This is a genomic window from Nocardia sp. GP40 (assembly GCF_050434125.1).
GTDB lineage: Bacteria > Actinomycetota > Actinomycetes > Mycobacteriales > Mycobacteriaceae > Nocardia > Nocardia albiluteola.
The window spans coordinates 1-115343 of record NZ_JBNPVW010000020.1; the positions used below are offsets into that span (position 1 = coordinate 1).

A 115343-nucleotide genomic window follows, 5' to 3' on the forward strand; every position below is an offset into this window, starting at 1 on the left:
ACTGTCCCACCGCTGGGCGGACCCGAGTTCGGAGTGACGGCGGTCAGGACGGGCACCGCGATATAGGTGAACGCGACACCGTTACTGGTTCCACCAGGGGTGGTGACGGTAACCGACACCGTGCCGGCTGAGTGGGCCGGGGTGAGCACGGTGATCTGAGTGTCGGAGTTGACGGTGAACAGAGTCGCCGGTGTCCCACCGAAACTCACCCCGGTGGCTCCGGTCAGGCCGGTCCCGGTGAGCACCACCACTGTCCCACCGCTGGGCGGACCCGAGTTCGGAGTGACGGCGGTCAGGACGGGCACCGCGATATAGGTGAACGCGACACCGTTACTGGTTCCACCGGCGGCGGTGACAGTGACCGACACCGTCCCCGCTGAATGGGCTGGGGTCACTGCGGTGATCTGCGTCGAGGAGTTGACCGTGAACGAGGCCGCTGGTGTCCCACCGAAACTCACCGCTGTCACGCCGGTCAAGTTGGTCCCGGTGAGCACGACCGTGGTCCCGCCGGCCGCCGACCCCGAAGCCGGACTGATGCTGGTCAAGGTAGGAACAATCACACCATAGGTGTAGGGCAGCGGGTTACTCGTGCCATCCAGCAGTGCCTGTACGGTGACGTTCACCGTGCCGGTTCCGGGCGGGACGATGGCCGTGATCTGGGTATCGGAGTTGATGGTGAAAGTCGTTGCCGTCGTGCCGAACCGGACAGTCAACGGACCGACATTGGCGAATCCGGAGCCTTCGATGATGACAGAGTTGAGACCCGCTGGAGGGCCGAAAGGGGGGTTCAGCGAGGTGATGACAGGTGACATTTTTCTTGCCTTCTAATCAGTGATCAGTGAAAAGAGTTCTCCCCCAGCGGCACAGCCCTGACCATTTGCTACGCCGCCCATAACCAGTAACCCTCCAGCGACGGCACTTCGGCAATGCATCCGCAGTCCGTCTTCGTCCGGTTTGTTTCCGGTTCGGGTTCGGCCGGTAGCTATTTGGGCAACTGGACACCCAGCGTGACCGGCTTCGACAGGTGATGACCTGGGCACAGACGTTGGCGCTGGTTGCCGGCGGTGCGCCTACACTCGCGGCGTGACCGATGTCCGACCGGAGGCTGTAGAGCGTTGCCCCGCATAGTGTTCCATCCGCCGAAGAGTCTGATCGCCAGATACCCTGCTGCGCAACAAGATCGAAATGAGATCGGTCTGTGACGGGCTGTCGAACAGCTGGATGACCGATCTCTCGGTGCCCGGCGTCAGGCTCCCTCTGCCTCGGCGACGTCGGCCACCCGCACAGCCCGCGCCCGGCCGTCAGCTCCTTCTGGATCCCCATCGCCTGAGTGTGGCACCGCCCCACGACATCTCGGGCCGTCTCGCGCTCACCGCCGGTGTCCGGTGGCGATGTCGCTGATGAGTTCGGCCGCGGCGCGGCCGTGCAGGGCCACGCCGGACAGCCGGGCGAAAACATCACCGTAGACGGCGATCTCGGACGGCCGGGTCAACGTGAGTTCGGCGCTGATGTTCTCGACCATCACCGAGTCGGTGTCGAACAGGGCGAATCCGTGCGAGCCGATGGCGGTCTCGACGTTCAGGGGGACGACGGCGAGATCGATGCGGGGGTTCGTGGCGTGGTCGAGCAGGGCAGCCAGCTGCTCGACCATCAGCTCCGGTGAGCCGACGACCTGGCGCAGGGCGGCCTCGGCGATGACGAACGCGAACCGCCGCGGGCCACGTTCGCGCAGGATCTTCTGGCGGGTCATGCGGATGCCGACCGCGTCATCGATGTCGTCCCGGCCGCCGGGGACGATGGTGGCGCAGGCGGTCAGGATCGCGTGCGCGTAGGCGGGGGTTTGCAGCAGGCCGGGGACAACCCAGGTCTCGGACCAGCGGATGTGCCGGGCCTGATGTTCGATCTCGAGGGATTGGCGCTGGCGGTGCGCGCGGCCCGAGGCCAGGATGCGCCGCCATTCCAGGTAGGCCGAGCGCAGGTTCCGCACGGTGGCGACCAGGTCGTCGTAGACCATCATCGAGTCGGTGACCCGGCACCAGGCCAGCAGGTCGTCCTCGCTGGGGTTTTGTCTGCCCAGCTCGAGGCGGGACACCTTGGCTGGGTGCCAGGCGCAGGCGGCGGCGAGAGCCTTGCCCGAGAGCCGGGCGTCGCTGCGTAGTTCCCGCAGCCGCATGCCCAGCGCCGCCTGTGCATGGCTGAGACTGGTACTCACTGTGGCGCGTGCTCCGCCTGATAGTCGGCGTGGTCGATGCCCTTGTCCCACAGCCGGTCCCACGCCCGCGTGCAAACCGCGGCGATGGCCGGATCGGTGGTGACCGCCAGCCCTGCCGCATCCCCGCCGTTGTCGACGGTGTTGAACGCGACGGTGTGCTCGTCGAACAGCCAATAGTCGTCGGCGGGCACCTCACGGGGGTCGATCAGGTGCCTGGGTAGCCACCGGATCTGTTCTCCCGCCGCGGCATTCGGTGCGCAGGCATCCAGCAGCCAGCGGGTGTACTCGCTCTGCGGGACCGAGACCACACGCACCCGGGCGACCCGCACGCCGCGATCAACGGTGTCGCGTACCAGCTGACACCAGGCGCGCCCGCCGGCGGTCTCCACGATCCGCCGATCGTGGCGCCACGCTCGCAGGGGCTCATATTCGTCCGGGACGTGGTAGGTGTCCTGGACCTCCACGTGCACCGCCGAGACCTTGGCGGCGAGCAGGAACTCGCCGTAGATGCCTTCTCCGGCGAGTTCCCCGGTGATCACCCGCACCGCGGCACCTCCACCGCGGTCTCGTCGTCCAGGGTCAGCCGGGCCCGGATCGCATCGGTGACCGGGGTTCCGGCGACCAGCACCAGGCCCGGGGTGTCGGTGGTTTCCACCGTCAGTGTGGTGGAGGGTTCGGCCCAATCGAGCAGGGCGTGCGGCACGAGCACCGTGGTGCCAGCGCGGGCCGCGATGTCCTGCACGACCAGTTGATCCTCGTCAAGCGCGTACAACGCCGGACATCCTCCGTCCTTGCTGCCCGAACCTAAAAGCCGCAGCGTAGGTGTGGTGGTCATAGCGAACTCCCCTATTGCCGTCGAGCGACAACTACATCCGCAATCGTCCCAGGCCAACAACATGATTGCCCTCGATTGCTGCGCAATCACGCGCAATCCTGCTGCGTCACAGGCTTGCCCGCTCCTACCGTCCGAATGACCGCTCGGACCGCCGCCGGCGGCCCGCCCCAGGCCGACCCAGTTGGGCAGAAGTGCAGGACGATGCGCGTATTCGAACACGGCGACCGCACGGTGTTCGCCTACTACCTGTGCGGAGCCCCCGCAGGCACCAGCGACGAGGACCTGATCAGGGTCGCCGGTGCCCGCTGGGCGGTCGAGGACTGCTTCCAAACCGCGAAAACCGAGGTAGGCCTCGACCAGTACCAGGTCCGCCGCTACGACGCCTGGTACCGGCACATCACACTAGCCCTGCTCGCCCACACCTATCTGGCAGTGACGGCCGCTGTCTCCCCAAAAGCATTAGCAGCGGCCTCATTCCACTCATGCTCGGTGAGATCAAGCGTCTCCTGGCACACCTGATCACTCCGATCCCGAACCTGCCCTTGACACGTCGCTGGTCAACCTGGCGGCGAAAACATCAACACCAGGCAAAACAAGCCCACTATCAGCGGCGACGCCGATTACATCACGAAGTGATGCTGGAGTACTAGTGCTGCGTTCCTCAATGATCGTGTATTTTGTTGTGGGTCTTGTTGGTTCGGGTGTGATTGGGTGGGTTCCTGCCGAAGGTGCTGGTTGCACGTCCTGCGCGGGATGTGTTGGAGGAGCGGAAGATTCGTAAGCTTGCCGGAGCTCGGCATGCTCCGGGTGATTGGATTCGCCAGGCGCGGATGATCACGGCGAGCTGGGACGGGAAGTCCACCGCGATGATCGCAGATGAGTTGGGATGTCATCCGCAGACGGTGCGTGAACGCCTGCGGCGGTTCAACACTCACGGTGTGGAGGGGCTCGGTGATCGTCGGGGGTCGGGGCGTAAACCTCGGCCGACCGAGACGGAGCGCAGTCGTATCGTGGCCTTGGTCGCCACCACACCCCCGGGGCGTTTGACACGGCGATCCGATGGTGCACTGGAAGCCGAGCAAGACGGGGCACCTTCGTGCTGGACGCTGGATTCGCTGACCGAGACTCTGCGCTCCGAAGGCATTGTCGTGGGTCGTAGTCAGGTTCGCAGAATTCTTGTGGCAGAAGGGATCAGGTGGCGTCGTCCGCGGTCGTGGACGACGAGCAAGGATCCGTACTTCGTCCCAAAAGGACCCACATCGTCGGTCTCTACACGCAGCCGCCGGCCGGGGCCACGGTAGTCTGCGCCGACGAGCTGGGCCCGGTCTCACCCCGCACTTTCGGACCCGCGCCGGGGTGGTCGGTCGATGGGCACCGCATCAAGGCGCCCCTGGAATACTCGCGAGGCCCGGACAAGATCTGGGTCTACGGATCGATCCGCGTCCGCGACGGCCAGGCCATCACGCTCACCGCCGGTTCACGCAACAGCGTGAACTATCAGCGTTTCCTCGAAATGATCGAACAGGCCAACCCGGTCGGCGACATCTACGTGATCACCGACAACCTCTCCAGCCACAACAGCAAATCCACCCGCGAATGGCTCGAGGATCACCCACGGATCAAACACGCCTTCATCCCGGTCGGGGCGTGCTGGCTCAACTTGCAAGAGCCGTGGTGGCGGATCTTCCGGCGAGAAGCCCTCGCCGGCCAAACCTTCGCCGACCACACCGAGATCGACCAGGCCACCCGCCAAGCCACCACCGCCCTCAACGCCCGCGCACGACCATGGGTCTGGGGCCGACCAGCACCGAAACCCAGGACCCTACGCCACCGTTCTATTTATCACCTTTAAGGAACGCAGCACTAACCCGGCCCGCAGCACCGCATTGTTCCAACTCGCCACCGAGATCCCCGCCGCCATCCTCGCCCGGACACTCGGCATCAGCGTCAACGCCGCTGTCCGGTGGCAACAAATCTCCGCCGGAGACTGGGCCGGCTACGCCGCCGACATCAGCCTCCGCAAACCGGTGAGCCCCAAGCACCGCCACCAGGCATTCGGACAGTTTGAATATCCGACGGTGCCATTTCCTCCACCGAGCCGAAACGCAAAGCCCTCGAAGCCGCTTACACCGACATCGTCACCGACGAACTACCCGAATGGAACCGCGACACCGGACTCCTCGACTGGCTCGCTGGTCTGTGATCTCAACGCCCACCGCGACGGCTATGCGCAGTGTTCGACCCCGAAACCCGCTGCCACCAGCCCATATCCAGGCGCACTGCGCATAACCCCACACTGTTCATAAGGCAGGGTGATCAGCCCGTTGCTACTCAACGTTGCTCTGCACGGCATGGAAACCGCCGCTGGGATCAGCTACTACACCGCCGGCACTCGTGCCGGGAAGACGGTGAAGGGCTGCCCGGCGGTCGTCCGATACGCTGATGACCTTCTCGCACTGTGTTATTCGCGCGAGCAGGCCGAACGGGTCAAGCAGCGGCTGGCGGACGGGCCGGCTCCCAGGGGTCTGGTCTTCAACGAGGACAAGACCCGCATCACGACCCTGGATCAGGGCGTGGATTTTCTGGGATTCAACATTCGCCGCTACCCGAACGGGAAGCTGCTGACCAAGCCGAGCAACGCCGCGCTGCGGCGCATCCGGAAACGACTGTCCACCGAGGTGAAGCGGCTGCGCGGTTCGAACGCCGACGCGGTGACTGCCACCCTCAATCCGATCATCACCGGATGGGGGTGAATGTTGTACTCGTCCAGTTCATTTGGTGCAAGGAAGGCAACCGCATCGGCCTCATCGTTGACTGTGGGCTCCCCCGAGATCGGATGGCCGAGGTAGCACCGAGGCCGTGAACACGAAAAATTGCTCACAAACGCCAGATGTTCGGGCGGTGAAGACGGACCTCTTTCCGCAAGCGAATCTTGTTGAGCGAGTGAACAACACAGATGCGATTGACGAAGATTGGGCCAGATCCAGCATCTGGCCGGAGTTGACAGCCGGACATGTGCCCACCAGCAGAAGACAAGCCCGCGAGCTGCTCGGCAACCCGTTGCAGATCCTCCATGGCCAGGGAATGTGACACGACACCCGAACCGGATCCCACCGCGGCCAGCTCCAACCCCAATCAACCTCGGCGTCGCTCGTTCGTCCCCTTCTCATACCCCCAGTCCTGCACCTCATGCCTCCGCGACCCTAATCAACTGCGACCCAATGGTATCCGCCGATGAGAGGGTCAGTCAGGACTGAGGTCGGGACGAGATATTGGGGCGCTCGGTCGCAAGGTTGAGTTGATTGCGCCGTCCGAGTCAGACTCCAACCGACTTCGTAACCATCCCGATACCCGAGCCCCCAACCCGACGGTTCAGCGTTCATCTTCTCCGCAGGCTCGATGTGTTATCCGCTGCGGATACTGTTTGTGACCTGCGGCGTCGTCAAACTGTGCGGAGGCGGAGCCGAACAGCAGATTCTGATTATTTCTATATTCGATTCGACCGGGAAATTTCCGGTCTGGAAATACCTCCGAAACGTCGCACACGCTAATCCTGCGTGTTGGGAGCACAGAAAATCGCTCGGCTCTGCTTGAACCATCCCGTTCGGTTGCTTGCCGACTCCATAACTGACTCCATTCTTCCGATACGCCCTCGACAAGCCGCAAAAAGAGCGCATGAGATCGCGGCTACTCATCCGGGTTCGACCGCGTCGAAGGTTTTGGGCAGGCGGTCGCCACGTCGCCACTCGCTGATGCGTTGTGCGGTCACCTCGCCACCGTGGTACGATCTGCGGACTTCGTTGAAAGACGGGTCTTTTCGGCCGTTGCCGGTGCGGGAACGCAAGATCCCCAAGCCGGGTGGGTCGGGCAAGGTGCGCCGCCTCGGGATTCCGACGGTGACCGACCGGGTCGTTCAGGCCGCGCTGACGATGCGCTCCTCGATGTCGGTGACGGTCAAGTATTTGACGGTTTCCGGGTCGCGAAATGGGCATTATTGGATCGGACAATTCGGTATTCGATCTTCCACATCGAGATTGCGGGGTAGCGGCCATGGTGGGCGCAGGTGTTGTTGATGTCGGGGTGGGAGAAGCCTGCGGCATGGTCGGGCGCGACATTGCGCAGTCCTTTCGGACAGAGGTCGGACGAGAATAAGGGGCCATCTCGGCGATCAACCAATGGCGCCCGCCGCCGGCCTCGGGAATCGGCCCGGTCGTCGATTACCCCGCCAAGGTGACCCGCTACCACCGGCTTGGCCTTCTCACCGAACACGACCGTGCCGCGCTATTGCAACTACTTCCCGCCGCCGGGGCAGCCGACCAGTTCAACCACGCCGACCTCTTGCCGACGAACCTCATGCTGTTGGAATCGGTTGCGACGGTGATTGACTGGGAGTTCGCGGGGCTCTATCTGCCCGGCTACGACCTCGCCCTCGCATACACTCTGCTAGGCGCTGCCACACCCGCAATCCGGCCCATCTGCTGCGGATCTCCTGCCAATAGTGCTGCACGAGAACCGATTGCGGGATGATCCCGTAGCCACCGATGTAGGCCAGGACCTCAGTCGCGGTAGCGACGACCAACGCGCGCCAAGGCAGTCCTGGAAATCACCGACCGTCTCGAGGGCCAGAACATCCGCAGCAGGAACCCGATTTGTTCGCTGTCCAGAATGCGTGAACCAGGGATCAAGGACATCAATTCCCTTGCGGCCGTGGTCTTTCCAGACCCGAAGGTGCCATTCAACCAGATGATGCCACCAGAGGGCGGCGGGTCGGACTGCGGGGAGTTCGTCAACGCTGCTCCTCGAGTGGGGGTGCACGGGCGGCATCGGGCCAATTGCGGTGCGATGATCCGCCGGTGAGAATCCGGCACTATCGGAGTTTCATCAACAGATACCCCGCCAGCGACGGGCCGTCGGTGATCACCCCCGTGCGCATCATCTCCTCTACCTCCGAGCGGGAGAACCATCGGTGACGCATATCTTGTTCGGTGGGTTCCCGGTGCGGCTTCCCGGCGGTGAGATCGGTCGCGAGGAACACGTATGCGCGTTGACCGCTTGCGCCGTTGGCGCAGTGGATATCACCGAGCCGTTCCCACCGGCCCGCAGTGTAGCCGGTTTCTTCGGCGAGTTCGGTGACAGCCGTGTCCTGTGGACTACCGGACCTCCCCGGCGGGAGCGAGCCCGCCGGGAACTCCCACGACCTCACCCCGACCGGGTACCGAAACTGTTCGACGAGATGGAAGCCGTCGTTCTCGAACGGGATAATGAGAGCGAAGTCTCGCTGGTCGATCACCGAGTAAAGCCCTTGCGATCCGTCCCGACGCTCGATCTGGTCCTCGCGCACCGACACCCACGCGTTCGTGTACACCACCGTGGACGACAGGGTCGTGATCTCCGCGTTCTCAGACACGGTCCCTCCAGATCATCGAAAGGATCGAACGAGCACTCGACAGAAGCCTCCGGCCTGTTCGCATGCGGGACAACACAATCCGGCAACAGAGCTTTCCAGCAGCGCGGCGAGGACGGCCGATCCGGCGATGACTACGGGGCATCGTGGAGGTCTTCCAGCACGGCCAGTTGGGTGTGAATGAACGCGGCGACTCGATGCCGGGCCGAGGCGGAAAGCTCGTCGGCATCCACACCTAGTAGGTGATCACCGTCGTGTTCGTTGCCGCCGGCGAGGTGACCGGTAACCGACTCTGATTCAACGATTTCCAGCCCCGGCCGATGGTCGGGCCGCGGCGCCGACATCGGCCGATCCGGCTCGTCCGGATCAGCTGCGGCAACAGCAGTGCGTACCACGACTGTCGAGCCTAACCACCACCAGCACCCAACGACAGTGAAATCCCAGCCAATGTACGGCAGTCGGATAGTCCCCGAACAGGTTTACCTGTTTCTGCTGTGCCCGATTATTCCGATTGTTCGGAATCGAGTCACCGTCATCACGCCCGAACGGTCGACCGGCTCACCACCGCGGCACCGTCACCGCCGTCGTCGTCGATGCAGAGCCTTATTCTCAACCATCTGCTGGGCGTTCCCTCCCCGGACGCCCGCACTGCGTTGCTCTGTTGATTCGGGAGCGTAGCCTCGCGCGTGGGCGGGATCTGGATGGACGAGGACGGCGGCTGAAATACCGTCGAGTACACCAGGATCGATCGCCAGCGCTTCGGGCACTCACCGCTGGCTCTGCACAGCTCTGGCTGTTGCGGATCGGCGGGCACGATCGACGAATTGTGTCGGACCCACCCGCTAGGCTCCACTCCGATACGGCCCATTACCGGCGGGAATAGTCACACAGTGAGCAGAGATTACGATCAGTACGATCCAGATGATTTCGGCGAGTTCGGCCCTGTATTCGTGTCGCGAGCCTGGGAGAACGCCTCCGGACATCCGATATTCCTGGATATCGCTGTTCCCCGCCAGCAGGATTCCGGACTGTGGGTATGCCCGTTCCGCATCACCGGATTCGATATGGACCCGATCCGCAGCAGTATCGCCGGCGCGGATTCCATGCAGGCATTGTTGAACACTGTATTCGTGCTTCAGGGCATCGCCGGCGTGGACAGCCACCCCCTGGCCCCGAGCGGGGACTTCCGCGACCTGCCCAGGGTGAAAGGAGGTCACGGTGATGCCAACCAACAACTCATGTCCTGGGTGCCGCATCCACCGCCGAGACAAACACCCACCGACCCCGCTGCGCCAAGACATTTGGCCAGGGTGAGCGACCTGTCGGACCAAAGCACGGACGTCGGCACACCTAGCGCCCACACCCAGTACCACCACGAGCATCCCGAGGATCGGCCTGAATCCACCGGCTGCTTGCCCCCATACGTCCCTGCCGAACACCACACCCATGATCAGGACGATCCCGACTGGCTGGCATGGGTCGCCCCAGCGGCTATGGATACCCAGCTAGCTCAGCTGTACACCGAGACAATCCCCGACATGCCCAATGATCCGTGGTCCGCCGACGGGCTGGACCGGGCGGAAAGATACCTCCTGGACACGTTTCCCGATTCCGACACCATCGATCGGCGGGAGAATCTCGACATCGCCGATCAGCTCACCCGATTCATCGGTGAAGTTTTCGCCCGACACTTCGAAGGCACCTGGCGCAACACTCCGGGCATATGTCGGCGGTACCCACACTTCGGGCCTGTCGTTGAACAGAAATGGATGGCGATGAGTCTGGATGCAGGCAATCTTGTTACCACCACACTCGACAAACGGTGGGGCAACAACTTGTCCACCATATTCAGCAACGTCATGCAGACTTACACGGCGTGGATCGCTGCCGGTCGACCATCACTCGAGGGTGAGGTGAGCAACGAACAGCTGAGTCTCGATCTGGGCGAGATCGACCTGACACCGGTCGACAACCCCGAACCACCCGGTCCGGTCGAATGGCGCCACTGGTACCGGCACATGGACACCCAGCTCGACAAATTCTCGACCGAGACGATACCCGAACTGCCACAACCGATCTGGTCAACCGACGCCATCGAGCGAGTGGCCGCAGTATTCGACGACATGTTCCCCGACACCGACTCGGTGAGCGACCCAGCCAACGCCGACCGCGTCGACCAGTTCATCCGATGGTTCGGCGAATGCAGCATCCACTACCGCCCAGGCAGCCACGGGTGGTACAGCCCGGATGGCCCCGCACTACGCACCGGTGAAGACAACGACGAGCAGGACCTCACCACTGTCCAATTCTGGGTCGATTACGCCGCGGAATACGGATTCGACCACGTCCGGTTCTTGTTCCGACCCGACGACGAAGACGAAGACTACGAACACCGTAGACAACAACGCGAACAGGCCGCGGCCACAGAATTCCGCCGCTACCTCACCTCCGCTGCCCAGGAGGCGTCCGCGCGCACCCCGTGGGGAACATGGATCGACCCACACCGCCGCGCAGGCCAAGTGCGAGCATTCCTGGACCACATCGGATGGACGCACTTACCAGCCCACCTCTGGGACGACCACAGTCCGCAAGTCGAACAGATCGGGGACCTGCTGTCCGCGTGGTTCCCCACCCACGCATCCCTCAGCGACCGCGACAATACGGACCGCGCCGACCAAGTGGTGTGCTTCCTGGGCGAATGCATGACCACGTACGCCCCCGGCCGCTGGTTCGACCGACGCCAACACAACGACATGCACCTGGTCTACATGGGAGAAAAGAACGTCCCGTCACTGTACGACGACATCGAACCCGCGATCGCCGTCCAGCGATCCAGAGACCCCGACGTACCCCCGTACACCTACGTCGCGGGCGCACTGCTGGCACGCGCGGTACACAACTTCGCCGACATGACGCGATTCATCCAAGGCCTGCGCAACATCAACGCTGCCGACGACTAGAACAGTGCCGCCTCATCCGCTTCAGACCCCTCATCGAGCTATCTGGTCGGTCGCGCGATGCGGGGCCCGACAAAGTGCTCGGCCATAGCCGGCGGCCGCCGGTCACGGCCTGCCCCGGGCTGCGGCGAACCTTCCCGTAGCCACGATTCGACCGCCTCATTGGCATCGCCGACAGCGACATCGCTCTATCGTGGTGCCCTCGCGGCCCAGCTTGCTGACGCTGCGCGAATTGGACTACCGCGATGGTCACCGCGTGAGCGCTGATCGTCTGTGGCGGAAGCGATTGTCTTGCAGCACAGTCATGATCATGCCTATCGAACTCGCCCCCATGACCCAGGCTGCGCTGCGTCGGTGCGCGGAATATCTGGACGGCCCCGGCGCGATCGCGTGCTGCGGGTTTCCCGCATCTGGAAAATCAACCACCGCACAGTTCCTGGCCTCACTGACCGACGCGGTCGTGCTGGACAAGGACCAGTACGCGCACGACCTCGAGGTGTCGGTGATGTCCGTGCTGACCCAGCCGAATGATCGTGACAGCGACGTGTACAAATCCGTTGTGGCGCCACATCTTTACTCAGGGCTGATCCGCACAGGGCTGAGGGTCGCAGCCAAGTACCCGGTGGTGCTGGACGCCCCATTCCTGGGCACCATCCAGCAGGCCGCGGATCATGGGACAAGTTTGCGCGAACACCTCTGCACGATCGCGAACCTCGACGAGCCGATACCGGTGACCACCGTATGGATCGACTCCACCCAGGCCGAAATCCGTGCACGGATGCATGAACGAGGGTTCGCCCGCGACGCCGGCAAACTCACGGACTGGGATGCCTATCGGACCGGGGTACTCGACAGCGGGCTGCGCGAGCTCGCCTGCTCGGTCGTGGACCTCGTCATCGCCAACTGACACCCTCGCGTGTCAGCGAACTCCACCAGCACCTCGATGTGGCTAGACAGGTGGATTCTGGCGTCGATTCCAGATGAATTCGAGCGTCACGCAGTGGCTCGAGGGGCTCTGGATCCAGACGAAAAGTAGCGTCACTCGGGTGGTCCGGTGAGGCCCGGGTCAGTAGTCGGCTTGCGGCAGTTCGTCGCCGGGGATGCCGCCGAGCAGGATTTGGAACCGTTCGAGGTGGCAGCACAGCTCGTCGAGGGTGAAGCCGGGAACGCCGACGAACTCGGTGAACGCGGCGGTGACTCCGGGGTCCGCGCGTTGGACGAAGTCCTGGAGGAACCCGAGCATCTCCGCCAGCTCCGCGGCGTCGGATGCGTCGAGGTGAAATGCGTTGTGCGCCATGGATTCAACAGTGCAGTATGTGTGTGCTCGGTTGCGGTAAGACCATCATGAACGCCTCTATTTCGTCCCCAGCCCGGGTTGGTAGAGTTTGGTGTTGGTCGGACAGACTGCTTCGGCGTACGCGATCATGGAGGCGGAACTGCGGGCTTCAGTATCGTCATGCAGGCCGAGCTTTCGGAGTTGGTATGTGTATCTACGTTTGCCGAAGCCGCCTCCTTCGCGCACCCACCCGGAGCAGCCGAAGGTCAGTGATTTGGCGTCACCTCGAGTGCCAGGGGATTGATCAGGATTGCGGCTCGGGTGCTGGATCCTTCGCGGTGTGGTTCGCCGGCGCTATCGGCCCGGCTGCGGTTTGCGCTGTTCGGGTGAGCCGGTAGCTTTGGGTGCCGGTTTCGATGATGTGCCCGCCGAAGGTCAACCTGTCGACAATCGCGGCGCTTATCTAACTGCTGATCTGGGGTGTCTATGACGTCCAATCCGTGGGGGTGAGTGCTCCGAATTCCGTGTTGTGGACGGTGGGGTTCACCATGTCCAGAAAGGGAGACGGCCGGTGCGGGTTCAACGGGTGGTCATGCCACCGGGAGTCGAGTCCGCGACCGTGCTGGACGACGGCATCGTGGTCGAGCCGGCGGAGCGATTCCTAGCGCATCTGAGCGCGGTCGCCGAATACGGTCCGCGCCTACGCGCACGATCTGCGGGACTACTTCGAGTTCCTGGAATGCCGTGAGTTGCAATGGGATAGGGCCGAACTGGAGGATCTGGGCCGCTTCGTGTCTTGGCTGCGGCTGCGGAGTGAGGCCCGCGACGGCCAGGTGACGGCACTGCCCTGAGGCCAGCCTGACCGCGAGGACGGTGAACCGGAATGTCGGCGTTGGCATCGTTCTATGAGTTCCACCAGCGGCACGGCGTCGAGCTGGGCGAGTTGCTCACCCGCTGGCGGCCTGGACGACGCGGCGGATCGTGGCAGCCGTTCCTGGCGCACTTGGGCGCGCGGCCCGAGAAACATCGCGTGATCTCGCTGCGCGCCGAGCGCTGACCACCGCAGGAGTTGAGCCAGGCGGAGATGACGCGGCTGATCGAGAGCTGCGGACGATTGCGAGATCGGTTCCTGCTGAGCTTGTTACGCACGACGGGACTGTTCTCCGGGGCTCCGCCCGTGTGTGCCCGCGATATTCTCTGATGTTTGTGCAGCTCAGAGGCTGATATTGGAGATGCGATCCGCCGCAACAGATGTGGTGCAAGCGGACACTCCGAGGCATTCTGGCCTCCGGTAAGGACGCCGGTCCGGGGCCGACGAACAAACCACAGGCAGGAGTGACCGCTCATGCCGATGAGCGTGTACTCGGGCGATGGGAAGACGTGATGTTGCGGGGCAGAACACCCGTGGCTCTATATCGCAGTCGGCCTGATCTGCCCTACTGATTCCTTTTGCTCGACGCCACCCACTCATCGCGATAGGCGGTCCATACGCTCTGCGGATGCTTGTCCGGCGCCAACTCCAGCCTCGGCTGTATTTGCTCGAACTCGGGAGCGCATCCGGCGTCACCCGGGAACCGGTGCGCTCGATCGGGCCATACACATTGCAGCACCGGCCATTCTGGAGTGGCGCGGTAGTAGCGAATCGCGGTACCGAAGAACGGCCTGCGCCAGGACTCGGCTATCGGGCGCAACGTGACCTGGTAGTCGTCGGTCAGCACGTTGTCGAGCCGCTGGCCGGCTTCGAGTCGCGCGCCATCGACGACCTGGTCACCGACGAGGTTGAGCATGGCCATGGCCTTCTCCGGCGACATCCCGAACATGGCGACCTCGGGCACGCGATAGCTGTGCCACAAGCCCACGGTGAACGCCCAAGGGCCATCGGCGTCGCTTGCGGGGATGCCGATCACGCCCCAGCCACGCATACCGACGTTATCGACCACGCGCTGGTCGGCGGGGCGCATCTCAGCGCGATCTCCGTAGTCATGGCAGATCACACACCGACAATCCGAGCTACTCACAGCGGCGATCCTACTGGACAACTGAGACTGCCGACCGACCTGAGATGAGCCCGACTGCACTCTATGGCACCCTTTTAGTGTCAAGGGGCAGTTTGGAGTTCGCTAGGCTGTGGACGGTGGGTCCGGGTTGTGGCTTGTCCGAAGGACCGGCGTGCGGGGTCGAGCCGGTCGCGCAGGAGTCAGTAGTCGCCCCCGATTGCCCTGCCGGGCTTGCCTCCTCGCGTCGGCGTTGGTCGGCGAGCATGCGGGTGTAGACGGTGTTGGACAGGCGCCGTTTCAGGGCTCGTAGTGCTTCCTTGTGAGTCTTGCCTTCGGATTTGCGCTTCTTGACGTAGGCGCGCCCACCGCCGCAACCGCACTGTTGAACCATCGCCATGATGTGCAACACGCGGTTGATCTTGCGGTTCCCGGTGCGAGAAAGCCGGTGGCGCTTCTGATCTCCCGAGGAGGCATCCAAGGGGGCGGTGCCGTTCCAGGACGCGAACCGGTCCCGGGTGGCGAAGCGGCGAATATCGCCGACCTCGGCGAGCAGCCGCCGCGGCGCCGGCCGGGCCGATGCCGGGCAGTTCCATCAGCGTGGACCCGGTCGCGGCGACCGACTGCCGTAATTCCTTGTTCGCGGCCTTGATCCGGGCGTCGAGGATCTCCAGATCGTCGATCAGTTCTCCGACCACTCGCAACCGCATTCGCGTCGCGGGATCGCCGGGCGCGACTTCTTCGGCCATGGCCCGGGCCTGGCGCGCGGACAGCCACCGTCTGGCCCCGCCGGGCACCAGCTCCAGTAGCAGACGGTGGATCCGGTTGACGGTCACCGCACGGGCTCGGCCGAGTTCCTCGCGCCGATCGACCAACATCCGCAGCACCTCCAGCCCTGGCACGAGCTCGGCATGCTCCGAGGGATTGGATTCGGCGGGCGCGGATGATCACTGCAAGCCGGGAGAACATTCCCCGAGCCCGGACAAGATCGGATGTATGAGGCGATCCGCGTCCGTAACGGACAGGTGGTCGTCCTCACCGCATCATCACCGAACAGCGTCAACGTTTCTCGCGAAAATCGTTCTGGCGCAAAAAACAACGTATTCGGGTCGTCCCCCCGTATACAGGGGCATTACAAACAGCTATAATAGATATATCGGCGACACATCGTATACAGCCGTTTCGAGGTTGTACCGTCGTCCGATTCGAATGAATTCGGCTGGTTCGCGGCCGGAGCAGGAGGTGACGACGGGACAGATGACGCGACAGATGACCCGAGCGGGTATCGGCCCGCACAGCCTGCCCGGTGATCACTTACCGCGTGTGTTGTTGAAGTCCGGGGTGCCGAAGACCGGTTACGTCGATGGAGCGTGGTGGCCCTACAGTGACGACCTCGCCACCGAGCTGCCGGTTTTGCTCACAGCGCTGAACAGTGTGCTCGGCGCTGTTGAGCGGGCGGTTTACCACCTCGGTGAATGGTCCAGTCCGCCCGGTGAACTCGCATTCGCCGGGCGGGTGGTGCGACAGCCACGCCCGTTGTGCGGCATGAGCGTGTATTCGACTCAGGCTTTAGTCAGCGTGCACTGTTCGCCGGCGTCCAAGCGATTGTGGCCTCGACACAGTCGACCATGTGGCTGATCGTCGACCTCGGCCTGCGCCCGGTCCGCACCGGCGGACTCGACCACGCCGAGGACGTCGACCACGTCTTGGCGCGGTGGGCGTAGCTGGCATTGTTCGAGGGAAGTGCCGGGCGAACATCGCCTTCACCATCCTGGAGCGCGAGTACAGTCTGATGTCCATATCCTCCCCGTGCTCCGAAACGCGCCTTGCCGCATATCGTTCCGTCTCGACGTCCCTGGCTCTGCTCAGCAATCGCGCGCTACAACAGGCCCTGGACGCCGCGGAGCCGATCGGATCGGGCATCGGCGGGAAGTCGGTGCTGCTGGAGGTTGCCGGAAGACAGGTGTTCGTCAAGCAGGTGCCGCTGACCGACCTGGAACTGCGGCCGGAGAACGTCCATTCGACAGCCAATCTCTACGAGCTGCCAATGTTCTGCCACTACGGCATCCCCGGCCCGAAGTTCGGAGCGTGGCGCGAACTCGCCACGCATGCCATGACCACCAACTGGGCGCTCGCGGGCGAGTTCGCAGGCTTCCCGATGATGTACCACTGGCGGGTGCTGCCGGATACGACGCCGCTGCCCGAGGAGCTGGCCGATATCGATCGGGTCGTACTCGGATGCTCGACCTGACCGAGCTGGACCGCGTGAACGGGTCACTGCACACACTCCGGATCGGCGAGGACCGCAGCGAACCCAACACCCTGTTTCGGCTGGGACCCCTCGGCGGTCACTCGCCCGGCCCGCGGCCCTTGTACTCCATAAACTGCAGGGTCACCCCGAACGTCGTCTCCGGCACCGTGAAGATCGAGTGGACCTCGTCGGTCTTGAATTCGCCCTGCAAGGCGACCCCTCGGCGTGCCAGTTCGGCCTTGGTGTCTTCGAGGTCGTCGACTTCATATCCGAGATGGCCGATGACCGCAGTCTCGCCATCCTCGAGCATTGGCATGCCGAAACCGGCAGCGCGCGACTCGATCAGCTCCAGGCGCGTTTCACCGAAGAGCAGAAACTGCAGGTCGATGTCGCCGGCGAGAATACGCTCGCCAAGAGCTCTGCCATCAACAGTGGCGCCCGCCCGAGCGATGGTGTCGTTGATATCGCGCACCACGATTCCGATGTGATCCAACCCGAGTAGCTTCATGAACCTCAGCCCTCCTTTGTCTCTTGCTGTCGATCGAGATGCCCGCGTTCAGGTCGTGACCGGCGGTCGTGCCCATTTCGAGCCACATCACGGCGCTAGACGGCGGTGCGGCCGCCGTCGGCGGCGATGACCGCACCGGTCACGTAGCTGGCTTTGTCGGAGGCGAGGAAGGCGATGACCTCGGCGATCTCGTCGACCTGGGCGCCCCGTCCCAGCAGTGAGGTCTTACCGAAAGTCTCGGTGACGTCGTACAGCTCCGGGATGCTGTGCACCGCCCCGGGCGCGACGGCGTTGACCCGAACCCCCTTGGGACTGAACTCGGCCGCCCACGAGCGGGTCATCGAGGCCATGGCCGCCTTGGTGGCACCGTAGGCGGCGGCGCCCTCCAGGCCGACTGTGCCGGCCATGCTCCCCAGGTTGATGATGCTGCCCCGGCCCCGATCGGCCATGGCCGGCGCCAGAGCGGCGACGAGGAAGTAGGCGGAGCGAACGTTGCCGTCGAAGAGCGCGTCGTACCCGGGACCGTCGAGATCGGCGGTCGGCCCGAACCACGATGCGCCGACGTTGTTGACCAGTGCGTCGACCTCGCCGGCCTCCTCCGCCAGGCGGCGCACCTCGCCGATATCCGTCACGTCGGCGGCCACGAAGCGGGCTCGGCCCCCCTCGGCCTCAATGGCAGCAACGACCTGGGCGCCTCGCTCCGCATTGCGGCCGTGGACGACGACCTCCCATCCGTCTCGGGCCAGGCGCAGCGCAGCCGCCCGGCCGATGCCGTGGGTGGCCCCGGTCACCAGTGCTGTTCCAACAGTTCCAGCGGTCGTACTCATGACATCCTCGTTTCTGTGCAGAACGATCTGACGCCAGCGTTTGCGCTCCCGCCGGGGGAGGGTCAAGAGCGGCGTTGCCGTTTGACTCTCCTATAGGGGGAGAGTCACACTGCGTTCGTGAACTCGACGATGCCCATCGGCGACTTCTCCCGGGCCACGCACCTGAGCGTGAAGATGCTCCGCCACTAACACGAGCTCGGCCTGTTGGAGCCGGTCGAGGTGGACGTGGACAGCGGGTACCGGCGTTATGCCGCAGAGCAGCGTGTAAGCGCAGAACACACTCGTCGGCCCGGCCCAGCCGGGAGGGATGCGGAACCTGTTGTCCGAGCGACTTCTGCGCCTCCTCGGGTTCAGCCGCGCCCGCGGGGGCATGGTCTCGTTTCCGGGTGCACTCGCAGCAGCAGGTGTAGGTCGAGTGAGCGTGGGGCCTCGCGCCATGTGGGGCCGAGAAGGCGGTCGATGATGGCGAGACGTTGGTGGAGCGTGTTGACGTGGATGCCTAGTTCCTTGGCGGCCGGCGTGGCTCGGCCGCCGTGGTCCAGGAACGCCCTGATGGTGGCGAGAAGTGGTATTTTCCGGCGCTCCTGTTCCTTGAGTATGGCGCCGAGCGACTCCTCCAGCTGGGCTTGGAGCTGCTGACGTCCGGTGTGGCTGAGCAGGATGTGGTAGATGCCGAGCTCGTCGGTGGCGGCCGTTGCTGTCCGGCCGAGGGTCAGGAGTGCATCAAGGGTCGCGGTGGCGTCGTTGTAGCAGCGGTGAAGATCCGTCGAGCCAGTGGTGGGGCCAGCGATCCCTGCCGTGGCTGTGACGAGTTTGCCGCTTCGGCGGATCGCCCGGGCCAGAGCTACCGCGTCGCTTGCTGGCACAATCGCGACGAGCCGGGGGCCGTCGGTCACGATCACGGTTCCCGCGGGCAGCCCCACCGCACCTAGCTCCACTCTCGCCTGCTGCCCGTCCGTGGCGGGCTCGAGGGCGATCAGGCAGTAGGGGGTGGACGGCTCCAGTCCTGCGTTGCGCACCCGTCGGCGCAGCACTGCCGGGTCGGGCTCCGGGCGCAGCAGCAAATCGACCACAAGCGCGTCGCGGCTCAGTCTGGTCGCTTCCGCGACGGCGCGTTCCCCCACAACGGCGAGTGCGAGCGGCGGCGCGGCGCGATCCAGCAGGAGCCGGTCGCGGTCCGGGTCCTGACTACCGACGAGCACCAGGGCCCCGACCACCCGCCGACCTGCGATGACAACCCGTATCTGGCCGAGTCCGTCGTTGAGCGGGGCGGGGCAGCCGCCCTCCGGTGGTTCTTCGAGCAGAGAGGCAAGCAACGAAGGCAGCTCCGGCGCCCGGCTGGCGAGGTCAGTGGGCACGAGGTCGTGCGCATCGACGAACCAGATCTTGCCGGTGACCGCAGCCGCGATCTCGCGGACCAAGTCATCCACTCCGCCACCTTGCAGCACCACTCCGGTCAGCCGCTGGTCCCAGGCCAAGGTGCGGGCGAGCTCGTCGTTGGCCTTGGCCAGACGCTCGGCCATGACCTGGTACCGTTCCATCGTGGCCGAATTGTCGATCGCGATGGCCGCGTGCGAGGCCAGCGCCGACAGCAGGCTGATCTCGTCCTCGACGAAGTGACGTTCCCGCCTCTTGCAGGCGAAAAGCGCGCCGAGCACCGCGCCGCGCACGATGAGCGGCACCCCGAGCAGCGCCCGGAAATTCTCGGCGGCCGCCACGGCGTCGTACGCATCGTGGGTGAACGCGGACTCCGTCGAGTAGTCGCTGGTCCAGATCGGCTCGCCTCGCGCGAGGACGGCACCGAGCATCCCGGCTGTCCTGGGCAGGCGCAGCTGTCGCAACCGCGGAGTGAGAGCGCCGCTCGCGACTTCCAGTACCACGTCGTCACCCCGGATGAGGCCGATATAGGCGAGATCCACCCCGAGAAGCCGACGGGCCTGCGTTGCGATCTCCGACAGCAGCTGGTCGGGCTGCCGCGTTCGGGCCAGTTGCATGCTGATGTCGTTCAGCGCGGCCAGCTCCAAGGTGCGGTGGCGCCGCTCGTCAAGCAGTGCTCTCAGACGCAGCGCGACGCCAGCCTCGCGCTCTACACGCACGGGGTCGGCACCGTCGCGCAGGAGCTCGTCGTGGTGCGAGTCGATTACATCAGCCGATGCACCCGCCAGGAGCAGATCGAGCCAGGAGAATTCCATGAGCTCTCCTCAATCCCGCAGATCGATCGGTTCAGTTCAAGATGCGAGGCCGCGCCCGCCTCCGGCCGGCCGGGCGCGAGCCCCGAGTGTGTGCAATCCATACATCGAAGGAGGGCTGCAGTTGGTCGGTGAGGGCGGGTTGCTGGCGCGGATGACGAAGCTTGTAGTCGAGTCCGCGCTCGAGGGTGAGATGGACGACCATCTCGGTTACTCCAAGCACGACCCGGTCGGCCGTAATGGTGAGAACTCCCGAAACGGTAAGCGCGCCAAGACCATCGAGACCGAGGCTGGGCCGGTGGATATCACGGTGCCCCGTTACCGGGATGCCAGCTTCGAACCGCAGATTGTGAAGAAGCGGCAGCGCAGGTTGAACGGTGTGGAGAACATCGTGATCTCGTTGTCGGCCAAGGGATTGACCACCGGCGAGATCTCGGCGCACTTGCGGGAGATCTACGGCGCGGACGTGCCCAAATCGACGATTTCCACGATCACCGAGCGGGTGATGGAGGGTATGGGCGAGTGGCAGAACCGGCCGCTGGACGCGGTGTCCGGTGTTGTTTCTGGACTGCGTGAATGTGAAGATCAGAGACGGGAACGTCGCGAATCGGCCGATCTATGTGGCGATGGGCGTGACTGTCGAGGGCACTCGCGACATCCTTGGACTATGGGCCGGCGAGCACGGCGCCGGCGAGGGAGCCAAATACTGGCTGAGAGTATTGTCGGAGCTGAAAAACCGTGGTGTGCAAGATGTTTGCATCGTCGTGTGCGACGGTTTGAAGGGCTTTCCCGATGCTATCGGCCAGGTCTGGCCACGCGCGATCGTTCAGACGTGCGTGGTTCACCTTTTGAGGAATTCGTTCGCCTACGCCTCCCGCAAGGACTGGTCCGAGCTGGCCAAAGACCTCAAACCGGTCTACACCGCCCCCTCCGAGCAGGCCGCGATCGACCGGTTCGCCGAGTTCAGCGAGAAATGGGAGAAACGCTACCCCGCGATCATCCGGCTGTGGACCAACGCGTGGGCCGAGTTCATGCCATTTCTCCAGTTCGACAACGCAATTCGGCAGGTCATCTACACCACAAACGCCATCGAATCGGTAAACGCCCGAATCCGCAGGGCTGTGAAGGCTCGCGGCCATTTCCCGACCGAGGCCGCGGCGTTGAAGTGCGTGTACTTGGCAATCATGAGCCTGGACCCGACCGGCACCGCCCGCCAGCGGTGGTCCAACCGCTGGAAGGCCGCACTGAACGCCTTCGAGATCACCTTCGACGGACGCCTGTCCGCCGCCCACCAGTAACCGAATCACCCAGGGAAGGAGACGGACTTACACCTGAGACTGGACAGACCCCACTGCCCCCGGTCACGTCGGGAGTTAATGCTCACGGGGACGCAGGTGCCTGCTGACATCGCCGAGGAGGTCGAGGTGCACCTGCCTCTGTGTGAAGTGCCACCGTCCGTCACGGTAAGCGAAGCGATCGTGGTAGCGGCCACTGGCGATGGGCTGTAACGGCAAGCCTGGTGGCGCCTGCAGCACAGTGAGGTAGGAACGCGAAGCCGCCGTGGTGGCGGTGTCGCCGATCGCGATGGCTCCGCTGATCGTGGTGCCACTGCCGGTGAAGGTGGCATCGGCGAGCAGCGCGCCGACGCGGGCGAAGTCGCCGTCGTCCACCAGTTCGGCGTAGCCGGCGATCAGGTTCTCGATGGCTCGGGTCATCTCGACAGGCTCCCATCAACCACACCGGAGGACGAAGTCGTCGTCGTCCTTTGTGAGTGCGATGTCAATTGTCGATCGACCCATTCGGTGACCGCTGTGGTGATCCGGGCCATTGAGGTGTTGTGAGCGATGTTGGGGCCGGTGTTGAACATGTGGTCGGCGGAAGGGATTTCGACGAGTTCCATGTCGGGCGGCAGGGTCGGGAACTGGTCGGGACGGCCGAAGGGATCGCGGCCGCCCTGCACGATCAGAGTCGGTCGGCCGGTGGACAGCAGCTCACGATTGCTACCAGGGCCGAGGATTGGATAGGCCAGCGCGAGCACCGCCTGTGCGCTCAAAGCCGATGCGGTCCGGCATGCGACCTGCGACCCGGCGCTGCGTCCGCCCGCGATCACCGGCACTCCCAGCTCGGTGGCCCTGGGCCATACCGCCGTCCACACCGCATCGAGTGCCGCCTCGCCGGTCGCGCTGCGGTTGCCCTCGACCCGGTAGGGCTGGGTAAGCAGCCCGACTGTGATGCCGCGAGGCGGGAGGACCGTGGCGAGCGCCTGCAAATCGGGCGATTCGACACCGGTCGCCGAACCGTGTCCCAGCAGTGCGACCGCGCGCGGACCACCAGCGGCCCTGTACCAGGTAATGCGTGCCCTGCCGACAGGTGTCGGTACGTATTCGTCGATCATCGACTGCTCCCGGATGGTGTATCGAGGGCCGGTGCGGCGCTCGCGTCGCCGGAGAAACTGGCGAGGAACTCGGCAATCGGTGTCGTCACGGCACGATCGCCGGGAATGACGTGGCCGCCGGAGTGTTGGAGAATCAGCGGCTCGGTGAATCGTTGCGCCAACCGCAACGAGTCGTGCAGCGACACGATGGTGTCGGCTCGGCCTGCCACGTGCACCGACGGCATTGTCAGCTTGTGGGCCAACAGCGGGGCGTGCTGAGGCATGTCGCTGGTGAACCCACCGACCATGATCGCGAAGCGGACTCTCGCAATGGTGGGATCGTTTTCGCGCACCCCGGCCAGCAGACCGGTGAGAGCGGCGCCCTGGCTGAACCCGAAGATGCCGTCGATCGCAGGTCCGCTGCGCAGCAAATCCACGACCCAGTCGCGGGTCCGCTCCCAGCCACGAAAACCGTTGTGCCACCATCCGAAATCTCCCGTCGACAACGACGGTGCGTCGACATACACCAACTCGACATTCGAGGGTATGGCCGCGGCCAGTGGTGCCATCTGGCTGCGCAGCATCCGGGCGTTGCCGTGGTATCCGTGCAGGCAGAGCATTCTCAACGAGGTCGATGAGGTCATGACACAAGCCTGTTAACACACAAGGGATTTGTCCAACAGGTAAAACTTCTAGATTCGATAAGCTGGATGCATGTCGATTTCGTTGCGCCAGCTCGAGTACTTCGTCACCGTGGTGGACGAGGGATCGTTCACCACGGCCGCGGCCCGCCTGCATGTCAGTCAACCGGGGTTGTCGCATCAGATTCTGGCGCTGGAGCGAGCGCTCGGCGGCCCATTACTGGAGCGGTTGCCGCGCGGTGTGCGGCTCACACCGGCCGGACGCACGGCGCTGCCGCATGCGCGGGCCAGCCTCGCCCACGCCGAACGCGCGGCAGGCGCGGCGATGCGCGCCTCCGGTGTCGACGCGGGGGAACTGCACGTGGGCACCCTGTACTCGATCAGCGTCGGCGTCCTGCCCGCCGCGCTGCGCACCTGGCGCCGCAACTACCCCGACGTGCAAGTCCGGCTGGTGGAGTTCCGCCACACGAACGACCTGATCGCCGCAATGGAAGCCGGACAGGCCGACCTCGCGGTCGGTCCCACCCCGCCAGGCTGGGACGGTCCCGTGCGCGATATCGGGATCGAGGAGTTCGTCGTCGCGGCCGAACCCGACGCCGAACTGCCGGGCACCACCCCGACAGTGAGTGTCGCCGACCTGGCCGACCATGACTGGGTCCACTTCACCCCGCCCAGCGGCCTGGCCGACATCCTGGACGCGGCCTGCGCCGCTGCCGGATTCACTCCGCGCGCCGCCGTGCGCACCGAGCAAGCACCGTCCGCGTTGAACCTCGCCCGAGCCGGACTCGGCGTCACCCTGCTGCCCGGCAACGTCGTCCCGCCATCCTTCGACGGTCTGCTGCGTCACCCTTACCCGCCGGTCGCGCGCATGCTGTCGGTTTACACCAGGGCGAGACCGGACCCGGTCACCGCCGCTTTTGTCGAGGCCATCTGTCACCACACGCTGGCGACCCCGGACCACCTGCACCGAATGCTGACAGCCAGGTAAGACGTCATCATGCACAAAACTTATCGATATCATGCCTACTACTTGTTGGACTTGTAGACCTGGCTCCAGGCAGCATGGTTCTCGATTCGCCACCTCGGCGAATATCGAACCTAGCGTCGGAGGCACTACCACATGAATCGCAAGGCGCTCACCGTCGCGGCCATCACCGCTGCCGGACTGCTCGCAGCCACCGTGACCAGCTGCTCGAGCACCAACTCGGCAAGCAATGCGGTAACGAGTGAAGCGACGCCCGCCGCCGTGCCCGCCGCCGGCAGCCCCTACGCATACCTGCCCAAGGCGCCGACCTTCACGCTCACCAGCACCACCGTCACGGACGGCAAACCGCTGCCTACCCCCGAACTGTCCGGCATATTCAAAGTGCCTGGCGGACAGGACAGGTCACCGCAACTGTCATGGTCGGGCTTCCCCGCACAAACCAAGAGCTTCGTCGTGTCGATGTATGACCCGCAAGCACCGACCGGCAGCGGATTCTGGCACTGGATCGTCACCGATCTCCCCGCCACGACCACCGCCCTGCCCGAAAACGCCGGAACCCCCAACAGCACCGCGATCCCGGCGGGAGCGTTTCAACTCGACGGCGACGGCGGAGCGCCCCGCTACATCGGCGGCGCACCACCGGCCGGCTCCGGCGTGCACAACTACTACATCACGGTCACCGCACTGGACATCGACAAGTCCGGGGTCACCCCGACCACAAGCGCAGCGATGCTCGGCTTCACCATCGGCGGCCACACCATCGCACGCGCCACGATCATCTGCCCCACCACCAGCTGAGATCCACTACCCCTCGCCCAAGCTGAAGTCGAGACGGCGCCCCCACGTCCGGCGAGCAAGTGCCCTGACCCTGCGATCTCAGGCCGAACGGAGCCCGGAGACCAACCGATAGGCCCCCCGCCACGTCCACGAAGCCAGCACCGTCACTTCGACTGGCCGTGGCCGACTGCCAGGACATCGGGCAGTCTCCAGGGATTCCGCACGTTCGAATATCCGGGTTTACCGACGCGTTCTGGATTCATCACCGCAGCCACTGCGCGGGCGACGGTATGGACAGCAGACTGCAGGGCACGGTACTGCGGTGGAGCCAGCCCGCACACCACGTCCTCGACGTGGCGGCGTGGCACCACCAGCGCAGAACCGGGCAGCGTCGGGAACTTGTTCAGAAAGCCGACGCGCTCGCCGTCGTCGTACACGATCTCGTGCTCGAAACCTGGTGTCCCGGCCAGGAATTGGCAGATAAAGCAGGGACCGGTCCGCACCCGCGTCTCGTAATCCTCGATGTCGAGCCGCACGCGCCGCCGCCGGTCAACGAGCCGGTCGGCTCGTTCGCCCTGGCACACCGGAACGGGCCCGGCTGAAGCCGTCCACCCTGCCGACGTGTCCACCGCCCACCATCTCGGCCGGCGGGTAGCTACGCACACAGCCCGATTCCGGACGAGCCGGCGCGACGTCCACGACGACTACCAGTTCGAGGAGCAGCCGGCTGTCTGATGTCGTCGGCGGCGGGTGTGGTCGGAGACTCTCGGTTTCGAGGTTGCCTGCAGGGATTTTCATACTCGGCTGCACTCCTATCCGGGCGCGTCGAGACGTGCGCCGGGGAACGAGCTATGCACCGTCGTTGCCGTCGCGCAGGGAATGGATCATGCTCTGCAGGATCCGGAACGCGCCTGACTGCTCGGTCTCGGTCATGCCGGCCAGCATTTTGACCTCGACGGACCGGACCGCTACGGTCGCCTTCTCGAGGCTCCGTCGGCCGCGAGGCGTGAGCCGTGTGGGAAGAACCTTCCCGACGGGTGCCTCCGCAGGCCTGGTCACGTAGCCGTCTCGTTCCAGGGCCTGGAGCAGCACGTTCATCGTCTGTCGTGTCACGAACGCGCCCCGTGCGAGCTCGGAGTTCGACAAGCCCGGTCGTTGAGCAAGCAGCTCGAGGCAGGAGTAGTGCGTCACGCTCATCCCGAGCGGCCGCAGCACCTCTTCCATGGCTGCGCGGAGGACGCTCGACGCCTCTTTCAGCAGGTAGGCCAGTGACGTCTCCAGGTCGACGCCGACACCGTCTTGACTCATGTCAGAATTCTGACATAGATTGGAACCGTGTCAGAAGACTGACACGAAGGGAAGGAGCATCATCATGCCCGCCACCGGCCCCGACTTCATCTCGCTCCAAGCGCGCGACCTCGACGCTTCGCAGGCGTTCTATGAGCACTACCTCGGCCTCGTCCGCTCGCAGGCCGGACCTGCGCACGCAGTCGTATTCGAGACGAAGCCGATCGCGTTCGCACTGCGCGACGTCGTTCCCGGCACCGATCTGGCATCGGTTGCTCAGCCCGGCATCGGTGCCGCGATCTGGCTCCACGCCACAGACGTCCAGGCCATTCACGATGCTCTCGTCGCCGACGATCACACCATCGTCTCCGCGCCGATCGACGGCCCCTTCGGTCGGACATTCACCTTCGCCGACCCCGACGGCTACCAGGTCACTCTCCACGATCGCGCCTGATAGACCGAACACCACCGGATGATCACTGGCCCCCCGCAAACCGCGGTTGCGCCCGAGACCCCGAGAATCCGGGCGATGTTTGTTTACCCCGGGGTGATCACCTGTCCGGCTCTTCACACTTGGGGTGGACCGAGTGTGACGTCAAACCGGCCCAGAACTCCCGAAGTTGTCACGAAGTGCAAAGTAGCGTCAGCAAGTGAAGCCCGGCGATCCCTGCTCCTCGGCGACCGGGCCGAGGTAGCGGTGCAGGGATGTCTTCGGAATCCCGGTTTTGCTGGCAATTTCGCCGCGGCTGCTTCCTTGTTCGCGCAGCAGGCGGGCGTAGTCGATCTTGCCCTGCGGTGAGAGCGCCGATAACGACGCCGCTGACCCATCCGGCTGTGCCCAGCGCACCGGTGAGTCCGAGGTCGAGATGGGCTGCGTCGATGAGGAGCCCGCCGGCGATCAATGCGGTGAAGACCGTCCGCGGCCGGTCGGGGACGCTCGCTGGGCGACGTCGGGCTCGAGTAACGCGATCTCGGACTGATGTGCAGATTGGTGTCCTCCGCCGGTGAGATGGTTGTGGAAGGCGTCCTCGTGACAGAGGGCGGTTGGGAATCCGGCGATCGGTGCGGTCAACGACGCCGCCCGGTCCATGACCGCGCCGGCGCGGCTGCTGGACATGGTCGAGGGCCGCTCCAAGCCGGTGTTCAAAACCTGGCCGGCCGAACGATCCCGTTATCGGAATGCTGCACGGCTGGAGGTCGGCAAGTGCTGGTCGCGTAGCGTTTTTTTGTCGATTTTTCCTGCGGTGGTCAGCGGCAGTTCGGTCACGATGTGGATAGCTTTGGGTACTTGGTGGGGTCCTTTTCGTGCTCTGACAATGGCTAGGACGTTGTCGATGTCGATAGTGTGGCCTGGTCGGGCGACGACGAATCCGGTGACGGCTTCGCCCCATTTGTTGTCGGGTAGTCCGATGACGGCGGTGGCGGAGACGCCGGGGATGGTGGCGATGACGTCTTCGATTTCGCGGGGGTAGATGTTGAAGCCGCCGGAAATGATCATGTCCTTGGTGCGGTCGACGATGAAGTAGTAGCCGTTCTCGTCGCGTACGGCGAGGTCGCCGGTGTGCAGCCACCCGTTGTGCAGTGCGGTCGCGGTTTGTTCGGGTTGGTGGTGGTACCCGTTCATGACCGTCGGTGAACGCAGGCATAGTTCGCCGACTTCGCCGTGGGGCAGGATTTCGCCGGTGTCGTCGAGAATGGCGACTCTGGTGTCGGTGACCGGGCGACCGCAGCTGGCCAGCAGTTCGGGACGGCGCTCGGGGTCGTGTTCGTCTTTGCGGAGGCTGGTGCACATGCCCAGGCATTCGGTTTGGCCGTAGCCTTGCATCAGTATCGGCCCGAATGCATGCCAGGCTTCGGCGATGCGGGCAGGCGTCATAGGTGCGGCTCCGTAGAGCAGCGTTTCCAGCGAGGATGTGTTGTGCCGTTGGATGTTGCCGTGGTCGAGCAGCGCGTAGACCATCGTGGGTACGGCGAAGGCGTAGTTGATGTTTTCGGCGGCTACCGTCGCCAGCCAGGCGTCCGGGTCGAATGATTGCTGCAGAACCACGGTTCCTCCGCGGCACAGCGTTGGCAGGATCGGCAGTGAACCCGCATGGGTGATCGGGGCCGAGAGCAGGAAGCGCGGGTTCTGTGGAAGTCCCCACGAGAGCGTCAGGATTCGCGACATCGCTACCAGGGCGCGGTGGGGTATCAACACGCCTTTGGGTTTGCCAGTGGTCCCGCCGGTGTATTGCAGCCATGCGGTGTCGTGTTCGTGGGCGGGCCCAGGGTGCAGTGGCCGGGCGGTGAAGTCGGCGGACAGAGCGAGTAGATCCGGTCCCAGTTCCGACGAGCCGATACTCAGGACATGTTTGATGCCGGGACACTGCTGAGCGACCGCGGCGGCGGTGTCGGCGTAGGAGGGATGGGCGAGCAGGACGTCGATCCCGGCGTCGGCGCAGGTAATGGCGTGGTCCTCGGCGGAGCCGAGAGGATGCAGTCCGGTGTAGGTCCCGCCGAGTAGGTATGTGGCGACTTGGGACAGCCACACTTCGGGCACGTTGGGGCTCAGCGCGGCGACCGCACTGCCCCTGCTGATGCCTTTCGTGCTGAGGGCTTGGGTGATGCGGCTGATGACGGCGGCGGCTTCGGCGTAGCTGACGCGGCGGTCGCCGAGGACGAAGGCGTCCCGGTGGGGGAAGCGGTGGAGCGCTTCGATGAGTAGGTCGCCGAAGGTCAGCTCGGCGTTATGTTGGTGAACCACGGTGTTCTCCCTGGTCGGTAGTGGTGGCTATCGGGCGGCTGCCTCGTCTGGTACCCCGCGGGCGAGGGCGCCCAGGGGCGGGGCGCTTTGGAACATGACCCGGTCGACGACGCCGTCGTACCGTTCGCGTGCTGCGTGGACCGCTTGGGGCCACGTGTCGGCGATGATGCAGAACGTGTCGAGGACGTCATCTGGAACGAGTGCGGCGATGGTGTCGTGTTCGCCGAGCCGGATCTTTTCTCGCAGCCGGTCGCCGAGTTCGCCCCAGCCGTGCAGGGCGAGCACCGGCCGGTAGGCGGGAGTGGAGGCGTAGAAGGCGAATTGGCGGCGTACGGCCTCGCGTTGTGCGGTATCGGTGTCGCTGTTGACGATGCACAGGGTCGTGGCCGACAGGGTGAAGGCGCTGCGGTCGCGCCCGGCGGCGCGCAGTCCGCGCGCGATTGCGGGTTCGGCTATGGTGTGCAGGTAATCGCTGGTGTGGATCGGGTGTATCAGCGCGCCATCGGCGACCTCTCCTGCGGCCTGAAACATCAACGGACCCAAGGCGGCCAGCAGGATCTGCGGCGGGCCTGATTCCAGTGGACCGGGGTTCATGTCGGGCGGCAGGTAGTCCAGAGTGTAGTAGTCGCCGTGGAAGTCCAGCGGGTGGTCGCCGGCGAACGCGCCCCAGACATGACGGACCGCGCGGGCGTATTCGCGCAGTCGCGGCATAGGCGGGGCGAAGTCGCTGGAGAATCGGTGTTCGATGTGTTTGCGAATCTGGGAGCCCAGGCCGAGTACGAAGCGGCCGCCGCTGGCGCGTTGCAGGTCCCACGCGGATACGGCGGTCAGCATGGGGCTGCGGGGGAAAGCCAGCGCGACCGAGGTGCCCAGCACTCCTCGCCGCAGGTGTTGAGCGGCCAGCGCCAGGTGTTGGAAGGGGTCTCCGGTGGATTCGGCGACGAACAGCCCGTCGGCTCCGCCGTCGTTGACTTCGCCTGCGCAGGCGGCCATTTCGTCGAACCGTGGCCGGTAGAGGTAGAGGTCGATGTGCATGACACCTTCTCGGGTGTTCACACGGCGAACGAGTAGCCGCCGTTGATCGGATAGGTCTGACCGGTGATCCAGGACGCTTGGTCGGAGGCCAGGAACAGGATCATGTTGGCCGCGTCGTCCGGTTCACCCAGTCGTCGCACGACGTAGTTGCGCAGCAGCGCCTTGACTTGGGCAGGATCCTCGACGGCCGAGGCGATTCCCGGCGTGCGGATCGGTCCCAGCGCGACACAGTTTGCGGTGATGCCATGGCGGCCAACGGCTTTAGCCAGTCCGCGGATGAATCCCGCGGCACCGGCCTTGGCTCCGCTGTAGACGACCAGGTGGGGTTCGCCGACTCGTCCAGCGTCGGAGATGACGGTGACGATCCGCCCGTATCCGCGTTCCACCATGCCGGGTACGGTGGCCCGGGTGCAGTTCAGCACGCCGAAGAAGTTCGTCCCCAGCCATGGCTGCCAGTCCTTGGGATCGGTCTCCCAGAACGGAGGCGTGGGCCGGATGGGATCCTGTGCGGGACCGGCGTTTCCCGCGTTGTTGACCAGTACGTCGATGCCGCCCAGTTGGACGCGGGCCGTCTCGACCATGCGGGTGACGTCGTCGAAGTCGGTAACGTCGCCGCCGCACGCCAGCGCGGCAGCCCCGACCGCGCGGACTTCCTGCGCGACGGTTTCGGCACGGTCGAGGTAGTAGTCGTTGACGACAACGGCGGCGCCCTGTGCGGCGCAGTGCAGGGCGACCTGGCGGCCGACTCCCTGACCGGCGCCGGTGACCAGCACGGTGCGTCCGTCGAGGCGAAATAGGTTATGCACGAGCGAGTTCACTTCCTTGGTCGATGGCTACATGCCGGTGAAGACCGGCGGACGTTTCTCGGTGAATGCCCGCAAGCCTTCGGAGAAGTCGTGTGAACGGGCATGTTCGGCGCAGCGGTCCTGTTCCCTGCGCAGGGCGTCAGGGATGCTGGACCGCATTCCGTCTGCGACGAGTTGTTTCATCGCGGCGATGCCGAGCGGACTTTTCGCGGCGATGGAGTCGACGAGCGCGTCGGTTTCCGTGATGAGCCGGTCGTCGTCGGCGAGGACGGTGACGAGGTCGGTGCCGGTGAAGCTTTGTGCGGGCATGAGGTTGCCGGTGAACATCAGGTGCTTGGCCTTGGCGATGCCGATGCGGCGCGGTAACCGGACCGAGCCGCCCGCGCCGGGCAGCAGGCCGTAGTTGGCGTGGCCGTCGCCGAACCGTGCCGAGCGCGCGGCGACCACCAGGTCAGCGCACAGCACCAGTTCCAGTCCGCCGCCGACCGCGATACCCGCGACCGTGGCGATGACCGGTTTGGCGAGACTTTCGATGCGGTCGAATACCTCCCCGACCCGCCGCAGAAATCCTTGCGCGCTTTGTGGGTCGGGAAATTCGGTGAGATCGGCGCCTGCACAGAACGCCGAACCCCGCGCCGCCAGCACCACCACGCGGATGTTCGAGTCCTGCTCTGCCGCAGTCACACCGGCGTCGAGCTCGTCGAGCAGGCCCGCGGTCAGGCTGTTGAGTGCCTGCGGGCGGTTGAGCACAAGCCACAGCGCCACACCCCGGCATTCGGTCACAATCTCGCCGCTCACGCCCCGGCACCTTCCAGGATGGTCACGGTGCAGGCTGCCGCGTCGGGGTGCAAGTACCCCCCGGCGTTCTCGGCCAGCGCAATCCTGGCGCCGGGCACCTGCCGGTCGCCCGCTGCCCCGCGCAGTTGGGTGACGAGTTCGACCAGTTGCGCGCAGCCGGTCGCGCCGACCGGATGGCCACGCGAGACCAGACCGCCGTCCGGATTGACCGGGATCCGCCCGCCCAGGGCGGTCGCGCCGGACATCAACAGTTTCGTGCCCTCACCGACTCCGCAGAGACCGAGTTCCTCATACATGATCAACTCGTTCGGCGAAGCCGCGTCGTGAACCTCCACCACATCGAGGTCTTCCGGGCCGACGCCGGCCTGTCGATAGGCTGCCTCGGCGGTCCGGCGTTCCAATGGTGTCGTGGGTGCTCCCGCACCGGGCACCCCAGATCCCAACGCGCAGGCCCGGATCCGCACCGGCCGGGACTCTGCGCCGTGGCGGTCCGCGGCGCGCAGCACGAGCGCCGCAGCGCCGTCGGCGATCGGTGAGCACATCAACATCGTCAGCGGCGACGCCACCACCCTGCTGCCGAGGACCTCCTCGCGGGTCAGCGCCCGCCGATACTGTGCGTTCGGGTTCAGCGTGCCGTGGCGCGAGTTCTTCACCGCCACCTCGGCCAGCTCGGTCGCGGTCGCTCCCGAGCGCGCCTGATAGCCCCGGGTGATCTCGGCGTACACGGCCATGAAAAACGACTCGACGGGCTCGGCGCTCCCGGTCAACTCACGCGTGATCTCCGGGATGCGGGTGATGTCAGCGCCGCTGACCATCGCCTCGAGCACGGCCCCGGTGGGCAGGCCGGTCATCTTTTCCGCACCGCACACAAGCACGGTGTCGTACATCCCGGATCGGATCGCGGTCAACGCCACATGCACCGCGCTGGATGAGGTCGTGCATGCGTTCTCCACGTTGAGCACGGGCACCCCGGCCAGACCGGCCGCGGTCGCCGCGACCTGGCCGCGGATCATCTCCTGACCGGACAACACACCGGCCATCGCGTTACCCGAAACCAGCAGGTCGACCTCGTCGGCGGCCAGCTTCGCATCCATCAGAGCGCCGGTCATGGCCGAAGCCGCCAGCGATCGCAGCGATGTCTCCGAGCGCTTGCCGAACGGCGTGATCCCTACCCCCACGATGTCGACCTCACGCATGACGATTCCTCCTTTGCGCCCTGACGGGCACTGAGCAAAATAACTTAACCCGCCAGTCAATAAATATTCTCCGATGACACTGGAGTGTCAAGAAGGACAAGCAAAAAAGTCCCGGATCGACGGGTCTATCGACCACTAACTGATGGGTTCAGTAATATGAGCCTCGAGGAGAGGAGTCTCGATGGGACGACGCCGGGCCATCGACGTACAGGATCTGATCGACGCCGCCGCACGGGTGTTCGCCCGCCGCGGTTATACCGACGCGACGTTGGCCGATGTCGCCATCGAAGCGAAGGTGAGCAAGCCGACCGTCTACCAGTACGTCGACTCCAAACAGCGCCTGCTGGAGACGATCGTCGAACAGCTGATCTATCCTCTCGGCGACGGGATCGACCGGATCGTCGGTGGCGACGGCAGCGCCGGGGGCAAACTCGATGCCTACATCGACCTGCATGTGACCTCGGCCATCCGCTACCAGCCGTTCTACCTCGTGCTCACCGCCGACCAACACCAGCTCTCACCACAAGGACTGCGCCGCTACCAGTCCTGGGCCAGGAGCGTCGATGCCGCCGCCGCCAAGCTCCTCGAACAGGGACAACATGAAGGCAAGATCCGCTCCGACATCGATATCCCGATCGCCGTCAACCTCCTCAACAGCACACTGACCTCGATCGCCCGGTGGTTCCGGCCCGGCGACCGGTACACAGCCGAACAGCTCACCACCGAAGTCCGCAAATACCTCAGCGGGCTCCTCGTCGACCCGGCCACGGTCACCGGCTGAGCTAAACGTGTGCGAAGCAATGGGGTCGCTGGCCCTGGCCATCGACCCGGCCGCGCTCGACGCCGTCACCACCATCGAGCTCCCCATTCACGAGCTGGCCATCGAACCGCCGGCAGAGGTGACCACCCGCCTGACCGCGCTGGACAACGAGCTGTCCGCGATCCACGATGCTTTGGCTCGACACCTCCCACATCGCTCCGTCACGGATGCGGTTGCGAGTATTGAAAGCCGAGCCCGGAGACGACCTCGCCCCAGCCGTCGGAAACTGCGAACGACGCAGTGGGGACGCGTGGGCGCAGGCGCAAGCGCTCATTGAGCGGATCTACCTCAGCGCTGGAGTGAACCCGGTCGTGCGCGGCGAGTTCACCCGCGCGATGACCATGGCCGACAACGATTCGATCCACACGCTGCACGCTCGATTCCGCGCCTACACCGCCCTGCTCACCCACGCCCCCGAGGTGCTCACCGCATTCAACCGCCAACCGGCGCGGCCCGCATGCGCCACACCGCTCGCAAGTCAGCGGCGCCTGGCACGCGATCTTCACTCCTAGTTGGCGCGCCAGCAGCGTCGGCGAATCGTGCTCCTGCGACGGGCAACGGTTCCCGACCCTCGGCAAGTCGACCACCGCCTGCACGGTCCCGCACTTCTTCGCCGACCAGGGCCTTTCCACCTACACCCACGTCACCGATCAGCACAGCACCAAGGTGATCGTCACGACCCGCCGCAAGGCGCACTACGTGCTGGACGAGATCCTCGGCAACGCCGAGGACCTGCCAATCACCGGTGTATCGGGAAGGTGGTGCCGATGCCCATACCGGTGATCCATTCGGGCACGGGTTCGTAGCTGGTCCACACGAAAGGTGCCGCCACGGCCGCGGATCCGATCAGCCAGTTGCGAATCTCGTTGCCGCCGCGGCCCGCGACACGCTCCAGGCCGGCATCGGTGAGGGCGGCGATCGAGGCCAGGTCGGCACGGCAGAGCCGGTCCAGGAACCAGGCGTCCCATTCGGCATTGACCCGGGCGTTCGGGTCGCCGCCCAGGGCGCGGATCCGGGGTTCGCGGGCCGCGTCGAAGGCGTGCGGATCGCGGCGGCCGTGGATCACCCCGGCGCGGCGTTCGTGATCCAGTTCCGGGTCGCGGGGGTCGGCCGACGGCAGCCAATGCGACAGTCCGCCGCTGGCGATGAGCAGGACCCGGCCCACGAAATCGGCCGCGCGGATCGCCTCGCCGAGCGCCCGGCCGAGCCGCACGCAGCGGGGCAGGGTGGGCAGCGGCGGCGCGATGGTGTTGACGACCAACGGAACCATCGGGATATCGGTTGCACCACAGATCATTTGATAGCTCTGCACGATGCCGTGATCCACGGTGAGCGCGTATGACAGCGCGACATCGAATCCGGCGGCGGTGACCCCGTCCTGGATCACCCAGGCCAGTTTGCCCGCCACCGGCAGCGGGCCCGGGCGGCTGCCGAAATCGCCGAATCCGATGGCCTGCTCCACGCCGAGCACGAACGGCGGCATCAGGTCGTAGAAGTTGGCGTGGAAATGGTCGGGGCCGATGACGATGACGGCGTCCGGGGCCAGCCGGGCGACGGCCGCGGCGACGCGCGCGGCGTCGGCGACGAAGCGGGCCCCGGGCGCGTCCGGCCCGTCCGGCGGCAGCAATTGCGCGAACGGCGAGTGGGAGATGCCGACCAACCCGACGATCTCGGTCATGCTGTCTCCTCATCGCCGACAGCCTCACCGAGCAACAGGAATTCGCGATGCGCCCGCAGGAATTCGTCGCGCTGCTCCCACTGCGGCCAGTGCCCGGCGTCGGCGATCACGTGCAGGCGGGCATCGGGCAGCCACTTCAGCAGCAGCTCGGCCTCATCCAGCCCGCCGGTCGGATCGTGGTCGGTCCACAGCAGCAGCGTCGGTGCGGTGATCTTGCCGACCCACTCGGGCCGCCAAGCGAAGTCCTTGCGCACCACCGGATCCTGGAGCACCAGAATGTTCTCCGCGGCCCGCACGAAGCCGGGGCGGCCGTACACCGCGCGGCGCAGGTTCACCAGTTCGTCGGTCACCAATTCCTTGTGGTGGAACAGGAATTCGACCCGCCCGCGCACGATCGCGGGACTCGGGCCGCGCACCGCGGCCATGGTGCTCTCACGCATCTTCACCATCACCTCCGGCTTGTCGGCGATATTGCCCGGAGTATTGAGGATCAGCCGCCGCACACGATCGGGATGATGCGCCCCAACCCATGCCACCACCCAGCCGCCCAGCGATTCGCCCGACAGATGCGCGGACTCGATGCCGAGCGCGTCCATCAGCCCGATCAGGTGCGCAGCCAACACGTCGGTCGTGTACGGATAGTCCGGTAGATCAGACCAGCCGTGGCCGACCATGTCAAAGAGGGTCACTCGGAAATCCTGTGCCAGACCCGCGAGGTCGCGGGCGTAGGCCTCCAGATGACCGGCGGTGCCGTGCACCAGGATCAGATCCGGCCCGGACCCGGCGCGCAGCACCCGCGTGCGGACTCCGGCGACGTCCACAAAGCGCAATTCGTGTGCGGTGGTGGATAATTCGCCCCAGATACTGATGTGGTCGGGCAGCTCGTTCATAGCGGTTCCTTTCCGAATCGGGCGCGGGCCTCGGCGACGGTGGCCAGTCCCGCGCTCTGCCGCCGCCCCACCCCGAGCAGGCCGAGCAGCCGCGAGTTCTCGATGGTCAGAAACTCGACCGCCTCGGTGGCGGAGTCGTTGTAGTGGCGGTGCCAGGTCCACGGCGGGGTGTAGATGAAATCCCCACTCCCCCAGGGCTCGGTCTCGTCCTCGATCTCGCTGTGCCCGCTGCCGGAGATGACGTAGTGCACGGTTTCGTGATGGTGGCGCTGCATATCGGAGCTCGACCCCGGCGGGATGGTCTGCCGGAAGATCTCGAAGCTCACTGTCGGGAGCCGACCGGCGATCGCCAGTGCGGTGGGGTTGTGCACCTGGTCGGCGGGCAGTGGCGTCAGTTGGTCGGCGTGCACCACGACCGGCCGCGCCGCGCCGGGTGGCACCGTATCGGCGATCGTGCCAAGGAAGTCCGCGATCCGGAATTCGCTTCCGCTGCTTGCCATCAGATTGTCTCCGTTCTGCCGCCGTCGACCGTCACCACGGTCCCGTTGACATAGCCCGCCGCCGCGGAGGCCAGAAAGGCCACGGCGGCGGCGATCTCGCCGGGATCCGCGATCCGGCGGGCCGGAATCGTTGCGGCGTCTGCCATGTCGAGTTCTTCGTATCCGAGCTCGCCCGTCGCCGCGCGGCTTCGCAGAATGCCGGTGCGCCGTTCGGTTGCGGTCGCCCCCGGTGCGACGCAGTTGACGGTCACACCCGCGGCGGCGAATTCACGGGAGAGCAATTTCGCGGCGGCGGTGACCGCCGAGCGCAACACCACCGAGATCGCCAGGTCGGGTTGTGGCTGCCGGACGACGGCGGAGGTCACGAAGACGAGGCGGCCGAATCCGCGATCGGCCATGCGCGGCAATACCGTCCGGGCCAGCCGCAGCGGTCCGAGCAGCAGCAGGTCGGCGGCCTCGCGCCACTGTGCGTCGGCGACCTCGAGGATGCTACCGGGCGGTGGACCACCGGCATTGAGCACCAGGACATCCACGGCACCGCAGCGGTTCTCGACCGCGTCGAGAACCGCTGCGGCATCCGGACCGGCGATATCGAAGACCTGCACGCCGATTTCGCCGGTCGTGCTCGCCCGCAACCGCTCCGCCGCCTCCTTCAGGGCCGCTTCCCGCCGCCCGGCGAGCACGACCCGATATCCGCCCCGGGCCAGCGCTTCGGCGCTGGCGTAGCCGATGCCGGTCGCGCCGCCGCCGACCAGCGCTGTCCGGATTCGCATATCGATGACGACCTCCCGATATTCCAGCGTTGCCGGGTATTCGAGGTCTAGCCTGGCGGGTGCCGGGCGGAATGTGAGCAAAGCGTTCCCCTGAGAGAAACGGTTATCGACGTGCGAGACGAGACCACACGGACCACCGGCGACGACACCGCCCGCGAGACCCCGATCAGCGGATTCGAGCGTGCGGCCGCCATTTTCGGGGCCTTCGACGTGGCTCACCGCGAGTTGAGCCTGGCGAGCCTGGTCGCCCGCTGTGGGCTGCCGCGCTCCACGGTGTACCGGGCGGCGGAACGGATGGTCGGGCTCGGCTGGCTGGACAAGTTCGGCACGCGGTACCGCATCGGCAGCCATCTGTTCGAGATCGCCAGCCTGGCCCCGATCCGGCTGCAACTGCGCGAGGCGGTGCTGCCGTTCCTGCACGATCTGCACAATGCGACCACAACCACGGTCCAGCTGGGCGTGCTCGACGGCGACCGAATCCTGGTGGTGGAGAAGATCAGCGGGCACCGGCCGATGCCGATGCTCTCCCAGACCGGTGGCGTCATTCCCGCCTACTGCTCGGCGCTGGGCCGCGCCATCCTCGCCTACTCCGACCGCGCGACCATCGACGCGGTGCTGGATTCGGAACTGCCGCAACGCACTCCGCGCACCCTGACCACCAAGGTGGCCATTCTGCGCGAACTCGCCGCGGTCCCCTCGCGCGGCTGGGCGGTCGAGCGGGAGGAGGGCAATGTCAGCGTGAGCTGTATCGCCGCACCTATTTTCGGTCCGCTCGGTGAGGTCGTCGCGGCCGTCTCGGTGACCGGGCCCAGCGCGGCCGTGCGGGCGGATCGCATCGCCCCCGCGGTGTGCATGGCCGCGGCCGCGGCATCGCGCGCGTACTTCACCGCCGCACCGCGGGCCGACAGCGCGGTGTGATCAGAACAAGCGTGACAGATACTGTGCCGCAGCCGGATTCAGGGACGCGCGGGCTGTATCGCCGCGACCTCGGGACGCGCCGACTGCCGCCGGATCAGCGCCGGGGTGATGCGGCGGTACGCGGCCGGTTCGACCGGGGCCAGCCAGTGCCAGGCGCGCACCACCGCGTGAATATCGAGGCCGACATCGCCGAGCACCTCGTCCACATTGTGCAGGGAGAACGGAATGATCTTCGTGCCCCGGCAGTGGTGGCGATCGGTGGCCGAGTCCAGGAACGCGAGCTGATCGACGACGGCCTGCCGCCGGGCCCGCACGTCCGGCAACGCCAGCATCCCCGCCATGTCGGCCGCGATCCACACCGCCGCCATCTCCGCATTGAGCGGACTGAAGAACGACGAGTTGTAGCCGTTGAAGTACAGGCCGGGCACGTCCACCGGCTGAATCTGCCGGTAAAGCAGGAAGTTCCCGCGCTCGTCGAACAGGCGTTCCTGCACCCCGGCGGGCAGGAACGGCACGCCCTGGGTGAATCCGGTCGCGCAGACGATCAGGTCGGCGGGCAGGGTGTGGTCGTCGCTCAGTTCCGCGAACGGGCGGCCGTCGGCGGCGAAGAGCCGGGTGATGGTGGTGTCGCGATGCACCGTGATGGTTCCCGCAGCGACCCGCTCGTAGAAGCCTTCGGTCGCCAGACCGATTGCGCCCCGCACGATGTCCTCCATCCGGCCCGGCGGTACCAGGCCGAGCGTGTCCAGCCCGAACTGCCGAATCGACGCGGTGCCAACGGAATTGATCATCCGGCCGCGGATGCCGTTGCCCGGCCCGTGCAGGAACTTCTCTATTCCGCGCAGGCGCGCGTAGCGGAACAGCGCTTCCCCGAGACGGGTGAGCAGCAGCAGTTTGAAGTTGACCCGGCCACCGATCCGGCGCGGCACCTTCCACAGCGCCTGCCGGGCTATGACATCGGTACTCACCGCGACATCGCTGATCGGCACCGTGACATCACAGGCCGACTTGCCGTAACCCACCACCAGGACCCGTTTCCCCCGCGCCCGTTCGACGTCGTGAAATTCCGTTCCCGCACACAGGATTCCGCCCACCGCGCGGAACTCCGTCACACCCGGGAAGGACGGCACCGAGGGCTCGCAGAACACGCCGTTGGCGATGACGAGACGATCGTAAGTCTCGGTGACAGGTTCGGACGCCTGGGTGACGGAGAACGATGTCAGGGTCCACCGGTCATCGGTATCCGGCTGCGCGGCAGTCACTTCGGTGCTCAACCTGATGAGTTCGTCGAGACCGAACGCGGTCGCGTAGGCGGCCAGATACTCCTGCACCTGCGCGCCGGTCGGCCACTCCGGAAACTCCCTCGGCATGGGGAAATCGGAGAACGAGTACTGCGCCTTCGGGCTCTGTGTGGTCAGGCCCGGGTACCGCCGGGTGCGGCTCCACACCCCGCCGACATCCGGCGCCTTCTCGAACACGGTGACCGCGTGCCCGGCTTGGGTGAGCACCTTGGCGGTGGTGAGACCGGCGACGCCTGCGCCGATTATCGCGATTCGCATGACTGGACCCCTGATGTGTCGGTCATCACAGACTCAGTGCGCGGCCGTCGATTCGCAAACGATCGTTCCCCCCAGCGAGACGGAACACCGGTTTCGGTCCGGTGCCGGATCAGGCTGAAATCCCAGACCGCGCGGCCCATCCGGCCGCGACGAACGAAGGAGTCGGTTGTGGACGAAGACGAGAGAACCCCTGACCCTCGGGCGGACGACACCGCGCTGAAATTGCCCGACAGCGGCGAGAACATGGGTGCGATCGGCCTCGGCATCTACCTCCGGCTGGACGCGACCGACACCGGCGGCGCCTATTCACTGTTCGAATATGTGGTGCCGCCGGGTCTCGGCGGACCCCCTACCCACGTCCACACCCGCCAGGACGAACTCTTCATCTGCACGGCCGGTCAGGTCGTGGTCGAACTCGACGGTGTCGCGCACACTTTGACGCCCGGTGCCTCGATGCTGCTGCCGCGCAATGTCCCCCACGTGTTCTACAACCCGTTCGACGCAGAGACCCGCATCATCGCGGTCGTCTCCCCTCCGGGACTCGAGGAGTACTACCGAGACCTGAGCCAACTGCCGCCCGGCCCCAGGGACATTGCCAAAGTCGCCGAAATCATGCGGCGGCACGGACTTTCGCTGGTGCCGTAGGTGAGCCGACGACGAATGTCAGCGATGACGCAGTGACGCCTCGAGTCCGGCAGCCCGTGCGGGTCAGAACGGGTCAGAACAGCACGGGCTTTACCGCGCCCGGCTTGAGGTAGCGCCATTCGATGCGGGTGATCTCGCTGCCTGGGTGCAACCTCCAGGTGCGGGTGCTGACCTTGTTCGGGGTTCCGGTAGAACTCGCGCGAAAAACAACTACAATGGCTTGACCAGCAGTGATGGCAGGTTTCCGGTTCTGAATTGATAGGGCTACACGCGCGGTGCGGGGCTGCTGATGATGCGGTGGATGGTGGAGCGACCGACGCTGTATTCCTGGGCGAGGTCGGCGAGGCTGGCGTCGTCGTGGGGGTCGTGGTAGCGGCGGTGGATCGTTTTGCGTGCTGCGAGAGGCAGTTTCGGCTGTTTGCCCTTGAGGCGGCCTTTCGCGCGGGCCTTGGCCATGCCTTCGCGGGTGCGCAGGTGGTTCAGGTTGGCTTCGAATTCGGCGACCATGGCGAGGGTTTGCAGGAACAGTTTGCCGAACTGGTCGTTCCAGTCGTAGATCTGGCTGCTGAGCCCGAACAGGACCTCACGCTCACGCAGGCTGGTCAGGATTTCGCCGGCCTCGGCCATGTTGCGGGCGAATCGGTCGAATTTCGTCGTGGTCAGCACCACCTGCCGCTCGGAGACCGCTGCGGCGGCGGAGGTGACCGCGGTGAGCGCGTTGTCCAGGCCGGTGCGGTTGCGGCGGGTGGTGCCCGAGAATCCCTTGTCGATGAAGATCCGCTCGCGTGGCACTGCAAGGGCGAGCAGTTGCTCGGTTTGGATCTCTAAGTCTTGTTCGTCGGTGGAGCAGCGCACGTATCCGACGCGGAAGGGCTCGATCACCGTGCGATCGTTCCATATGACGGGGGTTGATCGGAACAGTTCGCGGAACACCCTTATGGAACACTGTGACCAGGGCGTGAGTTCTGCGATTGCGGTGTTCCGTTGGTGGATCGGCTTACGGAACACTCACAATGTCATTACAGCTTGCGCTGTGTCGCTGCCAGCGGAGCGCGTCTCTCGCACCGAGCGCGCGCAGATGGACCACAGCCTCGGCCCGAATGGCCGGTCAAACTGTGTCGCCGTGCTGCTCGCGAGCCGCTGAGTGGGGTTCAGCGAGTGGTGTAGGCCCCGCCGTTGAGGTGGATGGCCTGGCCCGTGATGTGGCGGGCACGTGGGGAGGCCAGGAATTCGATGAGGTCGGCCACGTCCTCGGGACGCCCCGGGCGCTTGTCGTGTGTCGCCGCGATCAGCTGCGCACGCCGTTCATCGGTGAGTTTGCCTTGGAAGAAGTCGGTGTCCTCGATGTATCCGGGAGAAACGACGTTCACCGTTATTCCCGTCGGCGCCAGCTCAGCCGAAAGACCCGCCGACCAGGCCGCCAGGGCGGCCTTGGCCGCGCCGTAGGAGGTCGGGGCGTACTCGGCGCCGATCGAGCCGACATTGATCAGCGCCCCTCCGGGGCGGAGGCGGTCGCGCAGGGCCGAGGTGGTCAGTACCGCGGTGAGCAGATTCGCTGATAGGTTGGCGTTCCATTGCGCTGCAAGGTCTTTCAATGACTCTGGTGTGGGACCGATGAGATCGGTGTTGCCGCCGGCCATGTTTACCAGCACGTCCACGCTGTCACCGAGCTGAGCGGCGAAGGCTTCGATGCTCGCGGGATCGCTCGCGTCGCATTCGATCCCGGTGATCCCCAGCTCGGCGGCCGTTTCCCGGACGCGGTACGAGCGGCCGGTGATCACCACATGTTCTCCTGATTCGGAGAAGCGCTGCGCCACCTGCCGTCCGAGTCCACGGCTGCCGCCGGTGATCACGATGGTTCTCGCCATCGGTACCCTCCTTCATTTATATTTAGCACTAAACATACATGAGGGAGAGAACGGGATGTCGGGCGTAACGATCGACACGGTGCCGACAGCGGAGCAGATCGCCGCCGCCTGGCAACGCGAATTACCCGGCGCACGTACCGAATCCATCGAGGTCATCACGCCACTGTGGCGAGTGGCCAAACTATTGAGTGATGAGCGGTGCCACACCTTGGCCCGGCTCGGCATCGATGAATCCACTCTCGACCTGCTCAGTACGCTCCGCCGTGCCGGTGCGCCCTACCAACTCACCACCCGCCAGATCACCGCCCGCAGTCTGGTGACCGCCGGTGCAATCTCGCAGAGGCTGGCCCGTGCCGAGACCGCAGGTCTGATCACCCGCGAGCCAACCGCCTCGTCTCGCCGCGGCGTCCTGGTCACGTTGACTGCGGAGGGCCACGAGCTGATCGAGCGGATAGTTCGTGAGTTGCTCGATTACGAAACCTCTCTCACCGAACGCCTCACCGCCGACCAGCGAACCGCGCTTGCGGACGGGCTGCGTTGCCTCGCAGCAGCCGTACGCCCGGATCACCAGATATAGGATCTCGCCCAGTTGGGCGGGTGGCACCTCAATGCGGTCCCCCGGCACCCACGGCCGACCGACAAAATCAGGTCACATCAGAGAGACGCGATCAGAACAGGGTGTCGCGAACCCGCAGCGGCCGGTACCCGGTCGGGCCGAGCTGCGCGAGCTCGGCTTCGACATCGACTTCGATGGCGCCGATGAAGTTCACGTTCTCGCTGTGCGCTGGGGAGATATGGGCCAGCACCTCGTCATCGATCCGGCGTCCGGAGCGGCGCAACTGATCCACCGCCAAACCGAAATACTCTGTCGTCCAAGTGATTACCGCGTTCGTGGCGAGAGTCAGGCACCACGCCCGTTCGGTCTGTTCCTCGAGGTGACGCGCTCGGATCATGCCTTCGTGGGCGTAGTGCAGGTCGCGTTTGAGCGCGTGAACGGATTCCCCCTTGTTCAGCTGGCGGGCGATCCGCCGCCGATAGGCAGGATCGGACAGATAGTGGGCGGCGTAGACCGTGCGCCGCATGGCCCCGTACTCCTTCAACGCCGCAGCGAGGGTGTTCTGCCTGCTCGACGCGGACAGCTTGCCGACCAACAGTGACGCGGTGGCGTGCCCGAACTTCAGCGACCCGGCCAAACGAAGCAGGTCGTCGTAGTTCTCGGTGATCAGGTCCAGGTTCAGCCGCCGGGTCAGCAGTGGTCCGGCGTGCGGGAACCGTGCTTCGACTTCCGAGCGGGGGCCGGGCCGGTACAGGGTGATCTTGCCCAGGTCCCGGATCCGGGGCGAGAGCCGCAGCCCGAGCAGGTCGAACAACGCGAAATTGATCAGCGTGACGCCGTGAGTGTCGGTCGCGTGCTCGGTGATCGGCACATCGGTCGCGTTGCCCAGGATCTCATCGAGCACGTAATGCGCCTCGCGGCGGGTGGCGACGATTATCTTGGTGCCGTAGCTGGCGTGCTGATCGGTGACGTGGGTGTACGTGGAAAGTCCTTCGTCTGCAAAGAATTTCGTCATCGTGCGCGCGGTCAGCGACTTGCCGCGCGTGGGGAACCGCTGCCCGTCGGAGGAGGACAGGGTGCCGCTGCCGAACAGCGGGGTCAAAGGTAGCCGCTGGTGGTAGTCGATGATCGCCAGGTTCGCCGCCCGCAAAGTGTCTTCCCGCACGTACCATTCCTCGGTCCAGGCCAGCATGTCGTAGGAGATGCCTGTGGCCTCGGCCATACTCGTCAGGCCCAGATTGGTCGCACGAGCCAGCAGAACCGCGATCAGGTTGCGTTTCAGCTCGGGGCTGCGGGCCTGCTTGCCGGTGGCGTGGGTGAAACAATCAAGGTAGCCGGTGCGTTTGTCCAACTCGATCAGCAGCGACACGATCGGCGCGAACGGCAGCATCTCGGTCAGCTCGGCCTTGAGCGCGACCGCCTCGGTCGGGATGTCCTCCGCGGTCAACGGCGAGATCACCAGATCGCCGTCCTCGTCCAGGCGCACCGGTCCGTCGCCGTCGGCGAGGACTTTCTCCAGCTCGCCGACCGCCTCACCCCACTCCCGGGTCATCGCGGCGATGGCACCGTCCGAGGTGGCCGGTTTGCCGACCAGACGGCAGAACTCCGCTCGCTGCGGCGCCCACTGCTCGGGTGTGAGCAGGTAGGAGCCCGGATCGGCGTAGCGACGCGACCCCGGCACATACACATCGCCGCTGCGCAGCCCGTCGCGTAACCCGAGCAGCACGCACAGCTCCCAATAGTGCCGGTAAGCGGTGGTGTTGCCGGTCTTGCGGGCCTCCTCCAGGTAGCCGCGCCACTTCGCCGGAACGAACCCCGTCGGCGCCTCGGCGAACACCTTGCGGGCCCCGGTCGCGTTCAGCTCCCGCAGCACCGCCACCGCGCTCAGCAACTCCGTCGCCGCGGTGCCGCCCGCGAACGTGACCGCCGACAACACCGCCGGGGTGAACTGCCGCAAATAGCTGTAGGAGGAATCCAACGCGGCCAGCTGACCGTGATCACGCGGCAAGCGCGGCTTGGCCTGGGCCAGCGCCGCCCGCAGCCGGTCCCATCCGATCTTCTCGCCCCGGATCAGACCGCCGATGTCCTCATCGGCGATCGCCGGGTCGGTGATGATCGCCAGGAGCTCATCCAGCAGCGCTTGGCGGGCCTCCCCGGACTTGCCGCGTTCGGCCAGCGCATCACGCATCCGGTTCTCGGCCTGGCTCAGCTTCGCCGAGATCGCCTGATCGAACAACGCCACCACCTCATCGAGCACATCGGTGCCCGACTGCGCCAGCAGCGTCAACAGGATCGGATACCGGCGCTGCGGGTCACGACGCTCCAGGGCCTGCCCGGTCAGGCGGCGGCCCATCGTGGCCAGGAAACGACGACGCTCCGCCGGCAACACCGACATATCGAGGCGGTCCGCACCCAGATTGCGCAGGAACCCGAGCTTGTCGACCTCGGTCTTCACCGCCGACGCTGAGGCATCCACCGCACCCGTGGTCAGCCACCGGATCCGGGACGTTCCGATCGAGGGATCGATGGTCAGCAGCGCGTCCAGCTCGACGCACCGCTGCGGGGTGAATTCGTGCGCCAACCGGTCATAGGTTTCGGTCTGGGCCTGGGTGCGGGCGTGTGCGACCCGGCGAGCTAGGGTTTCCGGGCCCGGCCGGATCACCTTCGCCGAGATCAGATACTCACACGCCAACCGGAACAGCAACGTCGGCGAATCGTGCTCGAGCGCCCGCGCCAGCAGGAACTCGTCCAGCTCCTTCAACTCCATCGCCCCCGGGCCATGCCAGCCCAGGTAGCGCGCCACCAGCCGCAGATGCTCGGTGCGGGTTTGTGCCCGCTTGCCGTACGAACGGATCTGGCTCGCATCAACTCTCAGCTGATCCGCCAGCCGCGCCACCGCCACCGCCGGCGCCGCGGACACCTTGTCCGGTACGAACCCCAGCCACGGCAGCGAACACAACGCGACCGCTATCCCCAGGCGATCCTCCGGACCCCGCCCGCGCCCCGGATCCACGAACGCCAGATCACCTGGAGCGAGGGTGAAGAACCGGTACAACTCCTCCCGGCTGATCTCCGGGAACTCCCGCAGACGCGCCAACTCCCCATCCGCGAACACCCGCGTCGCCACGACCCCGAACCTCCACCACGCCAACCACACTCACCGGCGCTCCAGCCAAGCACCAACCACCTCTACCCGCAGCCCGAGCCCGGCAACACAGCATCGCTGCTGGTCAAGCCATATGTGTTGTTTTTTGCGCCGAAACTACTGGAACCCCTACTCGTGCGCGACTGCGCTGCACTGGCGGACCGAACATCCTCGGAGAGACGCCCGGCTCTCCGAGGATGACTCAATGGGCGTGCCGTTGTGGGCGACCGTCGAGGTAGGCGAGCACGGCTAAGACTCGGCGGTTGTCGTCGTCGGACTCCGGTAGGTGGAGCTTGCCGAAGATGCTCGCGATGTGTTTTGTGACGGCGCTGGCGGAGATCGTGAGTTGACGGGCTATGGCGGCGTTGGAGCGGCCTGCGGCGATCAGGCTCAACACCTCGCGTTCGCGGGGGCTCAATTCCGTTGTGCGGCCGCGTGCATCGCCCCGGCTCAGCAGTTTGGCGACGACTTCGGGATCCATCGCGGTGCCGCCACGGGCCACCGATTCGACTGCGTCGATGAACTGCTCGGTATTGGACACTCTGTCCTTGAGCAGATAGCCGACCGCCCCGATCCCGTCGGCGAGCAGCTCACGGGCATAGAGCTGTTCGACGTACTGCGACAGCACCAGCACCGGTAAGCCGGGCCGCTGCCGACGTGCTTCGATCGCGGCTTGCATGCCTTCGTCGGTGAACGACGGCGGCAGCCGCACATCGACGACGGCCACATTGGGTTGTTCCTCGGCCAGGGCCCTGCGCAGCGACGGACCGTTGTCGACAGCGGCCACGACGGTGAAGCCGTGCTCGGTGAGCATGCGCACCAGCGCGTCTCGGATGAGGAACAGATCCTCGGCGACGACTACTCGGATCTGATCGCGCACGGCACCTCCAGGTGTACACGGGTCGGGCCGCCGATCGGGCTGTCGATGGTGATCGTTCCGTCGAAGGCGGCCAGCCGGCTTCGAATGCCTTGCAGCCCGGTGCCTTCGGCCGGATCGGCACCGCCGTCTCCGTCATCGGTGACATCGCAGTTCAGCACGCCGTTCCGGTGATGGAGGGCAACATGGACGGTTGCCGCGCCAGCATGCTTGCCGATGTTGGTCAGCAGTTCGGCGACCGCGAAGTAGACGGCCGACTCCACCGGCGGCGCCAGCCGACCGATCAGCTCGGATGACACCTCGGCATCGAGCAGGGAATCCAGCGCCAGCGCGCGGATCGCATCGGTGAGACCCCGGTCGGCCAGCACCGGCGGATGCACGCCGCGCACCAGGTGGCGCAGCTCGTCCAGCGCCTTCGACGACGTCTCCCGGGCGACGGTCACCAATTGACGGGCCGCCTCCGGATCCTGGTCGAACAGCCGCTCGGCGTTCCCGAGGCCCATACCCAGCGCGACCAGTCGCGCCTGCGCACCGTCGTGCAGGTCGCGTTCGATCCGGCGCAGTTCCGCGGCTTGCGCATCCACGCTGTCCGCGCGTGTCTCCACGAGCGTCTCGACTCGCTGCTCCAACCGAGTCGTCCGCGACGGCCCGAGCAGCTTGCGTGCCCACCGCGCGCGCACTCGCAACACCTTCGGTCCGATAAACAGGCCGAGCGCGATCAAGGCGAGCCCGACCGGGATCGCCGCCAGGGCGGTGAATGTCGAGGTCACGCGGATGACACCGTAGGAGTTGGCGCCGCCGGCGCGCGCATTGGCCTGCCATACCCAGGGCTGCACCGCGGCGCCGTACACACCGAACAGCAGCATGCCCAGCGCCAGCGCGGACGCCCAGGTACCGATGATCGGGTCGAGGACCGCCCAGGCCACATCTCTCCAGGTCGTGCGCGCCTTCAACAGTGCGACCGCGCCGGTCTCCTCACCGTAGGGACGTTCGATGTCCACGCCGATCCGTCCTGCGAGCCGACGGGCCGCGTCCGCAACCGTGCGCAGCAGCGAGACCGCCGACGGGAACACATACCGCCCGACACCGACCACCATCAGTGCCGCACCCACCACGACCAGCACGGCCGCACCAATGCCCGCGACCGACAGGCACATCATGGCCAGGGCTCGAACCGGTGTCGCAAGCCTCGCCCTCATCGATGTCTGGCCCCTCTGTACTCGTGACAGCAATGCCTTCTCGTCCTTGTCCATGATCAACCCCGATGTTCGATCCGTCTGACAGCAGCCAATGCCACCACACTGGCGACGCCCGCGACACAGAGCCAGGCGAACAAGTCACCAACCGCCCCGTAGACCGTCCACGTACCGCGCGTCGGTACCGACACGACCATGCTCTGTTGCGTAGTGCTGAAGTAGTCGGTCCTGGCCAGGGGCACGCCGTAGGCGTCGACAGTGATCGCGATGCCATTGCTGGTCTGCCGGACCAGGGTGTATCCGTTCTCCACGGCACGGAACACCGCGTTCGCCGAATGCGTGCGCTCGATGCCCTTCCAGTCGTTGGCGGGGACGAACATGATGTCGGCGCGGGTGCGCAGTGTGCTGGGGAAATCGGCATCGAAACAGATGACGTTCGCCAGCCTGCCGTACGGCGTCTCCGATACCGGCACGATGCCGTCGCCCGGGCGCAGACTTTCCATGCCGGGCACCGGATGCGCCTTGTCGAAGGTCGACAGCACCTGGCCGTCGGGTGCCACGAGCACGGCGATATCGCGTGAGTGCGGTTGCCCGTCGAGGACTATCGCGATACCCATGTTGAGATAGATCTGCTTGTCTCTGGCCAGATCTCGCGCTTGCCGCAGGAAATCGGGGAGATCTTCGCCGAGCACGACTGCCGCGGCCTCCGGCCACGCAACGATCTTCGCTCCGCCATCGGCCTCGATCCGGCTGTGCGCGAACAGATCATCGTTGAGCACCGCGAACGCTCGACGCAGCACCGGCTTCTGCTCGGGCAGGACCTGCGGCGTGTGGAAGTTGTCGATCTCACGCATCTGATCTTCGGCCGCGCGCGACACACTGATCCCGGCAATACGTACCAGATTCGGCTCTGTCGGTGCGAAAGCCAGCCGCAAGCCACCACCGGCGAAGACAAGAACGACAACCGAAGCGCAGGCCAGCATTGCGGCCCGCGGCGGCCGGCTCGAGCGGTGTTCCAACGCGAGGTTGACGACCGGCGCGACCCAGGCCATCAGAAAGCTGATCCCGTAAATACCGGTGACCGACACCAATTGCAGCAGAGGCAGATTCGTCGATTGCGCCGCGGCCAAAGGCCCGAAGATCGTGCCGAACGGACTGATCACCGCGACCAGGAATTCGACCGCCACGCGGGCCGCTGGGAAGACGAAGGTGGCCGGGAACGGGTTCAATCGCTGAAATAGGAGCCGGTCGATCAGCAGCGGAATACTCAGGATCACGCTCAGCATTCCACAGCCGAGCACGAGCGGCAGGACAGCGAGTTGGCCTGCGGCGGCGACGAGGACCACCGACGCCGCGGTCGAAGCCAGACCGACGCACGCGAATCCGGCGAGCGCACCCGAACTCCGAGTGAACCGCATCAGACCGATGGAGAACAACCACCCGGCGATCGGAATCGACCACTCGCTGTTCGTGGCGAACAACCCGGTCCCGATACCTGCCGCCAACCAGACGTATTTCCGCCAACCAATTGCGAAGGACCGATGTGCCATGCCTCAGAGCTTCTCGGACTACACGCCCGCCGCCATTGTGGTTGACTCCCGACCTTTCCTGCAGTTTTCTCCACCCCCGGTGCGGCATCGGGTTCGGGCGTGGCCCAGGTCGAACTCAGCGACGGGCTCGCGCGCCAGGCTAGGTCCACAGCTCGGCTCGGCCCCTGCTCTCCGCCTCGAGCAGTCGAACACGAATGTCTCATCGGGACCGGGTGCTGTCGCGAGTCGAGCTGGAGCGGTTATTCCATCTCGACGACGTTGATATCCGGTGTCATCACATGGAGTGTGCACCGGCGCGAGACCTTCTCCGAAAGTCCCCGCGCCAGTGCACTTTTCCACATCCATACCGTTTCGATGGTGTAGCAGGCACCACCATAGATCGGGAGATAAGGCCAATGACACGGTTCGCCGATCTGCCTACCGTTGCCGAACATGACGAACAGCAATGGACTGCGGACCCGATTGGCAGTGGGCTTCGGCATCGCCGCCCTGATCACCGCCGCGGCCGCGGTGCTCGCCCCGCAGGCCGCTGCCAAGGAACTCGCCCTCGGACTGACCTGCGGTGACGACTACACCTGCCGCAACGACACCGATGACACCTACCGCGTGACCTGGCGGATGAACTGCACGACCGGCCTCGGACAGCAGTCCACCACTTGGGTAAGCCCGCACCGGACCGAAGCGTTGCGGCCTTCCTGCCCGACTTACTACAAGCCCGGTTTCACAGATGATTTCAGTGAGTGGATCCCCGGCTCCCCGCGCAGCGTCGAATACCTGAGCGCGGAGGTCGACGACAATCCTGCCTCGCACGGCGGGCCGTCGACCGGGTCCGCAGCGGTTCGGTGCATCCGTTGTGTCTCGGTTGGGGACTCGCGAGGCCTGTGGCCGGGCACTGCTCGTCGCCACACTGTTCGCATTGACCGGGTCGTTGATCGAAGCATTGGTCTCACGGACAAGCCGGTGCTCGGCGGAGAAGTCCACGCGGGACTGGTGATAGCCCGCGCTCCGGAATATCCCCCAGGCCGATCCCGGGAGTGCGCCCGGACGCGGCCCGATGGGGGCGAAACTAGCGTTCAGTCATGACTTCGACTCTGCGAAAGCACCTCGCCGTGGCATTCGGTGTCGCAGCACTACTCGTCGCCGAGGTGGCCACCGCCGCCGCCTCCCCTGTGGAGCAGTTGCGCCAGGACACCGAGGCGATCCACGCCCTCGGTGTCAGCGGTGTGCAGGCCCGCGTGATCGCGCCTGACGGTCGACAGTCGGTCGCCACGAGCGGCACCGCCGACCTGAACACCGGCCGCCCGGTCCCATTCGACGGCTACTTCCGCATGGCCAGCACGTCCAAGACGCTGGTCGCCACCGTGGTCCTCCAACTGGAGGCCGAGGGCAGGCTGTCCCTGGACGACACCGTCGACCACTGGCTGCCAGCAGTGGTGCAGGGTAACGGCAACGACGGCAGCCGGATTGTCATCCGCCAACTGCTCCAGCACACCAGCGGCATTCACGACGAACTGCCCGGATACACCACGCCGGAGGAGTACTACCAGCAGCGCCGCGACGCCCACAGCCCCGAGCAGCTGGTTGCCCGCGCTATGGCCCACGCGCCGGACTTCCCGCCCGGCGAGGGCTGGGGGTACTCCAACACCGGCTACGTCCTGCTCGACATGATCATCCAGAAGGCCACCGGTCAACCCGCCCGCCAGGAGATTGAAGACCGCATCTTGCGCCCGCTCGGCCTCGACCACACCCTGTGGATGGGCACCTCGCCCACCCTGCCCCAGCCGCACGCCCAGGCCTACCAGCTCTTCGGCCCCGATTCCGTGGTCAACGTCACCGACCAGATACCGGTGGACTACCAGAACCTTTCGTGGGTCACGACCACACAGGACGAGAACGACTTTTTCCGCGCGCTGCTCGCGGGCCGCCTGCTACCGACGCGGCAGCTGGCCGAGATGAAGCAGACCGTCCCCGTGAGCGCGGAGGTCCAACAGCTGTGGCCCGGCGGCCGATACGGGCTCGGCCTGGTTGAACGCCCCCTGAGCTGCGGAGGAACCTACTGGAGCCACGAGGGCGGAGACGGCGGCTACATCACCCTCAACGGCGTCACCGACGACGGCAGGCGAAGCGCCGCGGTCTCCATGTCCGAGGCACGCGGCGACACCCCGGAACACATACTGGGCCAGGAGAACGCGGCCAGCGCCCTGATCGACCACGCACTGTGCGCCGGGGGCCCCAGCACCCCGTGCGCGGAGACGGCGTCATGGTGGGCGGTGAGCGTTTTATTCGGTGATCGCTGCCGGAACCCGTAGCTGTTGGCGCGCAACATGTTCCGAAGGCACTCAACTCGGCATAGAAAGACGTTCTGCGTGTCGGTCGGCGGGATGGGAACGCCTTCCTGATGCGCTTGTCGGGCTTGGTGTCCCATCGCAGGAGGAAGACGTTCGTGGGTAACACGAGTGGCTTGTCGCGGGGTGATCGCAACCGAAACGCACGTTTGGTGCGGTTGCGGGCGCTGGTCCCGGTCGATAACGCTATCGTCGGTATCGATCTGGTTGATCGCAAACAGATGGTCGTGGTGACCGATCACGACTCGAAAGTGCTGGCATGCAAAACATTCCGATGCCGTGCCTGGGATCTGGGTGCCGCGTTGGACTGGGCAGGCCAGCAGGCCGCCGTAGCGGGTTTCACCGGTGTGACGGTGGCGTGCGAACCAACCGGGCACCGGTGGCGAGTACTGGGCCAGCTGGCCGCCGACCGCGGCATGGCGTTCGTGTGTGTCCAACCGTCGTTGACCTGCTGGTCGCGTCGCGTCGAGGACCTCGCCTGCGACTGTCGCCGGCAATACTCACCGAATACCATGGTCGGCGGCCACGGCTGGTGACAACTAAGACCTGTCGTCACATGACACGACTGACCGGGCCCCAGAATCCGCGGGCCCGGTCAGTGCTCCTCGATCAGTTGGCCGGCTGCTGATCGCCTCGGATCTGGGCGAAGTAGTCGGACAGCATTTCGTTCTCTTCGAACCCCAGGACGGTGGCCGCTATGTCGGCCTCGCTGAACCAGCGCAGCTCTTGCCCCTCGGTCAGCACGGTTTCGTTCAGATCGAGGTCAAGGCGGGTTCGGAAGGTGTGTTCGAGCAGGCCCCAGTGACGTTCGCGCGTGCAATGGTGCTCGACCTCGGCGGGGTCCAGGACCACGCCGATTTCCTCTTTGATTTCGCGGATCACGTTCTCGAGCGGCGTTTCGCCGGGTTCCCGCACGCCGCCCAGCAGCGCCCACATGTTGGGGCATGGTATCTCGGGCTTGTCGTCGCGCAGGAACAGCAGAATCTCGCCGTCTGAGTTGCGGATGATGATGTTCGAGCCCTCTTGGGTGATCGCCATTCAGCTGCTCCTCGTAGTCGTGGGTTGTGCCTCGGCCCCTTCGGCTAGAGGGGTTTGATCACGCGCGCCGGATTGCCCGCGGCGAAGACCTTCTCTGGAAGATCCGGGGTCACGATGCTGCCCGCGCCAACAACGGTGTTCGCGGCGATGGTGACACCGGGGCAGACGATGACACCAGCACCGAGCCAGACGTTATTGCCGATCGCGACGGGTGCGGCGGTTTCCCATCGGTTGCGCCTGAGTTCGTGGTCGGTCATGGGGTGCAGAGCGGTAAGGATCTGGGAGCGAGGGCCGATGGATACATCGTCACCGATGGTGATCGGAGCGCCGTCCATGGCGATGCAGTCGTAGTTGAGAAAGCTATTGCGGCCCAGTCGGATTAGATGGCCGTAGTCGCATTGAAAGCGCGGCATGACCCAGGAACCCTCGCCGATGTCGCCGAGCAGATCCGCGAGGATACTGCGGCGTTGCAGATCCTCACCGGCAACGGTGGCGTTGAACTTGTCGAGTAGCTGCTGACAGCGCAGACGTTCAGCGACGAGTTCAGGATCATCACAGCGGTAGAGATCACCGCTCAGCATGCGGTTCTTCTGCTCACCCATGCGTTCCCGTAGCCAGGCCACGGCGCCCGTCAGCAGCGCCTTCGGACCGTCGCCGGTCATCCACGCCTGATCGGCGATCCACGCCACCAGCTCCGCCCCCACCTCGGCGAAGGGCGTCAGGTCGTAGGCGTGGATGATCTCGTCCTGGTGCTCGTACTGTGTGGGCTTGCGGTCGAGGTAGGACGTCACACACGACGGATCCGCGATCTTGAGCTGCGCGGCCAAATACTCGACCACCTCGGCCGGGACGTCGACCGGATCCGGCAGGAACATTCCCAGGTACCGCACCGTCACTAACTGCACCGCGAATCCGAGCTTGTTGTAGTCGCGTCGGCGGTCGGCGATCAGCTTGCGATCCTCGTCGTCCAGATGGAAGAACCGTTCCAGCTCCACCCGCGACAACGCTGGGAACCGGCCGTACTCGCCCACGCCCTCATCACGCACAGCCGGACATGAAACCACCAGCGCCACAACAGTGCTCGCAGTTCCACCGAATCCGCCGAACAATAACGATCGGTCTGCCGAACCAGCCGCTAAGCGTGACTTTTCTCGTCACTGGCCCGCACGGGCCTGCCTCCGGTCAGCTCGTCGCCGAGGACACCAGATCCGGCGTTCGACAGCCGTTTTTACGCCTCGATTCACTCGAACAGACGTTCTATTTCTAACCACCGATAAGTGAACGTTGTCGAGCGTCACCGACAGACCAGGTGATGTATGCAGTTCTCCTGTGCGGGCAGATCAGTTGTGCGGCAGGCTATCCGCCTGTGGAGCCAACCGAGATACGCATTCCCCGCGCCACGGCCGAGGCAAACGGATGACGGCGGCTGTTGTTGGGTTGATCGGCGTCTTGCTCGGCGCGCTGATGACGCAGTTAGGTGCTTTCTTGACCGATCGTCGACAGATCCGAAATGAAGCGATCCGTTGGTGCCGCGACCAGAAGTCGACGGCCTACGACAACACCATCCGTCACCTGGTCCGAGCAATCAGCCGACGATCCGGAGTCACCGTCAACGGTGGCGGACTCATGTTGACGCTCGACGACGACGGCGTTCGACAGTTCTTCGACGACCTCGGAGAAGCGCAGTTCTGGATCCACGCCTTGGCAACACGGTGCGAAGTCGATCAGATGAACCGCATTACGCAGGCGGCCGAAACTCTTGGCCGGATCATCCGCGAGATGGGTGATCCCGCCGCCGCCCTCGGACTGGGGAAACTTCGGCAGGTGCTCGCCGTCGTGACCGAATGCGCCCACGAAGACCGCTCCGGATGAGGCATGTTCGCCCGAACCGCTCCACTGATGCAGCCCGCGACTAACCGCCTGTCTTGAAACCTTGGTTTCGAGACAGGCACGCCCACCGCGCGGCGGTGGCGGTGATCCGGCCGCCGGGCAGTCTCGAGATCTGCGCTCGAAATACTCGGGTGGGTGAGCGCCAGTGGCGCCCAGGCAGCAGGGACCGGCAGCTGCTGCGGAAGCCATTCGCCGTGAATGCCCTGTCTGCCGGGCCGTGCTTGCTCGCGACGCTCATCCGACGCGCCGCTACTGTTCTCCGGCCTGCATCGCGCGCTCCGCTAGGCCGGGCCGGCGAGCGGTGCCGTCACCACGTCTGTGAGCTGCCAGGCAGCCACCGCACGTAGTCGCTGTGCGGCTCGCTGACCACGCGGATCCGCTGCACCGCGACGCCGCGGGCAGCGGAGGCGGCCATCAGCTCGCACCAGGCCCGCCGGGTGTCGGACGGGTGTAGGTCAGTCTTGTTCCGGCAGCAGGTAGGCCAATGCGGAGTCGGCACGGTATCCCGCGGGCAGACTCTCGAACAGAATCAGGTCGGCGGTGGTGTTGTCTGTACGCAGGTTGCGGATCTCCAGGTACGCCGGGGATTCGTACCAACCGCGGGCCGCTTCGATGGTGGGGAACTCGATAATGATCAGGTCGCCCTTCCAGTCTCCTTCGATTGTGTCGGCACTCGGGTTTCCGTGGGTGCGGAAGACTCCGGCGAACGGCTCCAGCGTGGCATCGACTCGGCGGAGGTACTCGACAATCTCCGGGCCGAAATTCGTGCTGTGAACATGGGCGATGATGTATGCCGTCATGGCATCCTCCTTGATAGGCATGTGGTGTGGTGATGAGCGGCGAAGTGCCGCAGCGGATTTCGAGTGGGCAGAAGTGCTGCCCGTGATCGCCGGTCCGGTGGCCACCACTGTCGTCGCGGTGGCCACCGGCGGACCCGGGTCACTGGCTCAGGCGCCCGCGGGCACCTTGTCCAGGAATCCGAGCACCTGGGTGATCCGGCCGTCCGCGCCGATCACCGCGACGTCGAATCCGATAATCAGCGGCTCACCGCCGGGGCGTCCGAGGTGCCAGGTGAACCGCGCGATGTCGTGGTGGGCGTCGACCGGTCCGCCGAGGCTGAACTCCAACCCCGGGAACTGCCCCTGCACCGCGGCGATGGTGGCCTCCAGACCGGCATGCCCGGCGACCGCGACCAACGGATCGGTGTAGCCGGCATCCTCGGCGAACACACTGGCAACCAGTGCCTTGCGCGCCTGCGGCTCGGTGGCGTTCCAGGCCGCCAGGTAGCCCTCGACCAGCTCGTTCACGTCGCTCATTGCCTTCTCCTTCGTAGTGCTTGCTGCGTTGTGAGCACTACGTTATGGAGATCCGAACCCCCCGGAATCTGTCGCACTTAGGTACCGCCTACCGGCGTGTGCACCAGCCGCCGCGCCCCGGCCATGACGCACACCGACCAACTGATAGCCGCCGATTTCTTTCACATCCCAGTCGCTTTCGGCGGTCATCTCACACGGCTCCGGCGGGCACGTTGACGGCAACCCCGGCCCAGGCGGGTGGTCGGGACGGGACCGATCCCCACACGGCCCGACCTGCCAGCCGAAGCCATCGAATCAAGCCGAGCCAGAACAGAATTCAGCCAACCCCGGACCCGGCATCGCTGCCGAGGGCTTGCCTGTCGCCCGCCGGGGTGACGGGAACGGAACGACCCAATCGGGTACTGGGCCTGTTGAAGTTGCGTCCGTTTGGGGTACACCCCAAACCAGCAGATTGGCCACTGAGGCGACCTGGGCTGATGTCTGTCGGAATGAGGTCCGATATCGAATTTTCCGACACTTTCCGAGTGTTGTCGACTGGACTTTAAGAGTCCAGACCGACAGATTCGGGAGAGGTCAGCCATTATGGACGTCGTCGGTTATATCCGGGTCAGCTCGACTGACCAGAACACCGTCCGTCAGCTCGATGGGCAGAAACTCGACAAGACCTTCACCGACCGCATGTCCGGCAAGGACACCAACCGGCCCGAGCTGACCCGGATGCTGGAGTACATCCGCGAGGGCGACACGGTGATGGTCGACTCGATGGACCGCCTCGCCCGCGACCTCGGCGACCTGCGTGGCCTGGTCGCGGGCATGACCGGGCGTGGCATCACCGTGGCGTTCATCAAGGAGGGCCTGACCTTCCGGCCGGGCAAGTCCGACCACGTCGCCCAGCTGATGCTCGACATCATCGGCGCTATCGCGCAATTCGAGCGTGCCTTGATCAAGGAGCGTCGGCTCGCCGGCATCGCCAAAGCCAAGGAACGCGGCGTCTACAAGGGCCGCAGACCCGCCCTCACCGACGAGCAGGCCGAGCAGCTGCGCGCCCGCGCCGCCGCCGGTGTCTCGAAAACCCAGCTCGCCGAAGACTTCCACATCTCCCGAGACACCGTCTACGCCTACTTGCCCAAACCCACATCAGCCCCAGCGGAAACCGACAGCGACCCGGACACGGCCGAGCGTGACCCGCTCGCCACGGTGCTGGCCGACCTGCCCGAAGACACCAGACCTCTCCCCCAGGTGGCCGTGTACGACCAGCTGCTCACCCACACCCCCGCCGCAGCCAGCCCGGCCGCCGAGACATCACAGGCTCCGGCCGCGGCAGCACGGTCGGCGGCGAAGACCGCGCGGCGTCGCCGGACGAGCTGGGCGCAGCGTATGAAGTCATCGGGTGCGGAGTCGGTGCGGGAGCTGGTCGACATCAGCCGCCCCGACGAGTCCGGCGTGCGGAGGGTCACCGACCGTGACGGCACCTTCCTGGGCCGGGTGGCGCGCGAAACCCGCATCGGTGGTGGGCGGGGCCGCTGGGTCGCCTGGTACGACACCGGGACCAAACTGCCCGATCGCGGCTGGACCAGCCTGGAAAAAGCCGTCGTGGGCCTGCTGCTGGCCCACGACGACCGCAACGCCATGCGCGCTGAACAGGCCAAGCGCGACCGGAGAGCGCGTCTCGCCGACAAGCTGTAGGCACCCAGCCCCGGCGCCCCGGACCCTGGACTGGACAGTGCGAACACCGGCACCGGACACCACGGCCCGCAGCCTCGGCGTGATCACCTCCGGCGAGGGTCGACGACTGGTAACCCTCCGCGATCGGCGATCTCGGCCGTACCGCGCAACGAATTGCATCGATAGTTGACGCGCTGATTCGACCGATCACACCGACAGGGGCAGCCGAAGCATGGAACCGCAGTCACCGACCGAGCAGCTGCTACGCGAGCTCACCGACCGCTATGGGTCTACCGAAGCACTGTTTTTCACCCTGGACGCGCTTCGTGCGGACCTCTGGGAGACCACCGAGGAGATCCCGGGCCTGCCCCTGCGCTGGGTCGAGGAAAGCAGCGGTCGTCACGCCCTGCGTGAAGCCCCCGAATTGTTCGACCGGTAGTCGCGGACCCATCCCAAGCGGGCTCCGAGACCGAATACCCCGTGGTGCGCGCTGACCCAGGGCGCACATCAGTTCGGATGCGACGACAATCGCCGCCGGGCCCACGTCCGCGTGCGTCCGGCGGCAGTCCGCCATGCGGCAAGCCCGCCGGATCTTTCCACGGAGGTTTCGTCATGTTTTCCCCACATCGCGGTCTCGCTGTTTTCGCACTTTCGTGCGGCCTGCCCCTGGGGGTGGCCCCCCTGGCTTCGGCTGACAGCCCCGGCCTGGTGCCCTCGTTCAAGTGCGCCAGCGCGAGCGGGGACCAAATGCCAGACGGGACCTGGCGGGTCACCGGCCGGAACTGCCAGGCGGTGGCCCCGATTCCCCTCGCCGACCTCGACGGAGGCCGGACTGCCGACCACCTGGTACTGGACAGTTCGATGGGCCATCAGCGCTGGCTCTGTGCGACATGGACCGGGCCTGTCACGGCGCCCGGGAAGCCCCGTCCGGCCTTGTCGGAAGAGTCGGGCGAGGGTTGCCGGATTGTCGGACAGGTGTGAGTGCCTCGGGAACGCATACAGGAGGCTTATTCAGCCGCTGGGACAACGGGTTTGATGATCGGTGCAGCTACCGGCTCACCGGCCCATGTCTCACGGTCCCGACCATTCCACTGCCACCCCGGCATGCCGAGCCTCTCCGAGGTAGCGCCACTGGATGCGGGTGACGGTGCTGTCCGGCCCGCAACCGGTGTGGCTGCGGCAGAAGAAGTCGATGAACTGCGCGGGCGTCATGGCCGGGAATCCTTCGGCGCGAACCTCTTCGGGGGTGATGAGGTCCAGGCGTTCGCGCCGCACGTCCAGGACCTCGACGTCGACGATCCGCACCAGCGGCTCGTCCTTGTGGCGGCCCATGACCTTGCGGCACAACGTCAGCCGCGTCCCGGGCTGCAGCGCGAGCCAGCCCATCCGGCGGGTGACCGTCTTGCCGGGCATAGGGGCGACGCATCGGCATCAGCCCCTGCACCCGGCGTCGGCAGCCTTCCGCAACCACACCTGTCCCTCCGTATGGTCACCCCGCCTTTTTATGAGCAGCAGGCGACCGAGGTCGCGCATCGCGCCGGGGTGTCCGGCATCGGCAGATTCCCGCCACCAGTGCTCTGCCGCCGCACCGTCACCCCGCTCTAAGAGCAGGATCCCGATGTAGTGCATCGCCTCGACGTGCCCGACGTTGGCAGCCTCCCGCCATAGTGTGTTCGCGGTGGAGAAGTTCTTGCGGAGATAAGCGGTAGCCCCGACCTCTGCCAGGATGTCGGAGTTGGTGTCGCGGGTTGCTTTGCGCCAGAAGGAGTCGGGGATGGGTTGTGGGGTGTGGCCGTCTTGTCCGTCGTCGGCGGCGACGAGGTAGTCGAACGGCCGGTACGTGCGGATACCGTTGTCGGGATAGTGGGTCCGCAATGCCGACGCCCGGCCTGACCCCTGCGGGGGTGTGCGCGCGGCCGTGATCGCCACGCGGACCGCGTCCTCGGTCACGTCGAGTTCCGGGTGGGCTTCCCGCAACCTCGGCATCGTGAGATCGATGAGCACGGGTTCGGGGACGGGGTCCGATCGCCCGATCCGTGCCCAGTCGATGGCTACGGCGATGACGGCGTGCCTGACCGGGTCGGCGGCCCAGCCAGCCGCGACAACGGCGGCAATGCACGACAAGTCTCACCACGGGCTGGTCGTCGGTCTCAGCCATGTCCTTCTCGGGGGTCGAGGAGCAAATCCGCCGGATCGCGCTAGCGCCGAATCCGGCGGACTTGGACCCCACGGGCCTACTGCAACCGATCAGATCCTCGGTTCTGACGTACTCCCGGCGCACTAGACGAATCAGTCCGAGCGCGCCGCTATTCTGCGGCTCGAGCCAACGGGAACCTCTCATCGAGTGAGAGACACTCGGTGAGAGGTGATCAACGACCGCGCAGCGGATCGCCGCTGCGGACCCGGTTGTTATGGGCGCCCCGACCAACATGAGTCTTTTGTCGATGCACCCATACGACGGGAACGCACCATCAGGGACAGGGACACCATCTTACTGTCGTGATAGGGACGGCGAAGGATGGCGGCCCCACGAGTCGCGACGTCGTCCAGACGCTTGTGGAACACGCCGAGCAGAAAACGATACGCCGGGCGGTAGTCGGGGGCGATGTCACCGAGGATCCGTTCGCTTTCCACGAGTGCGGCCCGCGCGGAACTGGCTGTGGCTGACAGCAACGCCCGCACACCCAGGGTGTCCTGTCCCTGCTCCAGGTCCGTTCGCGTCACGCCGTGCCGGTCGAGGTCGGAGACCGGCAGATACAGCCGCCCGTTCCGTAGGTCCTCGAACAAGTCGGTGAGGATGTCGGTCCGCTGCGCCCCGTCCGTGAGCAAGCGGAGGGAGGATGTGAACGATTGCTCCAGGACCATATCCGGGACCGCCCCGAGACCGAACATGAAAGACGGCAGCGCAACTGTATCGATGTAACGCTGGTAGTCCGCTTCCTGAACGAATCCGGGGAACTCCAGGTCGATACGGGTTCCTGCCATGTACGCGTCGAGCCACTCGCGGGACTGGTTCAGCAGATCGGTGGAGTGCACATATGCACGTATCAGCGGGTGCTCCGAGCTGCCGGTATCCAGCGCCGTCCCTAGCTGGGCGGCCCATTCCTCGAACTGCTGTGTCCGCGCTCCGACAGGGCCGTGGTCGCAGAGGTCGTCGGTGTAGCGAGCGATCGCTATCGCCGCGAACATGTGCGGCTGACTGGGCGGCGGAGCCAAGACCCGCAGTGGCACCCTGACCTCGAAATGTCTGCGCTGGAGATACCGTGCCGCAGTTGAATAGTCGGCGCGCGCCGTGTCTTCCCGTATCCCTGCCGCATCCAAACAACGTCGCCATGACCGCACGAACACGCCCCTAAGATCGACAGTCACACAAAGGATTTTGACTGTACACCCGGGACTGTGGATTCAAAGTTGTCCTACCCGACGCGATAGGACCCGATCCTGGCCAATCCAGCAAGACCGCGGCACCACACGCACCAGGCCCGGATGGACCGGCTCCGGTGTCGTCGTCGAGCTGATACGGCTCGTCCAGAGCGGGTTGACGGTTCGATCGGGTCGTGCGTGACGGTGATGCCTTCGCGAGTGTGGTCGGTGGACCTACGCCGGTATGACATCAAGCCGTCCGCCTGGGGTGTGACTCGCAGCGGATAGAGGCGGTGTTTTCGCGATGCCAAGTGGCGCCGATCACGAGGTGCTGCGGGCGTCCACGCGGCAGGGGATGACTCGGGCTGCCGACGCTACGCCGAGCGCGGCACCGCAATCGGCGGCGATATTCGGCGATCCGGTTACCTACCGAAATGTTGCGTGATGCGGCGATCTACGCGTGCCGGCTCGGCTCAGAGGTGCCGAGTCCCCCACTGCACGAGCTTCTCAACAGGGATGTCCCATGCCCGCACCGCGGAGTTGGGGACGAACGTCGTGATTTCTGGAATTCCCTCCAGTTCCGGGACCGTGGCGAGAAAGTGGAGGTATCTGCCATCTTCGAGCCGGATCGAGAAGGGTTGCTCCCGATCGTCGGGTCCGGGTACGAACAACAGCTCGGGCTCATCGGCGAGCCACGGTTCCAGCAGATCCTCGACTTGGGTGAAAGTGACTGCGGTGAGCCAGTCCCGTTGCGGTTGTCCTGTGACGTAATCGTCGATCACGGAGAAGCAGAGAGTCGACCAGTCTTCGATATCGCTTGCTCGGCACTGGTCGGCCAGTCCGTCGATGTCGAAATCATGCACGTCGGGATCCGGATCGCCCGCAGCCAAGCTGACGTAGCCGGCGTCGATATCCTGGCCGTCGGCACCGAACGCCGCCAAGGCGGAGTCCACCGCTGCGGCGAACCTGTTGTACTCGTCGAGTGTGAAGAATTCACACCAGTCGGGGACTGCGTCGCGCGTGGTGGGTGGGTCTGCGCGCTCGGCTTCCCGGCAGGCGGCCCGCAGCGGGGTGGCAGATTTCTGCAGGGTGCCCCGTTCTCGGTCTCGGACCAGTTGACGCAGATAGAATTCCGGGACCACACCTGTCGTGAATTCTGCCGGGGTGTTGGAGCGGATGACCGGGGTGCGGTTGTAGGGGTTGAGGTCGTCACCTGCACGATCCTGATAACCCCATCGGGTCGGCGCGACACGCAACAGGACTTCACCGATGTATCGCACCGTACCGGTGGTGAACTCCGCGTTGTCCTCGATGCCGATGGCGGCCTCGTCCGGGTAGCGCGCGAGTACGATCGGTTCCAGCGCGTCCAGGGAGTCGAGGGTGAAGTCGAAAGGAAAGTCCGCAGGCAGGTAGGAACGGCGCCACTGCTGCAGCGCACTTCCCATGCCGGCCAGCCATCTGTCCAGAAAGACGCGCGCCGGTTCGGTCATGTTCTTGCGGTCCTCGGCCATGTACGCCTCGGTTCGGTCATTCTCTTGCACGATGTACATCCTCGCGTGCCATCGGTGGGTTCCCATCTTTGAGTAGCGCGCTCGACTATCCCGCACGACTCACGTTGGGCAGCGCGAGAGTGTGCTCGATCTCTGACCCCCAAGTGTCGGTTGATGCGCCGCCCGTGCCTGACGATCACGCGGGTATCCAGTCAGTGGTGAAGCGGATCCATTTCATGAGCAACGCCGGAACCACCTACTCGCCTCATGCTCCTGTCTGTAATAGCCCGCTCACCCGGCGGCATGTGTCTCGTCAACGAACGCTTCCGAGACACTCTGAGCGGCAGCGGGTTTCCGCAGGACTGATCCGTAAAGGTTCCCGTGTACGCGGCAACGTCAACCTGTCGGGGGTTACCGATACGCTGCGGCGCATGCGAATCGGCTACGGGCGCGTGTCCACCACCGACCAGAACCCCGACGCCCAGCGCGACGCGCTCACCGCGGCCGGCTGCGAGCAGATCTTCCTCGACAAGGCCTCGGGCAAACTCGCCTCCCGCCCCGAACTCGACAAGGCGCTGCTCGTCGCGAACCGGCCCGGCGACCAACTGGTGGTCACCAAGCTCGACCGGCTCGGCCGCACCCTGACGAACCTGATCGACCTGTCCAAGGGCATGGGCAGGGCCTCGGCGTTCTCGCGCCGGGAAACCCGATACCCGAGTCGATCTCGGTGGCTTGCAGGGTACGGGTCTCCAACCGGCCGTGCGCTGGTTTTCCCGACGACCGGTCGAGCACTGGAATATCCTTCCAGGGCAATGCTTTACAGCGTGCCCGAAGAGTCTTCTGACTACCCTTGACGCACAGTACGTAGTGGGCGCCGGAATCGGTGATCAGCTGTGCGGTCTCACGGCAGGTAAGCGCGGCATCGGCGGTGGTCACGCACCCAGCGATCGTCAATCAGCGCAGCAGATCCCGCAGCGTCGGCGTCTCACTGGTCTTGCCGTCGACGCCGATCTGGGCCACGATCACCCCGGTCACCTGGCAGATCCCGGCCAGCAGATGCACCATCGCACCAGTAGCGCCGCGGGCACCCTCGAGCGTCTTGCCATCGAAAGCGATCACCGTGAATCCTCCGATAGTCTTGGTGCGCAGCCACATCCACGCCCCAATCGCCGCATCCAGCGCATCGGCATCCAGGCGTTGCAGCAGGCGGCGGATCGTCTTCTCGCTCGGCGGTTTCCCTGCGACCCCGAGGCAGGCCAGCGCCGGGGCCGGGGCGTCGGCGGCCCATTCCCCGATCGCGGTGAACGACCGCGCCCCGGCCAGTGTCGCGGCCAGCGCCACCAGCACAATCGCCGCCACACTGAACCTGCGGCCCTGCTTGCGCCGCGGATCAGCCACCTGCTGCAGCACCTCCAGCAACCCCGCAGGAACCACTACCGGGGCGACACCGTCATCGGCGACCCCACCCCCGGCGTCACCCGGGTCGACACGGACATCGTTGACAGGAGAAGATGAGACCACGTGCACAGCAACAGCTTTCAGACGATCCGGGTGTAGGAACCACGATCATCTCCGGCCGTCGCTGTGCCCGCCCTCAACGACACGCCGGAAACCCCAGGTCAAACCCTCACATCACCAGAACGCCGGAGCCCTGGCCGACCGGTGGACCTGGCTGCTGCTCGCCGCCCGCACCCAGCTCCGCCCCACCCGCGACCTCACCGAGGATCCGCGCCGCCCTTGGGGGAAACCCGCTGCCCCGCAACGGCTTACACCCGCGCGCGTCCGGCGAGGGTTTCGGCACCTGCGCGGGAAAGTACAATGGGCGGACCGTTGGTGATCGAGGAACTGCCCGTACACGAACCGGGCCGGGCCGAGGTTCGGGTCGCGGTTCAAGCGTGCAACGTCGTACCCAACCTGGCCAATGTGCTCAGGAGTTGGAGCGAGTGGTTCCCGTACCGCCCATTGCCGACTCTGCCGGCAATCTTCGGCCTCGATCCGGCAGGCATCGTCGATGCCGTCGGCGCCGATGCCGAAGGAATCGAGGTCGGCCAACGCGTCTACGTCAACCCCGGTCGCGTCGGCGTAACGCAGCAGGTCCGAGCCGACGGTGTCCTGGTCGAGCATCGCGGCGCCACGAGCCGATCGCGAAAGCGGCTCTCGACAACCTATTGGACGAAGTCACAAACAATGTGCCGGAACCTCGGCCAGTCCATGGTCGTGAATGATCGGTATGCGGTAGCGGCGTTCGAATGTGGTCCGCACTTCGAGGCTGGCTCGCGCTGCACCGCAGACGGCGAATCGCACCGATGAGGTGTTCGGCTGCGTATCGGCGGGCAGAGCGGATAGCTGCGTGTACATGGTTGGGACCGCGGAGAAATAGGTGGCACAGCTGCACTCGATCCGGTCGAAGAACGTTGTGGGATTGAATGGGCCGGCGATGGTGGCGCGGCCACCGGCGAGCAATGGTGACAAGGTGCCCATCGCGATTCCTCTGACATTGAACAGCGGTAGGATCGATAGGCTGTGGTCGGTGTCGGTGAGGGCGAATATCTCGATCGCCAATCGGCATAGGGCGTTGAGCTTCAGGTGGTCGAGCGTCATACCGTTCGGATTGCCGGCGGCGCCACAGGTGTGGGTAAGTAGTGCCGGCGTGTCGTCGTCGGCCCGCGCTGGCGCGGCGGTGTCCGGCTCTGCCGCGGTAAGCCTGTCAGCGGATACAACGGCGTGGACCGGAAAGCCGCAGCCGGGTGCGTGCGCGGCAATCAAGACCTTGGCGCCCGCGCAGGCCATGTGGTAGCCGGCTTCTTCGACGGGCAGTGCTGGGTCGATGGGGTTGACAGCGGCACCCAATCGCCAGGCGGCGAAAAGGGATACGACGTGGGCAGCTGTATTGGGTAGCATGACTCCGACCACGTCACCGGCTATTACTCCGTGCGCGCGCAGGGTGGCCGCGGCCCGCTGGACGGCGGCGAGGAATGCTGTGTTGTCCAGGTCGGTGTCGTCGTCAGTGAGCGCAGGCGCATGCGGGTTCGTCGCCGCCCGCAGATCCGGAAGTGCGGAGAAGTTCATAAACGGTCCTCGGGGCAGTGGTGCAGTTGTGGAGCCCCAACGGTAGAAGTGGGCAGCGGCTGGGTCGCTGTCGCGCGATGATGAAGCGCACGGCGATCTTTGTCACTGGAGAACAAGCGGATCGAAAACCTCCACTGGCGGTGGGCCAGAGATTAGGGGTGAAAACGTGACTAGGGCACGTCACGACGATTTCGATGCAGATCGCTTGATCGCGGCGATAGCCGCCCGGATGAACGAACGGGTGACCGACGTCAGCGCGGCCATCCGCACCGCCATCGAAGACGACATCGCCGATCTGCGGGGTGATCCCCTCACCGGCGACCTGCTTGGCGCCAGCGTCGAAGCCAACGTCGCCACCGGCTTGCACGCCCAGCACTATGGCCTGCCCGTCGCTGACATCCAGGTTGCGCCCGCTGTGGTGGATTACACCAGGCGGTTGGCCCAGCAAGGGGTGCCAGCCAATGCCTTGGGCCGCGCGTACCGGCTCGGGGAGCGGCGCATGACCGAGCTGGTGTTCGCTGAGCTGCGCAGAATGGCCATCCCCCCGACGGAGCGGATCAATGTGGTCGAACGCGTCAGTCGCACACTGTTCGACTACATCGACAACATCACCGAACAGATCTTGGCCATCTACAACGACGAGCGCGAACATTGGTTGGAAAGCCAGAACAGCATCCGCGAGATGCGGGCACGCGAAGTGCTGGCCAGCCGCAAAGCCATAGACGTCGACGCGGTCACCAAGGCGATCCGGTACCCGCTCCGCTGGCACCACCTCGCGCTCATACTGTGGTACCCGGACACCGAGACCGACAGCTATGCGACATCGCGCCTGCAGCGGTTCGTTCGCGAACTGGGCGACAAGGCCGCTACCTCGTCGAACCCGCTGGTCGTCACCGCGGACCAAGTCAGCTCCTGGGCCTGGCTGCCGTACCGGACCGCGCCCAACGGCGCGATCACCGACATACGGAGATTTGTGACCACCCGACCCGATGCCCCGGACATCGCGATCGGCACCCCCGCCGCGGGCATCGACGGCTTCCGCTACACCCACCAGAGCGCTCAACGCGCCCGCGCCGTCGCCCTGGCGCGCAGGCTGCCCACCCCGAGCGTCGTCGCCGCCGACGACCCCGGGCTGACTACCGCGGCATTGCTGGGCTGCAACCTCGCGGAGACCCGCGTCTGGGTGGGTGAAGTACTCGGCGGCCTGGCCTGCGACAACGAGAACGACGAACGCCTCCGCGACACCCTGCGGGTATTCTTGCGCACCGGACGGAGCTACAAAGCCGCCGCCACCGAGCTGAATCTGCACTCCAACTCCGTCAGATACCGAATCGGACGCGCCGTCGCACGACGCGGGCGACCGCTCGCCGGAGACCGGCTCGACGTCGAACTCGCACTGCTGGTGTGCCACTGGTACGGCCCGGCCATCCTGCGGCCGGACCCGAATCAGTAAGTACAGCCACCAACCCGCTCTCTGCACGCATCCCGAAACCGACAACGACCACGCCCGAATTCGTGTTCTCGCAGCAGCAGCGATTTACCATAGACAACGATGACCCTCCGGCGGCCTGCTTGTCGCGGGCAGCCGCTCGTTGGATCGCGTGCGGCGCGTCGCCGCGGCTATAACGCACCATGATCGGCGATACGAGCTTGCCCTACGAGCTCAATGCCTCGAATCGGGTGCGGTTGGTATCGATTCGAGTGGACGGTTTCGTTCGACATCGAGGATTTCATAGGCGGCGTGGCTGCTGCCTTTCAGCAGCACTAGACTTAATCCGGTCGATGCCTTGATTTGGTGGCGGCCCGACACCTTGGGGAATCGGCGTAGTGTCTTCTGGCCGCGCGGCGCGCCTGGTCACATGCCGATCTCCGTACCCGTAAGGATGGTGTCGGCGATGAGGTCAGGTGCGTCTCCCATGGGCGTGTGGCCGACGTCGGGTAGTTCCAGCCAGCGGGTGTGGGTGGGCAGCTGGTCGCGGAACTGGCTGTCGCCGGGGAGGACCATGCGGTCCAATGTGCCGAATGCGACGGTGATCGGGATGGTCAGGTGTTGCCCACCCTCGAACCGGGTCCGGCGGACCACGCCCAACATCCGCAGCAGAGTGGGCACCGCTCGGGTGAGGTCTTGCAGCTTCCTGATCGCATCACCCGCGGGCATCCGGTCGGCGTGCGCGAGCGAAACGGACAGGGCCCGTTTGCGGCTCGCCGGCACGTGTAGCAGGTAGCGCAGCGGCGGGGTGTTACCGATCCATGCTCCACACGCGGCTCGTGCGAACTGGATTTGGATCCGCGACGGCATGCCGCGGGCCCACAGTCCGGCTGGGGAAATCGCAACCACGGACCGCGCCATCCCGCGCTGGGCGGCCTCAAGCCCGAACCAGCCACCCATCGAGTTTCCCGCGATGTCGACCGGCTCCTCGATTCCGTGCCGCGTCAGCTCGGTGGCAAGCTCGTGCATCGCCCAGTCCATCGCGAAGACCGACCCGCGCACCGCAGATGTCTCACCGAAGCCGGGAAAGTCCAGCGCAATCACGCGCCGCTGCGCAGCGAGCCGGTCCATGGTCGGCAGCCACGCCCGTGCGGAGGAACCGCCGCCGTGCAACAGGACCAACGGCCGCCCGCTGCCACGTTCGGTGTAATTCCATCCGTTCATCGGCCAACTCCTTTACGACATCCAGAGGTCCGGCGTCCATCGGCGAATCCGCCGAGGGGTGCCAGGCCGTGCACGCGGTCACCGACTGCGAACCGGGTGCAGTTCGGCCCGGTTTCGATCACGACCCCGGCGATATCAACGCCCGGCGTGAACGGCGCCGGGGGCTTGATCTGATAGCGGCCCAACACTGCGGCCGGTGTTCCGTAAGGACGGCATCGTCACCGCCGGCTCCTCCTCACCGCTTTCTGACGGAGCCGCAGCTCTGGTGCTCGCGAGCGAGGATGCCGTCGTGCGTCATGGCCTGACCCCGCGCGCCCGCGTCGTCGCCAGCGCCAGCGCTGGTGTTGCTCCGAACGTGATGGGGCTGGGCCCGGTCCCTGCCACCGAGAAGCTGTTGGATCGCACCGGACTGCGCGTCGATGATCTCGACGCAGTCGAACTGAACGAGGCATTCGCTGCGCAGAGCCTTGCGGTGATACGGCGACTGAAGCTCGACCCGGAGCGTGTCAACGCCGACGGCGGCGCGATCGCGCTCGGGCATCCGCTCGGCTGCTCCGGTGCCCGGTTGGTGGTCACCTTGCTCGGGCGTCTCGAACGCGAACAAGCCCGCCTCGGTTTGGCGACGCTGTGCGTCGGCGTCGGCCAGGGTGTGTCGCTGCTCGTGGAGGGCGTGTGAACACTCTCATCGTCGACGAATGCGATGACCGCATCATCGTGACCCTCAACCGGCCCGACGCCCGCAACGCGCTCAACGCAGCGATGATCGGCGAATTGCACAAGGTGTGCGATCTTCTCGAACGCCAGCCGCGATTTCTGATACTGACGGGTGCGGGCGGGGTGTTCGCCGGGGGCGCCGACATCGCCGAGCCGCGTGCGCGTGGCCACAAAGAGGCCTTGCGGGGCATCAACAGCAGGCTGTTCGACCGCATCGCCCGGCTCCCGATGCCCACCATTGCAGCGGTTGATCGCTACGCGATCGGCGGTGGTGCCGAACTCGCTTACGCCTGCGATGTCCGGCTGGCCACCCCGGCGACCGTGTTGCCGACCGCTGTTGTGCTACCGCGCCGCGACGGGCCATGCGCGGGCGCGACCTGCTACGACTACCCAGCGACCGCCGATGCGGCGGTCAGGTTCTTCGCGATCGCCGGAGGCGGCCATGTCATTCCCAATCTGCGTCATCGACCACCGCGGTGGCTGTTCGGCCCCAGCACACGCGACTTGGTCGCTGCGGACGTCATCGCCGAATTCTTCGGCCTCGCAGGCAATTTCGCTGACTGACCCATCCTGAGCTCACCCGCAACCCATCAGGCGGGATGTACTGAGGTGTCCAATCTCGTGCGTTGGATGGCCCACCAGGTTTCTAGCAGGTGGTTCGGATTGTGCAGGTCCGCGCCGGCGAGCTCTTCGAAGCGACGCAAACGGTAGCGAACGGTATTGGTGTGCAAGTGCATGGCTTGCGCGGTGAGATCTGCGCGCATGTCGGTAGCGAGGTAGCACTCGACGGTTTCGCGGATGGCGTCAGCGCTGTCACCGGCGCCAAGGGGCACGAGATAGCGGGCGACGAGTTCGTCGCCGATTTCGCTGTCGGCGAGCACCGCTGGAAGCAGTCCGAGTGCGGCGAGATCGAAGGTGCCTGTGAGATGGAATGCGGCGGCGGTCGTCATGGCCCTGGTAGCGCGCTGGAACGAGGATTCCATCTGGTTCAGCTCGGCGGCGGGGCCATAACCGATTGTGGCGCCTAGGTTTTCGAGCGGTGGTTCGGTCAGGAATCCGGCGAGATCGCCGTCGATCTGGGCGACCATGCCATGTGGTGCCGTGGTGCCGACGCTTGAGCCTATGGCGCGTTCGAGTGTGGACATGGTCGACGTCGCGGTGGGGCGGGCGCGGACCGCGCGGTAGATGCGGCTCGGGTCGAGTCCGTATTGCTCTGCGCGGAAGCGGATTTCGGCGGGGCCGAGGGTGCCGAACAGGATGCCGCGCACCAGGTCGGTGCGGCGTTGCTGATCTTGCCGGGTGAGTTCGTGTTCGACATTGTGGTGGCCGTGGGCCAAGGTGTGGATCGCGAGGTCGGTCGTGTCGAGGACCTCGGTAGTCAGATCGAGTAGCTCGCTCTCGGCGATTCCGGCCGCGCGACCGATGGCGATCATGTCGTCGGTGACGGTGCGCACGCCAATGCGCCACGCGGCGAACATGTCCGGCAGCGCGATGCCCTGACGTCCTCGGAGCTCGCCGAGTTCGGTGAGGGTGCGCAGTTCGTCGGGGGTGAGCGCCCGGTGCTGGCCCACCGCTTCGAGCAGTCGCTGCAGGGTCGGTTCCGCGGTCGAAGCCAGGATCGCGTGATCGAAGTGCGCGTAGGCCGACATCTCGGCCCGCATGCGGGCGATGATCCGGTCGAGAAGCGTCGCTGATCGTTTCTCGAGCTCGTCGTGAAGGACCTTTCTGGTATCGGACCTCATACCGTGCAGTCTAAGGGTCATTTGTTCTCACAGACAAAGTATCGGTCGCCAACTTCGACAGTCGCGCCATAGCGCTGGATCTGCCACGAGCGGAATCATTCTGGATTAGAGGAAACGACAAATCTGGCGGCCTCGAAGATGTGATCAAACCAAGGTGAGGTAGATGACCGAGACTCGGCATACGGCATTGCGTGAACTTCTCGACCAGCGCTGGACGTGCAGGCAGTTCTTGCCCGACCCGGTACCGCACGAGACCCTGGAGCAGGTCCTCGAACTGGCACAACGCTCCCCCTCGTGGTGCAACACCCAGCCATGGCAGGTGATCGTCACCGAACAGCCCGCCACCGATCGGTTCCGCAAGGAGCTGCTCGCGCATATCGAGGGAACCGGCGTCGAGACCGACCTGCCGTTCCCCTCGACCTACAGTGGCGCGTATCGAGATCGGCGGCGTGAGTGCGGGGCACAGCTCTACGAGAGTGTCGGTGTCGTCCGGGGCGACCACGCCGGAACCCTGCGGCAGATGGTCCGCAACTTCGAACTATTCGACGCACCGCACGTGGCGATTGTGACCACCAGCGCCGAGCTCGGCGTCTACGGCGCGGTGGACTGCGGGCTGTACCTGATGGCATTCCTGCTCGCCGTCGAGAGCCTGGGCCTGGCCGCCGCGCCGCAGGCCGCCCTCGCCTCGTATTCGCCGTTCCTGCACGAGTACTTCGACATCCCCGCTGACCGGAATGTCGTGGCGGGCATCAGTTTCGGCTATCCCGATCGCGAGCACCCCGTCAACGCCTTCCGCACCACCCGCGCGCCGCTGGCCGACGCGATCACCTGGCACACCGCCTGACCACTACCACGATCATTTCGACCGAAGGAAGCTCCATGGGAGTCGAAACCAGCAGGGACGGAAGGGTATTCGTTATCCGGTTGAATCGACCGGACAAACGCAACGCCTTCGACGCGGCGATGACGGCCGGTCTCGATGCCGCGCTCAACGAATTCGAGGACGATTCGAGCCTGTGGGCCGCCGTCCTCACTGGCGAGGGCAGCGGGTTCTCCGCCGGCACCGACCTGAGCAGCGGTCCCGGAGACCCCACGCCCCGGGGCGGCAACTACGGCCTGGTGCGCCGCGCCCGCCGCAAACCGCTGATCGCCGCGGTGGATGGCTTCGCCTACGGCGGCGGCATGGAAATCGTGCTCGCCTGCGACCTGCTGGTCGCCGCCCGCACCGCCACCTTCGGGCTGCCCGAATCCCGGCGCGGCGTGATCGCCACGTGCGGCGGGCTGTTCCGCACCCCCCGGGCGCTGCCGCTGAACGTGGCCAAGCAACTGCTGCTGACCGGTGAGCCGATCACCGCCGAGCGCGCCTACGGACTGGGCTTCGTCAACGAAATCGCCGACGAGGGAAAGGCTTTGACCGCCGCCATCGAGCTGGCACAGCGCGTCTGCCGCAACGCGCCGATTTCGGTCCAGGAGAGCCTGGTCGCCCTGGAACGCGTGCACAGCTTGGACGACGACTTCGCCTGGCAGGTCACCGAACAGGCGATCGCCAACACCCTGACCTCACAGGACACCGCTGAGGGCGTGCGTGCCTTCCTCGAGCGCCGCGAACCCCGCTGGTCCGGCCGGTAACGCACGGGGCAACACAATGACACAAGATGAATCGCAAACCATGACGACACTGTGTGAGGCGTTCGCTCACACCGCGGCTCAACTACCCGATGCCGTCGCTCTGCGCACCGCGGACGACAAGGTGTCGATCACCTGGCGTCAGTACCGCGAACGCGTCCGCTCGATCGCGGCCGGGCTTGCCCGGCTCGGTGTGACACGCGGGGACACGGTCGCACTGATGCTCACCAATCGCCCCGAGTTCCACCTGTGCGACACCGCCGCACTGCATCTGGGCGCGGCACCATTCTCCATTTACACCACCAATCCCGCCAAGGTCGTCGCATACCAGCTCGACAACGCCGACGCACGCGTCCTGATCTGCGAAAAAGCCTTCCTGCCAGTCGTTCTCACCGCCACCGGCACCGCCGGCGTCGAGCACATCGTGTGCATCGACGGTGACCAGGCCGGCGACGACCGTACCGAGCTGCCGAATCTGGCCGACCTCGAGGCAGATCCGGCACCGGATTTCGATTTCGAACGAACCTGGCGGGCAGTGGGTCCGGATGATTTGGCCACCATCGTGTACACCTCCGGCACCACGGGCATGCCCAAGGGCGTCGAACTCACTCATGCGAATGTGCTGGCCAACGGATCCCTCCCCGCAGAATTCGGCGGGTTGAATCACACCGATACCGTCATCAGCTATCTCCCCGACGCACACGCCGCGAACCGGGTGTTCGCGCACTACAACAACCTCATGTTCGGCGTGCAGATCACGACGGTCACCGACACCAAAGCGATCATCAGCGCGATCACCAGCATCCACCCGACCACCTTCCTCGGCGTTCCACGGATCTGGATCAAGCTCCACGCCGGGCTGGAAGCCTTGATCGCGCAACAGAACCCACTCACTCGCAGCGTGACGCTGTGGGCGATCGGTGTCGGCCGCGCCCGAGCCCGCGCGAGGTCGGACAACCGCAGGCCACGTCCGACGCTGACCCTGCGGTACGCCGCGGCCGATCGCCTGATCCTGTCCCGGATCCGTACCCGGCTCGGTCTGGACCGCGCCCGGACCTTGTTCACCGGCGCTGCACCGATTCCGTTCGAAGTGCTGGAGTTCATGCTCGGGCTCGGACTGCCGCTGTGCGAAGCCTATGGGATGTCGGAATTTCCGGTCGCCGCCACCTTCAACCGGCCCGATCGCATCCGGATGGGCACCGTCGGCACACCGGTACCCGGTGCCGAGGTGACACTCGGCCCGGACGGCGAAGTCCTGCTGCGGGGGCCGCAGGCGATGCGCGGCTATCGCAAGGCACCGGAACAGACCGCCGAGACGATCGATCCCGGCGGCTGGGTCCACAGTGGTGACATCGGCACGATCGACGCCGATGGATACCTGCGGATCACCGACCGCAAGAAGGACATCATCATCAACGCGGCGGGGAAGAACATGTCCCCGACCAACATCGAGAACGCGCTCGCCGCCAGCTCCGCCCTGATCGGCCCCACGATAGCGATCGGGGAACAACGTCCCTACAACACCGTGCTCATCACCTTGGACCTGGACGCCCTCGGACGATTCGCCGAGAAGAACGGACTCACCCACCACACCATCGGCCAGCTCGCCACACACCCGCTGGTGCACGCCGAACTCGAACACGCTGTGGCAGAAGCCAATAGGACGCTCTCGCGCGTCGAGCAGATCAAGCGGTTCACGATCCTGGCCGATGTCTGGGAACCCGGCGGCCCCTTCTATACACCGACCATGAAGATCAAACGCCGCGCCGTCACCGTCGCCTACGCCGCCACGATCGATGCCATGTACAGCCCACCCACACAGTGACAATCCACGACACCACATCCACCACAACAGGAGCGAAGAGACAGAGAATGCACGCAGCACGGATCAGCAGGCTCGACGGGCCCCAAGCCATCGAGATCGTCGACATCCCCGAGCCCGCCGCCTACCCGGGGGCGGTCGTGATCGATGTGCACGCCGCGGGCGTCAGCTACCCCGACGTCCTGATGACACGCGGGCAGTACCAGATGAAACCCCCACTGCCGTTCGTGGTGGGAGGCGAGATCGCGGGTGTGGTCCGCTCGGCACCCGAGGGCGCGCATGTCCGGGCCGGCGACCGGGTGATCGCACTGACACTGCTCGGCAACGCGATGGCCGAGGTGGCCGTGACACCAGCCGAAACAGTCTTCCCCCTGCCCGAGAACGTCTCCATGCAATCCGGTGCCGGAATTCCTCTCAATGATCTGACCGTCCATTTCTGCCTGCGGACCCGGGGGCGGCTGGCCGCCGGTGAAACTGTGCTCGTGCACGGCGCAGCGGGGGGCGTTGGTACTTCGACGCTACGAATGGCCGCCGCGCTCGGCGCCGACCGTGTGATAGCAGTGGTCAGCACCGAAGAAAAGGCACGAGTCGCCAGGGACAACGGTGCCACCGACGTTGTCCTCGCCGAGGGCTGGTTGACGGCGGTCAAGGACCTGACCGCCGGACGTGGCGTGGACATCGTGCTCGACCCGGTCGGCGGCGACCGTTTCACCGACAGCCTCCGCGCCCTCGCGCAAGGAGGACGACTGCTCGTCGTCGGATTCACCGCAGGCGAGATCCCCACCATTAAAGTAAACCGCCTGCTGCTCAACAACATCGAAGTCATCGGCGCGGCGTGGGGCGAATGGGCAATGACCCACCCCGGCTACCTGCGCGAACAGTGGGCCGACATCGAACCACTCATCGCCTCGGGTGCGATCGCACCACCACAGGTGACCCGATACCCAATGGACCAAGCAGCCGCAGCACTGACCTCCCTCGACAACCGGACCGCCACCGGCAAGATCATAGTCAAGCTCCGCTAACCGGGCCTGACCGGTGGCTGGGAATTGCCACGAAGTAACCCCGACATGATCGAGTCGCTGTATGTCCCCCAAGGAGCCGACCTGTGACGCGTTTCGAGGAAATCCGCCACCAGCTCGCCGCGCCGCTGATCGCCGCCCCGATGTTCCTGGTGTCCGGGCCGGACCTGGTGTTGGCCGCCTGCCGGGCCGGAGTGATCGGCGCGTTCCCCACCGCCAACGCCCGCACCAGCGACGAGCTCGCGACGTGGCTGACCCGCATCCGTGCCGAGCGCCCAGCCGACTCCGGCGCGGTGGCGGCCAACCTCATCGTGCATCCCGGAAACGCGCGTCTGCGCGAGGATCTCGACACGCTGTGCGAGCAGCCGACCGACATCGTGATCACCTCGGTCGGTTCCCCGGCCGAGGTGGTCGAACCATTGCATGCGGTGGGAGCGCTGGTCTTCGCCGATATCGCCTCGGTGCGGCACGCGCGGCGGGCGATCGAGGTCGGTGTGGACGGGCTGATCCTGCTGTCCGCCGGTGCCGGCGGGCAAACCGGCTGGGCCAACCCGTTCGCGTTCGTCCGCTCGTTGCGCGAGTTCTACGACGGGCCACTGGTATTGGCGGGCGGAATCAGCGACGGCGTCGCATTGCGCGCCGCGCTCACCCTCGGTGCCGACCTTGCCTACATGGGAACCAAGTTCCTCGCAACGCGCGAAAGCATGGCACCGGACGAGCACAAACGGATGGTCGCCGCGTCGAGCCTCGACGACATCGTCCTCACCTCCGCGTTCACCGGCCTGCCGACCAGCATGCTGGCTCCATCGATCCAGGCACTCGGCATCGACCTGAATGCCTTGCAGCGCAACGGCACCGATATCGGCGCGTTGCCGGCGCAGGCAGGCGTCACCAGCGCGTGGCGCGATCTCTACAGCGCGGGCCACTCCACCGGCGGCGTCCACGACGTAATCACCGTCGCCGAGCTGGTCGAACGGACGATGAAAGAACTCCAGGGACAGCAGAGGTAGGTCGTGAGAGCACTCAGACGCCGAGAATTGGGGTCGCTGGAGGGGTTGACCGTCGAGGACGTCGACGAGCCGGCACCCTCCGCCGGGCAAGTCGTAGTCAGGGCGGCCGCCGCCGTGGTCAACTACGTCGATGCGCTGACGGTGTTGGGCCGCTATCAGATCAAGCCCCCGGCGCCGTTCACGCCGGGCGTTGATATCGCCGGGGTCGTGATCGAAACCGGGCCGAACTGCACCCGGTTCGCAGTCGGTGACCGCGTGCACGGCCTGGCACCCCTCGGCGGATTCGCCGAGCGAGTCGCGGCGCCGGAAACGCTGCTGCGCCCCACCGCCGATCACCTGCCGTCGGATCTCGCCGCCACCACCGGCGCCACCTACCGCACCGCCTACGATGCGCTGATCTCGGTGGCACAGCTATCGCAGGGCGAGGACCTGGTGCTCGTCGGCGCCGCAGGCGCGGTGGGATCGGCGGCGATCGGAGTCGGAAAAGCGCTGGGCGCGAGGGTGATCGCGTGTGCCTCGACAGCCGAGCAGCTGGCCTACTGCACCACGTTGGGCGCCGACGAAGTCATCGACCACGCGCTACAAGGAACGGCGGTCGGCAGGACGATCCGGCAGGGCTCGGTCAGCCCGATGAAGCTCTCCAGGTAGCCGGCCACTCACTGAAAATCGTTGCGGAGACCCGATCGAACCGCACCTCCCGCCAGCTACAACGAGTCGCCGAGGAACTGATCCGGACCGGCCACCCCAGTCATGCACAAGAACTCGACCATCGGCTTCGCCGAACTCTTCGAACACCAATCCCACAGAAGCCAAGGAGCACTCAGTGGACCTGATCACCACCGCGACCTCAACTGAGGCGGGCCGGCTCGATGCCACGACGGCCGTACTACCGGTCGGGAGTTTCGAACAACACGGCGACCACTTGCCGCTGATCACCGACACTGCCATCGCCTGCATCATCGCGCAGCGTCTCGCCGACACCTACGAGCTGTTCCTGCTGCCGCCGATCACGATCTCGTGCTCACAAGAGCACGTAGGGTCCCCGGGCACTGTCTACATCAGCGCCGAAACCCTTATCGCCATGATTGCCGACATCCGAGCGTCCCTGAAAGACTCGGGCATCGACAAGCTCGTAGTGGTGAGTGGACATGGCGGAAACTACGTGCTGTCCAACATCACTCGGCAAGCCAATGTTGCCGCGCCCGAGGTCGCTCTGTTCCCCGGCAAAGAGGAATGGAACATTGCGCGTGACCACGCCGGAATGGCCACCAACGGCCACGACGACATGCACGGCGGAGAGCTTGAAACCTCGATCCTGCTCCACGCCCGCCCCGACCTCGTCCGCGACACCTGGCGCGAGGCTGATCACGACGCCTCCAACCGACCCCACCTGCTCCTTACCGGCATGACCGGATACACCACCAGCGGAATCATCGGCCGCCCATCGCTATCCACACCTGAGAAAGGGGCCGCCGCCCTCGACAGCCTCGTGACCACATTCGCTGACCACCTGAAAATTCTGGAGGCATCCGGTCGGCGCCGCTAGGCTCCGGATGTCGCCTGCCAGGGTGATGGGACCACTGGTGGGGTATTTAACGGCGCATTAGTCAAAATTCAGGGCTTCGAGAAGCCGTCGGTGCTCAAGGTGTGGGTGGCTCGTCACCGGCACCTGGTCGCAGCGAAGAATATCGAACAGGATGTACTGAACCTTGGCCTTGAGACATGTTGATGCTCCCTGTCTTCACCAGCAGCCCTCGCGCATGTAGAGGTCGTAACCGCCCCAGTGGGGATGAACAGCAGGCGGGGTTCGCCGTCGCACCGGGTTTGCGAGCCCAGGACGGTGTAGGGCAGGGGCCACAGGTGCCCGAGGTCGAGAGGGCCGCCCCACCGGCGCACTGCGCTCACGAAGTCCTGGTGGCCGCGGAAATCATCGAGGCATACAACACGGCCAACAGGCCGGAGGAGCCTGTCGACCGCGCGAGCGTGTGAACTCCGAAATCACTTGGCAGGGTTCAGGCAGCTGTCGAGTCCGTCGACGAGTGAGCACCAGGTCGGCGGGCGCGAGGGGGTGTAGTCGGCGGGGACGCCATTGCGCGCGATGATGGCGCGGTATGCGGCGACGGCTGTGGTGGGTCGGCGGGCCAGACTCGGGTCGTTCTTGACATCGACGGTGTAGAGGCCGAATCGGGGTGTGTAGCTTCCCCATTCGTAATTGTCAGTGATGCTCCAGTAGTTGTAGCCGATAACCTGGATGCCCTCGCCCACCGCTCGCTGCACCCAATAGATGATGTCGGTGAGGTGGTCGCCGCGGTCATAACCGTCGGGACGAGGCGCGCCGTTCTCGGTCGGCATGCCGTTCTCGACGACATACAGCGGCATCCCGGGAAATGCCTTGGCATAGTGCCGCAGGGCGTAATAGATCCCATCTGCTGCGGGGTTGGCTTTCCACGCCTCGGCGAAGGTGTTGGTGAAGCTCGTGTCGGTGGGAGACGCGGAGTTGTAGTAGTCCAGGCCGACGAAGTCGAGCTTGTCGCGAACGCGGTCGAGGAAGGTGGTGTCGATGGCCCCTTCGGCGGCGGGAAAGTAGGCGACATTCGAGGACACCATGGCACTGGGCTGCGCGGCGTGGATGTAGTCGTAGGTTTCGCGATGCACGCGCACCCACTGGTCGAGGGCCGAGGAAAGGTTCTGCGGGGCAATCCCGCCGGTGCGGACGTCTTGGAATGCGTACGCGGAGGGCTCATTGATGGTGATCCACAACGGGTCGAGGTGCGCGTAGCGGTCGACGACCCGGCGTGCGTTGGCCAGCCAGTCGTCGGCCATGTCGGCGCGGTTCCAGCCACCCCGGTCGAATGCCCATCCCGGATAGACCCAATGGTCGAGGGTGATCATCGGCCGCATGCCCGCCGCGCGAATGGCCGTCAGGACATTGTCGTAGAACTGCCATGCGGAGGAATCGTATTGTCCCGGTACGGGTTCCAGACGCGCCCACTCGATGCTGATGCGATAGACGCGCGCGCCGAGATCCTTCGCGTTCTGGATGTCTTCGGGATAACGGTGCAGGAAGTCGACCGAGGTGCCGACCTGGTCGGCGGTCTGCCCGGCGGCGATGTACCGCATCCAGTTGCTGTCGGGAGCGGAACCCTCGGACTGGAAGCCGGACGCGGAGACGCCCCAGAGAAAGTCCGCGGGCAACGGCGCCACGCCCGTTGCGGGTTCGGAGTTTCCGGGAGCCGCCCGCAGTGCCATCCATAGGGGCAGCCCCGCTATGGCGGCCACGAGCGCGGTTCGTCGACGCATTGGTGTTCTCCTGATTGTTCCGGCGTGCGGTCGGCAAGCCATCGAACACTAGCCGACCGTGCAGTCAGTCTGCCAGTTCGGATACGGCGGTCTTGTGGCATAGGCTTCGGCCCCATGGCAACCACCGACTCCGCGCAGCGGTCAGGCGAACTGGCCCGCGCACGAATCGTCGAGATCGCGTTCGAGCACTTCGCACGGCACGGCTACCGCGGCAGTTCGCTGGCGCGTGTCGCCGCCGAGGCCGACATCTCCCAATCCGGCCTGCTGCATCACTTCTCAACCAAAGACGCGTTGTTGCAAGCGGTCCTGGGTGCGCGAGACCTCCGGGATCTGGTGGCGACCGGCACGAGCCACGAGGACCTCGCGGTAATGGACTTCGACGCACTGCTGGGGTTCCTCACTCGCGTCGTGCGAAACAACGCCGGTAATCGCGCCATGGTGCGTCTCGCGCATGTCACCTCGGCCGAGGCGGTGGATTCCGATCATCCGGCCCACGCGTGGGTCGAGGGCCGGATGAAATTTCTGCACACATTGATCGCAGATGCGTTGCGGCGCAGCATGAATGCCGGTGTCGTGCGGCCCGACCTGGACACCCGCTGTGTAGCCGAGTTGCTCGTCGCCGTGGTAACCGGCCTCGAGAGTCAATGGCTGGTGGACGCCGATATCGACATGGTCGGGTCGTTCGAAAAGTACGTCGCGCAGTTGCGCGACTCGGTCGCGATATCCGCCTGATTACCGACCCGGACCGAAGGAATATCCATGCGCATCGTCGCCAAAGTCGCGGTGTCTTGCTGGTGGGTGGCGCCGCTTCCGCGAGCCTGTGCTCCTGATCCACGGCACCAACACCACGGTGGAGAAGAGTCTAGGCCCGGTGCGGGCAGGGCTGCTCGATGACGGCCGCTGCGTCTACGGCCTCGAATACGACTCACGACAACCGTTAGCGACGTCGGTCGAGTACTTCGTTGCCGCGGTCGAACGAATTCTCGAGGTCAACGACTCCGCCGCGATAAGCCTGGTTGGCAAGTCCCAGGGCGGCTTCATCGCCCGTGCCGTGAGTCTGAAATTCGCAGACCGCCAAGTCGATCCGATCAAGAAGGCGGTCGCGATCAGTGGCCCCCAGCACGGTGTGAGTATGACCGTCGCCGGCATCGACATCGCCCCGCTCGCGCGGCAGGTGCCCCCGCTGCACGAACTGATGCCCGCAGCGGTCGACATGCTCGCCGGTTCCCGTTACCTGAACACACTCAACAGCGGCCCGATGACCGCACCCGGGGTCGCCTACACGATGATCGCCTCCCGCTACGACGACATCATCACGCCCTACACCTCTTCGTTCATCGACGAGCCGAACGTCACCAACCGCACTGTCCAGGACGGCTGCCCCGAAGACCGCGCTGGCCACGTCGCCGCCTCTGACGATCCCCGAACGATCGATCTGGCACTGCAGGCGGTCGATCCGGGCCAGCACCGCACCCTCCGCTGTACCGCGACAGCCGGACCCCTAGGCGTCTTATGGCCGCACAGTTGATGGTCTGAGGTCTACAAACGCTGGCAGACTGACTTATCAGTCGGTATGCTCGCCATCGTCGACGCCTCGACAGCTGCCTGCGCCCGGCCCGATAACGGCGACGATCCGACATGACAAGAGGTACTGGAGAAATGAGTCCGATGCTGCCGACCGGCTTTCTGTGGGGTGCCTCGACCGCGCCCCATCAGACGGAGGGAAACAACCTCAACAGCGACTGGTGGATGTGGGAGAACAGTGGATCCGCGCTGATCCCCGAGCGCAGCGGTGATGCCGTAGACAGTTATCACCGGTACGCGGAGGACATGGCGCTGCTGGCCGCGGCGGGCTTGAACGCGTACCGGTTCGGGGTGGAGTGGGCGCGGATCGAGCCCGAGCGCGGGCACGTGTCCCGGGCGGCACTCGCGCACTACCGGCGGATGATCGACACCGCGCTCGGGCTCGGTCTCACGCCGGTGATCACCCTGCACCACTTCACCGGCCCGCGGTGGTTCGCCGAACTGGGTGGCTGGACCAACCCCGACGCCATCGGCCTCTTCGCCGGTTTCGTGCGCACCGTGGCGCCGATCCTGCGGGACGTTCGATGGATCTGCACCATCAACGAACCGAACATGGTCGCGTCGATGGCGACTCTGCACCGACACCTCGCGAACCCGGAAGCGTTGCGCGACATTACTTTCAGCTTCGCGTTGGAACCGGACCATGACAGCACCCACATCCTGATCGACGCCCACCGTGCCGCGGTGTCGATCCTGCGCGCGGAGACCGATGCCGCGGTCGGATGGACCGTCGCACAGCAGGCCTTCATCGCGGCCCCGGGTTGCGCCGAGCAGCTCACAGCAGCCAACCGGACATGGGAAGACCCGTATCTGGCCGCCGCACGCGACGACGACTTTGTGGGCACGCAGGCCTACACCTGCCGCACGGTCGACGCGAATGGCGTTGTCCCCCATCCTGACAGCCCGGACAACACCCTCACCGGCTGGTCCTATCGGCCCGATGCGCTGGGCCGGGCAGTGCGGCATGCGTGGGAGGTCACCGCAGGCACACCGGTGCTGGTGACGGAGAACGGCATCGCCACCGCGGATGACGACCGGCGCATCGCTTACACCGCCGAGGCGCTCGCCGGTCTGGGACACGCCATGGCAGACGGCGTCGATGTCCGGGGTTACCTGCACTGGTCGGCGCTGGACAACTACGAATGGGGACGCTGGGCTCCGACCTTCGGCCTCATCGCCGTCGACCGCGAAACCTTCACCCGCACAGCCAAACCCAGCCTGACCTGGCTGGGCGACCTGGCACGCGCCAATGCGCTGCCACCGGCGGATCGGGAGCATGCGTGATGCTGCTGTATCGACTCGGGCACACATACATGCTCAGGACATCCATCGCGATGCGCACCTCGCAGTTCGCGCAGTTGCCGGCGCCTACCGGTCGGGTCGTCTTCCTCGGCGACAGCATCACCGAGGGCGGGCTGTGGCAGGAATGGTTCCCCGGAGTCGACTGCGTCAACCGTGGAATCGGCGGTGACACCATCGACAATCTGCTCGCCCGCCTGGACACCGCGATCGACACCCCGGCCGCGGTATTCCTGCTCATCGGGACGAATGATCTCGGATTGGGCCGATCGGTCGACCGGGTCGCCGCGGATATGCGCTGTCTGGTCCGCGAGGTGCGCGACCGCGCGGGGACGGCACCGTTGTTCGTTCAGAGTGTGATGCCCCGGCAGCGCCGATTCGCCGCGCGGATCCGCGAACTCAACGGCGCGTACCGGGAGATCGCCGCGCGGGCCGAGGCCGTCTATATCGACCTGTGGCCCGCACTAGCCGACGAAAACGACTGCCTGCGTTCCGAATTCACTCGCGACCGACTCCACCTGGGTGGCGCGGGCTACGCCGCGTGGGTAGAGGCACTCGGACCGTACGTCCGCACGCTGACCAGTTAGAAGCGCCCGGAAATGTCACTGCCCGGAGCGAAAATGCTCCGGGCAGTGACATTTTCCCGTCCGGGAGATCAGCTACCGGTCTCCGCTTCGGCGGTCCCACCGGAGATCTCCCCGACGGTGATCTCTTCGAGGGTGAGCACCTCGATGGATCGAGGTATCAGAAACGCACCGACGAGGCCGACCACTGCAAGTGATGCCACGATCAGGAATCCGACCTCGAATCCGGCATCGGTGTAAATGACCGCACCACCCAGCATCTGGGTGATCACCGGGGGCAGCACCGCCTGATACGACCCGTTCAGCACCGAGAAGACGACGATCGGCGCGATCGCCGGGATCACCGCCTGGAACACCCCCGCCAGCGCGGCCGTCGAGGCTTGCAGCTGTGGGCACGGCCGCGATCAGCAGGTTCGGGATCGACGCGTCCGCCAGGCCGAGGCCGAGGCCGACCAGACCGGCGAAGATCAGCACCGCGGGTTTGTCGTGGTGGGCATATGCGGTGAGCCCGCTGCCGGCACCGGCCACGATCATGCCGAGCATCAGCAGCAGCCGGGGTCCGGCGATTTGCCGGCCGACCAGCACACCCACCGTGAGGCCACCGATCACGCTCAGCGCACCGATCGGGGTCACGAACACCGCGAAACTTTGTGCGTCGACGCCGAATCCGTATCCCAGCCCGAGCATGGCCGGTGTCATGGCGAGCATCGGCAGCAGCATCACGTACAGACTCGAGACACCGTAGGCACAACCCGCGGCGAATGCGGTCAGCAACACCGGACGGCGACGCCACACCGCGAGATCTATCAACGCGTCCTTGGTCATCCGGGCCGTCGCCACCCACATGCCGATCAGCGCTACTCCGCCGATCAGGAGCGCGAGGGTGGAGGCGGCGGTCCAGCCCCAGGCCGGTCCCGAGGAAACACCCACCAGCACAAGGGCCAGACCCGCACCGAGCAGTACCGCACCCACCACACCGACGCGCAGCGGCAATCGAACCGGCGACTCATCGGTGGTCAACGCGACCGCGGCACCCGAAACACCCAGCAGAATCAGCAGAAACCAGAACACCGCACGGAAGTCGTAGCTGTCCAGTAGCCATTGGCTCAGGAAGGGTGCGGCGATGGCGCTCAGCGCCGAACTCGCGGCCACGATCGACACTGCCATCGCAATCGTGCTGGGCGGCATGATATCTCGAATCAATGAGTAGCTCAGGAAGACGGTCGCCACCAGCACGCTGGACAGGCATCGACCAGCGAGCAGGATGACGAAGGTGCTCGCGATGGCCGACACCAGCAGACCGCACGCCGACACGACGAGGCAGATCAGCAGTATCCGGCGCTTGCCGTAGAGATCGGCGAGCTTACCGATCAATGGCGCGGTGGCCGCTCCGACCAGTACGAACGAGTTCATGAGCCAGCCACCGTGCGCGGTGTGGAATCGCTCGACGATGGCGGGAGAGGCCGTGGCCAGCATGGGGTAACCGAGCGCCAGGGTTTCCGGGACCAGCACGATCGCGGCCAGCGAGCAGATCGGACGCCACTCCCCTGTGCGCCGGTCACGTCCTGCGGTATCGGTGCCGAGTGGGTCGGGCTGTGGCTCCACACCACTAGCAGATGTATGGAAGACCATCGGAGGGTCCTTTCGAGATGATGCAGAGGTGACACCGAACCCGTTGCTCCACACTGCTTTTCGGAGACAGCGAGTCGGGAGGTGAGACGGAGGCAGGTGCCTCCACCCGGTGAGCCGGTCGGCCCGACCGTCGAAAGGTTCGGGCCGACCGGCATTTTCGGATCAGCCCGGGGCGCCGCTTCCGGAGCTGGACCCGGATGGGAGCGTCGGTACCCGCAGCTGAGCATCGGGCGCACCGGCGCCGTTGGTGCCGAAACCTTGCTGGGCGTATTGACTTTCACCGGGTGCGGTGGCGAGGGTCCCGAAGTAGTTCCAGGCGCCCTGGCCCGCTGCGGCCAGGCCGGCCAGGATCGTGCCCGCCAGGCCACCGCCACCGGCGAAGACGCCGATGATCGGTAGACCGGCCAGCAGACAGCCCACCGTCAGCACCACGCAGGAAGCCACCGCGACGACGACGCCGAGAATCGCGCCCGCCGCGGCGCCTGCCAGTGGACCGATCGCGGCTGCTTGCGCCATCTTCGAGAGTGCGTCATCAGCTGCGAGCTGGTTCTCCAGCGGAGAGGCGATCGGCTGAGCGAGGGGCCGGCCGCTGGTCAAGTCCGGCGACAGCTCCAGCGTGCGATGATCTGCCGAGATATGCGGCCGGACTTCGTATTTCCGATCGGCGAGCCCGATAGCCAGCGGGAGCTGCCCGATCGGGTTGCCGCCGCCGTCGACGATGAGGACCGATCGGCCGTCGGGCACGATCACGAAGCCGCCCGCGTCGATCGTCGTCGTGACCGTGCCGCTGGACATGTCGGTCCGATAGTTCACCGCCGGTGCCACCGGATCGGCCGATGCCGATTGCGCGTCGACTGCCACGGACAGGGCGATCGCCGACGCAGTCACCAGGGTGGTGGCGCTGCGGCGGACCCTCATCGAGCGGCCTCGGCCGGCGCGGCGGGCGGGTTCAGTCCCGGAAGCTGGCTGGCGTACCGGCTTTCACCGGGGAGGGCGTTGAGCGTGGTGAAGTAGTTCCACAACCCCGCGACCAGTCCGGGCGCTCCGCCCAGTGCCATACCTGCCAGCCCGCCGACGCCACCGAGGAGTGTGACGATGGGGACCACGGCCAGCACACAACCGATGCTGATGGCCACGCATGCCGCACCGGAAACCGCCAGCCCGGCGCCGACGCCGAGCACGGCGCCGACAATGGTGCCGATCAGCGTGCCCGCCGACAGTCCGAAGCTGACCGTGTTGATCAGATCGTTCATGGCGAGCTGGTTTTCGAGTGGGGAAGCAATCGGCTGTGCGACCGGTTGGGCGGGTCGGGCGTCGGGCAGTTGCGGTGTCAGGCGCAGACTGCGACCGCCGTCGGAGACCAGCGCGGCGATCGAATATCGCCGGCCGTCGAGGAGATAGGACGTCGGAACCGTATCCAGCACAGCACCGTCGGCGCCCCGCAAGGCCGCTACACCGGCGAGGTCGTCGACGCTGAAGGTGCCGGAGTCGATGGTGGCCAGCACGCTGCCATTCTGGACAACCGCTTGATAGTGCGCGGCGGCAGCCGCCTCGGCGGGCGTCGGCGCCGCGCTCGCGGTGCCCGCCCCGTGCATGGTCGCGGCAGCCATAACGACCGCCGTGACGGCGATACCGGTGGACAGGCTTTTTCGAAGACTCAATTCGATACCTCAATTGTCACGAGAAACTGCCGCCCGGAACGCATGGCGTCGAGCCCGACAGCATTAGGTGAGTTGCGGAGCATTTCATCCGCAACTAGCGCGCGCTGTGATGCACACTACTTCAGGTATTCGAATTTTCAGAAGTTTTCGATGGATTATTTTTCCGGTGAATTTGATTCTTGTTGCGGACATGCCGAATTTGATCGGAGCGTTTACCGAAAGTCCGGTAAACGGCCCCGACCCTGATCTATTCGATTATGCGAAAGCAGTTATTTCTCAGAATCCTCCTGCCACGGGTCGCGTGATATCCAGATTCACGGCCGGTCCGTCACCACGGAATCGATCCCGGAGGAAGCCCTGAGCATCGTCTTCTCGCGCGCTCGCCTCGAGTCCGTGCTCACCGACCGGGTCGCGCAAGGTGACGATCGGTGTGCCCGCTCGGCGCCAATTCCCGACCAGTTCGTCGTCCATGGCAACTGGCACGATTTCGTCGGAATCGGAGTGATAGTCATAGATCGGGATCGTCGGCGCGACCGCACCGACCGAATTGCTCCGCAACAGGTCACCGAACGCGGTATCTCGAGACGACGCCCGGCCCGTGAGGTCGGCGAAGCTACGGAAGGGGTAGCGGACCAGCAATTCCAATACGCAGGAGTCGGCGGCCGCAGCCAGGTCCGCGCGTCCCCGTTCATTCAGGAGAGCATCGATATCCGCGTCCGGGTACTCACGCCGGTAGGAAACCATCGCATCGACGAGGAAACCGGAGAACAGCCCGCCGTCGACGTGATCGAACAGTGCGGGGAGGTCGGCGGGCACGCCACCCATCGCCGCGCCGACAATCTTCAACTCGGGGGCATAGGAGGGATGCAGTTCCGCCGCCCACCCGGTGGCGGCCGCACCACCCGAATACCCGTCCAGCGCCCAGGGCGTCTCGGGACCGATGCCGGCCGGTTCGAATCGCCCGGCCGCACGCATCCCGTCCAGTACGGCATGACCGGATTGCGGACCGGTCAGGAACGCCGATTTCGGCCCCTCGAAATCGGGAACGGCCACGATCCAGCCCGCGGCCAGCATTCGGTCGATCTGATCGCCGGATTGCAGTGTGTTCGTGGCGATTCCGTACGACGGAGCGCACCTGGTCCCAGTGGAATCCTCGGCAATCTGCTCCGAGACGACCGGCCGCGGCCCCGGACCGCTCCACGCGGCCAGGGGCACGAGGACAGTGGTGACGGCCAGTTCCGGCACGTCATGGGAGTCGCTTGTCCGGAAGGACACCTGCCAGGCCTGCACCGGGGTTGGGAATCGGGTAGTGATGGCGCGGCCGGCTACGGGTTGGCCGTTTCGATACCCGGACAGGTCCGCGGGTGCGGTGTAGAACGGATCTTGTTCGGGAACAACGGCTCCCGCCGAGGTCGCCGGAGCATCGGCCGACACCGAAACTTCCGGAACCACCGCGGCAGCGACCAGTGCGGCAGCGACCGCGAATCGTACGAACATCAATTGCTTTACTCCAGTATTTCTTTCGAGATAGGCATCAGCGGACGCCCTTGATCGGCAGGACTGCCAAGGCACCGACCGCCGCCACCACGGCCGCGGTCGGATACAGCGCGCCGTAATTGCCGAAGAGGTGCACGATGGTGGCCGCTATGGTCGGGGCCACCGCACCGGGCAGGGTCGCGGCGATATTGATGACACCGAGATCCTTGGCCGAGCTCTCCTGCGCAGGAAGGATTTCCGATACCAGCGCCTGGTCGACCGCCGTGAACGCCCCGAAGCCGATGGTCGCGACCACCCCCTGGGCGAACAGGCTCGCGGTGACCGGCACCAGCCAGGGAATCAATGCCGAAGCGGCAATCATCGAGCCGCCGAACAGCACCAACGGCTTGCGGCGGCCGACCCGATCCGAATACGGCCCCGACAGCAGAATCGCGATCAGGAATCCCGGCATCGCGACCGCCCCGATCATCGGCACGATCTTGGCGGCTTCGGCCTTGCTCAGGCCGATGTAGCCCTCGGCCAGATACAGCTGATAGTTCAGCAGCATGAAGTAGCCGCCGAAGATGAGGATTCGCCCGAGAAACGACCAGCCGAAATCTGGGTGCCGCCGCGGGTTGATCCAGAACGACATCGCAAATGCCCGCGCCGAGAACGCCTCTCGCGGCACCCCGCGATTGTCCGGCTCTGGATTCCGCACCACGAACGCGGTGACCATCACCAGGATGATCGCCGCCGTTGCGCCGTATCCGAGGAAGATCCGGTCCACGAACGCCGAGGCGAGAAACGGTCCGAGAATGGCCGCGGTAATCGAACCCAACCCGGCGAACGTGGAGTATCGGCCGCGCAGCCGATGCGGAATCCGGTCGGGCAGAATCGCCGAGAGCGGTGCCGACAACGCGTTGAATCCGAACTGCACGATCATCGCCGCGACCACCAGCATCGCGACGCTGCGCGACAGGCCGGCGGTGATCATCCCCGTCGATCCGATCAACGCGCCGATGAGAATCCATGGGGTACGCGCACCGGCGCGGGTACGAGTGCGGTCCGAGAGGACGCCGATCAACGGCTGTGTGAACGCCGCCGCGAGCGCGCCGGCCGTATTCACGATGGCCAGATTCGCCACCTTCGCGGCATCGTCGATGGCCTGTACCTGCAGTGCCACGAAGTAGGCGGTGACCGCGAACCCCAATTGCGGTGCGGCGGTGGCGAATGGCACCGAGGACAGCAGTCGGCGCAGTCGGAGGTCGATCCGCCCGCCCGTCTCGGGACCGGGCAGTGCTTCGCGAGCGATCGGGTCCGTGATGTTCATCCGGCGGCGGGCCGCGATACGGCACTCTCCAGGTAGGGGTCACCGGGATGGCCGAGAGCACCATCGGCCAGTCGCCACAGCTGCTCAACCTGGTCGCGGAACTCGTCGCGGGTGTGTTCGGGCAGGGCGAAGACGATCGGTTCCTCGTTCAGGATCCCCTCGACCGCGATGCGCGCGACCTCCTGCGGCGCGATAGCCATTGGAATGACTCCGGTACCGAAAGGCTCTGCGCCCCTACGGCCGAACGTCGCGGGCCGATTACGCTGCGAGTCGAGAATGCCGGTCGCCGCCTGACCGGGGCACAGCACGGTGACACCGATGCCGTCATCGGCCAACTCGGGGCGCAAACCGAGCGAAATGCCGACCACCGCGTGCTTGGTCGCGCTGTAGAGGGCGGTGTGCGACGTGTCGGGCAGGAAGGCATGGGTGGACGCGGTATTCATCACGTACCGCCAGCCGCTCGCCTCGCGCATCGCGGGCAGGAAGGCGTGCAAGCAGTTGAGCATGCCCTCGACATTCACCGATGACAGCCACCGCCAGTCTCCGATCGAGGCGTCGGCGACCGCGCCGAACATCAACACCCCCGCGTTATTGCAGAGCAACTCGACCGAGCCGAACTCGGCGAGGCTGGTCTCGGCCAGGGCCGCAACCGAATCCGGATCGGACACATCGACTTCGACGCTGATCGCGCGTACGCCACGCGTACACAGTTCGGTCGCGGTGCGCCGCACGCCCTCGGCATCGATATCGGCAAGCACCACCGACATGCCGTGCGCGCCGAGCTCGGCCGCGAGTGCCGCGCCGATGCCACCGGCGGCACCGGTGACCATGGCCGTTCGACCGGCCAATAGTTGAGATTCGGGCATGGAGGTCCTTCCACCTGTGCTCATCGACAATGAGCATACTGACTCGTCAGTCGGTGAGCCTAGCGTCACGAACCCACCTAGTCGAGAGGTCGAACCCATTCGATTTCGGCGCGCGGGGACACCGTGGATGCGGCGTCGCCGAGCTGAGTGACCTGACAGTAGGCTGGCCCAAAAGTGTGGCGGAAAAGGCCGATGGGCCGGGCGGGAAGGTTGTTGGATGGCCAGGACGCGAGATGCCGAGCAATCCGGGGCGGCTCGACGCGCCAAGATCATCGCGGCCGCCGGGGCGCTCTTCGCCGACCGCGGCTACCGCGGCACCTCCCTGGAAGCGGTCGCGACGGCCGCAGGTATCACCCGGCCCGGTCTCCTGCATCACTTCTCCAGCAAGGAAACACTGCTGACCGCGGTCCTCGCCGAACTGGACCTACAGGCATTCGAAGAAGTCGACGTCGACCGCGACTACGAAGGTCCGGCCGTACTCCGCGCGCTGGACATCGTCGACGAACTGGCGGCGCGCAGTCAGAAGCACCCCGAGCTGACCCGCCTCGGACAGTTCGGACTCTCCGGCTCCGGCGATACCCCGCAACTGGCCCGCGACTGGTCGGTGCAGCGGGTGCGAACCTTCCGGGAAAACCTCGGCCGAGTCATCACCCAGGACATCGAAGCCGGTGACGTCAAACCCGATGCGGACAGTACCGCGATCGCATTGGTCATCATCGGAGCGATGACAGGCCTGGCCGAGCTGTGGCTCCAAGACGAATCCATCGATATGGCAGGCGCAATGCGAGCCTTGACGGACATGCTCCGGCGCGACCTCGTCCAGCCTCCGGCGAAGTAGAGCCCCTCGATCCCTAAATACGCCATCTACCTGCACAAATAAGGCTAGTAACCATAAACCATCACATCGCAGCAACGAATGGCTCAGGAAGGCTGTGGACAGGCTGGTCGGGTCGGCGAAGACCCGAGCCGACGCGAACGAAGAATGGATCTCGATCAGCTCGTGGTGTGCATGACATCTCCCTGGCGCTTGTCTGGTATGAGCGTGGCGTATGCCATCTGGCCAGGTGAGGCTACTTATATCCGGGCATATTCCGGTCGGCGACATGCCGATGTCGGCGGGGCATGTTTGCACCCGGTTGTGCTCGAGCGCGGTGCCCATGGTCGCCGGCGGCGATGCTTCCAGGGCCCGGCGTGCGGCTCTCGTGGGCGTAACTACCCGGCAGTGCGGCGAGCCAATTCCGCAGTGTCGCTGGCCTTCTCGGCATGCGGCTATAGCCGATGCGGACCTTCCAGCCTCAGGCGCTCGGCGTAATGCCAACAATCCGGCGGAAACCCGACGCGCCGCTCCGCCTGCCTGACGCATCGCAGCTCATCGACGCGATCACTGCGTCAAATCAACTGGCATCGGACAACCCGGTTCGCGGTTGGGACTGCTGCAGGAATGGGTGACAACCGAGTTGGCTTGCCCGTTGGGCGGGCTGGAAGGATGTCACTGTGCCCAAGCCCTACCCCCGCGAGTTCCGCGGCGTCTCGGGAGACCATGGGAGCGCTGGGCGAGCTATTGCGTTCGGGCACCACCCAGATCGGCGACCCCGATCGGGCCGCGCAGATCCTCGTACGCATCGTCCACGCCGACACGCTGCCCACCCACCTGCTGCTGGGCGAACTCGCGGCGCAAGGCGCGCTGCTCTATTCGCGTCACCAGATCGAGGAAGCGACCACATGGCAAGCCGTATCGGCCTCCGCCGACCAAGGCGCGCAGTACCCAGTCGACCTACCGATCTCCTAGCCATACCCCCTCAGGCCTCGACCTCTCTCGCACTCATCAGCCGCGCATAGATGCGCACATTACGATGTGAATGACAGCGTCGGGAAGGCGAATCAGGAGAGGTACAAGGAAGGAACGAAGATCATGACCATGCCCCAGCATGAGGCTCACATCGAGCACGAACACACACACGGCGACGGTTGTGGGCATGTCGCTGTTCCGCACAATGGGCACACCGACTATGTGCACGACGGCCACCTGCACCGCGCCCACGACGGTCACTACGACGAATGCGAACCGGCTGGCCACACCGCGCACGACAATCACGAGCACGTCCATGGCGAGGGGTGTGGCCACGCCGCTGTCCCCCATGGCGATCACGTCGATTACGTCCACGACGGGCATCGGCACGCGAGCCACGACGGTCACTACGACGAGCACTGAACCCCGCGCTCACCCGCGCGGGGCCGGGTCCTCGGTGCGCACCGCGAGTGTCGCCGCGCGCCGCCCAGAACCAGCGTCCCATCACACCGCGCGGAGCCAAGTCCTAGGTGCGCACCGCGAATGTGGCCGTGGCGCCACCCAGGACCGGCGTCCCGTCGCACTGCGCGGTGAGCGCCACCGTCGCACGGTCTGCGCCCGAGGCGTGGACCGTGCCGGTGAATTCGATGTCGGTGGTGCGGCGGCCGACGAGGTGGACGGGGTTAGCGAAGACCACGGAGTAGTCGAGGAGCCCCGTCGGATCGCCGCACCAGGAGCTCAGTGCGGCGGCGCCCAGGCCCATGGTGAGCATGCCGTGGGCCAATACCCCGGGAGTTCCTGTGGCACTGGCGATGTCGTCGCTCCAGTGGAGGGGGTTGACATCCCCGGATACTCCCGCATAATTCACGACCTCGCCACGAGTCAGGCGGTAAGCGCACGGCGGGAAACGTTGTCCCGCAAGGATTTCACGCGATATGCCACGGGCCACTCCGACAGCGAAGGCGCGGCCCGAAGTGGCAAGATCGGCGGCAGCCGTCAGAGGGAGCGGGAGATCCTGCAAGGCAAGTGTTTTCGCGATGTCGCCAACCGTCTCACCCTCCGCTCCCCCGCGTCCGGCCAGCGTGGTGTGCACGGTCTGCACCGGTCCGGTGTCGTGATCGCTGATCACGGTGGTCAGGGCGATGAGGTCGCCACCGGCGATCGTGCGCCACGAGTCCACGGTGATCTCGTGGGTGAGCCGGTCTCCGGCCGCCAACGCGCGATGGCAATGAATCTCCTGTTCCACGTGTAGCAGGCGCGCCGGGTCGTAACCCTGCAGCGCGGTGCGCAGTAGGGCGCGTTGTGCCACCGTGGCGACCGAGGAGGCGAAGGTGACCGGGGCGATCAGGCCCGGATAGCCGAGTGCCCGCGCCGCCGCGTCGTCCCAGTGCGCGGGGTGGAAATCCTGGACGGCACGGGCGAATTCGCGGATCTCCTCCCGCCCGACCTCGTAGTGGTCGGTGCTCCGGTACGTCCGGCCCACGCTGCGCTCGGGGGAGGACAACCACCTGCGGCCATCCACACTCTCAGAGCCACCGATCGCCATCACGCCGCGCACACTGTCTCCGCGCCCGAGGGCCCTGTCCCTCGTGGTCATGAGGGCCTGCGGGCGACGAACAGGCGTTGTCCGTGGGCGGCGAGCGCGTCGTCGGGCTCAGGGAACACCAGCCGGGGTGGCAGCTTCGCGGCGACGAGCTGTTGGCGCCATTCGGATTCGGTCAGGAAGATCCGGTCCGAGCCGCCCCGGAAGTCGCCCGCTCCGGCCCGTTCCCGGCCGGGCCGCGCGGACATCAGGAAGTGCATGGAGGTCAGCAATTGGCAATGCTCGCGGCAGGATTCGATGAAGATCAGCTCGCCGCCGGGTGCCAGCAGATCGTGGAGTTGTCGCAGCGTCGCGGCGCAGTCGTGGGCATTGTGCAGGACGTTGGCGGCCACGATGAGGTCGCACTCGGCCTGGTCGCCGAGGTCGGCGTTGAGGTCGACCGTGCCGTAGCGGAGCCAGGAGTACGCGCCGAAGCGGTCGCGGGCGGCGTCGAGGAAGAAGGCGGACACATCGGTGAAGTGGTAGTCGACGCGTCGGCCGTCGAGTACCGGGATGAGATCGGCGGTGGTCCCGCCCACCCCGGCACCGAGTTCCAGAATTCGCACGGGTCGCCCGGACCTGGACGGCTCATCGAGTGCCTGGGCAATCCGTTCGGCAGCTGCGGCATTCAGTGAGCGATTGACCGGGTTGTCCCGATAGGCGGCGTCGGCGGTGAGCAGATCTGCGTCGGGGAACAACAGTTCCTGGGCTAAGATCCGGTCCTGGAGTAGTTCGGGTAGCCGCCGGTTCGTCTCCTCGAAGAAGCGCGCCAGAACGGCGGGGAAGCCGAAGTCCGCGCATACCTGCGTGAGGGTCTCGCGCACTGGGGCGTTCGCTTCTCCGAGTGCCGAGTATCCGTGCGCGCGATCGTGGCCCAACCAGCCGCGCTCGGTGAGTTCGTGCAGCCAGCGGCGCAGCAACCAGCGGTGGCGCGGGTGGGCACCCAGCGTGGTGGCGATCTGCTCTTCGGTCCGGGTCGAGCCGTCCGGCACCGCCGGGCGCAGCGCCGCGGTCATGGCGCGCAACCCGAAGCGATCGAGATCCTCGCGTGCGGAAAGAGCCTGCCGTGCCCGGATATTCGTGTCGGCGCGCACGGCAGGCGGGATGTTGTGGTTGCACCGGAAGGTGTTGTCCGGGTCGTAGTCGGCCTTGATCCGGCGCAGCTTCTCGTAGGTGGCGGGCGGGTACGCGCTGCGGACTCGCTCCGGGGACGCGGCATCGTCGAGGATGCCGATGTAGGGGCCGCCCGCCGAACTGCCTTGCACGGCCCGGGTGATATCCGCGATCCACCGGCGCGACGCGCCCAGGTCGGTGCCCCGCAGTCCGCCGGAGAACAGCACCATGTGGTAGTTCGCGTGGTGGAAGCCGAATGACGTTGCCTGCGCGTCCATTCGGCGGATCGCGCCGCCGAGCTGGTGCACGGAGATCAGCGAATGCTCGGTCGGCATGCGTCCCGCCAGATCAACGAGAGCGTCGATGGCGTCATCGTCGAACGAGCGCAACCATTCCGACCCCGTGGCCGTGCCGTGGCCGTCGTGGAAGGCCTGCTCGGTATTGCGTTGCAGCTGCGGGTATTCCAGCGGGCGGATGAGGTCGAGTTCGGGCTCGCCGATCCGGCGCAGCCGAGCCAGCACCTCGCGGGCCCGCCCGTCCGCGCCGAGATAGGCGGCCGTGATCGCCGCCATCGGCGGGCCTTCCGGCGCGGTGGGCGGCCAGTGCAGCAGGGTCGCGCGCAGGGCCAGTTCGTCGGGAGCGTCGGCGCACAGGTCACGGAACCGGCGGAAGACGGTGCGTGCCTGGTCGAGCCGGAACAGCAGGGTCCCGGACTGCAGGGTGCGGATCGGGTGCAGCGCGAGTTCGAGCGCGACCACGATCCCGAAGTTGCCACTACCGCCGCGCAGGGCCCACAGCAGGTCCGCGTGCCGGTCGGGCGTGGCGTGCACCAGGCTGCCGTCGGCCAGCACCGCCTGCGCCGAGCGGACATTGTCGACGGTGAATCCGAAAGACCGCTGCAGCCAACCGGTTCCGCCGCACACCGCAGTACCGATCACGCCGACGGTGGACACGTCGGCCCCGGTCACCGCGAGCCCGTGGCGGTGGCATTCTCGGTCGAACCTCTCCCACGTCACGCCTGCCGAGACAATGCCGCGCCGCGCGACGGGATCGATGGTGACGGTGTGCAGGGCCGAGAGGTCCAGCAGCACCGACCCGTCGGCGGCGGCGTGGTTGGCGACCTCGTGGCCGCCGCCGCGCACCGAGACCGCCAGCCCGTGCCGGTGCGCGATCGCCACGGCCGCACGGACATCCGGCACGCCGGTACAACCGACGACGGCGTCGGGATGCTGGTCCACGGCGGTATTCCAGCGCAGGCGCGCACGGTCGTAACCCGGTTCGCCCGGTGCGTGCACCGTGCCTCGGCACGTGGCGCGCAGTTCGGTGAGCACGGCCGGTGCGAAGGTGGTGGTCATGGGCGGGCGGACTCCTCGGAGACGACAATGGCGGGCACCGCGACTGTGGGCGCGTGCTTTTCGAGATGGTCGGCCAGGATTTCGGGTAGCCGCAGGCGCACGAAGCGGCGCAGCGGATCGGAGCAGAGCGCGCCGGGGGCGGCGGCCTCCACGGCCTCGACGCCGGTGTGCTGTTGCGGTCGGCCCGCGGCCAGCCAGCGTCCGTCGGCGGAATCCAGCAGGACGGCCGCGCCGGGCGGCAGTGCCGCGGCCAGGTCGGCCGGTGTGATCGCGGCGGCATTGTCGCTGTCCAGCAGGGCGTTCGGGATGCCACGCACGAGGACATCGGCAGCACCGAGCGCGGTCGCCAGCGCAGCCGATCGCTCGGCCACGCCGGCTCCCCGCAGGTCGTTCCACAGCAGCGTTCGGGTCGGCGACGGGTCGGGCCCGTCCACCGTCAAGATCGCGTCGTACCGGTATCGGGTGAGTTCGGTGTCCGCGCGCATCGGCTTCGCGTAGCACGCGACACGCACGGAACGACGGTGCTTTCCGGCCAAATGTGTGAAAACCCGTGGATCACAGAGCAATTCCTCCTCGGCGGCCAGTCGCATGGCGATGCGCTCTTCGAGGTGCTCCGACGTCAGGTCCGGGTGCTTCGCCGTCTCGACCCAGCGCGCGAACTCGGTTGCTCCAGCGAGGTTGCGAATATCGCCGATCACGACGGTGCCGCCGGGCGCCACCAGATCGAGCGCGTCCTCGACAACCGCGGTGAGGTAGCGCTCGTCCGGAAAACATTGGGTGACGCTGTTGAGCACGATGCAATCCGGCCTGGTCGCCGATGACGCGCGCAATGCCTGCGCGACCGTCGGGGTGCCGAGCTCGTGCGCGGCGGCGTGCACCACCCGCACTCCGGGTAGGGACTGGGCGTCGAGTCGTTTCACCGCGGGCTCAGCCGGGTCGAGCCCGACGTACGCCCGGACCTGCGAATGGACGCGGTGGGCGAGCAGCCCACTGCCGCAGCCGACTTCGAGCACGCTATCGGGCTGCCCGCGCAGCACGAGACCGACGGCGTGGTCGATCCACTCGAGCATGTGTGCTCGGTCGAACGGCCGTCCGGTATCGGAGGCCCGCCAACCGGATAGGTCCAGGTCGTCGTCATGGCGCTGGTCGGCCGCGGCGTAGACGTAGGAGTAGACGTGCCGCCAGTGCTCGAGGTGCTCACGCAGCAACGGGCCGGGTGCAGGACGAACCGCCAGCGCGCTCGGGGCCGGATGGACCACGATCACAGCGCGGTTCGCGTCCCAGTAGGCGGATTCCACCCACGGGTGCTCGGCGACGAGGGAAACCGGGTGGATGCTCATGGTCGATGCACCCCCGAATCCGGCTGCGCGGCCGCGAGTTCCGCGGAGCCGAACATCCGGTAGACGCGTTCGGGATCGTTCGCGGCGTGGGCGCGCCCGGCGTGGGCGTCACGCCAGCAGCGTTGAATCACGCTGTCCGGCCGCAACGCCCGGCCGCCCGAGTTCTCGAACAGTCGATCCACCGCGTAGACGGCGCGTTCGGTGCCGCGCACCTGATCCCGGCGCAGCCGCAGTCGTTCCGGTGGGGGAATCGGCGAGCCGGCTGCTGCAAGGTCGTAGAGCCTGCCGATATTGTGCGTCAACAGCACAAAGGCGGCGTCGATCTCGGCCGCTGCCTCGGCAATGCGGGTGAGGGTCGCCGGGTCCTGGTTGAAGGCGTCGCCGGTGAATCCGCTCGCCTTGGTGGCATCACCGGGCAGCGCCACCCGCACGCGGTCGCGCTGCTGTTCGAGGTGGGCGTGGTAGCCGCCACGCGCCATACCGACAATGGCGGCGGTAATGGCGCTGGTGTGCACGCAGCCGAACGGGATTCGATACAGCGGTCCGTCGTTGACCAGGTTGCCGGGTGTTTCGCATTTGCCCACCGCGACCGAGTCGAGCATCCGATGTGCGGGGACGAAGACGTCCTCCACCACGATGTCGTTACTGCCGGTGCCGCGAAGTCCGACGGCCTGCCACACGTCGAGGGCGGTGTAGTCCTCGGCCGGAAGCAGGAAGGTGCAGGAGTCCTGCGCGGAGCCGTCCACCATGACCCGGCCACCCAACAACGCCCACTGCGCGTGGTCGCATCCGGAGGCGAATCCCCAACGGCCGCTGAGCCGGTACCCGCCTTCGACTTCTGTCGCCGTGCCGGTCAGGGCGTAGGACGAGCAGATGCGTGCGTCGCGGTCCGCGCCCCAGACCTCGTCCTGGGCGCGGCCGTCGAACAGCGCGAGGTTCCACGGCGAGATGCCGAGGACCGCGGCCACCCAGCCGGTGGATCCGCAGGCCGCGGCCAATTTCGCGATGGCGGTGTAGAACTCGGCCGGATGCGCCTCGAAGCCGCCGTGGCGACGGGGCTGCAGCAGCCGGAATATTCCGGTCTCGGTCAGTTCGTCGATGGACTCCACCGGAATACGGCGGGCCTGTTCGGTTTTGGTTGCTATTTCGCTCAGCGCGGGTAGCAGCTCGGCGAGCGTGTTGTGCACGGTGGTGAGGTCGTCAGGCATGACGCACGTCCTTCGGGTCAAAGGTCTTTGGTGAACCGCAGCAGCCCGGTGGCGGTGTCGGTGGCGGCCAGGTTCAGGCCGACCGCCTTCGCCTCGCGCCCGAGTTGCTCCGCGTCGGCGGGCCAGACACGGTGGCGGACAACGACTTCCCGCAGCATGCGATCGTCGTGGTAGGTGCGGTAGGTCATATGCCAGATCAGGGATTCGGCATCCACCGGTTCGGCCCGGCTCCAGCCCTCGTAACGCAGCAGCCCCACACGGGGCTGTGTGTACCGGCGTTCGGCGGAGACCTCGACGCGCCCGGGGCGCTGCACCTCGACGACAGCCTCGCCGTCCGGGGCCAAGGCGGTGGCGATGGCACGCCACACCCGCGGTCGGGTGGCCGCGTCGAAGTGCCCGATCACGCCGAGCGCCACCACCGCGGCGCAGTGCGCGGGCAGCTCGCTGTCGAGGAATCCGGTGGGGAGCACGGTGATTCGCTCCCGCAGGTCCTTTCGTGAGGCCAGCCGGGACAGCAGGACCGCGCGCATCGCCGGAGCCGGTTCCACTGCCACGATGCGAGCGTCCGGCACGGCGTCGGCCACCATCATGGTCGACAGGCCGGTGCCCGCGCCGATTTCCAGCACCGGTCCGGCCAGGGTATCGACCCCGGCGAGCAGCGCGGTGAGCGCGGGTTCCACGCTCGCCACGTACGGGGTGGCCATGAGGTCGTAGAACTCGGCGGCGGCCGCGTATTCGTCGGTCACGACTCCCCCGCTCCGTCGACCCGCGACAGTAACTCCGAAACCTGGTGCGCCACCAGCCCAACCGCGGGAGGCCGCAGCAGCGCGTAGTGGTGCGCCGCGACGGATCGCGAGTCGATGGGGGCGTCGGTGTACGCCGCCCAGCCGAGGTCCGCCAGATCACCGCAGTCGTCCACGCCCATGCCGACGCCGGAATTCCGGGGTGACGGCACGTCGGCGCGGATCAGCAGTACCTCGAGCCCGTCCCCGTCCAGTGGACCGCTGCCGTGGTCGCCGAGCGCTCGCAGGTGCCGACGGAAGATGTTCTCCCGCAGACGCTTCTCCGCCGGACCGCCGCGGTCGGGCAGACCGGCGGCCGTCATTCGGCGCTCGGCCTCCGCCCGCTGCGCCGATTCCACGAGGACCTCGAAATCCGTTCCGAACGAATCGGTATCGATATCGATGTCCAGGAACGCCGCCAGCGAGCCCAGATACCGCGACCAGAAGGTGCCGCCGTCGACGTGGTGGATCCGGTCGGCGATATTCGCGTCCACCAGGATGAGCGCCGACACCGTCTCCCCGGCCTTGCGCATCCGCCGCGCCACCTCGTGCGCGATGATGCCGCCCATGGACCAGCCACCGATGCGGTACGGGCCAACAGGCTGGCGTTCCCGCACGACGCGCTCGTACACCTCGGTCAGTCCGGCGATCGTCTCCGGCCCTGGGGCCCCGGCCAATTCGGGATCCTGAATGCCGATGATCGGTCCATCGGTGATGAGGGCGCGCGCCAGGTCCAGGTAGCACAGCACGTCGCCGCCGGTCGGGTGGATCAGGAACAGCGGGGTTCCTGTGCCGTCGCGCAGTGGCACCAGGCAGTCGCCCGGATTCGCGGCAGCTGTCGCTCCGACGGCCGCCGCGACGGCTGCGAGGGTCGGATCGGCCAGGAACTCGCGCGGGGTGAGCGTGAGCGCCAGATCGGTCTGCAGGCGGCCGAGCATGCGAATGGCCATGACAGAATCGCCACCGGCGGTGAAGAAATCGGTGCCGCGGTCGATCGGGTCGGCCGGTTCGAGCAGCCGTGTCCACAGGTCCGCGATGGCGCGCTCGGTATCGGTGACGGGCGGGCCAACCGGTGCGACCCGGGCGGCCACGATTGGCCGGGCGCTGGGCAGTTCTGCCGCAGGGAGGGCGACGGGCTCGGTCCACGCCTCGGTGCGGCCCACCAGGTCGGTGATCTGCTCGCACACCGCGGTGAACAGGTCATCGAGGACGCCCGGCGGGAAGAGCTCCGCTACCGCGTCCAGGTTCACCACCACCGAGTCGTCCCAATCCCATTGGAACACCTGCATATCCAGCGCCACCTGCGGTGTGCGCACGCGCTGGTAGAACTCGCGCACCTCGACAGTGTCCGGGGTGCCGCCCGGCGGATGCAGTCCGAGGGTGCTGTGGAAGACGACCGGCGCCTGCGGTGCCGTGTCGTGGCGGCGACGACTCAGCTCGCGCACCACTTCCACGCCGGTCACCTGACCGTGGTCGAGCATAGTGGCCGTGGCCGCCTGAATGTGTTGTGCCGCGGTCGCGAACGGGGCGGCCTCGGGCAGGGCGACATCGAGCAGGACGGTGCCCGCATAGGGGCCGATGGCGTGGTCCAGGTCGCGCGGCAGGTGCAGCCGGTTGAGGTAGAGCACGTTCAGCAGGAACCGGCGGTGCCCTGCGAACCGGGACAGTGCCATCGCCCAGCAGGCGGCGAAGGCGGTCGTAGGGGTGATGAGGTGCTCGGCGCACCGGGCGCGCAGCATCGCCATCTGCTCACCGGTGACCCGGAATTCCCTGCGCTCCAGCGTATCCGGGCGGACCTGGTCGAAACCGGCGGCCAGCGGCAGCGCCGGTGCGGGCGGCAGATCATCCATGCGGTCCCACCACCAGTCGCGCTGCGCCTGCCACTCCGGCTCGAGGCGCTGGCGGGCAATGGTTTCCACATAGTCGCCGAAGTGGGCGGTCAGCGGCGGCAGCACCGTATTGGGATCGTCGAGGTAGGTGAACAGCTCGGTGAACATGAGCTGCACCGACCAGCCGTCGGCCACCAGCAGACTGCACACGATGTGCAGGGCCACCTCGTCGCCCGGCAGCCGCACCGCGGTAATGCGGAAGGGCCACGGGTCCATGCCCGGTCCGGTGCGTTGCATTTCCGCGCGCGTGTCGGCCAGTACCGCGGTCACCCGGTCCGGGGTGGAACGCAGGTCGACCGTGGTGATGGGCAGCGTCGTCAGGCGGGGATCGGCGGCGTCGAGCACCTGCTGGGTGCCGTCGGGCCCGAAGAGCGCGCGCAGCATGGGCTGGCGCTGAACCTGTCGACGCACCGCCTCCTCGACCGCCTCCGGATCGATTCCGGTGAGCCGGAAGTCGACATAGTTGTGGGCGGAGTCGTAGCTGAGCGCGTACCCGTGCTGCTGGCCGACCCAGTACGCCTGCTGCAGGGGGGTGAGCGGGAACGGCGCGGCCGGATCCTCCTGGCGCGCCAATTCGATGGCGGGCAGCACGGATTCGGTGCGGCGCTCGGCGATGAGGGCGATCAGATCGGCGACGGTGATATCGCCGACCAGGTCGACCACAGGCACGGCGACGCCGAGGCGGCCGCGGACCATGGTCGCCATCCGGACCGCCAGCACCGAGTCGCCGCCCAGGCCCACGAAGGTGGAATCCGCTCGCACGGAACCGGATTCGAGCGACAGCACGCGCTCCCAGATCTCGATGACGACGGTGGCGACCTCGTCGGCAGCACGCAGCCGCGGTCCTCGATCCACCGCGGTCCACACGTCGGGTTCCGCGGCCAGCCTGCGCAGCCAGGTGGCGTAGGCCGTGAAGGCGGTATCGGCGGCCTCCGGGTCGAGCACGGTCTCGAGTACGTCCCACTGCACCTGCAGCGCCCCGGCCTGCACGAAGGCCTGGTGGTCGAGCCACACCTGCGGAGTCTGGCTGACGCCGTGGGTGATTCGCCCCGCCCACTCCAGATCCGTTTCGCCGCCGACGAGTTCGGCGACTTCCAAGGCGCTGGTGAACACCACGGGCAGCAGTTGCCGCTGCCCGGTGCGCTGGGTCAGGTCGGCGAGCACCTCCAGCGCGGAATAGTCGCGGTGATCGATGTCGTCGAAGAGCCGTCGCTGGGTGGCCGCGACCCGCTCGGCGAAGGTGTTTCCGGCCGTGCGATCCACCTCGTGCGCAAGCAGAGTGGTGAAATCGCCGACCACGTCAGTGATTCCGGGCAACATGGCCGGACGGTCGACTAGGGTCAGCGAGAGGGTGAAGCGATCGTCTCCCGACCAAACGGCCAGGACGTCGGCGTATGCCGTGAGCAGCACCGCCGAGGGCGTGACGCCGTGCGCGGCGGCGAGCCGTCGCAGGCCCTGCCATTCGCTGGGCTCGAGGCGGGCGGCGCGGCGGGCAAACCAGGGCTGCGCCTGGGTACGGGGACGGGTCGGCAACTGCGGCGGTGCGGGTAGATCCGGCAGGCGACGATTCCAATATTCCTGTGCCCTACGGGTTTCTGGACTATCAACCTTGGCCCCGTTGTATGCGACGTAGTCGGAGAACCCGGTCCGCACCGGCGGTTTCACCGTGTCCGGGTCGAGGTAGTAGTCGCGCAAGTCGCGATCCAACAGCAGGAAACTGCCCGCATCGCAGATCAGCGCATCGATTCCGACGAACAGCCGCGTCGTGTGCTCGTCGAGCACCGCCGCTCGCACGTCGAACAGTGGCCACCGGTCGGGCCGATGCACGCGGTGCGACAGCCGTCGACGCAACTCGGCGAGGTTCTCCTCTCGATCCTCGACCGTCATCGAGGCCAGCCGGTGCTTGCGGACCCGATAGTCGGGCACGTCCGCAAACACCTGATTGCGCCCGTCCTCGGTGATCACCGCCCGCAACATGTCGTGCCGCGCGATCAACTGATTCCAGGCCCGCTCATAGCGATCGAGATCGAGGTCTACACAGTCGTATTCGAGGTAGATATGACAGGACACATCGCTGAGCCCGAACGCCCCGGACCGCCCGACCCAGTAGGCATGCTGCACCCGGGTCAGCGGGAACGGCTCCAGGTCCCGCTCCTCTTCCACGCTAGACGATGCGGCCGGTGCCGTGGAGTCCGGCGCGAAGGTATCCGGCAGTGAGACTGCCGGAACCGCGACGGCCGAGTTCCCGCCATCCGCCGCACGGCGACCTTCCAGCAAGGCGGCGAAAGCGAAAACCGTGGAATGCGAAATCAATTCCCGCATCCGTAGTTCGGTCCCCTCCTGCTCATTGATCCGATCGAGCATCCGCGTGGCCGTCAAGGAAGTGCCGCCGAGCGCGAAGAAGTCCGCATCCGACCCGATCACGGTCTCCCCCAGCAGTTCCCCCCACACCTCCCTGACTCTCCACTCGGTCGCCGTCTCGACGACCCGTTCCTGCACCGCCACCGAATAGTCGATCGCCACGCCGGGTTCCACTGACGCGCCCGGCTCCGGCGTTCGAATGGATGTCGACTCTTCCAGCGCTGCACCGGAGTGCGGTGCCGATATGGCCGATTGGCTCGGCGAGTTCCGAGCCGGAGCCCTGGTCGCGGTGGTCGCTGTTGCCGCACCGTTGGCGACCGGCTCGGGGGCGAACGCGGCGGCCGTATCGCGCTCCGCCTGGCCCGATGCAGCTGTCATCCAGCCGATTGCGGCCATGCCCGAGGGCCGCATCGGTGCCGTCCGCGATTGTGTCGATGGATCTGGTACGGCGGTGTGCCGCTCGGTACGGTCGCCAGCCGACTCCGCCATATCGGGCAGAAGCACTGAGATCGGCGCGCCCGTCGAGAGGGAATCGCTGCCATCGCCGCTGTGGGCGGGCGGGTCGATCCAGGTTCTGCGACGGTGGAAGGGGTAGGCGGGCAATCGGACACGCCTCGGGGTGCCATGGAAGGCCGAGACATCGATATCGACGGCGGCGCACCATAGTTCGCCGACCGCGGTGAGCAGCATGGTGCGGTCGTCCGCCGGGTTCGCGGCGGCTTCGGTCATGTCCGGCAAGGTGGCCAGCGCGGCGGACGTGCCGGCGCGGCGCGCGAGTGTCGCCAGGGCGCTGCCCGGTCCGACCTGCACGATGGTCGCGGGCCCGGCCGTGGCCGCGGCCAGGGCGGCGCTGAAACGCACCGGCTCTGTCATGTGGCGCACCCAGTGCTCGGCGTCCAGGGTCCGGGCGACCCGACCGGTGAGGGTGCTGTAGAGCGGCACTGTGCCGGTGACGGTGCGTATCTCGGCGGCTGCCGCGCGCAGGGGTGTGACCGCAGCCGCCACGCTCGGCGAGTGCAGGGCGGCCGTGACGCGTAGCCGTCCGGTGCGGATTCCGACCGCACCGAGCTCGTACGCCAGCGTGTCGATCGCGGTCTGCGGGCCGGAGACCACGCAAGCGTCGGCAGCGTTCACCGCGGCCAGGGCCAGGCTCGGATGCGCGGATAGTGTTCGCAGCGTGTCCGATTCGCTCAGCGCGACGGCGAGCATGCCGCCCGGGGCGGTCGCGGCCAGGGCGCGGGATCGGATGGCGACCAGCTTGGCGGCGTCGGGCAGGGTCAGCATGCCCGCGACCACTGCGGCGGCATATTCGCCGAGGCTGTGGCCGAGTACGCCGTCCGGTTCGATGCCGTAGGCGCGCAGGGTTTTCGCGGTCGCCAGGGAGACCGCGAAGAGCGCGGGCTGCCCCAGGCGGATGTCGTCGACGTCGTCACCGGCAGCGCGGCCGGTGACGATGTCACGAATGTCGTAGTCCAGCAATGGTTTCAGCGTGTCCGCGCACTCGTCGATGGTCGTGGCGAAGACCGGCTCGGCGCGGTACAGCCCGGCCCCCATGCCGCTGTATTGCGTGCCCGCGCCGGGGAAGGCGAAGACGATGCGGGGACGGTTGGACGGCACCCGGCCGACGGCGATGGGCCGGGGTAGCACCTCCCCAGCCGGAAGAAGGGCCGCAGCGCGCCAGCCACTGTCCGCGTGCGGTCCGGTGGAGGCAGTGTAGGCGTAGTCCGCGCGGTCGGCCTCGGTGACCGCGATATCCAGCTGGGCGCGACAACTGGGCTCCGATGCGGCCGACACCAGCAGGAGCTGGTCCCGGTCGTCGGTGGCTCGGCCGCCGAGGACGGCGGGTGCCTGTTCCAGCACCGCATGGCAATTGGTGCCGCCAATGCCGAACGAGCTCACCCCGGCGATCCGGGTGCCGTCGCGCTCCGGCCAGTCCCGGGAGCGGTCGGCCAGGTCGAAGAGCCCGCCGTGGCGCTCCAGATCGGGATGGGCGGGATGAGCATGCAGGGTGGCCGGAATGCGGCCGTGGTGCAGTGCCAGCACGGTTTTGATGAGCGAGGCGATACCGGCGGCACTGTTGGTGTGCCCGATATTGCTCTTGACCGAGCCCAGCGCGAGCGGAGTCGAGGTGGTGCGGCCACCGAAAACAGCTGCCAGGGCGGCCAATTCGATCTGGTCGCCGAGCACGGTCGCGGTGCCGTGGGCCTCGATGAGATCGACGGCGTCCGGCTCGATATCGGCGACGGCCAGCGCCTCCGCGATCACCCGGGCCTGTCCGGTCGCCGAGGGCGCGGTGAATCCCGCCTTCCCAGCCCCGTCGTGGTTGATCGCGGTCCCGCGGATCACCGCGTAAATGGGGTCACCGTCGGCCAGCGCGTCGGCGAGCCGTCGCAGCACCACCATGCCCGCGCCCTGGCTGTGCAGCATGCCGGTGCCGTCCGCGCCGAACGAGCGGGTGCGCCCGTCGGCGGAGAAGATGGCCTCGGGCACATGCAGATAGCCTCGGCCCTGCGGGACGATCAGGGAGGCCCCGCCCGCCAGCGCGGCATCGCATTCGTCGTTCAGCAAGGACTGCGCCGCGAGGTGCACGGCCACCAGCGAGGTCGCGCAGGTGGCCTGCACCGCCACGGCGGGACCGGACAGGTTCAGGCGGTAGGACAGCTGCTGAGGGAAATAGTCGGTGAGCGTGCCCATTTCGGCTTGCAGCAGGCCCAGCGGATCGCGTTGCGCACGCTGCCGATAGGCCGCGAGATTCGTATCCAGGTAGTCACTGCGCGAGGCGCCGGTGAACACGCCGACCTCACCGAGGCCGCCACCGGCCCGATGCCCGGCGTCACCCAGTGCGTCCCAGGCACATTCGAGCAACAGACGCAGCTGCGGATCGAGCAGGGCGGCATCGTGGTCGGTCATGCCGAAGTGAGCGGGGTCGAAGTGCTCCTGCCCGGCGATGATCGCGCCGACGGGCACGTAGTTGCGGTGTGCGCGAAGGTCTTCCGGAACACCGCGGGCCGCCAGTTCGGCCTCGTCGAAGCGGGTCAGGCCCTCCCGGCCGGCGGCGAGCAGCTCCCAGAACGACGCCAGATCCGGTGCGCCCGGGAAGGTACAGGCCATTCCGATAATGGCGATGGCATTGTCGTCGATCACGCGGCGATCTCCACTTCCGACTCGACGGCGACGTGTCCGTGCAGCATGGCCAGCACCGGGCAGGATTCCTCGACCAAACGATGCAGTTCCTGATACTGGGCAGAGTCGGCGGGTCCGCTCACGTGTGCGCGCACCTGGATCACGCCGGGCTGCGTGGGTTCACCGACACCGAAGACCGGTCCCAGGTCCAGGTCCGCGTGCACATCCACACTGAGCGAGTCGATGTCGATACCCAGCCGCGCGGCATGGAATCGGTAGGTGACGGCCTGGCAGGTGCCCAGTGCCGCCAGGGCGAGCCCGATCGGGTCGGGACCGGCGTCACCGCCGCCCGCGGCCACGGGTTCGTCCACGGTGAACCGGTGTCTACCGACACGCACGCTCATTTCGGTGGCTGTTCCGGCTTGGTGCGTGGAGTGGGCGGTGAACCGTTGTTTCCGTGCCGCGCCGCGCAGCAGGGCAGCACGCAGGCGGTGCACGGTGTCAGTGAGCGACATGCTCGGAGGGCCTCGCTTTCGAGCGGTGGGCGCGTCGCCGTTGTCCACGGGCGACGGCCGCTGTGAAATCAATTCGCGCGTCCGGTGATTCGGGTGCGGGGGTCTGCGTGGGGTTGGTGTGCGCGGCGATCCAGGCCGCGAGGCGGCGCACGGTGCCGTGCCGGAAGATGTCGGGGACCGTCAGTGCCGGGGTCAGACCCCGCAGGCGGCGGTGGGCGCGCACCAGGGTGAGCGAGGTCGCCCCGAGGTCGTAGAACGGTGCGACCCGGGTGACGGGCTGACCCAGCAGCTCGGTGAACACCTGCGTCACAAGGGATTCGATGTGCTGCCGCTCGGTGCCCGGCGGGGCGGGCGCGATGGTCAGTTCCGGCGCGTCGGGTTCCGCAGGTACCGCCAGGGCCAATCCGTGCGTTCGCGCCTGATCGCGGAGCTGGTCCAGCCAGGCACGGGCGTCGACCGCTCCGGAGTCCGAGGGTTCGACCCGCAGCGTCAGGCTCAGACCGCGTTCGGCGGCCTGCCATGCGGCCTCGACGAGCCAGCTCGCCGAGGACGTGTCGGGCGTCTCGACAGTAGCCGCGGACGCGACATCGGGCTCGGTTTCTCCGATACCGCTGTGCCTGAACGGATTCGGCAGACGAGCCTGGTCGACCTTGCCATTGGGGGTCAGCGGGATGGAGTCGATGCTCACCCAGCGGGTCGGCATCATGTACGACGGCAGCCGGCGCGCCGCCCGGGCGGTCAATTCGGCCGTGTCCAGGGCGGTGCCGTCGGTGACGAGGTAGGCCACCAGCCGTGGTCGCTCGTCCGCACCGGGTACGGCCGCGGCCACGCCGCGCCGCACCCCGGGGAAGCGGCCGATCACGGTCTCGATCTCGCCGAGTTCGATGCGGTGGCCGCGAATCTTGACCTGCCGGTCGGCCCGGCCGAGGAATTCGATCTCACCGTCGGGACGCCAGCGTCCGAGATCCCCGGTGCGGTACAGCCTCCGGCCCAGCACGGTGTTCCAGGCGAAGCGTTGCGCCGTCTGGTCCTCGTCGCCGACATAGCCCCGGGCCAGGCCCGCGCCGCCGATGAATAGCTCGCCCGGTTCGCCGACCGGACAGGGGCGGCCGTCCGCGTCGAGGATCAGGAATTCCTGCTCACGCAGCGCCCGACCGTAGGGAATGCTCGTCCACTCCGGATCCACCCGCTCGATGGGGTGGGCGATGGACCAGATGGCCGCCTCGGTCGCGCCGCCGAGGCTGATGACCCGGACATCGCCGATCACGGCGCGCAATCGATCGGGCAGCGACAGCGGAATCCAGTCGCCCGACAGCAGCATCACCCGCAGTGAACGCAGTTTCGCCGCCGCCACGGGATCGGCCTCGGCGTACTCGACCAGCATCTCGGCCAGGGCCGGAGCAGTGTTCCACACCGTGATCCGGTGCGCGGCAACGAGATCGCACCAGTGCCCGGGATCGCGCAACCGGTCGGCATCGGGCACGACCAGGCCGCCGCCCGCGCCGAGGACGCCGAACAGGTCGTAGATGGACAGGTCGAAACTCAAGGCCGACAGGGCCAGGACGCGATCCTCGGGTCCGACGCCGAAGCGGTTGTTGATGTCGTCGATCGTGGTCCGCGCGGCGCGGTGCTCGATGGCGACGCCTTTGGGTTCGCCCGTCGAACCCGAGGTGAAGATGATGTACGCGAGATCGTCGGCGGCGTTGTCGGGAGCGTCGCTCCCGTCCTGCGGGCGTGGAGCATTCGCGCCGTCGTGCAGATCGTGGACGGTCACCATCGCGGGTAGTCGGGTGGCGGCCGACGGCGATGACACCGCGTGGCCGATGTCCGCGCGACGGCACACCGACTCGATGCGCGACTGCGGCCAATCCGGTTCGATCGGCACGAATGCCGCTCCGGCCCAATGTATTCCGTAGGCCGCCACGATCTGGTCCGCCGATTTGGGCAGCACGATGGCGACACGATCCTTCGGCCCGACACCGGCAGCGGTGAGCCGAGCGGCGAGTTCACGTGCGCGCCGCGCAAGCTCACCGTGGGTCAACGATCCGGTGCCGCCGAGCACGGCGAGCGCGTCGGGCCGCATCCGCGCTTGGCCGCGCGGTGCGTCGGTCAGCAGTTCGCCGGGACCGCGGGACTCCGCGGGCAACGCGGCCATCGGTTCGAAGTGCGGGTTCCAGCCCAATTCTGCGCTTTCCCAGGCATTGTCGGATTCGGCGAGGCTCCGTAGCAGCCGCATATGCGCGGCGAGCATTCGCGCCACGAACTCCGGCGCGAACGCCTGCTCGACCGCGTCCCAGGCCAGGCGCAGTCCACCGTCTTCGTCCCAGACGATGTGATCGAGGGCCACCTGCGGCGTCTGGGAGACACCGAAGACCTCGGCCCCCAGCCAGGCCGCCGCGGCCTCCCCGGCCTGACCGAGCCCGATCCCGCTGGTGAAGACGATGGGATAACGCGGGGACAGATCGCCGGCCTGCGCGCGCTGGACCTCCACACCGCTGTAGGACCGATGCCCGAGGTCGGCCCAGAAGCGGGTATTGACGCGCGTCGCGAATTCTGTGAACCCTCGCCAGCCCAGCGGATCCACGACCGGCATCTCGACCAGCGCCGTTGTGCTGAAATCGCCTACGACGCCGTCGGCTTCGGTATCGGGGCGGTCGAAGAGCGTGGCATTGAGGCAGAACGGCTCGGTCGCGCCCCAACGGCCCAGGGTCACCGCGAAGGCGGCCAGCAGGACAGCGGTCGGGCTGAGGCCCCGCGCCGCCGCCCGCACGGTCAGCGCCGACCACTCCCCGGGGGTGAGCCGATCCTGGTGACGACGGAACCGGGCCGTCGGAATCTCCTCCGGCGCAAGCGCGTACGGTAGTCGCGGACCGGGCGGCAGACTCTCCACCCGAGCCTGCCAGTACGTCTGGTCGCCCTCCCGGCGGTCGACCTCGGCGGTCCGCCGCTCCCGCACGATATCCAGGAAACATGCGGCAGGAGCCGGCAATTCGGCGGCGGGATCGGCAACGTATCGACCCCACTCCCGCATGAGCAGGATCCAGCTCGCCATATCCAGCACGATGATGTCGAAGCCGACGAACAGGCGCAGCCCGCCGCCGGGGAGCAACGCGGCGTGAATGTTGTAGAGCGGACCCGTCGCGGTGTCGCGGACCTGGTGCGATTTCCGTTCGCGCAGCTCGGCCAGGACACGCTCGGCGTCCCGGCGGTCGCGCAGATCGGTGGTGGCGATCGAGTACCGCGGCCCCGGCGGGTGCACGCGCTGGCGGCCCTCGTCGGTAATGGTGGCGCGCAACATGTCGTGCCGGTCGACCACCCGGTTCCAGGCGTCCTCGAGCACCCGCACTTCCGCGTGCGGATCGCCGCGCGTGAACAGCGCTGCGGCACGGTCGAATTCGAAGTAGTAGAACGTCGAGACCCCGCCCAGCGGCATGCCCGGTTCCCGCCCGACCCAGTACGACGCCTGAATCGGCGTCAATTCCTCCTCGCTCACCCGCTGCTCATCACCGTTCCCAACCGGAACCGATTGCGTTGCGGATTCACCTGCCCCACCGTGCATCTCGACCGCCGCGAGCAGCGACGCCAGTGTCGCCCCGACGAAGGACTCCAGCGGCACCTGTATTCCGGTGCGCTCGGCCAGCCGCAGGTGCAGTCGCACGGCGAGAAAGGAATCCAGGCCCAGTTCCTGCAATCGGCGGTCCGCCGCCAGTTCGCGCGGCGCGATGCCGAGAACCGTTCCGACACAACGCCGGACTTCATCTGCTGTGCTCGCCATCTCCAGCCCTTGCTCGGAAGTACCAACCCGCCTACAGTAAACGATATTGACAACGATTTTCAATAACGATGCTCGGAGGTAGCCCGAACCGAGCACGGGAGGAGACCACGCCGATGAACGACCCGATGCGGGCCGACCTCGATAGTTACCGATTGCTCGGCCGATCGGGGTTGCGAGTGTCACCAATGGCATTGGGCACCATGGCCTTCGGTGACGACTGGGGCTGGGGCGCGGACCGAGCGGAGGCGCGGCGCATCTTCGACGCCTATGTCTCGCGGGGCGGGAACTTCATCGACACCGCCAACCAGTACACTGGCGGCACCGCCGAGAAATGGCTGGGCGAGTTCGCCGCCGCCGATCGCGAATATCTGGTGTTGGCAACGAAATACAGCCTGCTGAGGCGGCCGGCGGACCCCAATTCCGGTGGCAATCATCGCAAGAGCATGGTGGCCTCGGTGGAGTCGAGCCTGCTCCGGTTAGGTACCGACCACCTGGATCTGCTTTACCTGCACATGTGGGACGGCTCGACCCCGGTCGACGAAATCCTGCGCGCCATGAACGATCTCGTGCGCGCGGGCAAGGTGCTGTACCTAGGGATCTCCAATACTCCGGCGTGGCAGATCTCCCGCATGCAGACCCTGGCCGAGCTGCGCGGCTGGTCACCGCTCGTCGCGCTGCAGCTGGAATACCATCTCGCCGAGCGCACCCCCGAGCACGACATGGTCCCGATGGCCGCGGAGCTGGGGCTCGGCGTCGTCGGCTGGTCGCCGCTCGCGGGCGGGGTGCTCACCGGCAAGTACACCCGCGCGGATCTGCCGGGCAATGGCGCGGCACCGACCCCCGGAACCTCCCGCAGACACCTGATTCACGCCAATGACGCACTGACCGAACGGTCTTTGACCATTGCCGACACCGTGCGCGACATCGCCGGTCAGCTGGGCCGCTCCCCCGCGCAGGTCGCGTTGGCCTGGATCCTGTGCAACCCGAATGTCACCGCACCCATCCTGGGACCCCGCACGCACGCGCAGCTCACCGACAGTCTCGCGGCGCTGAGCCTGCGACTGGACGAGGACCAGCTGAGGCGACTCGAGGCCGTCTCTGCCATCCCCGCCGGCTATCCCCACAACGTGCTGGCCCGACCCATGGCCCGCCGCGGCATGTTCGGCGATATGCGGATCCGCGCCTGAACCGCACCCGAACCCATCGAACCCCACAGGAAGCGATCACCCATGTCCCTTATCGACATCTTCACCGACCGCATGCTGCGCCGCCCGCGCGGCCCGCTCGCGCGCGCCATGTGGCGCGATATGAAGGCACACCACGGCATCTTCGAGGACGGCCTGGCCGCGCTGGCCCTGCAGCCCGAGGACCTACTGCTCGAAATCGGCTGCGGCGGTGGCACCTTCGCCGCCCGCGCCCTGACCTCCGGCTGCCGGGTCACTGCCGTGGACCACAGTGCCGACATGGTGCGGCTCACCGAGGCCACCAATGCCGAGGCCGTGCGCGAGGGCCGCCTCCAGGTCCTCGAGGCGGGAGCCGAATCGCTGCCGTTGCCCGATGGCCACTTCACCTGCGCCACCACCATGAACACCCTGTTCTTCGTGAACGCCGAGACCGCGCTCGCCGAGCTGCGACGGGTGCTCGCGCCGGGCGGGCGCATCGTCGTGCATACCGTCGCGCCGCAGCCGCCGGGCAAAGTCGTGCCCGGTCCGGTGGCGCGGCGGCTACGGTTCCACAGCGATGACGAGCTGCGGAACCTGTTGGAATCCGCCGGATTCCAACAGGTTCTCGTCACCCGCAAGGACGGCGCCTACCAGCTCGCCACCGGATCGGTCGCGGATTCGCTTACACGCGATAGCGATTGAGCCTGTAGCGCCCGAACCGCTGGCGGAACACCAGGCTCGCGGCCCGCAGCCCGAGACGTCGTGCCAGCGGCACCCGCTCGCGGAGGAGGGCCGGAAGCCGGGACAGGTCACCGGATTCCAGTAGCCGGATTCCGAGGCCCCAGCGTTCGACGTCGCGCGGATCGTCACAAACCCAACGCATGCGTGCGGACACCTTCTGCATGGCGTCGTGGCGGTCCTGGTGCTCGATCATCCAGCGGCCGGTGGTGTCCATCGCGAGGTCCGCGCCTGGGAAGTACCGCGCGATGAGCGCGACGGCGCGCCGGACGTCGGACTCCTCCAGGTAGACCAGCACGCCCTCGGAGATGAAGAAGTACGGTCCCGGAAGAGCTTTCACCGCTTCCACCCAGGCCTCGTCGAGCACCGACCCCGCGACCATGCGTCGCCGCTCGGTCTCGACGAAGAACCTCGACCGCAGCGCCATCGCGTCGGGCAGGTCCAGATCGACCCAGCGCACCCGACCGTTGTCGACCCGCTCGAACCGCGTGTTCAGGCCCGCCCCGATCTCGACCACCGTGCCCTCCGGGTGCCGGTCCAGGAACTCCTCGACCCACGCGTCGATAATGCTGGTGCGCACGACTGTTCCGAACAGACTGCGCCCGCCATCGAACTTGCCGAAGTCGTAGTCGATGGCCCCGATCATCTCCACGGCCTTGGGGTCACGCAGGATCGGACGGGCTCTGCCGGTTTCGGTGGCGCGACCGTAGAGCGGAATCAGCAGCGTCTCCTGAACTTCGCCCAGGTCGGCGGCATCGATGGCCATAACCAACTCCTTAATGAAAAACATTTTCAATAAATATAGTCCGGATGTGCCCGCACCGCGACATGGTGCGTCGGCACCGCGACCGAACGGCCACCGGATGGTTCGGATTGGTTAGCGTCAGGCCCACCGAACATGACCGGTCGGGCACTTGCGCTTTTCACAGGTCACCAGGCATAGACCACTGCCTAATAATTGGCCTGCCTGATCCATGCAGGTGAAATCCGTACGGTTCAGGGTGCCGTGGTAGTCGTGCGAACCGGTCACGACCGCGCGCCGGATCCCGGGATGGCCTGCGACCGACTTGCCCAGGAAGATGCCGGGCATCGCAGGTGTGGCAGTGGCCCATTCGCGGACCTCGTCGCGGATCTGGTTGACGGTGGCCGACGCCGACGCGCTGTGTTCCCGTGGCGGTGGGATGTGCCGCGACCGTCAGCCAGGCCCCCGTATCGCCGGAGGAGATGCGTGCGCAGCCCTCGTCGTGGACCTGGTCGAGGGCGGCAGCCAGCTCGGTGCGGCTGATGAACCGGTCCCGATGGCGGGCCGGCTCACGATCGGCATGGTCGGCACCAACGGCGTACGACCTGCGCCCGTTATGGGACACCTTCCACAACCGCCATCCGAACTGGGAAATCCGCCCCGGCATTACCTTCCGGCCGCTGGCCGATGCGCCGCGGCTGCACTGGGCGCTGTTCTGGCGTACCGAGACCGAGCCGATCCGAGCTCTCGCTCGGATCGCCGCCGAGCTCGGCCCACTCCATCAGGACCTGTCGATTCCGTAACCCGCCCGAGCATGCACGAAGCACTCCGGGCTATGCACGATAACCGTCGGTTCCGGCGCGCGACACAACGATATTCGGCACGACCGCGCGGGAGGACAACCGCAACAGGGCGTCTACCAGTTCGACCACGTCGCTGACGGCCAGCATCCGATCGGGCGGGATCCGATCGTGGATCCATGCGCTCATCTCGGTGTCGACGTAGCCGGGAGCGATCGTGGTGGCCGTGACGCCGTGCGACGATTCCTCGGCATTCAGGGTGGCGATCAGAGAGATGAGTGCCGCCTTGGCCGCGCCGTATACCGCCAGTCCGGCCTCGGCGTACACACCGGTGAGCGACGAGAGCGCGATCACCTTCGCGCCGCGGCCGGGGTCGGCCGCCGCCGCGGCACGCAGCATCGGCAGGGCACCCTGGACGAGTTGCAGTGGTGCGCGCAGATTTACGGCGATCGTGGATGGTGTTGTCGATGCGGAGGTCGCCGTGCACGATCGAGGCCGCCG

At 66.2% G+C, this 115343-nt stretch carries 110 protein-coding genes and 8 pseudogenes; 52 read left to right on the top strand and 66 right to left on the bottom strand.

Annotated features, from left to right (window positions below; all coding sequences use genetic code 11):
• The 4 genes from ABH933_RS40025 to ABH933_RS40040 all read right to left on the bottom strand — a co-directional run.
• On the bottom strand, positions 1-812 hold an 812-nt coding region (locus tag ABH933_RS40025; protein WP_429455249.1), incomplete at its 3' end, for an IPT/TIG domain-containing protein.
• A 557-nt stretch (positions 813-1369) separates the two neighbouring features.
• Complete coding sequence (locus ABH933_RS40030; RefSeq protein WP_429427298.1) at positions 1370-2212, bottom strand: helix-turn-helix domain-containing protein; 843 nt, start codon at positions 2210-2212, stop codon at positions 1370-1372.
• A complete protein-coding gene (locus ABH933_RS40035; protein WP_429427296.1) occupies positions 2209-2757 on the bottom strand; it encodes a DUF6879 family protein in 549 nt (182 codons plus the stop codon). Before ABH933_RS40035 ends, ABH933_RS40030 begins: the two co-directional genes overlap by 4 nt.
• Positions 2748-2984 carry a hypothetical protein gene (locus ABH933_RS40040; protein WP_429427294.1) on the bottom strand — a complete coding sequence of 79 codons (237 nt, stop codon included), beginning with the start codon at positions 2982-2984 and terminating at the stop codon, positions 2748-2750. The genes ABH933_RS40035 and ABH933_RS40040 overlap by 10 nt, the downstream gene beginning before the upstream one ends.
• Before the next feature lie 300 nt (positions 2985-3284).
• Here ABH933_RS40040 and ABH933_RS40045 point away from each other — a divergent pair.
• The 7 genes and pseudogenes from ABH933_RS40045 to ABH933_RS40075 all read left to right on the top strand — a co-directional run.
• A pseudogene (locus ABH933_RS40045) lies at positions 3285-3566 on the top strand (IS701 family transposase); the annotation flags it as partial.
• Between the two features lie 311 nt (positions 3567-3877).
• The gene (locus tag ABH933_RS40050) at positions 3878-4348 is read left to right on the top strand and encodes a helix-turn-helix domain-containing protein (protein WP_429427318.1); all 471 of its coding nucleotides are present in this window, start codon (positions 3878-3880) and stop codon (positions 4346-4348) included.
• Positions 4243-4899, top strand: coding sequence for an IS630 family transposase (locus tag ABH933_RS40055; protein WP_429427292.1), 657 nt, complete (start codon positions 4243-4245; stop codon positions 4897-4899). Before ABH933_RS40050 ends, ABH933_RS40055 begins: the two co-directional genes overlap by 106 nt.
• 460 nt (positions 4900-5359) lie before the next feature.
• Positions 5360-5800, top strand: a complete 441-nt coding sequence (locus ABH933_RS40060) for a reverse transcriptase domain-containing protein (RefSeq protein ID WP_429427290.1) — start codon at positions 5360-5362, stop codon at positions 5798-5800.
• A 106-nt stretch (positions 5801-5906) separates the two neighbouring features.
• Positions 5907-6137: a hypothetical protein gene (locus ABH933_RS40065; protein ID WP_429427288.1), complete on the top strand. Its 231-nt coding sequence runs from the start codon at positions 5907-5909 to the stop codon at positions 6135-6137.
• A 695-nt stretch (positions 6138-6832) separates the two neighbouring features.
• Positions 6833-6979: pseudogene (locus tag ABH933_RS40070) on the top strand (group II intron reverse transcriptase/maturase); the annotation flags it as partial.
• Between the two features lie 298 nt (positions 6980-7277).
• Positions 7278-7574 carry a phosphotransferase gene (locus ABH933_RS40075; RefSeq protein WP_429427286.1) on the top strand — a complete coding sequence of 99 codons (297 nt, stop codon included), beginning with the start codon at positions 7278-7280 and terminating at the stop codon, positions 7572-7574.
• 340 nt (positions 7575-7914) lie between these two features.
• On the opposite strand, the gene ABH933_RS40080 is transcribed toward ABH933_RS40075, so the two are convergent.
• Positions 7915-8454, bottom strand: coding sequence for an NUDIX domain-containing protein (locus ABH933_RS40080; RefSeq protein ID WP_429427284.1), 540 nt, complete (start codon positions 8452-8454; stop codon positions 7915-7917).
• 131 nt (positions 8455-8585) lie between these two features.
• Positions 8586-8846, bottom strand: coding sequence for a hypothetical protein (locus ABH933_RS40085; RefSeq protein ID WP_429427282.1), 261 nt, complete (start codon positions 8844-8846; stop codon positions 8586-8588).
• A 495-nt stretch (positions 8847-9341) separates the two neighbouring features.
• Between ABH933_RS40085 and ABH933_RS40090 the strand changes: the two genes are divergently transcribed.
• Complete coding sequence (locus tag ABH933_RS40090; RefSeq protein ID WP_429427280.1) at positions 9342-11411, top strand: DUF6968 family protein; 2070 nt, start codon at positions 9342-9344, stop codon at positions 11409-11411.
• Positions 11412-11718: 307 nt separating this feature from the next.
• Positions 11719-12315, top strand: a complete 597-nt coding sequence (locus ABH933_RS40095) for an AAA family ATPase (protein WP_429455251.1) — start codon at positions 11719-11721, stop codon at positions 12313-12315.
• 159 nt (positions 12316-12474) lie between these two features.
• On the opposite strand, the gene ABH933_RS40100 is transcribed toward ABH933_RS40095, so the two are convergent.
• Entirely contained in the window at positions 12475-12705 is a 231-nt protein-coding gene (locus ABH933_RS40100) for a hypothetical protein (RefSeq protein WP_429427276.1), read from the bottom strand.
• A gap of 550 nt (positions 12706-13255) precedes the next feature.
• Here ABH933_RS40100 and ABH933_RS40105 point away from each other — a divergent pair.
• The 3 genes from ABH933_RS40105 to ABH933_RS40115 are packed head-to-tail and all read left to right on the top strand — an operon-like array spanning position 13256 to position 13741.
• A complete protein-coding gene (locus ABH933_RS40105; RefSeq protein WP_429427274.1) occupies positions 13256-13432 on the top strand; it encodes a hypothetical protein in 177 nt (58 codons plus the stop codon).
• On the top strand, positions 13419-13535 hold the full coding sequence (locus ABH933_RS40110) for a hypothetical protein (protein WP_429455268.1): 117 nt from the start codon (positions 13419-13421) through the stop codon (positions 13533-13535). The genes ABH933_RS40105 and ABH933_RS40110 overlap by 14 nt, the downstream gene beginning before the upstream one ends.
• A gap of 32 nt (positions 13536-13567) precedes the next feature.
• On the top strand, positions 13568-13741 hold the full coding sequence (locus ABH933_RS40115; RefSeq protein WP_429427272.1) for a hypothetical protein: 174 nt from the start codon (positions 13568-13570) through the stop codon (positions 13739-13741).
• Positions 13742-14120: 379 nt separating this feature from the next.
• Here the strand turns inward: ABH933_RS40115 and ABH933_RS40120 are convergent, their stop codons facing one another.
• The gene (locus ABH933_RS40120) at positions 14121-14645 is read right to left on the bottom strand and encodes a DUF4262 domain-containing protein (protein ID WP_429427270.1); all 525 of its coding nucleotides are present in this window, start codon (positions 14643-14645) and stop codon (positions 14121-14123) included.
• A gap of 118 nt (positions 14646-14763) precedes the next feature.
• Complete coding sequence (locus ABH933_RS40125) at positions 14764-15234, bottom strand: transposase (protein WP_429427314.1); 471 nt, start codon at positions 15232-15234, stop codon at positions 14764-14766.
• A 713-nt stretch (positions 15235-15947) separates the two neighbouring features.
• Here ABH933_RS40125 and ABH933_RS40130 point away from each other — a divergent pair.
• On the top strand, positions 15948-16316 hold the full coding sequence (locus tag ABH933_RS40130) for a DUF5994 family protein (RefSeq protein ID WP_429455270.1): 369 nt from the start codon (positions 15948-15950) through the stop codon (positions 16314-16316).
• 154 nt (positions 16317-16470) lie between these two features.
• Positions 16471-16929: a hypothetical protein gene (locus tag ABH933_RS40135; protein WP_429427266.1), complete on the top strand. Its 459-nt coding sequence runs from the start codon at positions 16471-16473 to the stop codon at positions 16927-16929.
• Positions 16930-17026: 97 nt separating this feature from the next.
• Here the strand turns inward: ABH933_RS40135 and ABH933_RS40140 are convergent, their stop codons facing one another.
• The 4 genes and pseudogenes from ABH933_RS40140 to ABH933_RS40155 form a co-directional block, all read right to left on the bottom strand.
• Positions 17027-17437, bottom strand: coding sequence for a VOC family protein (locus ABH933_RS40140; RefSeq protein WP_429427264.1), 411 nt, complete (start codon positions 17435-17437; stop codon positions 17027-17029).
• A gap of 95 nt (positions 17438-17532) precedes the next feature.
• Positions 17533-18264 (bottom strand): SDR family NAD(P)-dependent oxidoreductase, encoded by a 732-nt coding sequence (locus tag ABH933_RS40145; RefSeq protein WP_429427262.1) that lies wholly within the window; start codon positions 18262-18264, stop codon positions 17533-17535.
• 280 nt (positions 18265-18544) lie between these two features.
• Positions 18545-18631 (bottom strand): annotated as a pseudogene (locus tag ABH933_RS40150) (3-hydroxyacyl-CoA dehydrogenase); the annotation flags it as partial.
• Positions 18615-20456: a helix-turn-helix domain-containing protein gene (locus ABH933_RS40155; RefSeq protein WP_429455253.1), complete on the bottom strand. Its 1842-nt coding sequence runs from the start codon at positions 20454-20456 to the stop codon at positions 18615-18617. The pseudogene ABH933_RS40150 and the gene ABH933_RS40155, both read right to left, overlap by 17 nt.
• Positions 20457-20544: 88 nt before the next feature.
• Between ABH933_RS40155 and ABH933_RS40160 the strand changes: the two are divergent.
• Positions 20545-21751, top strand: a pseudogene (locus ABH933_RS40160) (IS256 family transposase).
• 75 nt (positions 21752-21826) lie between these two features.
• Here ABH933_RS40160 and ABH933_RS40165 read toward each other — a convergent pair.
• Genes ABH933_RS40165 through ABH933_RS40175 form a run of 3 tightly spaced genes read right to left on the bottom strand, consistent with a single transcriptional unit; the run spans position 21827 to position 23471 of the window.
• Positions 21827-22168: a nuclear transport factor 2 family protein gene (locus ABH933_RS40165; RefSeq protein ID WP_429427260.1), complete on the bottom strand. Its 342-nt coding sequence runs from the start codon at positions 22166-22168 to the stop codon at positions 21827-21829.
• The gene (locus tag ABH933_RS40170; protein WP_429427258.1) at positions 22165-22848 is read right to left on the bottom strand and encodes an alpha/beta hydrolase family protein; all 684 of its coding nucleotides are present in this window, start codon (positions 22846-22848) and stop codon (positions 22165-22167) included. Before ABH933_RS40170 ends, ABH933_RS40165 begins: the two co-directional genes overlap by 4 nt.
• Complete coding sequence (locus ABH933_RS40175) at positions 22845-23471, bottom strand: hypothetical protein (RefSeq protein WP_429427256.1); 627 nt, start codon at positions 23469-23471, stop codon at positions 22845-22847. The genes ABH933_RS40170 and ABH933_RS40175 overlap by 4 nt, the downstream gene beginning before the upstream one ends.
• A gap of 70 nt (positions 23472-23541) precedes the next feature.
• Here ABH933_RS40175 and ABH933_RS40180 point away from each other — a divergent pair, with 70 nt between their 5' ends.
• Together ABH933_RS40180 and ABH933_RS40185 are read left to right on the top strand one after the other, a co-directional pair.
• Positions 23542-24456, top strand: a complete 915-nt coding sequence (locus ABH933_RS40180; RefSeq protein WP_429427254.1) for a LysR family transcriptional regulator — start codon at positions 23542-23544, stop codon at positions 24454-24456.
• A gap of 132 nt (positions 24457-24588) precedes the next feature.
• The gene (locus tag ABH933_RS40185) at positions 24589-25251 is read left to right on the top strand and encodes a YbhB/YbcL family Raf kinase inhibitor-like protein (protein ID WP_429427252.1); all 663 of its coding nucleotides are present in this window, start codon (positions 24589-24591) and stop codon (positions 25249-25251) included.
• A 143-nt stretch (positions 25252-25394) separates the two neighbouring features.
• Here the strand turns inward: ABH933_RS40185 and ABH933_RS40190 are convergent, their stop codons facing one another.
• Together ABH933_RS40190 and ABH933_RS40195 are read right to left on the bottom strand one after the other, a co-directional pair.
• A complete protein-coding gene (locus ABH933_RS40190; RefSeq protein ID WP_429455255.1) occupies positions 25395-25859 on the bottom strand; it encodes an HIT family protein in 465 nt (154 codons plus the stop codon).
• Between the two features lie 220 nt (positions 25860-26079).
• Positions 26080-26538: a MarR family winged helix-turn-helix transcriptional regulator gene (locus tag ABH933_RS40195; RefSeq protein WP_429427248.1), complete on the bottom strand. Its 459-nt coding sequence runs from the start codon at positions 26536-26538 to the stop codon at positions 26080-26082.
• A 64-nt stretch (positions 26539-26602) separates the two neighbouring features.
• On the opposite strand from ABH933_RS40195, the gene ABH933_RS40200 reads away from it, so the two are divergent.
• A complete protein-coding gene (locus ABH933_RS40200; protein WP_429427246.1) occupies positions 26603-26971 on the top strand; it encodes a VOC family protein in 369 nt (122 codons plus the stop codon).
• A 189-nt stretch (positions 26972-27160) separates the two neighbouring features.
• On the opposite strand, the gene ABH933_RS40205 is transcribed toward ABH933_RS40200, so the two are convergent.
• The 6 genes from ABH933_RS40205 to ABH933_RS40230 all read right to left on the bottom strand — a co-directional run bounded on the left by ABH933_RS40205 (position 27161) and on the right by ABH933_RS40230 (position 33095).
• Positions 27161-27364 (bottom strand): helix-turn-helix domain-containing protein, encoded by a 204-nt coding sequence (locus ABH933_RS40205; protein ID WP_429427244.1) that lies wholly within the window; start codon positions 27362-27364, stop codon positions 27161-27163.
• A gap of 324 nt (positions 27365-27688) precedes the next feature.
• Positions 27689-29260: an AMP-binding protein gene (locus tag ABH933_RS40210; protein ID WP_429427242.1), complete on the bottom strand. Its 1572-nt coding sequence runs from the start codon at positions 29258-29260 to the stop codon at positions 27689-27691.
• Between the two features lie 27 nt (positions 29261-29287).
• Positions 29288-30295, bottom strand: coding sequence for a TIGR03617 family F420-dependent LLM class oxidoreductase (locus ABH933_RS40215; protein ID WP_429427240.1), 1008 nt, complete (start codon positions 30293-30295; stop codon positions 29288-29290).
• A gap of 17 nt (positions 30296-30312) precedes the next feature.
• Positions 30313-31101, bottom strand: a complete 789-nt coding sequence (locus ABH933_RS40220) for an SDR family NAD(P)-dependent oxidoreductase (RefSeq protein ID WP_429427238.1) — start codon at positions 31099-31101, stop codon at positions 30313-30315.
• Between the two features lie 27 nt (positions 31102-31128).
• Positions 31129-31899, bottom strand: coding sequence for an enoyl-CoA hydratase/isomerase family protein (locus ABH933_RS40225; RefSeq protein WP_429427236.1), 771 nt, complete (start codon positions 31897-31899; stop codon positions 31129-31131).
• A complete protein-coding gene (locus ABH933_RS40230) occupies positions 31896-33095 on the bottom strand; it encodes a thiolase C-terminal domain-containing protein (RefSeq protein ID WP_429427234.1) in 1200 nt (399 codons plus the stop codon). The genes ABH933_RS40225 and ABH933_RS40230 overlap by 4 nt, the downstream gene beginning before the upstream one ends.
• Positions 33096-33276: 181 nt before the next feature.
• Between ABH933_RS40230 and ABH933_RS40235 the strand changes: the two genes are divergently transcribed.
• The 3 genes and pseudogenes from ABH933_RS40235 to ABH933_RS40245 all read left to right on the top strand — a co-directional run.
• On the top strand, positions 33277-33876 hold the full coding sequence (locus ABH933_RS40235) for a TetR/AcrR family transcriptional regulator (RefSeq protein ID WP_429427232.1): 600 nt from the start codon (positions 33277-33279) through the stop codon (positions 33874-33876).
• 212 nt (positions 33877-34088) lie between these two features.
• Positions 34089-34427, top strand: a complete 339-nt coding sequence (locus ABH933_RS40240; RefSeq protein ID WP_429427230.1) for a hypothetical protein — start codon at positions 34089-34091, stop codon at positions 34425-34427.
• Positions 34428-34446: 19 nt separating this feature from the next.
• Positions 34447-34659 (top strand): annotated as a pseudogene (locus ABH933_RS40245) (Tn3 family transposase); the annotation flags it as partial.
• Here the strand turns inward: ABH933_RS40245 and ABH933_RS40250 are convergent.
• From ABH933_RS40250 to ABH933_RS40265, 4 genes are read right to left on the bottom strand one after another with little or no spacing between them, the layout of a single operon-like run.
• Positions 34655-35593: a hypothetical protein gene (locus tag ABH933_RS40250; protein ID WP_429427228.1), complete on the bottom strand. Its 939-nt coding sequence runs from the start codon at positions 35591-35593 to the stop codon at positions 34655-34657. The pseudogene ABH933_RS40245 and the gene ABH933_RS40250 sit on opposite strands and share 5 nt — an antisense overlap.
• Positions 35590-36483, bottom strand: a complete 894-nt coding sequence (locus ABH933_RS40255; RefSeq protein ID WP_429427226.1) for an alpha/beta fold hydrolase — start codon at positions 36481-36483, stop codon at positions 35590-35592. Before ABH933_RS40255 ends, ABH933_RS40250 begins: the two co-directional genes overlap by 4 nt.
• Positions 36480-36983, bottom strand: coding sequence for a cupin domain-containing protein (locus tag ABH933_RS40260; protein ID WP_429427224.1), 504 nt, complete (start codon positions 36981-36983; stop codon positions 36480-36482). The genes ABH933_RS40255 and ABH933_RS40260 overlap by 4 nt, the downstream gene beginning before the upstream one ends.
• Positions 36983-37756 carry an SDR family oxidoreductase gene (locus tag ABH933_RS40265; protein WP_429427222.1) on the bottom strand — a complete coding sequence of 258 codons (774 nt, stop codon included), beginning with the start codon at positions 37754-37756 and terminating at the stop codon, positions 36983-36985. Before ABH933_RS40265 ends, ABH933_RS40260 begins: the two co-directional genes overlap by 1 nt.
• A gap of 111 nt (positions 37757-37867) precedes the next feature.
• On the opposite strand from ABH933_RS40265, the gene ABH933_RS40270 reads away from it, so the two are divergent.
• Entirely contained in the window at positions 37868-38674 is an 807-nt protein-coding gene (locus tag ABH933_RS40270) for an IclR family transcriptional regulator (RefSeq protein WP_429427220.1), read from the top strand.
• Positions 38675-38712: 38 nt separating this feature from the next.
• Here the strand turns inward: ABH933_RS40270 and ABH933_RS40275 are convergent, their stop codons facing one another.
• Entirely contained in the window at positions 38713-40233 is a 1521-nt protein-coding gene (locus ABH933_RS40275; protein ID WP_429427218.1) for a flavin-containing monooxygenase, read from the bottom strand.
• Between the two features lie 168 nt (positions 40234-40401).
• Between ABH933_RS40275 and ABH933_RS40280 the strand changes: the two genes are divergently transcribed.
• Entirely contained in the window at positions 40402-40878 is a 477-nt protein-coding gene (locus ABH933_RS40280) for a cupin domain-containing protein (protein WP_429427216.1), read from the top strand.
• Between the two features lie 264 nt (positions 40879-41142).
• Here ABH933_RS40280 and ABH933_RS40285 read toward each other — a convergent pair whose 3' ends face one another.
• Together ABH933_RS40285 and ABH933_RS40290 are read right to left on the bottom strand one after the other, a co-directional pair.
• The gene (locus ABH933_RS40285) at positions 41143-41760 is read right to left on the bottom strand and encodes a recombinase family protein (RefSeq protein WP_429427214.1); all 618 of its coding nucleotides are present in this window, start codon (positions 41758-41760) and stop codon (positions 41143-41145) included.
• Positions 41761-42029: 269 nt separating this feature from the next.
• A complete protein-coding gene (locus tag ABH933_RS40290) occupies positions 42030-42746 on the bottom strand; it encodes an SDR family NAD(P)-dependent oxidoreductase (RefSeq protein WP_429427212.1) in 717 nt (238 codons plus the stop codon).
• Between ABH933_RS40290 and ABH933_RS40295 the strand changes: the two genes are divergently transcribed.
• Positions 42733-43323: a MarR family winged helix-turn-helix transcriptional regulator gene (locus ABH933_RS40295; protein WP_429427210.1), complete on the top strand. Its 591-nt coding sequence runs from the start codon at positions 42733-42735 to the stop codon at positions 43321-43323. The genes ABH933_RS40290 and ABH933_RS40295 overlap by 14 nt on opposite strands.
• Before the next feature lie 91 nt (positions 43324-43414).
• Here the strand turns inward: ABH933_RS40295 and ABH933_RS40300 are convergent, their stop codons facing one another.
• The 4 genes from ABH933_RS40300 to ABH933_RS40315 form a co-directional block, all read right to left on the bottom strand.
• Positions 43415-46429 (bottom strand): Tn3 family transposase, encoded by a 3015-nt coding sequence (locus ABH933_RS40300; protein ID WP_429427208.1) that lies wholly within the window; start codon positions 46427-46429, stop codon positions 43415-43417.
• 220 nt (positions 46430-46649) lie between these two features.
• Entirely contained in the window at positions 46650-47315 is a 666-nt protein-coding gene (locus tag ABH933_RS40305; protein ID WP_429427310.1) for a response regulator transcription factor, read from the bottom strand.
• Positions 47306-48523: a sensor histidine kinase gene (locus tag ABH933_RS40310; protein WP_429427206.1), complete on the bottom strand. Its 1218-nt coding sequence runs from the start codon at positions 48521-48523 to the stop codon at positions 47306-47308. The genes ABH933_RS40305 and ABH933_RS40310 overlap by 10 nt, the downstream gene beginning before the upstream one ends.
• 56 nt (positions 48524-48579) lie before the next feature.
• Entirely contained in the window at positions 48580-50070 is a 1491-nt protein-coding gene (locus tag ABH933_RS40315) for a nitrilase-related carbon-nitrogen hydrolase (protein WP_429427204.1), read from the bottom strand.
• A 468-nt stretch (positions 50071-50538) separates the two neighbouring features.
• Between ABH933_RS40315 and ABH933_RS40320 the strand changes: the two genes are divergently transcribed.
• The 3 genes from ABH933_RS40320 to ABH933_RS40330 all read left to right on the top strand — a co-directional run bounded on the left by ABH933_RS40320 (position 50539) and on the right by ABH933_RS40330 (position 52951).
• Positions 50539-51153 carry a hypothetical protein gene (locus ABH933_RS40320; protein WP_429427202.1) on the top strand — a complete coding sequence of 205 codons (615 nt, stop codon included), beginning with the start codon at positions 50539-50541 and terminating at the stop codon, positions 51151-51153.
• Positions 51150-52379 carry a serine hydrolase domain-containing protein gene (locus ABH933_RS40325; protein ID WP_429427200.1) on the top strand — a complete coding sequence of 410 codons (1230 nt, stop codon included), beginning with the start codon at positions 51150-51152 and terminating at the stop codon, positions 52377-52379. The genes ABH933_RS40320 and ABH933_RS40325 overlap by 4 nt, the downstream gene beginning before the upstream one ends.
• A gap of 134 nt (positions 52380-52513) precedes the next feature.
• A complete protein-coding gene (locus tag ABH933_RS40330; protein WP_429427198.1) occupies positions 52514-52951 on the top strand; it encodes a hypothetical protein in 438 nt (145 codons plus the stop codon).
• Between the two features lie 73 nt (positions 52952-53024).
• Here the strand turns inward: ABH933_RS40330 and ABH933_RS40335 are convergent, their stop codons facing one another.
• A complete protein-coding gene (locus ABH933_RS40335) occupies positions 53025-53453 on the bottom strand; it encodes an NUDIX hydrolase (protein ID WP_429427196.1) in 429 nt (142 codons plus the stop codon).
• Between the two features lie 44 nt (positions 53454-53497).
• The gene (locus ABH933_RS40340) at positions 53498-54499 is read right to left on the bottom strand and encodes a DUF4158 domain-containing protein (protein WP_429427194.1); all 1002 of its coding nucleotides are present in this window, start codon (positions 54497-54499) and stop codon (positions 53498-53500) included.
• A 370-nt stretch (positions 54500-54869) separates the two neighbouring features.
• Here ABH933_RS40340 and ABH933_RS40345 point away from each other — a divergent pair, with 370 nt between their 5' ends.
• The gene (locus ABH933_RS40345) at positions 54870-55325 is read left to right on the top strand and encodes a hypothetical protein (protein WP_429427192.1); all 456 of its coding nucleotides are present in this window, start codon (positions 54870-54872) and stop codon (positions 55323-55325) included.
• Positions 55326-55650: 325 nt separating this feature from the next.
• Here the strand turns inward: ABH933_RS40345 and ABH933_RS40350 are convergent, their stop codons facing one another.
• The 3 genes from ABH933_RS40350 to ABH933_RS40360 form a co-directional block, all read right to left on the bottom strand.
• Positions 55651-55842 (bottom strand): DUF6879 family protein, encoded by a 192-nt coding sequence (locus ABH933_RS40350; RefSeq protein WP_429427190.1) that lies wholly within the window; start codon positions 55840-55842, stop codon positions 55651-55653.
• Positions 55799-56143 (bottom strand): DUF1330 domain-containing protein, encoded by a 345-nt coding sequence (locus ABH933_RS40355; protein ID WP_245402138.1) that lies wholly within the window; start codon positions 56141-56143, stop codon positions 55799-55801. The genes ABH933_RS40350 and ABH933_RS40355 overlap by 44 nt, the downstream gene beginning before the upstream one ends.
• Positions 56144-56290: 147 nt before the next feature.
• Positions 56291-56659 carry a nuclear transport factor 2 family protein gene (locus ABH933_RS40360; RefSeq protein ID WP_429427188.1) on the bottom strand — a complete coding sequence of 123 codons (369 nt, stop codon included), beginning with the start codon at positions 56657-56659 and terminating at the stop codon, positions 56291-56293.
• Positions 56660-57241: 582 nt separating this feature from the next.
• On the opposite strand from ABH933_RS40360, the gene ABH933_RS40365 reads away from it, so the two are divergent.
• Positions 57242-58345, top strand: coding sequence for a recombinase family protein (locus ABH933_RS40365; protein ID WP_429427186.1), 1104 nt, complete (start codon positions 57242-57244; stop codon positions 58343-58345).
• Between the two features lie 211 nt (positions 58346-58556).
• Positions 58557-58763 carry a hypothetical protein gene (locus ABH933_RS40370; RefSeq protein ID WP_429427184.1) on the top strand — a complete coding sequence of 69 codons (207 nt, stop codon included), beginning with the start codon at positions 58557-58559 and terminating at the stop codon, positions 58761-58763.
• Positions 58764-59395: 632 nt separating this feature from the next.
• Here ABH933_RS40370 and ABH933_RS40375 read toward each other — a convergent pair.
• The 4 genes from ABH933_RS40375 to ABH933_RS40390 form a co-directional block, all read right to left on the bottom strand.
• Positions 59396-59737, bottom strand: a complete 342-nt coding sequence (locus tag ABH933_RS40375) for a hypothetical protein (RefSeq protein ID WP_429427182.1) — start codon at positions 59735-59737, stop codon at positions 59396-59398.
• A gap of 18 nt (positions 59738-59755) precedes the next feature.
• The gene (locus ABH933_RS40380) at positions 59756-60448 is read right to left on the bottom strand and encodes a tetratricopeptide repeat protein (RefSeq protein WP_429427180.1); all 693 of its coding nucleotides are present in this window, start codon (positions 60446-60448) and stop codon (positions 59756-59758) included.
• Between the two features lie 285 nt (positions 60449-60733).
• On the bottom strand, positions 60734-61693 hold the full coding sequence (locus tag ABH933_RS40385; protein WP_429427178.1) for a squalene/phytoene synthase family protein: 960 nt from the start codon (positions 61691-61693) through the stop codon (positions 60734-60736).
• Between the two features lie 467 nt (positions 61694-62160).
• Entirely contained in the window at positions 62161-63228 is a 1068-nt protein-coding gene (locus ABH933_RS40390) for a hypothetical protein (RefSeq protein ID WP_429427176.1), read from the bottom strand.
• 134 nt (positions 63229-63362) lie between these two features.
• Here ABH933_RS40390 and ABH933_RS40395 point away from each other — a divergent pair, with 134 nt between their 5' ends.
• Positions 63363-64031, top strand: coding sequence for a recombinase family protein (locus tag ABH933_RS40395; RefSeq protein ID WP_429427174.1), 669 nt, complete (start codon positions 63363-63365; stop codon positions 64029-64031).
• 100 nt (positions 64032-64131) lie between these two features.
• On the opposite strand, the gene ABH933_RS40400 is transcribed toward ABH933_RS40395, so the two are convergent.
• Complete coding sequence (locus ABH933_RS40400) at positions 64132-64704, bottom strand: transposase family protein (RefSeq protein WP_429427172.1); 573 nt, start codon at positions 64702-64704, stop codon at positions 64132-64134.
• A 291-nt stretch (positions 64705-64995) separates the two neighbouring features.
• Here ABH933_RS40400 and ABH933_RS40405 point away from each other — a divergent pair, with 291 nt between their 5' ends.
• Complete coding sequence (locus ABH933_RS40405) at positions 64996-65487, top strand: alcohol dehydrogenase catalytic domain-containing protein (protein ID WP_429455257.1); 492 nt, start codon at positions 64996-64998, stop codon at positions 65485-65487.
• On the opposite strand, the pseudogene ABH933_RS40410 reads toward ABH933_RS40405, so the two are convergent.
• Positions 65377-66246, bottom strand: a pseudogene (locus ABH933_RS40410) (class I adenylate-forming enzyme family protein); the annotation flags it as partial. The gene ABH933_RS40405 and the pseudogene ABH933_RS40410 sit on opposite strands and share 111 nt — an antisense overlap.
• A 166-nt stretch (positions 66247-66412) precedes the next feature.
• On the opposite strand from ABH933_RS40410, the gene ABH933_RS40415 reads away from it, so the two are divergent.
• Positions 66413-67699 (top strand): PucR family transcriptional regulator, encoded by a 1287-nt coding sequence (locus ABH933_RS40415; RefSeq protein WP_429427168.1) that lies wholly within the window; start codon positions 66413-66415, stop codon positions 67697-67699.
• A gap of 402 nt (positions 67700-68101) precedes the next feature.
• Here the strand turns inward: ABH933_RS40415 and ABH933_RS40420 are convergent, their stop codons facing one another.
• Positions 68102-68899, bottom strand: a complete 798-nt coding sequence (locus ABH933_RS40420) for an alpha/beta fold hydrolase (RefSeq protein ID WP_429427166.1) — start codon at positions 68897-68899, stop codon at positions 68102-68104.
• On the bottom strand, positions 68896-69087 hold the full coding sequence (locus ABH933_RS40425; protein WP_429427164.1) for an alcohol dehydrogenase catalytic domain-containing protein: 192 nt from the start codon (positions 69085-69087) through the stop codon (positions 68896-68898). The genes ABH933_RS40420 and ABH933_RS40425 overlap by 4 nt, the downstream gene beginning before the upstream one ends.
• On the opposite strand from ABH933_RS40425, the pseudogene ABH933_RS40430 reads away from it, so the two are divergent.
• Positions 69087-69575: pseudogene (locus ABH933_RS40430) on the top strand (thiolase family protein); the annotation flags it as partial. The gene ABH933_RS40425 and the pseudogene ABH933_RS40430 overlap by 1 nt on opposite strands.
• On the top strand, positions 69572-70177 hold the full coding sequence (locus ABH933_RS40435) for an enoyl-CoA hydratase/isomerase family protein (RefSeq protein ID WP_429427162.1): 606 nt from the start codon (positions 69572-69574) through the stop codon (positions 70175-70177). The pseudogene ABH933_RS40430 and the gene ABH933_RS40435, both read left to right, overlap by 4 nt.
• Before the next feature lie 26 nt (positions 70178-70203).
• On the opposite strand, the gene ABH933_RS40440 is transcribed toward ABH933_RS40435, so the two are convergent.
• The gene (locus tag ABH933_RS40440; RefSeq protein ID WP_429427160.1) at positions 70204-71355 is read right to left on the bottom strand and encodes a PucR family transcriptional regulator; all 1152 of its coding nucleotides are present in this window, start codon (positions 71353-71355) and stop codon (positions 70204-70206) included.
• Between the two features lie 163 nt (positions 71356-71518).
• On the opposite strand from ABH933_RS40440, the gene ABH933_RS40445 reads away from it, so the two are divergent.
• The 7 genes from ABH933_RS40445 to ABH933_RS40475 all read left to right on the top strand — a co-directional run bounded on the left by ABH933_RS40445 (position 71519) and on the right by ABH933_RS40475 (position 78381).
• Positions 71519-72199, top strand: coding sequence for a nitroreductase (locus ABH933_RS40445; protein ID WP_429427158.1), 681 nt, complete (start codon positions 71519-71521; stop codon positions 72197-72199).
• Positions 72200-72234: 35 nt separating this feature from the next.
• Positions 72235-72984, top strand: a complete 750-nt coding sequence (locus ABH933_RS40450) for an enoyl-CoA hydratase-related protein (protein ID WP_429427156.1) — start codon at positions 72235-72237, stop codon at positions 72982-72984.
• 16 nt (positions 72985-73000) lie between these two features.
• Positions 73001-74806 carry an AMP-dependent synthetase/ligase gene (locus tag ABH933_RS40455; protein ID WP_429427154.1) on the top strand — a complete coding sequence of 602 codons (1806 nt, stop codon included), beginning with the start codon at positions 73001-73003 and terminating at the stop codon, positions 74804-74806.
• Between the two features lie 47 nt (positions 74807-74853).
• Positions 74854-75828 (top strand): NADPH:quinone oxidoreductase family protein, encoded by a 975-nt coding sequence (locus ABH933_RS40460; RefSeq protein ID WP_429427152.1) that lies wholly within the window; start codon positions 74854-74856, stop codon positions 75826-75828.
• An 83-nt stretch (positions 75829-75911) separates the two neighbouring features.
• Positions 75912-76835 (top strand): NAD(P)H-dependent flavin oxidoreductase, encoded by a 924-nt coding sequence (locus tag ABH933_RS40465; RefSeq protein WP_429427150.1) that lies wholly within the window; start codon positions 75912-75914, stop codon positions 76833-76835.
• 3 nt (positions 76836-76838) lie between these two features.
• Complete coding sequence (locus ABH933_RS40470; RefSeq protein WP_429427148.1) at positions 76839-77483, top strand: alcohol dehydrogenase catalytic domain-containing protein; 645 nt, start codon at positions 76839-76841, stop codon at positions 77481-77483.
• A 175-nt stretch (positions 77484-77658) separates the two neighbouring features.
• On the top strand, positions 77659-78381 hold the full coding sequence (locus tag ABH933_RS40475) for a creatininase family protein (RefSeq protein WP_429427146.1): 723 nt from the start codon (positions 77659-77661) through the stop codon (positions 78379-78381).
• 452 nt (positions 78382-78833) lie between these two features.
• Here the strand turns inward: ABH933_RS40475 and ABH933_RS40480 are convergent, their stop codons facing one another.
• Positions 78834-80135, bottom strand: a complete 1302-nt coding sequence (locus tag ABH933_RS40480) for a family 1 glycosylhydrolase (RefSeq protein ID WP_429427144.1) — start codon at positions 80133-80135, stop codon at positions 78834-78836.
• A gap of 114 nt (positions 80136-80249) precedes the next feature.
• Here ABH933_RS40480 and ABH933_RS40485 point away from each other — a divergent pair, with 114 nt between their 5' ends.
• The 4 genes from ABH933_RS40485 (at position 80250) to ABH933_RS40500 (ending at position 83605) form a co-directional block, all read left to right on the top strand.
• Entirely contained in the window at positions 80250-80867 is a 618-nt protein-coding gene (locus ABH933_RS40485) for a TetR/AcrR family transcriptional regulator (RefSeq protein ID WP_429427142.1), read from the top strand.
• 88 nt (positions 80868-80955) lie between these two features.
• Positions 80956-81663, top strand: a complete 708-nt coding sequence (locus tag ABH933_RS40490) for a lipase family alpha/beta hydrolase (RefSeq protein WP_429427140.1) — start codon at positions 80956-80958, stop codon at positions 81661-81663.
• A 131-nt stretch (positions 81664-81794) separates the two neighbouring features.
• Positions 81795-83003, top strand: coding sequence for a family 1 glycosylhydrolase (locus tag ABH933_RS40495; protein ID WP_429427139.1), 1209 nt, complete (start codon positions 81795-81797; stop codon positions 83001-83003).
• Positions 83003-83605, top strand: coding sequence for a GDSL-type esterase/lipase family protein (locus tag ABH933_RS40500; protein ID WP_429427308.1), 603 nt, complete (start codon positions 83003-83005; stop codon positions 83603-83605). Before ABH933_RS40495 ends, ABH933_RS40500 begins: the two co-directional genes overlap by 1 nt.
• 72 nt (positions 83606-83677) lie before the next feature.
• Here ABH933_RS40500 and ABH933_RS40505 read toward each other — a convergent pair whose 3' ends face one another.
• From ABH933_RS40505 to ABH933_RS40530, 6 genes are all read right to left on the bottom strand, one after another.
• Positions 83678-85234: an MFS transporter gene (locus tag ABH933_RS40505; RefSeq protein WP_429427137.1), complete on the bottom strand. Its 1557-nt coding sequence runs from the start codon at positions 85232-85234 to the stop codon at positions 83678-83680.
• 162 nt (positions 85235-85396) lie between these two features.
• Positions 85397-86152: a hypothetical protein gene (locus ABH933_RS40510; protein WP_429427135.1), complete on the bottom strand. Its 756-nt coding sequence runs from the start codon at positions 86150-86152 to the stop codon at positions 85397-85399.
• Entirely contained in the window at positions 86149-86895 is a 747-nt protein-coding gene (locus ABH933_RS40515) for a hypothetical protein (protein ID WP_429427133.1), read from the bottom strand. Before ABH933_RS40515 ends, ABH933_RS40510 begins: the two co-directional genes overlap by 4 nt.
• Positions 86896-87171: 276 nt before the next feature.
• Positions 87172-88392: a lipase family protein gene (locus ABH933_RS40520; protein WP_429427131.1), complete on the bottom strand. Its 1221-nt coding sequence runs from the start codon at positions 88390-88392 to the stop codon at positions 87172-87174.
• A gap of 37 nt (positions 88393-88429) precedes the next feature.
• Positions 88430-89701, bottom strand: a complete 1272-nt coding sequence (locus ABH933_RS40525; RefSeq protein WP_429427129.1) for an MFS transporter — start codon at positions 89699-89701, stop codon at positions 88430-88432.
• Complete coding sequence (locus ABH933_RS40530; protein ID WP_429427127.1) at positions 89698-90567, bottom strand: SDR family oxidoreductase; 870 nt, start codon at positions 90565-90567, stop codon at positions 89698-89700. The genes ABH933_RS40525 and ABH933_RS40530 overlap by 4 nt, the downstream gene beginning before the upstream one ends.
• A gap of 217 nt (positions 90568-90784) precedes the next feature.
• Here ABH933_RS40530 and ABH933_RS40535 point away from each other — a divergent pair, with 217 nt between their 5' ends.
• The 3 genes from ABH933_RS40535 to ABH933_RS40545 all read left to right on the top strand — a co-directional run bounded on the left by ABH933_RS40535 (position 90785) and on the right by ABH933_RS40545 (position 92779).
• Complete coding sequence (locus tag ABH933_RS40535; protein WP_429427125.1) at positions 90785-91405, top strand: TetR/AcrR family transcriptional regulator; 621 nt, start codon at positions 90785-90787, stop codon at positions 91403-91405.
• Between the two features lie 702 nt (positions 91406-92107).
• Positions 92108-92356: a hypothetical protein gene (locus tag ABH933_RS40540; RefSeq protein ID WP_429427124.1), complete on the top strand. Its 249-nt coding sequence runs from the start codon at positions 92108-92110 to the stop codon at positions 92354-92356.
• A 123-nt stretch (positions 92357-92479) separates the two neighbouring features.
• A complete protein-coding gene (locus tag ABH933_RS40545) occupies positions 92480-92779 on the top strand; it encodes a hypothetical protein (RefSeq protein ID WP_429427122.1) in 300 nt (99 codons plus the stop codon).
• Positions 92780-92882: 103 nt separating this feature from the next.
• Here ABH933_RS40545 and ABH933_RS40550 read toward each other — a convergent pair whose 3' ends face one another.
• The 8 genes from ABH933_RS40550 to ABH933_RS40585 form a co-directional block, all read right to left on the bottom strand.
• The gene (locus ABH933_RS40550; RefSeq protein ID WP_429455260.1) at positions 92883-93860 is read right to left on the bottom strand and encodes an FAS1-like dehydratase domain-containing protein; all 978 of its coding nucleotides are present in this window, start codon (positions 93858-93860) and stop codon (positions 92883-92885) included.
• A gap of 89 nt (positions 93861-93949) precedes the next feature.
• Entirely contained in the window at positions 93950-96406 is a 2457-nt protein-coding gene (locus ABH933_RS40555; protein ID WP_429427118.1) for an FAD-binding protein, read from the bottom strand.
• Complete coding sequence (locus tag ABH933_RS40560; protein ID WP_429427116.1) at positions 96403-97746, bottom strand: class I SAM-dependent methyltransferase; 1344 nt, start codon at positions 97744-97746, stop codon at positions 96403-96405. Before ABH933_RS40560 ends, ABH933_RS40555 begins: the two co-directional genes overlap by 4 nt.
• A complete protein-coding gene (gene hsaA, locus ABH933_RS40565) occupies positions 97743-98954 on the bottom strand; it encodes a 3-hydroxy-9,10-secoandrosta-1,3,5(10)-triene-9,17-dione monooxygenase oxygenase subunit (protein WP_429427114.1) in 1212 nt (403 codons plus the stop codon). Before hsaA ends, ABH933_RS40560 begins: the two co-directional genes overlap by 4 nt.
• Positions 98955-98971: 17 nt before the next feature.
• On the bottom strand, positions 98972-99700 hold the full coding sequence (locus ABH933_RS40570; RefSeq protein WP_429427112.1) for a class I SAM-dependent methyltransferase: 729 nt from the start codon (positions 99698-99700) through the stop codon (positions 98972-98974).
• Positions 99697-107130 (bottom strand): acyltransferase domain-containing protein, encoded by a 7434-nt coding sequence (locus tag ABH933_RS40575; RefSeq protein ID WP_429427110.1) that lies wholly within the window; start codon positions 107128-107130, stop codon positions 99697-99699. The genes ABH933_RS40570 and ABH933_RS40575 overlap by 4 nt, the downstream gene beginning before the upstream one ends.
• Positions 107127-107624 (bottom strand): OsmC family protein, encoded by a 498-nt coding sequence (locus ABH933_RS40580; RefSeq protein WP_429427108.1) that lies wholly within the window; start codon positions 107622-107624, stop codon positions 107127-107129. Before ABH933_RS40580 ends, ABH933_RS40575 begins: the two co-directional genes overlap by 4 nt.
• The gene (locus ABH933_RS40585) at positions 107611-111399 is read right to left on the bottom strand and encodes an amino acid adenylation domain-containing protein (protein WP_429427106.1); all 3789 of its coding nucleotides are present in this window, start codon (positions 111397-111399) and stop codon (positions 107611-107613) included. The genes ABH933_RS40580 and ABH933_RS40585 overlap by 14 nt, the downstream gene beginning before the upstream one ends.
• A gap of 113 nt (positions 111400-111512) precedes the next feature.
• On the opposite strand from ABH933_RS40585, the gene ABH933_RS40590 reads away from it, so the two are divergent.
• Together ABH933_RS40590 and ABH933_RS40595 are read left to right on the top strand one after the other, a co-directional pair.
• Positions 111513-112586: an aldo/keto reductase gene (locus ABH933_RS40590; RefSeq protein WP_429427104.1), complete on the top strand. Its 1074-nt coding sequence runs from the start codon at positions 111513-111515 to the stop codon at positions 112584-112586.
• Positions 112587-112628: 42 nt separating this feature from the next.
• Entirely contained in the window at positions 112629-113264 is a 636-nt protein-coding gene (locus ABH933_RS40595; protein ID WP_429427102.1) for a class I SAM-dependent methyltransferase, read from the top strand.
• Here ABH933_RS40595 and ABH933_RS40600 read toward each other — a convergent pair.
• Positions 113245-114066: a class I SAM-dependent methyltransferase gene (locus ABH933_RS40600; RefSeq protein WP_429427100.1), complete on the bottom strand. Its 822-nt coding sequence runs from the start codon at positions 114064-114066 to the stop codon at positions 113245-113247. The two genes, ABH933_RS40595 and ABH933_RS40600, sit on opposite strands and share 20 nt — an antisense overlap.
• Positions 114067-114524: 458 nt before the next feature.
• Between ABH933_RS40600 and ABH933_RS40605 the strand changes: the two genes are divergently transcribed.
• Positions 114525-114845 (top strand): hypothetical protein, encoded by a 321-nt coding sequence (locus ABH933_RS40605; protein WP_429427098.1) that lies wholly within the window; start codon positions 114525-114527, stop codon positions 114843-114845.
• A gap of 30 nt (positions 114846-114875) precedes the next feature.
• Here ABH933_RS40605 and ABH933_RS40610 read toward each other — a convergent pair.
• Positions 114876-115295 (bottom strand): annotated as a pseudogene (locus tag ABH933_RS40610) (SDR family oxidoreductase); the annotation flags it as partial.
• Between the last annotated feature and the right edge of the window lie 48 nt (positions 115296-115343).

What these genes read in the sequence shown, in the direction of transcription:
- ABH933_RS40120 (WP_429427270.1), bottom strand. Translation starts at nt 14,645, where the DNA reads ATGCGCCCCGCCGACCAGCGCGTGGTCGATAACGTCGGTATGCGTGGC.
- ABH933_RS40525 (WP_429427129.1), bottom strand. Translation starts at nt 89,701, where the DNA reads ATGAACATCACGGACCCGATCGCTCGCGAAGCACTGCCCGGTCCCGAG.
- ABH933_RS40345 (WP_429427192.1), top strand. Translation starts at nt 54,870, where the DNA reads ATGACGGCGGCTGTTGTTGGGTTGATCGGCGTCTTGCTCGGCGCGCTG.
- ABH933_RS40295 (WP_429427210.1), top strand. Translation starts at nt 42,733, where the DNA reads ATGGTTCTCGCCATCGGTACCCTCCTTCATTTATATTTAGCACTAAAC.
- ABH933_RS40520 (WP_429427131.1), bottom strand. Translation starts at nt 88,392, where the DNA reads ATGTTCGTACGATTCGCGGTCGCTGCCGCACTGGTCGCTGCCGCGGTG.
- ABH933_RS40600 (WP_429427100.1), bottom strand. Translation starts at nt 114,066, where the DNA reads ATGGCCATCGATGCCGCCGACCTGGGCGAAGTTCAGGAGACGCTGCTG.
- ABH933_RS40145 (WP_429427262.1), bottom strand. Translation starts at nt 18,264, where the DNA reads ATGAGTACGACCGCTGGAACTGTTGGAACAGCACTGGTGACCGGGGCC.
- ABH933_RS40255 (WP_429427226.1), bottom strand. Translation starts at nt 36,483, where the DNA reads ATGAACGAGCTGCCCGACCACATCAGTATCTGGGGCGAATTATCCACC.
- ABH933_RS40200 (WP_429427246.1), top strand. Translation starts at nt 26,603, where the DNA reads ATGCCCGCCACCGGCCCCGACTTCATCTCGCTCCAAGCGCGCGACCTC.
- ABH933_RS40260 (WP_429427224.1), bottom strand. Translation starts at nt 36,983, where the DNA reads ATGGCAAGCAGCGGAAGCGAATTCCGGATCGCGGACTTCCTTGGCACG.
- ABH933_RS40495 (WP_429427139.1), top strand. Translation starts at nt 81,795, where the DNA reads ATGAGTCCGATGCTGCCGACCGGCTTTCTGTGGGGTGCCTCGACCGCG.
- ABH933_RS40445 (WP_429427158.1), top strand. Translation starts at nt 71,519, where the DNA reads ATGACCGAGACTCGGCATACGGCATTGCGTGAACTTCTCGACCAGCGC.
- ABH933_RS40555 (WP_429427118.1), bottom strand. Translation starts at nt 96,406, where the DNA reads ATGACCACCACCTTCGCACCGGCCGTGCTCACCGAACTGCGCGCCACG.
- ABH933_RS40355 (WP_245402138.1), bottom strand. Translation starts at nt 56,143, where the DNA reads ATGACGGCATACATCATCGCCCATGTTCACAGCACGAATTTCGGCCCG.
- ABH933_RS40170 (WP_429427258.1), bottom strand. Translation starts at nt 22,848, where the DNA reads ATGATCGACGAATACGTACCGACACCTGTCGGCAGGGCACGCATTACC.
- hsaA (WP_429427114.1), bottom strand. Translation starts at nt 98,954, where the DNA reads ATGCCTGACGACCTCACCACCGTGCACAACACGCTCGCCGAGCTGCTA.
- ABH933_RS40315 (WP_429427204.1), bottom strand. Translation starts at nt 50,070, where the DNA reads ATGGCACATCGGTCCTTCGCAATTGGTTGGCGGAAATACGTCTGGTTG.
- ABH933_RS40215 (WP_429427240.1), bottom strand. Translation starts at nt 30,295, where the DNA reads ATGCACATCGACCTCTACCTCTACCGGCCACGGTTCGACGAAATGGCC.
- ABH933_RS40590 (WP_429427104.1), top strand. Translation starts at nt 111,513, where the DNA reads ATGAACGACCCGATGCGGGCCGACCTCGATAGTTACCGATTGCTCGGC.
- ABH933_RS40420 (WP_429427166.1), bottom strand. Translation starts at nt 68,899, where the DNA reads ATGAACGGATGGAATTACACCGAACGTGGCAGCGGGCGGCCGTTGGTC.
- ABH933_RS40605 (WP_429427098.1), top strand. Translation starts at nt 114,525, where the DNA reads ATGCGTGCGCAGCCCTCGTCGTGGACCTGGTCGAGGGCGGCAGCCAGC.
- ABH933_RS40530 (WP_429427127.1), bottom strand. Translation starts at nt 90,567, where the DNA reads ATGCCCGAATCTCAACTATTGGCCGGTCGAACGGCCATGGTCACCGGT.
- ABH933_RS40585 (WP_429427106.1), bottom strand. Translation starts at nt 111,399, where the DNA reads ATGGCGAGCACAGCAGATGAAGTCCGGCGTTGTGTCGGAACGGTTCTC.
- ABH933_RS40050 (WP_429427318.1), top strand. Translation starts at nt 3,878, where the DNA reads ATGATCACGGCGAGCTGGGACGGGAAGTCCACCGCGATGATCGCAGAT.
- ABH933_RS40500 (WP_429427308.1), top strand. Translation starts at nt 83,003, where the DNA reads ATGCTGCTGTATCGACTCGGGCACACATACATGCTCAGGACATCCATC.
- ABH933_RS40375 (WP_429427182.1), bottom strand. Translation starts at nt 59,737, where the DNA reads ATGCCCGGCAAGACGGTCACCCGCCGGATGGGCTGGCTCGCGCTGCAG.
- ABH933_RS40310 (WP_429427206.1), bottom strand. Translation starts at nt 48,523, where the DNA reads ATGAGGGCGAGGCTTGCGACACCGGTTCGAGCCCTGGCCATGATGTGC.
- ABH933_RS40365 (WP_429427186.1), top strand. Translation starts at nt 57,242, where the DNA reads ATGGACGTCGTCGGTTATATCCGGGTCAGCTCGACTGACCAGAACACC.
- ABH933_RS40235 (WP_429427232.1), top strand. Translation starts at nt 33,277, where the DNA reads ATGGGACGACGCCGGGCCATCGACGTACAGGATCTGATCGACGCCGCC.
- ABH933_RS40140 (WP_429427264.1), bottom strand. Translation starts at nt 17,437, where the DNA reads ATGAAGCTACTCGGGTTGGATCACATCGGAATCGTGGTGCGCGATATC.
- ABH933_RS40510 (WP_429427135.1), bottom strand. Translation starts at nt 86,152, where the DNA reads ATGAGGGTCCGCCGCAGCGCCACCACCCTGGTGACTGCGTCGGCGATC.
- ABH933_RS40135 (WP_429427266.1), top strand. Translation starts at nt 16,471, where the DNA reads ATGTCCATATCCTCCCCGTGCTCCGAAACGCGCCTTGCCGCATATCGT.
- ABH933_RS40455 (WP_429427154.1), top strand. Translation starts at nt 73,001, where the DNA reads ATGACACAAGATGAATCGCAAACCATGACGACACTGTGTGAGGCGTTC.
- ABH933_RS40325 (WP_429427200.1), top strand. Translation starts at nt 51,150, where the DNA reads ATGACTTCGACTCTGCGAAAGCACCTCGCCGTGGCATTCGGTGTCGCA.
- ABH933_RS40230 (WP_429427234.1), bottom strand. Translation starts at nt 33,095, where the DNA reads ATGCGTGAGGTCGACATCGTGGGGGTAGGGATCACGCCGTTCGGCAAG.
- ABH933_RS40155 (WP_429455253.1), bottom strand. Translation starts at nt 20,456, where the DNA reads ATGGAATTCTCCTGGCTCGATCTGCTCCTGGCGGGTGCATCGGCTGAT.
- ABH933_RS40100 (WP_429427276.1), bottom strand. Translation starts at nt 12,705, where the DNA reads ATGGCGCACAACGCATTTCACCTCGACGCATCCGACGCCGCGGAGCTG.
- ABH933_RS40440 (WP_429427160.1), bottom strand. Translation starts at nt 71,355, where the DNA reads ATGAGGTCCGATACCAGAAAGGTCCTTCACGACGAGCTCGAGAAACGA.
- ABH933_RS40450 (WP_429427156.1), top strand. Translation starts at nt 72,235, where the DNA reads ATGGGAGTCGAAACCAGCAGGGACGGAAGGGTATTCGTTATCCGGTTG.
- ABH933_RS40290 (WP_429427212.1), bottom strand. Translation starts at nt 42,746, where the DNA reads ATGGCGAGAACCATCGTGATCACCGGCGGCAGCCGTGGACTCGGACGG.
- ABH933_RS40545 (WP_429427122.1), top strand. Translation starts at nt 92,480, where the DNA reads ATGACCATGCCCCAGCATGAGGCTCACATCGAGCACGAACACACACAC.
- ABH933_RS40535 (WP_429427125.1), top strand. Translation starts at nt 90,785, where the DNA reads ATGGCCAGGACGCGAGATGCCGAGCAATCCGGGGCGGCTCGACGCGCC.
- ABH933_RS40595 (WP_429427102.1), top strand. Translation starts at nt 112,629, where the DNA reads ATGTCCCTTATCGACATCTTCACCGACCGCATGCTGCGCCGCCCGCGC.
- ABH933_RS40275 (WP_429427218.1), bottom strand. Translation starts at nt 40,233, where the DNA reads ATGCGAATCGCGATAATCGGCGCAGGCGTCGCCGGTCTCACCACCGCC.
- ABH933_RS40580 (WP_429427108.1), bottom strand. Translation starts at nt 107,624, where the DNA reads ATGTCGCTCACTGACACCGTGCACCGCCTGCGTGCTGCCCTGCTGCGC.
- ABH933_RS40180 (WP_429427254.1), top strand. Translation starts at nt 23,542, where the DNA reads ATGTCGATTTCGTTGCGCCAGCTCGAGTACTTCGTCACCGTGGTGGAC.
- ABH933_RS40405 (WP_429455257.1), top strand. Translation starts at nt 64,996, where the DNA reads ATGGGCGGACCGTTGGTGATCGAGGAACTGCCCGTACACGAACCGGGC.
- ABH933_RS40130 (WP_429455270.1), top strand. Translation starts at nt 15,948, where the DNA reads ATGACCCGAGCGGGTATCGGCCCGCACAGCCTGCCCGGTGATCACTTA.
- ABH933_RS40560 (WP_429427116.1), bottom strand. Translation starts at nt 97,746, where the DNA reads ATGAGCATCCACCCGGTTTCCCTCGTCGCCGAGCACCCGTGGGTGGAA.
- ABH933_RS40195 (WP_429427248.1), bottom strand. Translation starts at nt 26,538, where the DNA reads ATGAGTCAAGACGGTGTCGGCGTCGACCTGGAGACGTCACTGGCCTAC.
- ABH933_RS40095 (WP_429455251.1), top strand. Translation starts at nt 11,719, where the DNA reads ATGCCTATCGAACTCGCCCCCATGACCCAGGCTGCGCTGCGTCGGTGC.
- ABH933_RS40485 (WP_429427142.1), top strand. Translation starts at nt 80,250, where the DNA reads ATGGCAACCACCGACTCCGCGCAGCGGTCAGGCGAACTGGCCCGCGCA.
- ABH933_RS40115 (WP_429427272.1), top strand. Translation starts at nt 13,568, where the DNA reads ATGTCGGCGTTGGCATCGTTCTATGAGTTCCACCAGCGGCACGGCGTC.
- ABH933_RS40250 (WP_429427228.1), bottom strand. Translation starts at nt 35,593, where the DNA reads ATGACCGAGATCGTCGGGTTGGTCGGCATCTCCCACTCGCCGTTCGCG.
- ABH933_RS40335 (WP_429427196.1), bottom strand. Translation starts at nt 53,453, where the DNA reads ATGGCGATCACCCAAGAGGGCTCGAACATCATCATCCGCAACTCAGAC.
- ABH933_RS40265 (WP_429427222.1), bottom strand. Translation starts at nt 37,756, where the DNA reads ATGCGAATCCGGACAGCGCTGGTCGGCGGCGGCGCGACCGGCATCGGC.
- ABH933_RS40360 (WP_429427188.1), bottom strand. Translation starts at nt 56,659, where the DNA reads ATGAGCGACGTGAACGAGCTGGTCGAGGGCTACCTGGCGGCCTGGAAC.
- ABH933_RS40370 (WP_429427184.1), top strand. Translation starts at nt 58,557, where the DNA reads ATGGAACCGCAGTCACCGACCGAGCAGCTGCTACGCGAGCTCACCGAC.
- ABH933_RS40185 (WP_429427252.1), top strand. Translation starts at nt 24,589, where the DNA reads ATGAATCGCAAGGCGCTCACCGTCGCGGCCATCACCGCTGCCGGACTG.
- ABH933_RS40540 (WP_429427124.1), top strand. Translation starts at nt 92,108, where the DNA reads ATGGGAGCGCTGGGCGAGCTATTGCGTTCGGGCACCACCCAGATCGGC.
- ABH933_RS40175 (WP_429427256.1), bottom strand. Translation starts at nt 23,471, where the DNA reads ATGACCTCATCGACCTCGTTGAGAATGCTCTGCCTGCACGGATACCAC.
- ABH933_RS40505 (WP_429427137.1), bottom strand. Translation starts at nt 85,234, where the DNA reads ATGGTCTTCCATACATCTGCTAGTGGTGTGGAGCCACAGCCCGACCCA.
- ABH933_RS40165 (WP_429427260.1), bottom strand. Translation starts at nt 22,168, where the DNA reads ATGACCCGAGCCATCGAGAACCTGATCGCCGGCTACGCCGAACTGGTG.
- ABH933_RS40480 (WP_429427144.1), bottom strand. Translation starts at nt 80,135, where the DNA reads ATGCGTCGACGAACCGCGCTCGTGGCCGCCATAGCGGGGCTGCCCCTA.
- ABH933_RS40460 (WP_429427152.1), top strand. Translation starts at nt 74,854, where the DNA reads ATGCACGCAGCACGGATCAGCAGGCTCGACGGGCCCCAAGCCATCGAG.